General features: G+C 44.9%; 103 protein-coding genes and 1 other annotated feature. Of the genes, 60 read left to right on the forward strand and 43 right to left on the reverse strand.

The genetic code is table 11. The features are described from left to right. Positions 1 to 52: 52 nt before the first annotated feature. Positions 53 to 1,726 (forward strand): ExeA family protein, encoded by a 1,674-nt coding sequence (locus tag KO533_RS04185; RefSeq protein ID WP_219252976.1) that lies wholly within the window; start codon positions 53 to 55, stop codon positions 1,724 to 1,726. Continuing rightward, positions 1,726 to 2,814, forward strand: coding sequence for a general secretion pathway protein GspB (locus tag KO533_RS04190; RefSeq protein WP_219252978.1), 1,089 nt, complete (start codon positions 1,726 to 1,728; stop codon positions 2,812 to 2,814). The genes KO533_RS04185 and KO533_RS04190 overlap by 1 nt, the downstream gene beginning before the upstream one ends. Before the next feature lie 107 nt (positions 2,815 to 2,921). Here KO533_RS04190 and nhaD read toward each other — a convergent pair whose 3' ends face one another. The 4 genes from nhaD to KO533_RS04210 form a co-directional block, all read right to left on the reverse strand. Next, positions 2,922 to 4,169 carry a sodium:proton antiporter NhaD gene (gene nhaD, locus KO533_RS04195; protein WP_028760859.1) on the reverse strand — a complete coding sequence of 416 codons (1,248 nt, stop codon included), beginning with the start codon at positions 4,167 to 4,169 and terminating at the stop codon, positions 2,922 to 2,924. A gap of 799 nt (positions 4,170 to 4,968) precedes the next feature. Further along, positions 4,969 to 6,261 carry a glutamate-1-semialdehyde 2,1-aminomutase gene (hemL, locus tag KO533_RS04200; RefSeq protein WP_105249882.1) on the reverse strand — a complete coding sequence of 431 codons (1,293 nt, stop codon included), beginning with the start codon at positions 6,259 to 6,261 and terminating at the stop codon, positions 4,969 to 4,971. Positions 6,262 to 6,287: 26 nt separating this feature from the next. Beyond that, entirely contained in the window at positions 6,288 to 7,307 is a 1,020-nt protein-coding gene (locus KO533_RS04205; RefSeq protein ID WP_105249881.1) for an aspartate carbamoyltransferase, read from the reverse strand. A gap of 231 nt (positions 7,308 to 7,538) precedes the next feature. Beyond that, positions 7,539 to 9,263, reverse strand: a complete 1,725-nt coding sequence (locus tag KO533_RS04210) for a chloride channel protein (RefSeq protein WP_219252981.1) — start codon at positions 9,261 to 9,263, stop codon at positions 7,539 to 7,541. A 73-nt stretch (positions 9,264 to 9,336) separates the two neighbouring features. On the opposite strand from KO533_RS04210, the gene KO533_RS04215 reads away from it, so the two are divergent. Both KO533_RS04215 and erpA read left to right on the forward strand, forming a co-directional pair. Further along, positions 9,337 to 10,140: a DUF6776 family protein gene (locus KO533_RS04215; RefSeq protein WP_219252983.1), complete on the forward strand. Its 804-nt coding sequence runs from the start codon at positions 9,337 to 9,339 to the stop codon at positions 10,138 to 10,140. Then, entirely contained in the window at positions 10,133 to 10,483 is a 351-nt protein-coding gene (gene erpA / locus KO533_RS04220) for an iron-sulfur cluster insertion protein ErpA (RefSeq protein WP_006080742.1), read from the forward strand. The genes KO533_RS04215 and erpA overlap by 8 nt, the downstream gene beginning before the upstream one ends. 116 nt (positions 10,484 to 10,599) lie before the next feature. Here the strand turns inward: erpA and KO533_RS04225 are convergent, their stop codons facing one another. From KO533_RS04225 to KO533_RS04245, 5 genes are all read right to left on the reverse strand, one after another. Continuing rightward, positions 10,600 to 11,049 carry a hypothetical protein gene (locus tag KO533_RS04225; RefSeq protein ID WP_219252985.1) on the reverse strand — a complete coding sequence of 150 codons (450 nt, stop codon included), beginning with the start codon at positions 11,047 to 11,049 and terminating at the stop codon, positions 10,600 to 10,602. A gap of 25 nt (positions 11,050 to 11,074) precedes the next feature. Next, the gene (locus KO533_RS04230) at positions 11,075 to 11,455 is read right to left on the reverse strand and encodes a DUF2750 domain-containing protein (protein ID WP_028760853.1); all 381 of its coding nucleotides are present in this window, start codon (positions 11,453 to 11,455) and stop codon (positions 11,075 to 11,077) included. A gap of 164 nt (positions 11,456 to 11,619) precedes the next feature. Then, positions 11,620 to 12,315 carry an aquaporin Z gene (gene aqpZ, locus KO533_RS04235; RefSeq protein ID WP_173246158.1) on the reverse strand — a complete coding sequence of 232 codons (696 nt, stop codon included), beginning with the start codon at positions 12,313 to 12,315 and terminating at the stop codon, positions 11,620 to 11,622. Between the two features lie 434 nt (positions 12,316 to 12,749). Continuing rightward, the gene (locus KO533_RS04240) at positions 12,750 to 13,859 is read right to left on the reverse strand and encodes an anhydro-N-acetylmuramic acid kinase (RefSeq protein WP_173246155.1); all 1,110 of its coding nucleotides are present in this window, start codon (positions 13,857 to 13,859) and stop codon (positions 12,750 to 12,752) included. Positions 13,860 to 13,879: 20 nt separating this feature from the next. Continuing rightward, entirely contained in the window at positions 13,880 to 15,286 is a 1,407-nt protein-coding gene (locus KO533_RS04245) for a peptidoglycan DD-metalloendopeptidase family protein (RefSeq protein WP_219252987.1), read from the reverse strand. A gap of 126 nt (positions 15,287 to 15,412) precedes the next feature. On the opposite strand from KO533_RS04245, the gene tyrS reads away from it, so the two are divergent. Further along, a complete protein-coding gene (gene tyrS / locus KO533_RS04250) occupies positions 15,413 to 16,606 on the forward strand; it encodes a tyrosine--tRNA ligase (RefSeq protein WP_131523049.1) in 1,194 nt (397 codons plus the stop codon). 99 nt (positions 16,607 to 16,705) lie between these two features. On the opposite strand, the gene KO533_RS04255 is transcribed toward tyrS, so the two are convergent. The 8 genes from KO533_RS04255 to gltB all read right to left on the reverse strand — a co-directional run bounded on the left by KO533_RS04255 (position 16,706) and on the right by gltB (position 26,717). After that, a complete protein-coding gene (locus KO533_RS04255) occupies positions 16,706 to 17,134 on the reverse strand; it encodes a hypothetical protein (RefSeq protein ID WP_113940677.1) in 429 nt (142 codons plus the stop codon). Positions 17,135 to 17,260: 126 nt separating this feature from the next. Further along, complete coding sequence (locus KO533_RS04260; protein ID WP_028760847.1) at positions 17,261 to 17,752, reverse strand: nuclear transport factor 2 family protein; 492 nt, start codon at positions 17,750 to 17,752, stop codon at positions 17,261 to 17,263. Between the two features lies 1 nt (position 17,753). Continuing rightward, the gene (locus KO533_RS04265; protein WP_105249873.1) at positions 17,754 to 18,380 is read right to left on the reverse strand and encodes a trimeric intracellular cation channel family protein; all 627 of its coding nucleotides are present in this window, start codon (positions 18,378 to 18,380) and stop codon (positions 17,754 to 17,756) included. Further along, complete coding sequence (locus tag KO533_RS04270; RefSeq protein ID WP_012088590.1) at positions 18,377 to 18,754, reverse strand: DUF2721 domain-containing protein; 378 nt, start codon at positions 18,752 to 18,754, stop codon at positions 18,377 to 18,379. The genes KO533_RS04265 and KO533_RS04270 overlap by 4 nt, the downstream gene beginning before the upstream one ends. Before the next feature lie 56 nt (positions 18,755 to 18,810). Further along, a complete protein-coding gene (locus KO533_RS04275; RefSeq protein ID WP_219252989.1) occupies positions 18,811 to 19,800 on the reverse strand; it encodes a cobalamin biosynthesis protein in 990 nt (329 codons plus the stop codon). A 22-nt stretch (positions 19,801 to 19,822) separates the two neighbouring features. Further along, positions 19,823 to 20,533 carry a 5'-methylthioadenosine/adenosylhomocysteine nucleosidase gene (locus tag KO533_RS04280; RefSeq protein WP_219252991.1) on the reverse strand — a complete coding sequence of 237 codons (711 nt, stop codon included), beginning with the start codon at positions 20,531 to 20,533 and terminating at the stop codon, positions 19,823 to 19,825. A 322-nt stretch (positions 20,534 to 20,855) separates the two neighbouring features. Continuing rightward, positions 20,856 to 22,262 carry an FAD-dependent oxidoreductase gene (locus KO533_RS04285; RefSeq protein WP_219252993.1) on the reverse strand — a complete coding sequence of 469 codons (1,407 nt, stop codon included), beginning with the start codon at positions 22,260 to 22,262 and terminating at the stop codon, positions 20,856 to 20,858. A 6-nt stretch (positions 22,263 to 22,268) separates the two neighbouring features. Beyond that, positions 22,269 to 26,717, reverse strand: a complete 4,449-nt coding sequence (gltB, locus tag KO533_RS04290) for a glutamate synthase large subunit (protein WP_219252995.1) — start codon at positions 26,715 to 26,717, stop codon at positions 22,269 to 22,271. Positions 26,718 to 27,305: 588 nt separating this feature from the next. Here gltB and KO533_RS04295 point away from each other — a divergent pair. The 3 genes from KO533_RS04295 to oxyR all read left to right on the forward strand — a co-directional run bounded on the left by KO533_RS04295 (position 27,306) and on the right by oxyR (position 30,000). Then, positions 27,306 to 28,235, forward strand: coding sequence for a TIGR01212 family radical SAM protein (locus KO533_RS04295; protein WP_219252997.1), 930 nt, complete (start codon positions 27,306 to 27,308; stop codon positions 28,233 to 28,235). Between the two features lie 205 nt (positions 28,236 to 28,440). Further along, the gene (locus KO533_RS04300; RefSeq protein WP_028760840.1) at positions 28,441 to 28,806 is read left to right on the forward strand and encodes an Hpt domain-containing protein; all 366 of its coding nucleotides are present in this window, start codon (positions 28,441 to 28,443) and stop codon (positions 28,804 to 28,806) included. A 282-nt stretch (positions 28,807 to 29,088) separates the two neighbouring features. Next, positions 29,089 to 30,000, forward strand: a complete 912-nt coding sequence (oxyR, locus tag KO533_RS04305) for a hydrogen peroxide-inducible genes transcriptional activator OxyR (RefSeq protein ID WP_028760839.1) — start codon at positions 29,089 to 29,091, stop codon at positions 29,998 to 30,000. Between the two features lie 55 nt (positions 30,001 to 30,055). Here the strand turns inward: oxyR and KO533_RS04310 are convergent, their stop codons facing one another. Together KO533_RS04310 and mutH are read right to left on the reverse strand one after the other, a co-directional pair. Then, entirely contained in the window at positions 30,056 to 31,123 is a 1,068-nt protein-coding gene (locus KO533_RS04310) for an adenylate/guanylate cyclase domain-containing protein (RefSeq protein ID WP_105249866.1), read from the reverse strand. Positions 31,124 to 31,245: 122 nt separating this feature from the next. Further along, positions 31,246 to 31,917 carry a DNA mismatch repair endonuclease MutH gene (mutH, locus tag KO533_RS04315; protein WP_131523041.1) on the reverse strand — a complete coding sequence of 224 codons (672 nt, stop codon included), beginning with the start codon at positions 31,915 to 31,917 and terminating at the stop codon, positions 31,246 to 31,248. A gap of 690 nt (positions 31,918 to 32,607) precedes the next feature. On the opposite strand from mutH, the gene rppH reads away from it, so the two are divergent. The 10 genes from rppH to KO533_RS04365 all read left to right on the forward strand — a co-directional run bounded on the left by rppH (position 32,608) and on the right by KO533_RS04365 (position 41,347). Next, a complete protein-coding gene (rppH, locus tag KO533_RS04320; protein ID WP_006080762.1) occupies positions 32,608 to 33,132 on the forward strand; it encodes an RNA pyrophosphohydrolase in 525 nt (174 codons plus the stop codon). 23 nt (positions 33,133 to 33,155) lie between these two features. Further along, on the forward strand, positions 33,156 to 35,390 hold the full coding sequence (ptsP, locus tag KO533_RS04325; RefSeq protein WP_105249864.1) for a phosphoenolpyruvate--protein phosphotransferase: 2,235 nt from the start codon (positions 33,156 to 33,158) through the stop codon (positions 35,388 to 35,390). Between the two features lie 59 nt (positions 35,391 to 35,449). Then, positions 35,450 to 36,250, forward strand: coding sequence for a sulfite exporter TauE/SafE family protein (locus KO533_RS04330; protein ID WP_113940671.1), 801 nt, complete (start codon positions 35,450 to 35,452; stop codon positions 36,248 to 36,250). A gap of 42 nt (positions 36,251 to 36,292) precedes the next feature. Further along, a complete protein-coding gene (gene lgt, locus KO533_RS04335) occupies positions 36,293 to 37,102 on the forward strand; it encodes a prolipoprotein diacylglyceryl transferase (protein WP_219252999.1) in 810 nt (269 codons plus the stop codon). After that, positions 37,099 to 37,893, forward strand: a complete 795-nt coding sequence (gene thyA / locus KO533_RS04340) for a thymidylate synthase (protein ID WP_105249861.1) — start codon at positions 37,099 to 37,101, stop codon at positions 37,891 to 37,893. The genes lgt and thyA overlap by 4 nt, the downstream gene beginning before the upstream one ends. A 117-nt stretch (positions 37,894 to 38,010) precedes the next feature. Then, positions 38,011 to 39,180, forward strand: a complete 1,170-nt coding sequence (nhaA, locus tag KO533_RS04345) for a Na+/H+ antiporter NhaA (RefSeq protein ID WP_168823431.1) — start codon at positions 38,011 to 38,013, stop codon at positions 39,178 to 39,180. A gap of 2 nt (positions 39,181 to 39,182) precedes the next feature. Further along, on the forward strand, positions 39,183 to 39,569 hold the full coding sequence (locus KO533_RS04350) for a hypothetical protein (RefSeq protein ID WP_105249860.1): 387 nt from the start codon (positions 39,183 to 39,185) through the stop codon (positions 39,567 to 39,569). A gap of 114 nt (positions 39,570 to 39,683) precedes the next feature. Further along, positions 39,684 to 40,592, forward strand: a complete 909-nt coding sequence (nhaR, locus tag KO533_RS04355; protein ID WP_028760830.1) for a transcriptional activator NhaR — start codon at positions 39,684 to 39,686, stop codon at positions 40,590 to 40,592. An 85-nt stretch (positions 40,593 to 40,677) separates the two neighbouring features. Next, on the forward strand, positions 40,678 to 40,926 hold the full coding sequence (locus KO533_RS04360; RefSeq protein WP_028760829.1) for a succinate dehydrogenase assembly factor 2: 249 nt from the start codon (positions 40,678 to 40,680) through the stop codon (positions 40,924 to 40,926). Then, positions 40,907 to 41,347, forward strand: coding sequence for a protein YgfX (locus tag KO533_RS04365; protein WP_105249859.1), 441 nt, complete (start codon positions 40,907 to 40,909; stop codon positions 41,345 to 41,347). Before KO533_RS04360 ends, KO533_RS04365 begins: the two co-directional genes overlap by 20 nt. 28 nt (positions 41,348 to 41,375) lie before the next feature. On the opposite strand, the gene nadB is transcribed toward KO533_RS04365, so the two are convergent. Beyond that, entirely contained in the window at positions 41,376 to 42,989 is a 1,614-nt protein-coding gene (gene nadB / locus KO533_RS04370; protein WP_219253001.1) for an L-aspartate oxidase, read from the reverse strand. A 190-nt stretch (positions 42,990 to 43,179) separates the two neighbouring features. Between nadB and rpoE the strand changes: the two genes are divergently transcribed. The 12 genes from rpoE to KO533_RS04430 all read left to right on the forward strand — a co-directional run bounded on the left by rpoE (position 43,180) and on the right by KO533_RS04430 (position 53,272). After that, positions 43,180 to 43,758, forward strand: coding sequence for an RNA polymerase sigma factor RpoE (rpoE, locus tag KO533_RS04375; RefSeq protein WP_028760826.1), 579 nt, complete (start codon positions 43,180 to 43,182; stop codon positions 43,756 to 43,758). Between the two features lie 41 nt (positions 43,759 to 43,799). After that, positions 43,800 to 44,426 (forward strand): RseA family anti-sigma factor, encoded by a 627-nt coding sequence (locus KO533_RS04380; protein WP_219253003.1) that lies wholly within the window; start codon positions 43,800 to 43,802, stop codon positions 44,424 to 44,426. Positions 44,427 to 44,438: 12 nt separating this feature from the next. Beyond that, the gene (locus KO533_RS04385) at positions 44,439 to 45,371 is read left to right on the forward strand and encodes a MucB/RseB C-terminal domain-containing protein (protein WP_028760824.1); all 933 of its coding nucleotides are present in this window, start codon (positions 44,439 to 44,441) and stop codon (positions 45,369 to 45,371) included. Between the two features lie 10 nt (positions 45,372 to 45,381). After that, positions 45,382 to 45,855 carry a SoxR reducing system RseC family protein gene (locus KO533_RS04390; RefSeq protein WP_219253005.1) on the forward strand — a complete coding sequence of 158 codons (474 nt, stop codon included), beginning with the start codon at positions 45,382 to 45,384 and terminating at the stop codon, positions 45,853 to 45,855. Between the two features lie 166 nt (positions 45,856 to 46,021). After that, positions 46,022 to 47,812 (forward strand): translation elongation factor 4, encoded by a 1,791-nt coding sequence (lepA, locus tag KO533_RS04395; protein ID WP_028760822.1) that lies wholly within the window; start codon positions 46,022 to 46,024, stop codon positions 47,810 to 47,812. Positions 47,813 to 47,995: 183 nt separating this feature from the next. Next, positions 47,996 to 48,913, forward strand: a complete 918-nt coding sequence (gene lepB, locus KO533_RS04400) for a signal peptidase I (protein ID WP_028760821.1) — start codon at positions 47,996 to 47,998, stop codon at positions 48,911 to 48,913. A gap of 1 nt (position 48,914) precedes the next feature. Continuing rightward, the gene (gene rnc, locus KO533_RS04405) at positions 48,915 to 49,595 is read left to right on the forward strand and encodes a ribonuclease III (protein WP_012088603.1); all 681 of its coding nucleotides are present in this window, start codon (positions 48,915 to 48,917) and stop codon (positions 49,593 to 49,595) included. Further along, positions 49,592 to 50,608 (forward strand): GTPase Era, encoded by a 1,017-nt coding sequence (gene era, locus KO533_RS04410; protein ID WP_028760819.1) that lies wholly within the window; start codon positions 49,592 to 49,594, stop codon positions 50,606 to 50,608. Before rnc ends, era begins: the two co-directional genes overlap by 4 nt. Before the next feature lie 28 nt (positions 50,609 to 50,636). Then, positions 50,637 to 51,347 (forward strand): DNA repair protein RecO, encoded by a 711-nt coding sequence (recO, locus tag KO533_RS04415; RefSeq protein ID WP_219253007.1) that lies wholly within the window; start codon positions 50,637 to 50,639, stop codon positions 51,345 to 51,347. A 70-nt stretch (positions 51,348 to 51,417) separates the two neighbouring features. Then, complete coding sequence (gene pdxJ, locus KO533_RS04420; RefSeq protein WP_028760817.1) at positions 51,418 to 52,155, forward strand: pyridoxine 5'-phosphate synthase; 738 nt, start codon at positions 51,418 to 51,420, stop codon at positions 52,153 to 52,155. Next, entirely contained in the window at positions 52,155 to 52,538 is a 384-nt protein-coding gene (acpS, locus tag KO533_RS04425; RefSeq protein WP_028760816.1) for a holo-ACP synthase, read from the forward strand. Before pdxJ ends, acpS begins: the two co-directional genes overlap by 1 nt. A gap of 209 nt (positions 52,539 to 52,747) precedes the next feature. Further along, complete coding sequence (locus KO533_RS04430; RefSeq protein WP_219253009.1) at positions 52,748 to 53,272, forward strand: Mpo1-like protein; 525 nt, start codon at positions 52,748 to 52,750, stop codon at positions 53,270 to 53,272. 141 nt (positions 53,273 to 53,413) lie between these two features. On the opposite strand, the gene KO533_RS04435 is transcribed toward KO533_RS04430, so the two are convergent. Together KO533_RS04435 and ccsA are read right to left on the reverse strand one after the other, a co-directional pair. Further along, entirely contained in the window at positions 53,414 to 54,688 is a 1,275-nt protein-coding gene (locus KO533_RS04435) for a CNNM domain-containing protein (RefSeq protein WP_028760814.1), read from the reverse strand. Positions 54,689 to 54,787: 99 nt separating this feature from the next. Continuing rightward, positions 54,788 to 55,576 carry a cytochrome c biogenesis protein CcsA gene (gene ccsA, locus KO533_RS04440; RefSeq protein WP_028760813.1) on the reverse strand — a complete coding sequence of 263 codons (789 nt, stop codon included), beginning with the start codon at positions 55,574 to 55,576 and terminating at the stop codon, positions 54,788 to 54,790. A 289-nt stretch (positions 55,577 to 55,865) separates the two neighbouring features. On the opposite strand from ccsA, the gene ffh reads away from it, so the two are divergent. From ffh to KO533_RS04495, 11 genes are all read left to right on the forward strand, one after another. Continuing rightward, on the forward strand, positions 55,866 to 57,239 hold the full coding sequence (gene ffh, locus KO533_RS04445; RefSeq protein WP_006080787.1) for a signal recognition particle protein: 1,374 nt from the start codon (positions 55,866 to 55,868) through the stop codon (positions 57,237 to 57,239). Positions 57,240 to 57,456: 217 nt separating this feature from the next. After that, on the forward strand, positions 57,457 to 57,708 hold the full coding sequence (gene rpsP / locus KO533_RS04450; RefSeq protein WP_006080788.1) for a 30S ribosomal protein S16: 252 nt from the start codon (positions 57,457 to 57,459) through the stop codon (positions 57,706 to 57,708). Positions 57,709 to 57,728: 20 nt separating this feature from the next. Next, positions 57,729 to 58,259: a ribosome maturation factor RimM gene (rimM, locus tag KO533_RS04455; protein ID WP_006080789.1), complete on the forward strand. Its 531-nt coding sequence runs from the start codon at positions 57,729 to 57,731 to the stop codon at positions 58,257 to 58,259. A gap of 15 nt (positions 58,260 to 58,274) precedes the next feature. Then, complete coding sequence (trmD, locus tag KO533_RS04460) at positions 58,275 to 59,021, forward strand: tRNA (guanosine(37)-N1)-methyltransferase TrmD (RefSeq protein WP_219253012.1); 747 nt, start codon at positions 58,275 to 58,277, stop codon at positions 59,019 to 59,021. Positions 59,022 to 59,055: 34 nt separating this feature from the next. After that, positions 59,056 to 59,409: a 50S ribosomal protein L19 gene (rplS, locus tag KO533_RS04465; RefSeq protein WP_006080791.1), complete on the forward strand. Its 354-nt coding sequence runs from the start codon at positions 59,056 to 59,058 to the stop codon at positions 59,407 to 59,409. A 260-nt stretch (positions 59,410 to 59,669) separates the two neighbouring features. Then, complete coding sequence (locus KO533_RS04470; RefSeq protein ID WP_219253015.1) at positions 59,670 to 60,761, forward strand: 3-deoxy-7-phosphoheptulonate synthase; 1,092 nt, start codon at positions 59,670 to 59,672, stop codon at positions 60,759 to 60,761. Positions 60,762 to 60,788: 27 nt separating this feature from the next. Further along, the gene (gene tyrA, locus KO533_RS04475; RefSeq protein ID WP_028760808.1) at positions 60,789 to 61,928 is read left to right on the forward strand and encodes a bifunctional chorismate mutase/prephenate dehydrogenase; all 1,140 of its coding nucleotides are present in this window, start codon (positions 60,789 to 60,791) and stop codon (positions 61,926 to 61,928) included. A 216-nt stretch (positions 61,929 to 62,144) separates the two neighbouring features. Beyond that, positions 62,145 to 63,809, forward strand: a complete 1,665-nt coding sequence (gene hcp / locus KO533_RS04480; protein WP_219253017.1) for a hydroxylamine reductase — start codon at positions 62,145 to 62,147, stop codon at positions 63,807 to 63,809. Positions 63,810 to 63,883: 74 nt separating this feature from the next. Then, positions 63,884 to 65,059: a hybrid-cluster NAD(P)-dependent oxidoreductase gene (locus tag KO533_RS04485; protein ID WP_219253019.1), complete on the forward strand. Its 1,176-nt coding sequence runs from the start codon at positions 63,884 to 63,886 to the stop codon at positions 65,057 to 65,059. A 156-nt stretch (positions 65,060 to 65,215) separates the two neighbouring features. Continuing rightward, positions 65,216 to 65,551 (forward strand): hypothetical protein, encoded by a 336-nt coding sequence (locus KO533_RS04490; RefSeq protein ID WP_105249849.1) that lies wholly within the window; start codon positions 65,216 to 65,218, stop codon positions 65,549 to 65,551. Between the two features lie 43 nt (positions 65,552 to 65,594). Then, positions 65,595 to 66,890: a sodium:proton antiporter gene (locus KO533_RS04495; protein ID WP_219253021.1), complete on the forward strand. Its 1,296-nt coding sequence runs from the start codon at positions 65,595 to 65,597 to the stop codon at positions 66,888 to 66,890. 174 nt (positions 66,891 to 67,064) lie between these two features. Here KO533_RS04495 and KO533_RS04500 read toward each other — a convergent pair whose 3' ends face one another. Together KO533_RS04500 and raiA (KO533_RS04505) are read right to left on the reverse strand one after the other, a co-directional pair. Beyond that, complete coding sequence (locus KO533_RS04500; RefSeq protein ID WP_219253024.1) at positions 67,065 to 69,059, reverse strand: chorismate mutase; 1,995 nt, start codon at positions 69,057 to 69,059, stop codon at positions 67,065 to 67,067. A 41-nt stretch (positions 69,060 to 69,100) separates the two neighbouring features. Next, positions 69,101 to 69,217, reverse strand: a sequence feature (Phe leader region). 1,657 nt (positions 69,218 to 70,874) lie between these two features. After that, positions 70,875 to 71,231, reverse strand: a complete 357-nt coding sequence (gene raiA / locus KO533_RS04505) for a ribosome-associated translation inhibitor RaiA (RefSeq protein ID WP_105249847.1) — start codon at positions 71,229 to 71,231, stop codon at positions 70,875 to 70,877. Between the two features lie 299 nt (positions 71,232 to 71,530). On the opposite strand from raiA (KO533_RS04505), the gene KO533_RS04510 reads away from it, so the two are divergent. Continuing rightward, a complete protein-coding gene (locus tag KO533_RS04510) occupies positions 71,531 to 72,223 on the forward strand; it encodes a cytochrome b/b6 domain-containing protein (RefSeq protein WP_113940655.1) in 693 nt (230 codons plus the stop codon). A gap of 73 nt (positions 72,224 to 72,296) precedes the next feature. Here the strand turns inward: KO533_RS04510 and KO533_RS04515 are convergent, their stop codons facing one another. Then, positions 72,297 to 72,746, reverse strand: a complete 450-nt coding sequence (locus KO533_RS04515; RefSeq protein WP_028760800.1) for a cytochrome c — start codon at positions 72,744 to 72,746, stop codon at positions 72,297 to 72,299. Positions 72,747 to 72,936: 190 nt separating this feature from the next. On the opposite strand from KO533_RS04515, the gene trpR reads away from it, so the two are divergent. After that, complete coding sequence (trpR, locus tag KO533_RS04520; RefSeq protein WP_028760799.1) at positions 72,937 to 73,212, forward strand: trp operon repressor; 276 nt, start codon at positions 72,937 to 72,939, stop codon at positions 73,210 to 73,212. A 64-nt stretch (positions 73,213 to 73,276) separates the two neighbouring features. Here trpR and KO533_RS04525 read toward each other — a convergent pair whose 3' ends face one another. Next, entirely contained in the window at positions 73,277 to 73,648 is a 372-nt protein-coding gene (locus KO533_RS04525; protein WP_028760798.1) for a hypothetical protein, read from the reverse strand. Between the two features lie 237 nt (positions 73,649 to 73,885). Next, on the reverse strand, positions 73,886 to 74,542 hold the full coding sequence (gene slyD, locus KO533_RS04530; protein ID WP_028760797.1) for a peptidylprolyl isomerase: 657 nt from the start codon (positions 74,540 to 74,542) through the stop codon (positions 73,886 to 73,888). A gap of 640 nt (positions 74,543 to 75,182) precedes the next feature. Here slyD and thrA point away from each other — a divergent pair. The 6 genes from thrA (at position 75,183) to KO533_RS04560 (ending at position 85,312) form a co-directional block, all read left to right on the forward strand. After that, a complete protein-coding gene (gene thrA, locus KO533_RS04535; RefSeq protein WP_219253026.1) occupies positions 75,183 to 77,651 on the forward strand; it encodes a bifunctional aspartate kinase/homoserine dehydrogenase I in 2,469 nt (822 codons plus the stop codon). After that, on the forward strand, positions 77,648 to 78,610 hold the full coding sequence (gene thrB, locus KO533_RS04540) for a homoserine kinase (RefSeq protein ID WP_219253028.1): 963 nt from the start codon (positions 77,648 to 77,650) through the stop codon (positions 78,608 to 78,610). Before thrA ends, thrB begins: the two co-directional genes overlap by 4 nt. 71 nt (positions 78,611 to 78,681) lie before the next feature. Then, positions 78,682 to 79,965, forward strand: a complete 1,284-nt coding sequence (gene thrC / locus KO533_RS04545; RefSeq protein WP_028760794.1) for a threonine synthase — start codon at positions 78,682 to 78,684, stop codon at positions 79,963 to 79,965. Between the two features lie 284 nt (positions 79,966 to 80,249). Then, positions 80,250 to 80,543: a hypothetical protein gene (locus tag KO533_RS04550; protein WP_028760793.1), complete on the forward strand. Its 294-nt coding sequence runs from the start codon at positions 80,250 to 80,252 to the stop codon at positions 80,541 to 80,543. 280 nt (positions 80,544 to 80,823) lie between these two features. Then, positions 80,824 to 81,681, forward strand: coding sequence for a transporter substrate-binding domain-containing protein (locus KO533_RS04555; protein ID WP_028760792.1), 858 nt, complete (start codon positions 80,824 to 80,826; stop codon positions 81,679 to 81,681). A 346-nt stretch (positions 81,682 to 82,027) separates the two neighbouring features. Beyond that, positions 82,028 to 85,312, forward strand: coding sequence for a S41 family peptidase (locus KO533_RS04560; RefSeq protein WP_219253030.1), 3,285 nt, complete (start codon positions 82,028 to 82,030; stop codon positions 85,310 to 85,312). Between the two features lie 106 nt (positions 85,313 to 85,418). Here KO533_RS04560 and KO533_RS04565 read toward each other — a convergent pair whose 3' ends face one another. The 5 genes from KO533_RS04565 to KO533_RS04585 all read right to left on the reverse strand — a co-directional run bounded on the left by KO533_RS04565 (position 85,419) and on the right by KO533_RS04585 (position 89,002). After that, positions 85,419 to 85,859, reverse strand: a complete 441-nt coding sequence (locus tag KO533_RS04565; RefSeq protein WP_219253032.1) for a hypothetical protein — start codon at positions 85,857 to 85,859, stop codon at positions 85,419 to 85,421. Between the two features lie 224 nt (positions 85,860 to 86,083). Further along, the gene (locus KO533_RS04570) at positions 86,084 to 86,521 is read right to left on the reverse strand and encodes an OsmC family protein (RefSeq protein WP_028760789.1); all 438 of its coding nucleotides are present in this window, start codon (positions 86,519 to 86,521) and stop codon (positions 86,084 to 86,086) included. 87 nt (positions 86,522 to 86,608) lie between these two features. Continuing rightward, positions 86,609 to 86,959, reverse strand: coding sequence for a DUF3325 domain-containing protein (locus KO533_RS04575; protein WP_113940646.1), 351 nt, complete (start codon positions 86,957 to 86,959; stop codon positions 86,609 to 86,611). Further along, entirely contained in the window at positions 86,956 to 88,626 is a 1,671-nt protein-coding gene (locus tag KO533_RS04580; protein ID WP_219253034.1) for a PepSY-associated TM helix domain-containing protein, read from the reverse strand. The genes KO533_RS04575 and KO533_RS04580 overlap by 4 nt, the downstream gene beginning before the upstream one ends. Position 88,627: 1 nt before the next feature. Continuing rightward, complete coding sequence (locus tag KO533_RS04585) at positions 88,628 to 89,002, reverse strand: DUF3649 domain-containing protein (protein ID WP_219253036.1); 375 nt, start codon at positions 89,000 to 89,002, stop codon at positions 88,628 to 88,630. Positions 89,003 to 89,430: 428 nt separating this feature from the next. On the opposite strand from KO533_RS04585, the gene KO533_RS04590 reads away from it, so the two are divergent. Next, positions 89,431 to 90,999 (forward strand): PAS domain-containing methyl-accepting chemotaxis protein, encoded by a 1,569-nt coding sequence (locus KO533_RS04590; protein WP_219253039.1) that lies wholly within the window; start codon positions 89,431 to 89,433, stop codon positions 90,997 to 90,999. Between the two features lie 248 nt (positions 91,000 to 91,247). Continuing rightward, positions 91,248 to 91,604: a ribosome-associated translation inhibitor RaiA gene (gene raiA / locus KO533_RS04595; protein WP_028760784.1), complete on the forward strand. Its 357-nt coding sequence runs from the start codon at positions 91,248 to 91,250 to the stop codon at positions 91,602 to 91,604. 93 nt (positions 91,605 to 91,697) lie between these two features. Here raiA (KO533_RS04595) and KO533_RS04600 read toward each other — a convergent pair whose 3' ends face one another. Then, positions 91,698 to 92,348 carry a response regulator transcription factor gene (locus KO533_RS04600; protein ID WP_173246072.1) on the reverse strand — a complete coding sequence of 217 codons (651 nt, stop codon included), beginning with the start codon at positions 92,346 to 92,348 and terminating at the stop codon, positions 91,698 to 91,700. A 30-nt stretch (positions 92,349 to 92,378) separates the two neighbouring features. Next, on the reverse strand, positions 92,379 to 93,542 hold the full coding sequence (locus KO533_RS04605) for a histidine kinase (protein WP_212600002.1): 1,164 nt from the start codon (positions 93,540 to 93,542) through the stop codon (positions 92,379 to 92,381). A gap of 183 nt (positions 93,543 to 93,725) precedes the next feature. Here KO533_RS04605 and KO533_RS04610 point away from each other — a divergent pair, with 183 nt between their 5' ends. Both KO533_RS04610 and KO533_RS04615 read left to right on the forward strand, forming a co-directional pair. After that, complete coding sequence (locus KO533_RS04610; protein WP_219253040.1) at positions 93,726 to 94,217, forward strand: DUF2141 domain-containing protein; 492 nt, start codon at positions 93,726 to 93,728, stop codon at positions 94,215 to 94,217. A gap of 15 nt (positions 94,218 to 94,232) precedes the next feature. Next, positions 94,233 to 95,897, forward strand: a complete 1,665-nt coding sequence (locus KO533_RS04615) for a carotenoid oxygenase family protein (protein ID WP_219253042.1) — start codon at positions 94,233 to 94,235, stop codon at positions 95,895 to 95,897. Between the two features lie 65 nt (positions 95,898 to 95,962). Here the strand turns inward: KO533_RS04615 and KO533_RS04620 are convergent, their stop codons facing one another. Continuing rightward, positions 95,963 to 96,685 carry a YebC/PmpR family DNA-binding transcriptional regulator gene (locus tag KO533_RS04620; RefSeq protein ID WP_028760779.1) on the reverse strand — a complete coding sequence of 241 codons (723 nt, stop codon included), beginning with the start codon at positions 96,683 to 96,685 and terminating at the stop codon, positions 95,963 to 95,965. Between the two features lie 435 nt (positions 96,686 to 97,120). On the opposite strand from KO533_RS04620, the gene KO533_RS04625 reads away from it, so the two are divergent. After that, positions 97,121 to 98,689, forward strand: a complete 1,569-nt coding sequence (locus tag KO533_RS04625) for a methyl-accepting chemotaxis protein (RefSeq protein WP_219253044.1) — start codon at positions 97,121 to 97,123, stop codon at positions 98,687 to 98,689. Positions 98,690 to 99,021: 332 nt separating this feature from the next. Next, positions 99,022 to 99,246: a TIGR02922 family protein gene (locus KO533_RS04630; RefSeq protein ID WP_028760777.1), complete on the forward strand. Its 225-nt coding sequence runs from the start codon at positions 99,022 to 99,024 to the stop codon at positions 99,244 to 99,246. 176 nt (positions 99,247 to 99,422) lie between these two features. Here the strand turns inward: KO533_RS04630 and KO533_RS04635 are convergent, their stop codons facing one another. Then, on the reverse strand, positions 99,423 to 100,004 hold the full coding sequence (locus KO533_RS04635; RefSeq protein ID WP_219253046.1) for a TetR/AcrR family transcriptional regulator: 582 nt from the start codon (positions 100,002 to 100,004) through the stop codon (positions 99,423 to 99,425). A gap of 133 nt (positions 100,005 to 100,137) precedes the next feature. Between KO533_RS04635 and KO533_RS04640 the strand changes: the two genes are divergently transcribed. Beyond that, on the forward strand, positions 100,138 to 101,205 hold the full coding sequence (locus KO533_RS04640; RefSeq protein ID WP_219253048.1) for an alkene reductase: 1,068 nt from the start codon (positions 100,138 to 100,140) through the stop codon (positions 101,203 to 101,205). A 71-nt stretch (positions 101,206 to 101,276) separates the two neighbouring features. Here the strand turns inward: KO533_RS04640 and KO533_RS04645 are convergent, their stop codons facing one another. Continuing rightward, complete coding sequence (locus KO533_RS04645) at positions 101,277 to 103,694, reverse strand: ATP-binding protein (protein ID WP_219253050.1); 2,418 nt, start codon at positions 103,692 to 103,694, stop codon at positions 101,277 to 101,279. Positions 103,695 to 104,213: 519 nt separating this feature from the next. On the opposite strand from KO533_RS04645, the gene KO533_RS04650 reads away from it, so the two are divergent. The 4 genes from KO533_RS04650 to KO533_RS04665 all read left to right on the forward strand — a co-directional run bounded on the left by KO533_RS04650 (position 104,214) and on the right by KO533_RS04665 (position 110,231). Next, positions 104,214 to 106,934 carry a bifunctional diguanylate cyclase/phosphodiesterase gene (locus tag KO533_RS04650; protein WP_219253053.1) on the forward strand — a complete coding sequence of 907 codons (2,721 nt, stop codon included), beginning with the start codon at positions 104,214 to 104,216 and terminating at the stop codon, positions 106,932 to 106,934. A gap of 99 nt (positions 106,935 to 107,033) precedes the next feature. After that, the gene (locus tag KO533_RS04655; RefSeq protein ID WP_219253054.1) at positions 107,034 to 108,272 is read left to right on the forward strand and encodes a DEAD/DEAH box helicase; all 1,239 of its coding nucleotides are present in this window, start codon (positions 107,034 to 107,036) and stop codon (positions 108,270 to 108,272) included. A gap of 478 nt (positions 108,273 to 108,750) precedes the next feature. After that, positions 108,751 to 109,674: a hypothetical protein gene (locus tag KO533_RS04660; protein WP_219253055.1), complete on the forward strand. Its 924-nt coding sequence runs from the start codon at positions 108,751 to 108,753 to the stop codon at positions 109,672 to 109,674. Then, positions 109,671 to 110,231 carry a hypothetical protein gene (locus KO533_RS04665; protein WP_219253056.1) on the forward strand — a complete coding sequence of 187 codons (561 nt, stop codon included), beginning with the start codon at positions 109,671 to 109,673 and terminating at the stop codon, positions 110,229 to 110,231. Before KO533_RS04660 ends, KO533_RS04665 begins: the two co-directional genes overlap by 4 nt. A 70-nt stretch (positions 110,232 to 110,301) precedes the next feature. Here KO533_RS04665 and KO533_RS04670 read toward each other — a convergent pair whose 3' ends face one another. From KO533_RS04670 to KO533_RS04695, 6 genes are read right to left on the reverse strand one after another with little or no spacing between them, the layout of a single operon-like run. After that, positions 110,302 to 111,030, reverse strand: a complete 729-nt coding sequence (locus tag KO533_RS04670; RefSeq protein WP_219253057.1) for a hypothetical protein — start codon at positions 111,028 to 111,030, stop codon at positions 110,302 to 110,304. Continuing rightward, positions 111,030 to 112,043 carry a tyrosine-type recombinase/integrase gene (locus KO533_RS04675; protein ID WP_219253058.1) on the reverse strand — a complete coding sequence of 338 codons (1,014 nt, stop codon included), beginning with the start codon at positions 112,041 to 112,043 and terminating at the stop codon, positions 111,030 to 111,032. Before KO533_RS04675 ends, KO533_RS04670 begins: the two co-directional genes overlap by 1 nt. Before the next feature lie 9 nt (positions 112,044 to 112,052). Further along, positions 112,053 to 112,736, reverse strand: a complete 684-nt coding sequence (locus KO533_RS04680; RefSeq protein WP_219253059.1) for a hypothetical protein — start codon at positions 112,734 to 112,736, stop codon at positions 112,053 to 112,055. 8 nt (positions 112,737 to 112,744) lie between these two features. Further along, positions 112,745 to 113,398: a hypothetical protein gene (locus KO533_RS04685; protein WP_219253060.1), complete on the reverse strand. Its 654-nt coding sequence runs from the start codon at positions 113,396 to 113,398 to the stop codon at positions 112,745 to 112,747. Between the two features lie 35 nt (positions 113,399 to 113,433). Beyond that, complete coding sequence (locus KO533_RS04690) at positions 113,434 to 114,366, reverse strand: FRG domain-containing protein (protein ID WP_219253062.1); 933 nt, start codon at positions 114,364 to 114,366, stop codon at positions 113,434 to 113,436. Between the two features lie 17 nt (positions 114,367 to 114,383). After that, positions 114,384 to 115,280, reverse strand: a complete 897-nt coding sequence (locus KO533_RS04695) for a BRCT domain-containing protein (RefSeq protein WP_219253063.1) — start codon at positions 115,278 to 115,280, stop codon at positions 114,384 to 114,386. Between the last annotated feature and the right edge of the window lie 63 nt (positions 115,281 to 115,343).

A 115,343-nucleotide genomic window follows, 5' to 3' on the forward strand; every position in this document is an offset into this window, starting at 1 on the left:
ATTGGGACGCTTTAACGTGGGGCGTTATTTTTAAATTAGGATGATTGGTGGTATGTACAAGGCCTTTTACGGACTCAGCGATAACCCTTTTTCAATTGCACCCAATCCCCATTATTTATTTCTGAGTGATAGGCACAGAGAGGCGTTAGCCCATTTAACCTATGGGTTAGGGGAAACGGGCGGCTTTGTGTTGTTAACAGGGGAAGTCGGTACGGGTAAAACAACAGTATCTCGTTGTTTGCTTGGGCAATTGCCCGACAATACCGATACTGCTTTTATCCTTAATCCGTCGTTAACTGAGCTTGAATTACTCGCAACGCTTTGTGATGAGCTTAAGATTTCCTACGGCGATAATCCTACACTCAAGCAATTGACTGATCACTTGAGCCGTTTTTTATTGGCGAATCACAGCAAAGGTCGTAATACCGTGCTCATTATCGATGAAGCACAGCATTTACGTCCTGAGGTGCTGGAGCAATTGCGTCTTCTGACTAATTTGGAGACGGACACTAAGAAGTTACTGCAGGTGATTTTAATCGGTCAGCCGGAATTACAGCTGTTATTGAAGCGCCAAGAATTGCGTCAGTTAGCCCAGCGGATCACGGCTCGTTATCATTTATTGCCGCTCAATGAAGATGAAATCGCCCTCTATGTGCTGCATCGTTTGCAAGTGGCAGGGCGGTTTGAGCCTTTATTCACCCGTAAAGCCGTTAACGTTTTGCAGAAATACAGTGGCGGCATTCCTCGATTAATTAACCTCTTATGTGAACGTTCACTGATGGCAGGCTATGCACAATCGCGGGTGCCCATAGATCATCATATGGTGCGGCAAGCCGCGGCTGAAGTATTAGGTGAAGAAGAACCGACTCAAAATAGATATCTGTGGCCGACAGCAACCGCTGCGGCGTTATGTGTTGCGTTTGGTGTGTCTTATTGGTTATTTACTGATAAGTCAGTCAATACGATGCCAGCGTCCAATTTGGTTTCTGAGTCTGTGCCAACTAATGTGGCGTCATTAAATGCTCAAACCTTAGGCGGGGAAGACATCGCTGATAAGTCAGTAAAACCGACTAATCAACCAAGCGGTCAGACTTCCATTCCCGATCCTAATCAACGTCTGTTAAACGAGGCGATTAATCAGAGTCGCAATATTGATACTGCTTTTGCAGGTTTGTTTAGCGTGTGGGGCAAAGTGCCCTATAAAGGCTTGACGGCTTGCCAATCGGCGGTTGAGCAAGGATTAGCTTGCTATCAACAGCAGGGTAACTGGATGTCACTGACTCGGCTTAATTATCCGGCTGTCGTGTATTTGGTTGATGACAAGCAACAAGATTTTTATGGTGCAGTGCTTGCGGTAGAGGGGGAACAATTACTGATGCAACTGGGTGAGCAGCAACTTTGGGTTGATAGAGCTTGGTTTAATCAACATTTCAGTGGCACCTTCGAAATATTATGGCAAGCACCTAATTTGCCTATGATGGATATCAGTCAAAAATCGAGTCCTGGTCAATTACAGTGGTTAGAGAATGCGTTAGCCCATGTGAATGGTCGTAGCCCCCGTCGGGTTAATCAATTTGATGTGCAATTGGAAAATGATCTTAAAACCTTCCAAAGTCAGCATGGATTAAAAGCCGATGGTATTGCAGGGAATCAAACATTAGTGAGATTAAATTTGTATTTAAGTCAGCAAGGCCCAAGGTTAACTGATGATGGGGCGCGCAGCTGATGTCCATTTTACTCGATGCCGTAACCCGCAACAAACAACAGCAACAATCACCGTTACCTGATGCTGTGATGACGCCAAGGGCGAATTATCCACAGCCTCGTAAATCGGGTGTGCCGATAGGAAAACTGTCTATATTAGTCGTTGCAGTTGCCGCTGGAATTGGTGTAGCTTGGGGATTAAGCGTTTGGGATAAAACTCGACTTCCCCAAAGTGATACTGTGGCAGTGGCTAACGTACTACCATCAACTTCATCATTACCAGCTTCGACTGGGATTAAAAATGAGCTTCAGTCTACCGCGGTAGGATCTGACTCTGAGCTCCAAGTTGAGCCCAGTGCTGCTTCAGGTGTTCGGCTTGCTGGGAAAGTGGCGCTTCCTCGGACGCAGACTTTACCCGAGCTAACGGTATCGCCACAATTTCAGGCTGAGACTGTAGTATCAAATGCGCCTCAAATGAATGCTAGCGCGAATATAACGACCAATTCTGTTGGCATGCCGGCTCAAAGTGATAGCAATTCGGGTTTTAGTGATTCAAGCTACGCAGATTATATGTCGACGTCAGCCCAAGTCGATGCGGCAAGTCAGGAAGCGGTTGTGTCAGCAGCAGAGACGCAAGCACAGCAGCCTATGATGTTAGGTGCTAATGCCAATGAGTCGGGTCTAGCGAGTCTCGAAGCCCTGCGTCAGCAAGTCAGTGCCGCGGCGGAAGATGTCGGTTTAGAGACCAATAAAAGTCGCGATGAAGATAAGTTAGTGGCTTCCTTTCAAAATGCATTAAAGGATGTGGAGTATGTTAATGCTGCAGAGACGAATGTCACTGAAGCTAAATTAGATCCTATCCCCAAAACTGCTGTGGATGAAATTCCGAAATACGGCCAATTACCTGCAGGTCTGCAATTACAAGTGCCTGAATTTAATATCGTTGCTCATGTTTATTCCAGCGACCCTGCCCAGAGATGGCTGAATGTAGACGGTGCTGAGTTACAAGAAGGGGATATGATTGCTGGTAAGCTGAAAATCATCTCTATTCGTCCAAGGGACATAGTGTTAGATATTCAAGGAACCCAGTTTAAGGTGCCCGCAATCTAATCAGGTATTACGATAAGTCATGCTAGCGGTTATTTGTGATAACAATGAATAAGTAGTTGATAAAAAAGGCGCACTAGGCGCCTTTTTTGATCTTAGCCAATCTCAACTTAATCAAACAGTCTGTTGGCTAAGAATAGGGTCAGTGCGTAACCGACGCTGTAGCAGAGGAAAAGTGCAGGAACATATTTCAAGTAACTCACAAAAGTCAGTTCTTTCACTTTACTCATGGCAACAATACCTGATGCTGAACCGATAATCAGCAGTGAACCACCTACCCCGACGCTGTAAGTCAAGCCAAGCCATTCAGGAGTACTCAGTACTGGATTGGCTTTTAACAATGCCGCCGTTAGCGGTACGTTATCAATTAAGGCTGAGCCCATACCCGTGACGAAGTTAGAGATGTTTGGATTAAACTGAGTATAAGCTTCAGTCAGCATGTCTAAGGTGCCAATTTCTTTAAGCATTCCAACGAGTAGTAAAATACCTAAGAAGAACAACAGAGTGTCGTATTCAACTTGGCGAATATACTCTAGGATCTTGATTTCTTCTTTATCGCTGCGAGTGGTATGGCCAATCAGGAACATAATTGATAGACCCGTTAAGAAGGTTAACACTGGCGGGATACCAAACAATATGTTGAGTAGCATGGTCATTAAAATGGTGCAGAAGAAGACGAGGGCAATCAATACATCAACGGTTTGATAAGTATGTTTGATTGGCGTCGTGCTCACAACACCTTCGGCTTTGAGTGAGAATAGGGTTGCCAGTAAAATCACGCTGACGGCTGAAGGGATAAACAACATCAATAGTTCAGACATATGCACATGTCCAGCTAAGAAGATCATCAGTGTCGTTACATCACCAGTGATCAGGGCTACACCGCCTGAGTTCACCGCGAAGATAATCAACACTGCCATTCTACGGCGCATTTGCTTATCGAGTTTAAAGGTGGTTAATAAACCTAAAGACACTAAAGTCGCGGTGACGTTATCACAAAATGCTGAGAGCACGAGTGCAAATAGGGCGACTTGGATCATTAACATACGCACTGATACTTTCTGCGGAAAAAGCTTTTGCACCATGATTTGGATCATACCCTTAGCATTCAAATATGCTACGAAGGTCATGGTCGACATCAGAAAGAGCCAAAGTGTGGCAATCTCGAGCAAATTTTCATTGAGCTGATGGGCAACGATTTTCTCATTAGCCGGTTCCCCTGCAGCCATAAACAGCGCTACCCAAGAGATACAACCAAAGAATAAGGTGGTTTTTGCTTTATTAAGGTGGGTCACTTCTTCGAAAATAATACTGAGCAATGCGAGCACGGCCAGTAAGATGAGAAAGGTATTTAACATAACTGCAATTCCAACTGCTGTTTTGATGTCGTAGGGCGACTTGAGTCAACCTAAAGATTGGGCATATCAAGGCTAAATTAAGCTAGCCGTGTTAGCGCGTGCGGATCAGAACATAATGGGCTAGAGAACGCAACTGTTAGCTGTAACTCAATTTAATGCTTCTTTGTGATGTCCATCTCATGCTTTTTGGTTGCTAATTAGTTTTATATATTGGTTATTGTGATTATTGCAGCGTTATTAACTGTATTGTTTGATTTGATTACCGCGTTAAAAGTGAGATCTACGATTAAAGTCTAAGCAGTTAGTTTGCATATTCTTCAATTAATTTTTATTCAGGTCGATATTCCTGAATTGTCATGCCTATGTAGGCAGGCATTTTTAATGCTTGTCTTTTGAATGAGTGCCCGCTAGGAAGTAGAGCGCTCTTAGCACTCAGTCCTGCAGAATTCTGCGTCTTGAGCTTATTTGGGTATCAATACTGGATATTGTGTTTTTGGAGTAGAGGAAAATGACATTTGTTATCTGGAGTCTTTTGCTTTTAGGCTCACTCGTTTGGTTAACATATTGTGGCAAGCAGCTTATTGCGCTGGGCGTGATGGGTTGGCCTTAGCACGTTATTGAGCATATCCACTTGACCTTACAATTCATGGTGGCTGGGATAATATTTAAATCGGCTTTAGGTTCTAAAAAGTCTGATCGTTATTAAAGTGACACAAAGTTAACTAAATCTAATAAAAGCAAAGGGACGCATTGGCGTCCCTTTGTTATGTTTAAACGGCTTAAATACTAAAGCTTAGGCTTAACTTGCCGCTTTCATGCTAGCCAATACGCGATCAGCCGCTTCTAAGGTTAAGCGCATTTCTTCTTCGCCATGGGCCATTGACAGGAAGCCTGCTTCATAGGCACTTGGCGCTAAGTAAACACCTTCATCTAGCATGCCGTGGTAGAAAATACGGAACTGTTCGATATTGCATTGGGTCACTTGATCGAAACGAGTGATCTCGGGTTGTTCCGTGAAGAAGAAACCGAACATGCCACCAACATAGTTGATCGCCATTGGAATACCGTGCTTATCCGCAGCCGCTTTAAAGCCTTCTGCAATACGTTTGGTTTTCGCGCTCAGTGCTTCGTATAGACCTTCTTCACACAGGGCTTCCATTTGTGCCAGACCCGCTGACATCGCAATGGGGTTACCCGATAACGTACCCGCTTGGTAAACCGGACCTGTAGGAGCGATAAATTGCATCACATCTTTACGGCCACCGAAAGCCCCCACTGGCATACCGCCACCAATCACTTTACCGAGTGTGGTTAAGTCTGGTGTGACGCCGTAGTAACCTTGAGCGCCACTTAGTGATACGCGAAAACCTGTCATCACTTCATCGATAATCAACAGCGCGCCAAACTCATCACACATATCACGCAGACCTTGAAGGAAACCAGGGACAGGTGGAATACAGTTCATGTTGCCAGCAACGGGCTCGATGATGATGCAAGAAATCTCAGTTGGATACTGCTCGAACAGGGTTCTAACTGAATCTAAATCGTTATACACAGCCGTTAAGGTGTGTTTGGCGAAATCTTCAGGAATACCGGGTGAGCTAGGTTGACCTAACGTTAACGCGCCAGAACCGGCTTTCACTAACAGGCAATCTGCGTGGCCGTGGTAGCAGCCTTCAAATTTTAAGATCTTGTCACGATTGGTAAAACCGCGTGCCAAACGGATAGCACTCATAGTGGCTTCTGTACCTGAACTCACCATGCGTACTTGCTCGATAGAAGGCACCATAGAGATGACTTTTTCGGCCATTTGCACTTCAAGCTCAGTTGGCGCACCAAAAGATAAGCCATTTTCTACCGCTGCTAATACCGCAGCACGGATTTTAGGATGGTTGTGGCCGAGGATCATCGGGCCCCAAGAACCGACATAGTCTATATAAGCTTTACCATCGGCATCGTAAATATAAGCGCCGTTAGCTTTTTCAATAAACAGGGGCGAACCGCCTACACCATTAAATGCACGAACCGGAGAGTTAACGCCGCCGGGGATGGTTTTTTTAGCCTGTTCAAATAGCGCTTCGGAACGGGTCATGTTTAGTCCTTAAAGTCTGTAGCCAATTAGCGATCGGCTTTACGTGAATACCAATTAACCGGACACTCATATTTTTCGAGTTGATTATCAACGCCGAGTGTCAATGCAAACAAAGCCATGCGAATTAACAGCCCATTATCCGCCTGTCTGAAGATAGCAAGATTGGGATGGCTATTTAAATCATTATCTAACTCATTGGCTTGCGCCCGTGAATCCCTTGGAAGCGGGTGCATAATGACAGTGTTAGATTTGCAATGCTGAGTGTAAATACTGCGATTTAAGCGGAACTTGCCGCGATACTTATTTGCTTCTTCCTGTGAAGGGAAGCGTTCTTCTTGAATGCGAGTGAGATACAAAATATCTGCTTGATCTAAATGGCCTTCAAGTTGGTCGGTTATTTTGATGCTATGGCCAGCATTTTCAATGTCGGAGATCACATAATCAGGCATAGCTAATTCAGCGGGTGAAATCAGTGTGAAACTGATGTTTTTATACATGCAGAGTAAACGCGACAGTGAATGTACAGTACGGCCAAATTTTAAGTCGCCGACCATAGCGATGTGCATGCCATCGATACCGCGGCCAGCACATTTGAGTTCTTTTTGGATAGTGTATAAATCGAGTAAAGCTTGGGTCGGATGCTCGTTCGAACCATCGCCGCCGTTGATCACTGGGACGCGGCTGCCTTCAGCAAACTCTTTGACCGAGTAAGAGTCTGGATGGCGCATGGCAATGACATCAGAATAGGTGGATAACACCCGCGCCGTATCGTACAGGGATTCACCTTTAGATAAAGACGATGAAGCCATGCCTGTGGTTTCACGTACATGGCCGCCGAGCAAGTTAAAGGCACAGCCAAAACTCACGCGGGTACGGGTACTCGGTTCGAAAAACAGGTTACCTAAAATGGCGCCATCGAGCACATTATTGCGCTTCTCTCGAAGTGCATAGGGCATCATGCGGCTAGCGACATTAAAAATAGTTTGGATTGAGTCAAGATCTAACTGGTTTACGGAGAGGATATGGGATCCTTCGAACTGATTCATCAGCCTGTTTTCCAATTTGCTAGGGGGCATTTTAAGCAGCATTATCGCGCTTATCTGCCCTGATGTTATGTAGGGTGGCTGAGGCGCGATTGTAGCAGAAGCGCTGGGGCAACGAAATAGCCACATTGCCACTGTGTTAGATTTTTGCGATGAAGCCCAAAGCTTTTAATCTGCCGTCTCAGGTTTGAATCAAAATTAGGTATTGAATAGCGGCTAGATTTTGAAGCGATATTAGGCTTGGCCTGAACGAATCTCATGTTGTAGGTTCGACCAACTGATCACCCCAACCACATTGTCTGGTGTATCTTGATAGATAAACACCTCACCGCAGCGTTTGGGCGACAATAGTGAATAGACTTCATTGAGGGTGGTGCTGTCGCTTAGCCCTTGCATGGGATGGCGTGATAGCGTGGTACTGTCATCATAGGATTGCATTTCAAGACTAAGCATTTCGATAATGCCATCGGCATTGCGGACTAGCACAGGGCGACCTTCGGCGCGTTTTAGCACTTCGAGTAACAATTCATCGTTGTTATTGACGATAACAAAGCGTTTATCCATTAAGGCTCGTACGCCTTTTTTCTGCAGTGCTAAATTCACGGGGGCGACCTTATAACCTAGTCCCATAATTTCTAATTGCTTAAAGAAAATGGAGTCGGTCTTAAAACCCTGATAAGCAATTAAAAAAGCCGGAATTGTTACAAACATTGCCGGTAAAATAATGCTGGCGTCATTAGTCATTTCTAACAGGGCGACTAAGGCGGCCAGCGGCGCGCTTAAACACACGCCCATCATGGCTGTCATGCCGATCACAGTGTAAAGCCCTACATAAGGGGCGATGGACGGGAATAAGATAGCGCTGATCAGCGCCAAAATCGCCCCGAGCAGCGCGCCGATACCATAAAGTGGACCAATTAAACCGCCGGGAATACCTAAGCCAATCGCCGCAATAGTGGCAATGATTTTGGCAAATAATAGGGCGATTAACAGCAATAGGCTTGGATGTTGGCTAATGGCTTCGCCAATAGCGAGATCGCCTGTGCCAAGGGCTTGTGGCAATACTAGACCTATTAAGGTGGTGACGCTGCCCGCCAGTAATAGTCGGTAAATGAGTGGCCAGTTTTGACCCGTCGCGGTGACTTTTAAGAGTGAGTAATTAAACAGCGCCGCGGCGCAGCCTAATACCACGCCGCCAATGGCGAGAATAGGGTAATGGTCTAAGGGAATGTGGATCACTTGAATACGGTCAAATTCGTGCACATTACCAAACACCAGTTGGCTTGAAACTGCGCCACAAATTGCTGATAGCATAATCGGGAAAAAGTAATGGATTTTATATTCACGTACTATCACTTCGAGTACAAAAATCACCGCCGCCAAGGGCGCGTTAAACGTTGCGGCAATCCCTGCTGCAATGCCACTGGCACACATGATGCGTACGCTATTATCGGGAAGATTGAATTTTTCAGCAAGAAAACTGGCGCTGACAGCACCCATATGAATGGCTGGACCTTCACGGCCGACTGAGAAATTTGTGCCTAGGGCAAAGAGTGCTTGAAAAAATTGCCCAGCGGCGGATTGTAGGGGGATTTTACCATAATGCAGTTTAACTCTATGTAACACATAGGCTATTCCCATACGTTTGTAGCGTTTGGAGCCTAACTTCGCCACTATCCAAATTAATATTGCGCCTAAAAGGGGTAACAGGGCTCGCCAGTCGGCGACGTTCCCCGTAAAATCCAGCGCCTGTATTTGGGTGTAATGATTAGCCCAAACGAGCAAGAGTCGAAACAGTAAGATCACACAGGATGCAAAAATAGCAAATAACAGTGCCAGTATGCACAGTTGTGCACTGATGCGGGCTTGAGATAAATGGTCACGTAGCTCATTGGTTAAATACTTTTTGGCTGTGACTATGGCATGTTGGATAGCGACTTTATTTATCGTTAATTGCACTACATTGGCCTGAGTTGTATTGTATCGAACTCGTTCTTGAGTGATTGTATTTTATATAAGGGGCTGTTACCTAATGCCAAATTATCATCGTTGGCTAGATCGGCTGCAAGTGATGGATCTCAAGTATCGTCCATCTTCAGTATATTTATCGCTTTTAGTGTTTGTTTCTATTCTTTTTGGGGCTTGGATAAGTTTTCTGCTATTAAGCAGCGATGAGCCTGTTGTTAAGCATATCAGCAGCAAGACTCAACGCTTGACCGCTGAGTTAGAGGCACAGACCCAACTACTTGCAACCCGAAATTTAGAGCTGTCCGTCGAGCGAGAGGCTAATACCCAAATGCAAGAAATGTTTGGTCAGCAAATGAAAAAGCAAAAAGAATTGGAGCATGAACTGGCGTTTTACCGCAGCATTATGACACCGGATGATAATGCTGAAGGTGTCGCTATTCACGGACTTGAAATGACGCCGGGCGCTTTGGCCGATGAATACCATCTCAAGTTGGTGTTGACTCAGTTGCAAAAGCGTAAGCAAGCTATTCAAGGCCGAACAGAATTGACGCTCATTGGTGTGCAAGATGGCAAATCTGTTAGCTTGAGTGTGAACAAACTCACGGGTTCTAAGTTGGAATTTGATTTTCGCTATTTTCAAGTCATAGATACCAAGGTCACTGTTCCTGCTGGCTTTAATTTACAACAAGTGAAAGTCAAAGTGCTGGTGCCTTCGAGCCGCTGGACTAAGAATTCGCAGACCGAACATGTCTATAGTGCCCCTGAGTTATTACAGGGTGAAAAAGAACCACGGGTAATACTTGAACAAAACAGTCAGGTAAAGGATAATTTGCCCCAGAAAACTGATGTAAGAGGTAGTAATGACTGATCAAGCTGATACAGCAATGCCAATCCAATTTACCGATGCGGCAGCCGCTAAGGTGAAAGGTTTGCTGGAAGAAGAGCAAAATCCTGCACTTAAGCTACGAGTCTATGTGACTGGTGGTGGTTGTTCTGGATTTCAGTACGGCTTTACCTTTGATGAAAAGGTCAATGACGGCGATTTTACGATAGAAAAACAAGGCGTTCTCTTGGTTGTCGATCCTATGAGCCTACAATATTTAGTCGGTGGTGAAGTGGATTACACTTCAGGACTGGAAGGTTCTCGCTTCTTCGTGAAAAACCCTAACGCAACCACAACTTGTGGCTGTGGTGCCAGTTTCTCTGTGTAAAAAGTTTTTCTGTTTAATGATGACTAACTTTGCATCTTTATTAGGCGTGGAGTGAGATCAAAAAAGCCGTCGCAATGACGGCTTTTTGTTGGGCTAAATTTATTTTCTACAAGAGCTTAGCTCATGATGTTCAGGTTAAGCTTAGGCTTAAACCATGCCTTTACCTTTTTATCAAAGGCTATCCAAACTTGCAGTAATGACAAGACGATCAAAGCGATAAAAATCACATAGTCAGGCAGTTTTCCCTGCCATTCACCTAGATACACTGTCGTTGGACCTACCACTAAGTTGCCCGGATCGTACATGATCACTGGCAGCATGCTAATCAATCCAAGCTGCACGACTGTGTAGCCGCGCAGCATGATAAGCCCTGCTTTTTGCCGACCGATAATGGCAATCACCATCAGGAGGGTTAGCAGACAAAATAACACCCCTTGTTTAGCGATTAAGCCACTCACTGACGCAACAACATACACTAGCAATAGGGCAATGAGTCGTTTCGGAAAGTGCTGACTCAGGGCTGTACTTGCCTCTGATGTCGGTATCGCCGATTTTTGCTCGCTCATAGGCATTCTCGTTTAGCGATAGCGATTAGTGGCTTTGCTTAGGCGCTAATCTTTGATCTAACTCATAAGGCGGGATTACCACACCTAAATCATCTAATACTGGGAATACGGCGACAAAGAGGTCGTCATCTTCCATGCCTGGCACCCATCTTTCGTGAAATTCGTCGAGTGGAATCGCTAACGTTTGGCAATCACTCCATTCATCCACAGCCCAAGAATCAGCGGCTTCTTCGGTTGGCCACATTGGGATGCAATCTTCTTCTTCAGTGGTTAACATCACGCAACCGTCTTGATCTTGTAATGTCCAAAGTATTTTGTGTTCTTTAACTTGTTCAACGAGGTAATCGTAACGGGCTTCTGGCGTCATTGCTGCTGTCTCAGCGAGGTTTTTAACAGTCTTGCTCATGAAAAATATCTCTTTTGCTTGGATAGGGCGAAGCCTGTTGTGTCTCTAATGTAAAAACCTAGGGCACAGCAAAATTCGCCAGTTGGCTAAATGGTAACATTAGAGCGGGATTAGAAAAAGAACAACAGCGCCAAGAGAGCGCTGTTGTGTTAGATCTTCGGCTTTTATTCTGCCGCGTGGAAGTAGCGATAGATAAAGCCCGCCAAAATGGCACCGGCAATCGGTGCTACCCAGAACAACCAGAGTTGTGATACCGCCCAGTCACCGACAAACAGTGCAGGGCCTGTGCTACGCGCTGGGTTCACCGAAGTATTGGACACAGGAATACTAATAAGGTGAATTAAGGTTAAACCTAACCCTATGGCAATTGGGGCAAATCCCTTAGGCGCTCGCTCATCGGTGGCTCCTAAAATAATAATCAAGAAGAACAGTGTCATAACGATTTCACAAATCATCACCGACAGCATGCTATAGCCACCTGGTGAATGCTCACCAAAACCGTTAGAGGCAAATCCGCCCGCGAGTGAAAATCCCTCTTGTCCTGAAGCGATGAGATACAAGATGCCTGCGCCAACAATTCCACCCGCGACTTGGGCTACGATATAGGGCAATAATTCTGCTGCCGGAAAACGTCCCCCAGCCCAAAGGCCGAATGACACTGCAGGGTTGAGATGACAACCTGAAATATGGCCAATCGCAAAGGCCATGGTTAATACGGTTAATCCAAAAGCTAAAGCGACGCCGAGTAAGCCTATGCCTACTTCTGGAAATGCGGCGGCAAGTACAGCACTACCACACCCTCCAAGGACTAACCACAAGGTGCCGAGAAATTCTGCCGCCATTTTTTGTGACATGTTCATTGTTTGATTTCCTATTCTTTTAAAGACGCTTGTTTGTTAATCAGTGCGTCTTTATTCCTAATTTACCTGCCTATTAGCGGATTTTGTCTGAGTGAGCAAAATCGCGCTGTAGACATGAGTTCCCTTAAAACCAGTTTCTTATTGAACGCCTATGAGGCTATTCCTAAGTGTTTGAGCTGTTTATAGCAATATCCTGTATCCGTTTTTACTATAGTGAGACTTGATTAAGCTTCAGTGACGAAACTTTTTTACTCATGCTTCTGTCACTAAATGCTTCAGTAATTAAGAATAGATGGCTTTAAAATAGCTGCTGATTTTCTTGAGAAATTTAGGCTGGAAGAGGGGGGAAAGATTAGTTTGTCTTTTAAAGACAACAAGAGCTTCATGTAGAAGCTCTTGTTTAGGTTATCGCTTTAGTATTTTGCGACGGCCAATTACTTAGCGCTAAATCGTCCGCCGAGTATGGCTTCACGGGATGCGCCTGTTACTGCAGGGAGATTAGCGGGTAAACCTAAGTGATTGCGCATGGCGAGCCAGGCAAAGGCGATGCCTTCTGCCCACTTAGGATCGACGCCAAGGGCCGAGGTAGTATCCAGCTTATAACCTGGTAATAAGGCTGCAAGACGCTGCATCAGTTGACCATTAAATGCACCGCCGCCACAGACGAATAATTCCCCTTCATTGGATAGTTTTATAATGTCTTGGGCTATGCTGTGGCAGGTTAAATCCAATAAAGTTGATTGAATATCTTCTTCATCTAAATGATTAAAGGGCGATAATTGCTGCTCTAACCAAGCTTGGTTAAACAGTTCGCGACCAGTGCTTTTAGGGTAAGCAAGGGAAAAATACGGATGCGAAAGCAACTGAGTTAATAAGCTTTCATCAGTTTTTCCGGATGCAGCCCATTCGCCATTTTTATCGAAGGGTTCACTTTTAACCTGTTGCATCCAGGCATCAATTAAGGTGTTGCCTGGCCCTGTATCAAAGCCTAAGACTTCTTCGCTATTGCCCGGCAGATAGGTGATATTGGCAATACCACCAATATTGAGGATGACACGTTTTTTACCGACTTGGGCAAAGGTTTGCTGGTGGAATGCGGGTACTAAGGGCGCGCCTTGCCCACCAAGGGCAATATCTTTGCGACGAAAATCGGCAATGACATCTATGCCTGTTTCGGTCGCAATAGTATTAGGATCGCCTATTTGTAAGGTAAAACCCACTTCGAGGTTTGGCATATGGCGCACAGTTTGACCATGGCTACCAATGGCGATGACATCTTCTTTCGCAATAGCACATTTAGCCATCAGATTATTGACTGCTAAGGCAAATAGCTGACCCACATTTCGATCTAAACGGCCGAGGCGGTTAATTTCATCTGAGCTGGGTAAGCACAGGCGCTGTAGACCTTTGAGTAAATGGCTCGGAATAGCTTCGGTATGGCTGGCGATAAGCTGCGGCTGCGCGCCTGAAAAGTCGACCAATACTGCATCGACACCGTCCATGCTGGTGCCTGACATAAGTCCAATATAATAAGCGTTTTTCATTGGGAGGAATCCATCCGTCGTTATTGCATTGCCAATTGCGTTTGCTTGTTTTGCGAAAGTGTAGTCATCAATTGCTTGCTAAGTGCATCGAATTGATTTTTTTCTTTTCTCGCAATTGATTCGGATTTCGGTAGCGTAATCGTTCTCGGGTTGCGGTGTACGCCATTGACGATAAATTCGTAATGTAAATGAGCCCCTGTGACACGGCCTGTTTTACCTAAAGTACCAATAATTTGTCCTTGCTTAACGTTGGCGCCTTTGCTGACATTACGTTTTGTGAGGTGTAGATATTTGGTGGTATAGGTATCGTTATGTTTAATAAACACATAGTTACCGTTGAATTGATTATAACCAGACTCAATAACGCGTCCACTACCCGCAGCTTTAATGGGCGTGCCAATGGCTGCGACATAGTCTACACCCCGATGGGCTTTGACTTGGCCTGTCACTGGGTGCAAACGTCTTGGGTTAAAGTTGGAGCTGACATACTTAAAATCGACCGGTGAGCGCAGGAAGGCTTTACGCATACTAGTGCCATTTTCGGAATAGTAGTTACCGTCGGTATAGCGAATGGCAGTATAGCGTTCATCTTGGTTAACAAATTCTGCAGCTAAGATATTGCCATTACGCAAAAATTCACCATCGGCATATTCTTGCTCGTAAATAATGGCAAAGCTGTCGCCTTCGCGTAAGTCTAAGGCAAAGTCGATATCCCAGCCGAATACGGTCGATAATTGTAATATCTGGTTGGCAGACATGCCCGCATCCACGGCGGCATTCCAGAAATTGCTCTTAATTTTGGCACTGGTGAAATGGTTGCGGATTTCCACATCCTTTTCGGAGATTTTTTCGTTGTATTGCTCTTGGCTTTTAGTGATGACTAGGGTTGAAATAGCATCGACTCGATAACGCACTTCAGTCAAATTACCGTTTGCATCCTTTGAAATCACAATTTCTTCGCCCGGCATTATCTTAAGCAAGTTTTGCTTGGCTAAAGGCAACTGGGTGATTTCATAAACGTCTTTGCTGGTTAAGCCAGCGCGATCAAATACCGCGGCTAAAGTATCACCATTTTTGACGTTAAAATGTTCGACATCTCTGTGAAGAGCGCTTTCGTGGGATCCTGCGGCTTGATTATTAGCTCCAGCTGCAGCGAGCGCATCGGGTGAAGATAACGGTTCTGCCGTTGTCGGAGCATTATCTGTTTGACCTTCTGGCAACTCAGGGCGTTCAGGCGAGCGAAAAGCTAAGGGCACATCATAACGGGTGTTGATTTGAGCTTGGTCATCAATGCTAGTGGTTTGTCTTGAAGCTTGCGCTTCTTCAGAAGGTAGAAGCATGGTTATCATTGTGATAACTGAAAGAATGCTAAGGAGAATTTGATGCTTTTTAGGCAACAATTTAAATAACGTTATAACCTTTCCCATTGACGCCGATACCAATAACCAGAGACTTAAATAATCCCGTTAGTGTACACACTTTCAATTGTGGTGGCTAACAAGTAACATAAGTCTCTTCATTTTATGATCATGGCCTTAGGAGTCCCTGCCGAGATGGCTGATTTAGACCAAGTATTAGCAGAAATTAGACGTGGTACCGATGAGATTTTACTCGAAGCGGATCTGCTGGAAAAACTCAAAGAAGGACGTCCACTCCGTATTAAGTTAGGCGCTGACCCTACCGCTCCGGATATCCATCTTGGACACACAGTAATCTTGAATAAATTAAGATTATTCCAAGAGTTAGGTCATGAAGTCATTTTTTTGATTGGTGACTTTACTGGTATGGTGGGGGACCCAAGTGGTAAAAATAGCACACGTCCGCCGCTCACCCGTGAACAAGTTTTAGCGAACGCAGAAACCTATAAAGAACAGGTTTACAAGATCCTCGATCCTGCTAAGACTCGTATCGAATTCAACTCAAGCTGGTTAGAGCCATTGGGCGCCGCTGGTATGATCCGTCTCGCGTCTAAGCAAACAGTGGCTCGTATGATGGAGCGTGATGACTTTAAGAAGCGTTATGCCTCGGGTCAGTCTATTGCGATTCATGAGTTTATGTATCCTTTACTGCAAGGTTATGACTCAGTTGCGCTGCAGGCCGATGTTGAGTTGGGTGGTACAGATCAAAAGTTCAACCTGTTAATGGGCCGTGAACTGCAAAAAGCCGAAGGCCAAAAGCCACAAGCTGTGATCATGATGCCGCTGCTCGAAGGTTTAGACGGCGTGAAGAAAATGTCTAAATCGGCGCATAACTATATTGGCGTGAGCGAACCTGCCAATGAAATGTTTGGCAAGCTGATGTCAATTTCGGACGACTTGATGTGGCGTTACTTTGAACTACTGTCATTCCGCCCACTGGCTGAAATTGAACAGTTTAAGCAAGATGTGGCGAATGGGTCTAACCCACGTGACACTAAAATCGCCTTAGCTAAGGAAATTATCACACGTTTCCACGATGCAGCGTCTGCCGAAAGTGCGCATCAAGCCTTTGTCGATCGTTCTAAGGGCATGATCCCCGATGATATCGAAGAAATTGAGTTAGCTGCGGGTGAAGGTATTGCGATTGCCAATCTGTTGAAAGACGCGGACTTAGTGTCATCGACTTCAGAAGCGATGCGGATGATCAAGCAAGGCGCGGTAAAGATGGACGGCGAAAAGCTAGAAGATAGCCGTGTGACTTTGTTAGCGGGTACTGTTGCTGTATTCCAAGTAGGTAAACGTAAGTTTGCCAAAGTGACTTTGGTATAGTGACGTTGGTTTAGTTAGGTTTACGCTACAGTAAGTTTAAACGAACAAAAAGAGCGCCTTAGGGCGCTCTTTGTTTTTGAATCTTTTGACAATACAAGATTAAGGCGCTGTGCTGGCCTCATGCTCGGCGATATTACATCTGTCGGTGCCAAAGTGTTGCCCACCACTGCATTTCCATGCCAATTGGGCCGAACTTACCTGCCAAAGTTTAGCGTTTTGTTTCAGTGAGATAATCAACAGCATCTGTGGATGCTGCTTGGAAAGCTCGCTCACTTGATAGGTTAAAATGCCGTCTTTATTGGTTTGAGTTCGCACTAAGGTAAATTTGTTGCCTGCATATTGGCTGCTGATTTTATTGGGATCTTCCGACCAAGGCTGATGTTGTGCCTGAGCGGTACGTAGTTGTTGATTAAAATGGCTTACTGGCTGAACGGCGTAGGAAACGATAATGGGCTGTAAGGCCTGTGCTTTGGGGGCCAGTATTAAGCCATTAAGGGCGAGTAGGGCAATCAATCCAAAAAACTTCATACAAACCTCATTGAAACGAAACGGCTCAGTCAATTTTTCAAAGGTGAAATACGCAGTGGTATTGACTCATTGTTAGTTTCGACTCGTTTTTAGGGATCAAGTTTCAAAGACGGGTAAATTTTGTGACTACTGCATCGCTAATTGGTCTGACATGGTCTGGTAATCGATTAGGTCGACATGTTCCGTTACTCTGCGATTGAGCATGTCGATCTTAAGGCTTGTCACACCAGGTATCGCAACATCGATGATTTTCCCCGGTTTGCCAAATTGTTCACCTGGACCCTTGAAATGGTAGTTACCTATCATCACCACTAAAGAGCCTGCATTATACATATGTTCTATGTTGAAGTTGTACTCGAGCACGCCCTCGTGGGCGCGCTCAAGGAAGTCGATAATGAAGCGGCCACCAGTGTATTTACGGTTGGCGGTTTTGTCGAAGAAGACGCTTTCGCGGTTATAGAATTTTCGCAGTGTCTTATAGTCGTGTTCAGTCAGCGCATTCATATATTTTACGGCTAACTGCTGTTCTTGTGGCATTTCACCTGAGTTGGCTTGTGCCGCTGCAGGATTGAGGGCTGGAACAAAAATGAGGCACAAAATAAAACACAATATTCGCAAACTATTCCCTCTTGGTCTTGAGATCAAAGGCCGGTAATGAAAGATGCCACTTGATGGCACTTAAGCGGATTAATAGGGCACTGGCCATCGCCAGAAACAGCGCCATTTTTTCGCCCATACCGTAGGCTAAGCTCACGGTATAGCCGATACCACCTATGATCGAAGCTGTGGCATAGACTTCTGTGCGTAAGACCATAGGAACTTGTCTACACAGTAAGTCTCGAATAATGCCTCCTCCCACGCCTGTGATCAAGCCCATTACGACGGCGATCATCCCACTCAAGCCCATATTGAGGGCCTTTTCGGCACCTATCACGGTAAAGAGGGCCAATCCAAAGGCATCTGCGACGGGTAAAATATACTCGGGTACCTTACGAGGGCGACGGACTAATAGCAAACAGACGAGCACGGTCGCGAGGATCACTATGATGTAATTCGGGTCGCGGATCCAGAACACTGGCGTTGCACCAATTAAGGCATCACGAATACTGCCACCACCGACAGCGGTAACCGAGGCGAGCACGATTACGCCAAAGGGGTCCATTCTATGGCGTCCAGCGGCAAGTGCGCCGGATAATGCAAATACAGCGGTACCCCATAAATCAAAAAAGTAGATCCACTGGCTCATTTACTCATCTCTTTGATATGGATATTTAATGCGTCAACAGAGATGCGGATTTCAATCACAGATAAAATCAGTGAATAGAGCAAGAGCAGTAGGCTAGCGCCAAAAATCACTGAGCCGGTTTTATTAAAGCCGATATAGATAAAAATCATACACAGTACGCATAGTGCAAAGCTTGACACGCCTGCTTCCTGCATTCGACGAATGATAGTAATACGCTGGCTCAGGTTCTTAATTTGATCTTTATGTACGGGTTTTTCACCATTGCTTAAATTTCGGATTAATGCGGCTAAGGCAAAAAAACGATTGGTATAAGCTAATAATAACAATGAGATAGCAGGAAATAATAACGCAGGTGTTGTTAATGAAACATGCATGTTTTCGAGCAAGATGGTCAGCCTTTAACTTCACGTTGAGATAATGCGGCATCATATCACAGGCTTTGTAACCAACGTAAACTTGCCCATAACAAGGGCAGTATAATGATAAAGCTAAACCAGATAGCACAGGCACGTGAGGTCAGCTTAATTGCAGGCGTGATGTCATCACAGGTTGGCTGCGGACCGTAGCACAATTTATCCACATTGATACGCACGCCAGCAAACTTCTGTGGTCCACCGAGCTCGATTCTCAAAATACTGGCCACGAGATTCACACTGAGAACATAACCTCGAATAGCGTGATGATTTTTAGGGGCTCTAAAAAGTTTTGCAAACGCCTTAGGCCCGCCTTGAATGGCGAGCGACAGGCTCCACAACCAAGCCGGAATCGCCAGCAAGATAATGGATACACCATTCACAGTACTGCAAAAATGTTGATACTTTGGTTGAATGGGCGGCCAGCTCAATTCGAGTTGTTTGAGCATGCGCACTGCTAGCACCAAAGGTGCTCCAGCAATAGCGAAAAAGAAAATGGTCGATGCTGTGCCGTAAATAGGCGCTGTGGCGAGTTTTTCTATGGTGGCTTTGGCTAGGCCGATTTCCGACAAACTATCGGTATCGCGCACCACCCAAGGCTGTAAAATCTTTTTTGCGCTGGCATTGTCTCCACGTTTTAAGGCTTTAGCGATTTCATCGGCGACTTGGCTAAACCCTGCATCGGTTAAGCATAGATAAAGCACCAAAAATTCGAAAAACCATGGAAAGGCGGCCAGTTCGAGCAAAAAGGTGATAATGGCCCAAAACGGAAACAGTAACAGCATCATAGCTAAAAAGCCTGCTGTGGCTTGTTGGCTTGGAGAGCGTTCTGGGCGATTCACTTTGGCAGCGAGTTGCTTGGCTAAATGGCTAAACCAAATAAGCGGCTGCATTTCCCGTGGTAATGGCGCTAACCGCGCCAATAACAAAGCAAAAAAAAGTACCAAAAAGCCTTCAAACAAAGCGCCATCTATCTCGACAAGTTGTTGATAAAAAGAGGTGTGCATTCGGTACTTTCCACTTAAGTGATTATTTTACTGTGCTAGGATTCAGTTGCTCAAGCAGCAACATCACCATCAGAGCCGAGTGATAACCCGCTTTGACAATATAAGAGTCGAAATCCACTGGCGAGTCATTGTTGGCGTTATCCGATAAAGAGCGGATCACCACAAATGGCACTCCAAACTGATGACAAACTTGAGCGATTGCCGCGCCTTCCATCTCACAGGCGGCCATAGTCGGGAAGTTTTTGAGCATGGCTTGGGTGCGAACAGGATCGCAAATAAAGCTGTCGCCAGTACAAATCAAACCTTCAATCGCTTTGACTTCACCCAGTTGAGCAATCGCTTTGTTGGCGGCTTCAACTAAATGTGCGGCAGGAATAAACGCAGCAGGTTGCTGTGCCATTTGGCCAATTTCATAACCAAAGGCGGTGACATCCACATCATGGTGACGTACTTCAGAAGAAATCACGATATCGCCAATGGCCAACGAATCCACAAAACCACCGGCAGAACCAGTATTGATTACCGCATCCGGCGCATATTTTTCGATGAGTAGCGTGGTCGCAATACTTGCGGCGACTTTACCTATGCCTGAGCGAGTCACGACTACGTCTTTACCCGCGAGAGTACCAGCAATAAATTCAATACCAGCAATGGTTTGCGATGTCGCATTTGTCATGGCGGCGATCAGGTGAGCGACTTCTGGCTCCATTGCGCCAATAATTCCAATTTTCATGGGAGACCTTTTTGATTCAACACTTAAAGAGTGGGACACGGGAATGCTGGCTAATATACCACACAGTTTTATGCAGTCGTTATGGCGAGATTGGGATTGCTTGATAATCGCGGGGTAAAACGCGGGAGGGTTAACAGAAAAGTGCGCTCCTAAGATGCACGCTTTCATCTATCTATTTTATCCATCAACCGATTGCGATAAGCCACAAGCAAATGGCTGAACTCGTTTGCACGAGTCCAGCCATTGGAGTGCTTGTTAAAATGACAAGGGTAAAATGTTTTTTTACCGATAAAACAAACACGTGGCGCTGAATCTATAGCGCTTAGTCTAAGTAGTTAAGAATACCTTGGGCGGCATCGCGACCTTCGGCAATGGCTGTCACGACTAAGTCAGAACCGCGCACCATATCACCACCGGCAAACACTTTTGGGTTGGTGGTTTGGAATGGGTTTTCGTCTAACTTGCTCGCTTTGACTCGGCCCCATTGATCGAGCTCGATACCGTGTTCGGCAAACCAAGGGGCAGGGCTAGGCTGGAAACCAAAGGCGATAATAATCGCATCGGCTTCGAGCAACTGTTCGCTACCGGCAATCGCTTCGGCGCGTTGACGACCACTTGCATCGGCCTTGCCCATGGCTGTTTCAACGCATTCAATGCCGATCACTTTGCCATCTTGGGTTTTAATCGCCACAGGTTGACGGTTAAACAGGAAGTTAACGCCTTCCTCCCGCGCATTTTGCACTTCACGACGTGAGCCTGGCATGTTGGCCTCGTCCCGGCGGTAAGCACAGACTACGCTGCTGGCACCTTGTCTGACGGCTGTGCGCACACAATCCATCGCAGTATCACCACCGCCTAATACCACCACACGTTTACCTTCAAGGTTCAGGTAGGGCGTTTCAGTATTCTGGGTGCCCATTAAATGATGGGTGTTACCAATCAAATAGGGCAGGGCTTGGTATACGCCTTGGGCATCTTCACCCTCAAGGCCTGCTTTCATCGCGGTATAGGTGCCCATACCGAGGAAGACGGCATCGTATTCTTCGAGCAGTTTAGTAAATGGGATGTCCTTACCGACAGTGACACCGAGTTTGAACTCAATGCCCATGCCTTCTAATACACTGCGACGGGTCGCCATAACGGCTTTGTCGAGTTTAAAAGACGGAATACCGTAGGTGAGTAGACCACCAATTTGTGGATATTTATCAAAGACCACAGCTTTAACACCGTTGCGAGACAGAATATCCGCGCAGCCTAAACCCGCAGGACCCGCACCGACAATCGCCACTCGTTCAGGGCGAGGCGTGACCTTGCTCATATCGGGGCGCCAGCCTTGGGCGATCGCTGTGTCGGTAATGTATTTTTCGACATTACCGATAGTGACAGCGCCAAAGTCGTCGTTCAGAGTACAAGCACCTTCACAGAGTCTGTCCTGTGGACAAACACGGCCGCAGATTTCGGGCAGAGTGTTGGTCTCATGCACTAAATCTGCCGCTTCCATGATGCGACCTTGTTCCGCTAGCTTGAGCCAGTTAGGAATATAATTGTGTAGCGGGCACTTCCACTCACAATAAGGATTTCCGCAATCTAAACAGCGGTCCGCTTGCTCTGCCACTTGAGGCTGAGCAAAAGGCTGATAAATCTCAATAAACTGAGTCGCACGTTTAGCCGCAGGGTGTTTAGCGGGGTCTTTACGACCCACTTCAATAAATTGAAAATCGTTACTCATGCGCCATTACCCCGCTTTTACAACTAATTCTGGGCTCGATTTCTCTAATTTGAGCAGATCGGCCACGGCAATATTTTTAGGTTTTACTAATACGAAGCAATCTAACCAGTTACCAAAATCACTTAAGATCATCTTGGCATGTTCGCTGCCCGTCTCGGCCACGTGGGCTTCAATTAGACCTTTTAAATGTTGTTGATGTATCGGTGATTCGAGTTTTTGAGTATCGACAAGCTCAGTATTCACACGGCGATTGAAGCGGCCGAATTGATCGAACACATAGGCAAAACCGCCTGTCATACCCGCGCCGAAGTTCACCCCTGTTTTACCAAGGACAACCACAATGCCGCTGGTCATGTATTCGCAGCCGTTATCGCCAAGCCCTTCGACCACTGCAATCGCCCCTGAGTTACGTACTGCAAAACGCTCACCCGCTTGACCTGCGGCGAAGAACTTGCCGCCCGTCGCGCCGTAAAGACACGTGTTACCGACAATGGCGCTGCGTTCACTTTGGAACGGGCTACCAATCGGCGGGTATATGACAATCTGGCCGCCAGACATGCCTTTACCCACATAGTCGTTGGCATCGCCGCAGAGTTTTAACTCAAGGCCTGGGCTGTTCCACACGCCAAAGCTTTGGCCGGCACTGCCGTTAAAGCTCAGTTTGACCGGCGCTTTGGTGCCTTTGACGCCGAGTGTGCTCGCGATATAGCCTGACAACGTCGCGCCAACGGAACGGTCGGTGTTGTTGATGCTGTAAGCAGCATCGAAACTCTCGCCCTTATCGACAGCACTTTGGCATTCGTTTAATAAATGCTGGTTAAGCAGCCCTAAATCCGCCGGTGGATTGGTTTCTTGCCAAGTGCGTGACGAGGTTGCTGGCACCTTGGGTTGATACAAAATCGGTGACAGATCTAAGCCTTGTTGCTTCGCGGTTTGGCCTTCGAGGGCATATAACCATTCGCTGCGACCGACGAGGTCTTCAAACTTGCTCACCCCTAAGGTCGCCATCCATTCACGAACTTCCTGTGCAACAAACTCAAAGTAAGTCATCACTCGCTCTGGCAGACCATGGTAATGGTTGTCGCGCAGGTTTTTATCTTGCGTTGCTACGCCAGTCGCACAGTTGTTCAAGTGGCAAATACGCAGGTATTTACAACCTAGGGCGATCATAGGCACAGTACCAAAACCAAAGCTTTCGGCGCCCAATAACGCGGCTTTAATCACATCGGTACCGGTTTTTAAGCCGCCATCGACTTGCAGGCGAATTTTATGGCGTAGACCATTTTCTACTAGCGATTGATGCACTTCGGCTAACCCTAGCTCCCATGGACTGCCCGCATATTTCACTGAGGTAATTGGGCTAGCACCTGTGCCGCCGTCATACCCTGAAATCGTGATCATGTCCGCATAGGCTTTGGCCACGCCGGTGGCGATCGTGCCCACACCGGGTTCTGACACAAGTTTCACTGAAATCAGCGCTTTAGTATTGATTTGCTTCAAGTCGAAAATCAGCTGGGCTAAATCTTCGATAGAGTAAATATCGTGGTGCGGCGGCGGTGAAATTAAGGTCACACCAGGGCGTGCATGACGCAGTCCGGCGATTTCAACACTCACCTTATGGCCGGGTAACTGACCACCTTCACCGGGTTTTGCCCCTTGGGCGACTTTAATCTGCAACACATCGGCATTAACTAGATAATGCGCCGTGACACCAAAGCGTGCCGAGGCAATCTGTTTAATTGCAGAGTTGCGTTCAGTATTAAAGCGGCGTGCATCCTCACCACCTTCACCTGAGTTCGAGCGGCCACCTAAGCGGTTCATCGCGATAGCAAGAGCTTCATGGGCTTCAGGGCTCAAGGCGCCTATGCTCATGGCGGCACTATCAAAACGTGAATATAGATTTGATGCCGCTTCTACATCGGCGACATCAATCGATGTTTGTGCGCCCTTAATACCGATTAAGTCACGCAGTGTGGCCACGGGACGATTGTCGACGAGTTCGGCGAATTTTTTATAGCTCGCAAAATCTTTGTCAATCAATGACGTTTGCAAGGTGTTGACCACATCAGGGTTGAAGCAGTGATACTCGCCGCCCTCAACGTATTTCAGCAGGCCACCTTGCGGTAATGGCACATGGGCACGGTAGGCCGCTTTGTGCAGAATAGCTTGGTCTTGGGCGATGTCTGCAAAGCCTGCGCCCTCGATGCGGCTAATTACGCCTTTAAAACACAGTTCGATCACTTCGCTGGCAATGCCTATGGCTTCAAATTGCTGACTGCAACGATAGGAGCCGACAGTGCTGATGCCCATTTTGGACATGATCTTACGCAAGCCTTTTTCGATGCCGTAGCGGAAGTTCAACATCAATGCCGTGGTATCGGTTAAGTCATGGCGTTTCGCCAGTTCGGAAATTGACTCATACACTAAATACGGATAAATCGCAGTGGCACCAAAGCCAAGCAATACGGCAAAGTGATGCGGATCTCGCGCCGATGCGGTTTCAACAATAATGTTGGTGTCGCAGCGCAGGCTCTTATTCACCAGCATTTGTTGCACAGAACCGACCGCCATGGCCGCGGGGATCACTTGCGCCGTTTTACCTATGGCTCTATCCGAAAGGATCAACAAAGTCGTGCCGCTGCGGGCTAAACGCTCGGCTTCGGCTGTGATACGGCGAATGGCACTTTCTAAGCCTTCCTGTGGTTCGTAATTTAAATCGACAATATTGGCGCGATAGTAAGTGCTATCTAATCCCAGTAACTGGTTAAAATCACTGAATAATAAAATAGGTGAATTGAACATCACCCGGTAAGCATGCCCTGTCGTTTCATTGAAGAGGTTTTGTTCACGACCAATACAAGTGGTCAATGACATGACGTGCTTTTCACGTAAGGGGTCAATAGGTGGATTCGTTACTTGAGCAAATTTTTGCCTAAAATAGTCATACAGTGAACGTGACTTTTTCGACAATACCGCCATAGGTGTGTCGTCACCCATAGAACCTGTAGCTTCTTCACCTTGCTTCGCCAATACCCAAATGACTTGTTCTAATTCCTCACGGGTATAGCCAAATTGTTTTTGGTATTGCAGCAATAGCTCAGGGCTTAACTCGCTGGCACCGTGCTGCTCAGAGGCTAAATCTTCCGCTGGCGTTAAAGTACGGCTGTTTTTCGCCATCCACTCTTTGTAAGGGTGGCGGCGTTTAAGATCGTTATCAATTTCAAAAGATTGGTACAGGCGGCCGTTCAAGGTATCTAATACCAGCAATTCGCCAGGCCCAACACGGCCTTTTTCAATCACTTCATCGGCGGCGTAATCCCAAATACCCACTTCGGAGGCTAAGGTCAAAATACGATCTTTTGTGATCACATAACGCGATGGACGCAGACCGTTACGGTCTACGGCGCAGGCTGCATGGCGACCGTTGGTCATCACAATACCAGCCGGACCATCCCAAGGCTCCATGTGCATAGAGTTAAAGTCGTAGAAGGCTTTTAATTCGTCATCCATTTCCGGATTACTTTGCCAAGCAGGCGGGATCAATAGACGCATGGCACGGTATAAGTCCATGCCACCGGATAACAGCATTTCCAGCATGTTATCTAAAGATGAAGAGTCTGAGCCTGTTTCATTCACAAAGGGAGCGGCCTGCTGCAAATCTGGCAGTAGCGGTGAATTAAACTTATAGGCACGGGCGCGGGCCCATTGACGGTTACCCGTAATAGTATTGATTTCGCCGTTATGGGCTAAATATCTAAACGGCTGAGCTAATGGCCATTTAGGAGAAGTATTCGTTGAGAAACGTTGATGGAATAGGCATATAGAGCTTTTTAAGCGAATGTCCGCGAGATCGGGATAAAACGCGGGCAAGTCTACAGGCATCATCAGACCTTTATAGACGATAACTTGGCCAGACAAACTCGCGACATAGAAGTCTTTGTCGTCGATGATCTGCTGCTCTAGGCGGCGACGCGCCATATAAAGGCGACGTTCCAAGTCTTTTTCACGCCAGCCAATGGGGGCGTTGATCAGCACTTGATAGATTTGTGGCAGGCTAGCCTTGCCAATTTCACCTAACACATCGGGATTGACAGGCACCTTGCGCCAGCCTGCAATACTTAAGGTTTCACGCTCGAGTTCGCGCTCAAGAATAAACTTGGCTTGGTCAGCCAGTTCATCATCTCGACTTAAAAACAGCATACCTACGGCAAATTTTCTGCTCAAATGCCAATCATTTTCCGCGGCAATCGCTTCAAAAAATTGCACGGGTAATTGCATTAATAAACCACAGCCGTCGCCAGTGCGACCGTCGGAGGCAATGCCCCCTCGGTGCTTCATGCGATCTAGACCATGGATTGCCGTGCGCACTATACGGTGGCTGGCTTCGCCATCCATCTGTGCTATCAACCCAAAACCACAATTGTCCCGCTCAAAACTGGGATGATATAAGCTCATACAAAAACCTCCCTAGACCTCAACTGATTACTACTCGGGGAGAAAATGTAAAGACTTTCTATAGATATGCACCCGAACCACCCAAATTAGCCTGAGATTCAATAAAGGTCAAACCAAAAATTTGCATAAAACATGGGTATTAATTCATGTTTCATACACAAATCACAATTGCCTTACGTTAACGTCAACAGTAAAATGTGCCGTATAACATTATGAATAAAAAGAATTTTAAAAACTATCAAACTCAATATTTACCAAGGTGTAACATGCTGATGGGATTGTTTTTGATTTAGAAATAGTGATTTTTATTGCAAACACAGTAAATAGATAAAAAATTAAAATTGTTGAATTGTTATTCATTTTTGATGTGAGCAAGATCTCAGCGGTAAGCTGGCTAATTTGAGGATGCGCACATTTATGATAATAACGGTATGAGTCAGGCGGGAATTTGATGTAGCGCCAAGAAAACTCTCGCTACCTTATTTACACTAAGCTTTTTCTTCTATTTGTTCACGTATTTTCTTTTCTATTTGTGATTTTATCTTGGTTATTCTCAATGAAGCGATATGAAATTTGGTGGGTGCTCTAATGGGGCTTGATGCATATGTGAATACCTTTGGTGCCGTTTGCAAGGCACGATATGGCACCCGACTGCGAAAACTCACTATTGATGCTAAGTTTACTTGCCCTAACCGTGACGGCACTTTGGGGCGTGGAGGTTGTACTTTCTGTAATGTGGCGTCATTTAGCCATCAAACCGCCGATGTATTGAGTATTACTGAGCAACTTGAACAGGGTAAGAGCCGCTATCGTGAGGCGAAGCCTCAGGCACAAGCCGATAAATTTATTGCTTATTTTCAAGCCTACACTAGCACTTACGATGAATATCAAGTGTTAATGGCTAAGTACGATGAAGCGGTTAAAGATGGCGAGATAGTCGGTTTATGTGTTGGAACTCGCCCCGATTGTGTGCCGAATAATGTACTGGATTTACTGGCGCGTTATCAGGCAAATGGTGTCGATGTGTGGTTAGAACTCGGGTTGCAAACAGCCAAAGATGAAACACTGCGTAGAATTAACCGTGGCCATGATTTCGCCTGTTATTGTGACACTGTGTCTAGGGCGAGAGCTCGCGGTCTTAAGGTGTGCACTCATCTTATTCTTGGCTTACCCGATGAAACCCATAGCGATTATATGGCGACTTTAGCTGCTGTATTGCAGCAGGGTGTTGACGGTTTGAAGTTACATCCTTTGCATATCGTCGAAGGTAGCACTATGGCTAAGTCGTGGCGAAGTGGGCGCTTACCTTTATTGAGTATTGAGGATTATGCCCACAGTGTCGGTGAGATGATCCGCCATACTCCCGCGGAAGTGATTTTTCACCGTGTCACCGCTTATGCGAAAAAACCTATGCTATTAGCACCCGATTGGTGTGCTTATCGTTGGGATGGATTGGTGGCGATTGTGGATAATTTGCAGCTTTATGGTGGACAAGGGCACGCATTAGCGCAACGATAGAGGCAAGTTAGTGGGATAAATTTACTCCCTAAATGTTATGTCGTCGCTATTATTTCGTAAGCGTTTATTTACGACTATTAGTTTGTTTTTTTGTTAATTTTAATCTGAATTAGACCATGAATATCGCTATAAGTTGCACTGACAATTTTAGTGGGTATCATGTGATAAATTCGTTTTAAGCATTGAACCACTTAAGGGAGGCCTTATGGCCACAGTTGAATTAGAAGCAATCCTAGATCTCAATACTCTCGAACAGTACTGCAGCGCCATTGGTGCCGGTACCTTACTCAAGAGTGTAGTGTTATTTGAGCAGTTAATGCCTGAATATGTTGGAAATCTAGTGAAGGCTAACGACGCAGCAGACAAAGATACCTTATGTTCAGAAGCACATAAATTTAAAGGTGCTGCAGGTTCCGTGGGGTTAAAACGTATTCAGCAAATCGCCCAATTATTACAACATGGCGAAGAAGCAAGATGGGATGCTGAACATGGCTCTTGGGTTGCTGACATCGTTGAACACGCGAGTGCAGATTTACAACAGTTAAAGTTATTCCTCCAAGCCAAAGCATAAAATATTACTTGCTAAGGTAAGTTAAGGCGCAGCAATAATGTCTATTGTTGCGCTCAATTGAGTGAATCTTGCATTGGTTTTACGATTAAGTTTGTTGTTTTCGACATTTTCTTGTTAGCGCTTTTCCCATCTTATTTTGTTACTCCCACTTAAGTTTTACGGCGAACCGATTGAATATCGATTCGGGTCACAATCCTGATATCTTATGCCGCGTTATTGCTCATCACTTATGCTAAAGTAGATTTAATTTCTTAATTCATAACCTTCATGGCAATCGAGAAAATGAAAAGTTTACCTAGCTTAAAAAACTTATTCTATTTGGTGAATCTCCATCAAGAGCAGAATTTTAACCGCGCCGCTAAGGTGTGTTTTGTCAGTCAATCAACGCTTTCAAGTGGGATCCAAAACCTAGAAGAGCAGTTAGGGCATCAGTTGATTGAGCGAGACCATAAGTCATTTATGTTTACCGCCATTGGTGAAGAAGTGGTGCAGCGCGCCCGTAAAATTCTCACTGATGTGGATGATTTGGTGGAATTAGTGAAAAATCAAGGTGAGCCGATGACAGGCGATATACGTTTAGGGTGTATTCCCACTATTGCGCCTTTCCTATTGAGCCGTGTGATTCGCCAGTGTCAGCAATCTTATCCAGCGATGAGTTTATTATTGAAGGAAGATACCACTGAGCGTTTGCTAGATGCTTTAGGTAAAGGAGAGCTGGACTTATTAATCCTAGCGCTACCGGTTGATACTAGCGGTTACCACAGCATGAAAGTGGGCATAGATCCTTTCAAAATGGTGGCCCACAAAGATTTAGCGGGCGGCATACATCAACCTATTGATTATCAAACTCTGCCGGACGAGAGTATTTTTCTTCTTCAAAGTGAGCATTGCATCACAGGCCATGCTATTACTGCATGTCAGTTAGGTGATAGTGCGAAAGTCAATCCGTTTGCCGCCACCAGTTTGCATACTTTAGTGCAGATGGTGAACAGTAAACTGGGCACCACGTTTCTTCCGCAAATGGCCATTGACGCGGGTATTTTGAATGACACAGATTTAGTGGTGATGACGCCACCGGGTGAGGCACCTTACCGTGATATCGGCCTTGTTTGGCGTCAAACCACCAGTCGGATCTTAACTTTCCGCACTTTAGGTTTAATGATCCAAAAATTATTAGCTAAGGACGAGGAATAAACTGACTGTAACTGCAAAGCATTAATTCAAGCTAAAGCTTAAAGTCGATTACAAATCAGAGCGGGGAAACGCCAAACACTTCAATCGAGTGTTGTTTCCCTTTGAGTTTGACTGGGCCTAGATTTGATAGGTGATACTGAGTGTTGGGGTTATCTAAACGTCCCGCGAGTGCGCCCGAAATCAACATGCGCTGTCCTAGTGGATTACATTGATCTTGCAGTCTTGCTAAGGTATTGAGCACGTCACTAAAGAAACTAATTTCTTGTTTCTGTACACCAACAACTGCAGCGACGACTTGGCCACAATGGGCCGCCGCTTTAAATTTCGGCACAAAACCATAATGCTCTTCAAAGTAGCGGCGTTGCCAGTTCAGTTGTTGGCTAAATTCAAAATAAATATTCATGCAGCGGTCGTGAACTATCCCTTCTTCTAATGGCCAGTGAAGCAGCACTGCATCTCCCATATAGCGGTAGATTTCAGCTTCGTTATTGGACACAGTATCTGAAAGTAAACTAAAGCTGTCTTGGATCAATCGACTAAAGCGGTAATCGCCAAGTGATTCGGCATGTGTGGTTGAGGCGACCATGTCTAAATAGAGGAATAAGCGCTGCTCATATCTTGGCTTATGGTATTTACCAAGGCCTATGTTGAGTAAAATACGCGGCCCGACTAATAATGCCATTTGCTCGACAAAAGCTAAGCTGACTCGTACGACGACCAAATATACGATCAATGCTTGGAATGAAGGACTATAGAGAATGTGCGCCGTCAGCATTTGTCTGAGGGTCGACATATGATTTTCGATGGCCCACATATTTAAAAACTGAGTCATGTAAGCTAACGTCGTAGCACCCAGTAATAAAAACAAGCCTTTAAAGATGACTGAAAACACATAGGGGAGGCGATTGATTGCACTGAAATCGGCAATGACGTTCGACATCCAATGTAAGCTGCCAAAAATTATCCCCATGTAGATAGCAAGTGTTGCGAGATCAGCCGAACTTACCGCCCATTGGGGCAGCTCTGGTGATTGGGCATATCGAAAAAACACGAATGCAGCCATGGCAATCGCCCAAGCTAAAATCGCAAAAAGGAGTTTTTTCGCTTGTCTACGTGCTCTCACTGCTTGATTGGTATCCGAATACGGCTGTGATTTCAGGATGCCGTAGTTTATAGAAAAGAGTCACCTTAGTGCCAGTGAAATTTGTGATCTGGATCAATCCAAGTCCATATCGTTACTAAAAATTAACCAAATACCTTATTAAGTATCATAGCAGTGAAACTGGTCTTTAAATAAAAGCCCCTAGGGTTGGTCATTTTGAGGCTACCATCTTCGGCAATGCTTTGTGTTAACGCCTTACTATTAGCGGCCTTAGGGCGCAATTGCAGCACTTCGCCGTGGCGAGCTGTAAGCCTCTCTACTTTTCCGAGGGCGATAAGCTCCATGATCTCTTCCCAATCCTGTTGCAGTAATTGCAACTCGTGCGGATCTGGTTCCCACAATATTGGTGTACCTATACGGCGCTCACCCACAGGAATATGCCTCTCTCCTTCAACGGGTACCCAAAGTACTCGCTGTAACTTATGGCAGACTAAGCTGTTTTGCCAGGTTAATCCTTGGATATTCGATAGCGGCGCCACGCAGACATATGTGGTCTCCAGCGGTCGCCCCTGTGTATCAATGGGGATAGTTTTAAGCTCGACTCCTAAATGTAGAAAATCTTGCTCAGGTTTAGAACCCGCCGTTGCGCCTAATTCCATTTCGATTAGTTGACCGACCCAACCTTTATCGCGTTTAAGATCCTTGGGGACACGAATGCTTCTTTGGCTGGCTATCTGCGCCAAACTCACGCCCGCCATCATGTTGGCACGTTCGAGTAGTTCAGATAGATTTTCAGGGGGGATAATTCGATTCATGGCTGGATTTTACTTAAAAATAACCGCTTAGCAATGGTGGTTAAAAAATGAGCCCTACAGGGTGGATTAACTTGTACCGAATGTTTTTATTCTAAGTGACTGATTTTAAATTTTATATCCGTGTTAACCCCCGTTTTGCAAAAAAGTGTTCAAAGTTACTCTCTGCTTTCCCTTGCGTTCCCCACATACTTATCCACAGATATTATGGATAACTCAGTAAAGTGAGCCTCTTAACCTAATAAAAATCCTAAGTCAATGCGAATAAAGTGCATTTATTCTGGCTTTTGTGGACAGTTGTGGACACTATTTGTGTATAAAGTTGAGTAATATCGCGAGAATGATAGAAATACTTCTTGCTGGTTAAATAATGAGCTTTATTGGTTTTTTAGTCTAAAATAAATCATGATTAATGTGCAAGCTTATGAATTTGTTTGCTATTAAGTTTTAACGCTAAATTTTAAAAACGATGGTAAATAGATGTTTTTTGAACGTTATAACAAGTTCACCTGAGTTTCAAACAGAGATATCCACAGAAAATGTGGATATCCCCGGATTCCATCCCCTAGCATTGTTGATAAATGTCTTTTAAGTCAGATGTTATCCAAAGCTTAGGATAAAATAGAGGTTTGCTGAGAGACTAGCTTTATGAAACAATCAGTTTATTAAAATTTAATGTGATTTGGAGTCCATGTGATTGATAGCGACGGCTTTCGCGCAAATGTGGGCATTATAATTTGTAACAGATATGGCCAAGTCATGTGGGCTAGACGTTTCGGTCAACACTCATGGCAATTTCCTCAAGGTGGCGTCGATGATGGCGAGACAGCAGAAGAGGCTATGTACCGTGAGTTGTATGAAGAAGTGGGCCTAAGACCTGAACACGTGCATATATTAACCTCGACCCGTTCTTGGTTGCGCTATCGTTTGCCAAAGCGTTTAGTGAGGCAAGACAGTAAACCTGTGTGTATCGGGCAAAAACAAAAGTGGTTTCTGTTACAACTGAAAAGCCAAGATAGTGCGATTAATTTGAGTTCTTCTGGGCATCCTGAATTTGACGATTGGCGCTGGGTAAGTTATTGGTATCCTGTGCGGCAAGTTGTGTCATTTAAGCGTGATGTTTATCGTAAGGTGATGAAAGAGTTTGCGGTAACGGCATTGTCATTCCAAACCCTAGAAATACCTAGGAAACGGGGAAGACAAAAAACAACGGGCTGATTTTCAAAAGAGGATTGAAAACAGTGTTAAATACGCTTAGGGATATTACTCAGGCTGTGGCATCTGCCCACAGTTTGGAAACCGCATTAGAAATCTTAGTTTCATCGACTAAAGCGGCGATGGAAACCCAATGTTGCTCCATCTATATCCTAGAAGAGCAAGAACTCGTGTTATCTGCAACCGATGGCCTTGAAAAAAGCGCCGTTGGTCGAGTACGTATGCCGCTGACTGAAGGTTTAGTTGGACTTGCTGCCCAGCGAGAAGAGGCCGTTAATTTAGCGGATGCTCGGCTTCATCCAAGGTTTAAGCTTTTTCCTGAAGTCGCCGAAGAAGAATATCGCGCTTTTTTAGCTGTACCTATTATCTACCAGAAGGCTGTGGTTGGGGTGATAGTGGTACAGCAGGCGAGTGCTCGTCAATTCAGTGAGGGCGAAGAAGCCTTCCTGATGACCCTCGCCGCCCAATTAGCGATGGCAGTGCGTGGGTTAAAACAAAAAGCACAAGTCAGCTCCCATCATCAACAAATTCTGTTTCAAGGTACTTCAGCATCAAACGGTATCGCCATTGCGTATGCCTTCGTACTTGGTGGGGAAATCCCCCTTGAACAGCCTGAGGTGCGTTCTGACGATATTGCCTATGAATCGAGTCGCTTAACCACGGCTATGGTGCGTTGTAAAGAAGCGATAGGTGCCTTATCTCAACGGTTTGATCGTGAGCAAGATGACGAAGTTGTCTCCATTTTCAATGCATTACAGTTACTGCTTGATGATGCTAGTTTAGGCGGCGAATATACCCGTGAAGTGCAATTAGGCTGGGCTGCTGAGTCGGCGGTGAGTCGAGTGTCTCTACGTTATATTCAACAGTTTTTAGCAATGGAAGACCCTTACCTTAAGGAGCGGGCTAGCGATATTCGCGACTTAGGTCAAAAAGTATTGCGCCAACTTATTGAGCCAGAACGTCTAGAGCTTGAGCCCGATAAACCTGTAATCCTCATTACCCGTGAAGCCGATGCGACTATGTTGGCTGAGTTCCCAAGGCAAAAGCTTGCGGGTATTGTCACTGAGCTTGGTGGCGTAAACTCCCATGCCGCTATTTTAGCCCGCGCCTTAGGTGTGCCTGCAATCACAGGTGTCGAGCAACTGTTATCTGCCAATATTGACCAAAAACTTTTGGTCGTAAACGCAAGCCGTGGTCAGTTATTGGTGTCGCCATCACCTGCGATTGTCGGTGAGTATCGTAGCCTGATTTCGGCACAAAAAGCCTTGCAACGCCAGTATGCCCAAGAATTAGCGCTGCCTTCTGTAACCTTAGATGGTTCACGTATTCGCTTGTATCTCAATGCGGGATTACTCAGTGGTGTTGCCTCTGAAATTGCAGAGGGTGCCGACGGTATTGGGCTTTATCGCACTGAAATTCCTTTTATGCTGCAACAGCGCTTCCCGAGTGAATCTGAGCAAGTTAAAGTCTATCAACAGGTCTTATCGGCCGCGTCCGGTCGACCTGTGGTGATGCGTACTTTAGATGTGGGGGGCGATAAACCTTTACCGTATTTCCCGATTAAAGAAGACAATCCTTTCCTTGGATGGCGCGGGATTCGCTTGTCTCTGGATCATCCTGAGCTGTTTTTGGTGCAGTTACGGGCCATGCTACAGGCTGGGGGAGACGGTAAACAGTTAAGTATTTTGCTGCCTATGGTCAGCAACTTAGATGAAATCGATCAATCCTTAGAATATTTGCAACAAGCCTATGTCGAATTAAAAAACGATGTTAACAGCGACATAGTGATGCCACGAATAGGCATTATGCTCGAAGTGCCTGCCATGTTATATCAGTTGGATGATGTGGCAAAACGAGTGGATTTTGTCTCTGTTGGTAGTAATGATTTAACCCAATATTTGCTGGCTGTTGACCGTAATAACCCGCGGGTGAGCTCGTTATTTGATAGTTATCATCCTGGAATATTGCGGGCTTTGCATCAGGCGCACCTAGATTGTCGATACCATAAACTCGATATTAGTATCTGTGGAGAGCTCGCGGGCGAACCTATGGGGGCCATTTTGCTGGTGGCTATGGGATACGATCAGTTGAGTATGAATCAGGGCAGTTTAGCGCGGATCAATTATCTATTGCGTCGTGTTGCGCGGGCCGATTTAGATCAATTACTTGCTAAAGCGCTGAGCCTATCAAACGGCTTCCAAGTGCGTGAGCTGGTTAAAGAATATTTGACCCAGCAGGGTCTCGCAACAATTCTTAATTAACTAATGCTGTGTTTTGCTTTAAGCTAAGGCTCTCAATTTATCACGCTGTAGGTACTCGTGTGGATAGTTTGTTGTTGGTGTTCTTTATTTGCTTGGCTTTAGGCGCATTTGTCGGCTTTATGGCAGGATTATTAGGTATCGGTGGCGGCTTGATTGTAGTGCCGGCACTGCTTTATATTTTGCCATCGGTCGGTATTAGCTCTACTCAGCTCCCCCATATTGCAATTGCCACTTCGCTAGCAGCCATTATTCTCACCTCTATTTCGTCGGCACGTGCCCACCATAAGCGTGGCAATGTGCCTTGGAATTTATTCAAATCAATGTTACCGGGCCTTATTATAGGCGCGCTGGCTTCAGGTTTTATTGCTGAGCGTATTCCCGCTGATAAGTTACAACAAGGTTTTGCCATCTTTGTGATTTTAATGACAATTCAAATGGCTTATCCCGTTAAGGCCGAATCAAATCGTCAATTACCTAATTCAGTAGTGCTTTTTGTTGTATCGGCTTTTGTTGCGGTTTTGGCAGGTTTGACCGGGATAGGTGGCGGTATACTGATAGTGCCATTTTTGACTTTTTATGGTTTACAGATGCGTCAAGCCGTGGGCTTTTCTGCGGCGATGGGCTTCTTAATCTCTCTTTCTGGCAGTTTCGGCTATATTATTGCAGGAATGAATGCCCCTGAGTTGCCCTATGGTACCTTAGGCTATATCTATTTACCTGCATTGTTTGGTTTAGTGATCACTTCTGTCTTGATGGCGCCTGTGGGGGTAAAAGCGGCGAGCACTTGGCCAACACCTGTACTTAAAAAGATATTTGCACTGTTACTTCTATGTGTCGGCCTTAAGTTAATTCTGACCTAGTTTTTATGTTTATCTCAGTTTGAGGCTGCTAATGGATGTGTTATGGCGCTGAGTTTCCCCAATATCGATCCCGTGATCGTTTCATTTGGACCGTTTAATCTTTTTGGACAAACCTTTGAACCGGCACTGCGTTGGTATGGTTTTACCTATTTAGTCGGATTTGTTGCGGCCATGTGGTTGTTGAACCGCCAAGCCGACCGTTCAAAGGGGATATGGACGCGGGAGCAAGTTTCAGATTTACTCTTTTATGGTTTTCTTGGGGTGATTTTAGGTGGCCGTATCGGTTACATGCTTTTTTATCATTTCGATTATTTCCTCGCCAGTCCCCTCTATTTATTTAAAATCTCCGAAGGTGGCATGTCCTTCCACGGCGGTTTGATGGGCGTGATTACGGCGATGCTCTATATCGCGTGGAAACAAAAACGTACTTTTTTTGCTGTCGCCGATATGGTGGCACCTGTTGTGCCTATTGGTTTAGGCGCTGGTCGTATTGGTAACTTTATTAACGGCGAGCTTTGGGGACGAACCACTGATGTGCCTTGGGCTATGGTGTTTCCAACCGGTGGGCCTGACCCACGTCATCCATCCCAGTTGTATCAGTTCGCCCTTGAAGGCGTAGCATTATTCCTATTACTTTACTGGTTTAGCAAACGTACCGATAAAGTCGGTGCGGTCTCTGGTATGTTCTTAGTCGGTTACGGTATGTTCCGTATTATGGTTGAAACTGTGAGGCAACCCGACACACAGTTGGGACTCTACTGGGGATTTATGACTATGGGGCAGATACTCTCTGTGCCTATGGTGTTAATCGGTTTGTACTTGATTTTTCGTAAGCAAGGTAAGCAGCAATGAAACAGTATTTAGACTTAATGAAGCACATATTAGCCGAAGGCGTGGATAAATCGGATCGCACAGGTACTGGGACTCGCTCGGTATTTGGCTATCAAATGCGCTTCGATTTGAGCAAAGGTTTTCCTTTGGTGAGCACCAAAAAATGCCATATGCGCTCTATCATCCATGAATTACTGTGGTTTCTGAAGGGTGAAACTAACGTTGCCTATTTACGCGAAAATAAGGTCAGCATTTGGGATGAATGGGCCGATGACAATGGCGATTTGGGCCCAGTTTATGGTGCCCAGTGGCGCAGCTGGCCAACCCAGAGTGGTGATGCTATCGACCAGATTTCGCAAGTTATCGCCCAGATAAAATCTCAGCCAGATTCTCGCCGTCTTATCGTTTCTGCGTGGAACGTGGGCGAACTGGATAAAATGGCTTTGGCACCGTGCCACGCATTTTTTCAGTTCTATGTAGCCGATGGTAAATTATCTTGTCAGCTGTATCAGCGTAGTTGTGATGTGTTTCTTGGTTTGCCATTTAATATTGCCAGTTATGCTTTGTTAACTATGATGGTCGCCCAGCAATGTGACTTGGCCTTAGGTGATTTTGTGTGGACGGGTGGCGATACCCATTTATATTCTAATCATATGGAACAGACGGCACTGCAGTTAAGTCGTGATCCAAAACCGTTGCCGACCATGACTATTGTACGCAGACCTGAGTCGATTTTTGACTATCAATTCGATGATTTTGAATTAACAAACTACGCTCCACACCCTCATATCAAAGCCCCTGTTGCTGTGTGATGTATGTTTTTTAGCCTAACACTTCGGGATAACCGAGGTGTTAGGGAGAAACTTACGATTATATTTGTCATTACAATTCGTCTACACTCAATTCATTATGATTTTTAGGAGTGCAAGATGGAAAAAGCAATTAGAAATTTTCTGAGCCAAGAGTCGGCTGGCGGTATCCTGTTATTGGTTGCTGTTGCCTTAGCCATGCTGATGGCCAATTCCCCCTTATCTGGACTTTATCAAGGCTTTTTAGGCACTGACGTTCAAGTCAAAATTGGCGAGCTCAACATACACAAGCCACTCATCCTGTGGATAAACGATGGCTTGATGGCCATATTCTTTTTGCTGATTGGTTTAGAAGTGAAACGTGAGTTACTTGAAGGCGCCTTATCGAGTGTCGCTCAAGCTTCCCTGCCTACCTTTGCAGCCATTGGCGGCATGTTAGTCCCTGCTGGTGTGTACTTACTGTTTAACTACGGTGATCCTGTCACACAAGCGGGTTGGGCGATTCCTGCCGCGACCGATATTGCCTTTGCCTTAGGTATTATGGCGCTGCTCGGAAGCCGCGTTCCTGTTTCACTGAAAGTCTTCTTACTTGCTTTAGCTATCATCGATGACTTAGGCGTCATAGTGATTATCGCGCTGTTTTACAGTACTGACTTATCAACCATCAGTTTAGTGATTGCCAGTTTAGCGATTGCGGGCTTGGTTGGGTTAAACCGCAAAGGGGTTACCTCACTTTTACCCTATGGCATCTTAGGGTTAATCCTTTGGGTTGCCGTACTTAAGTCTGGAGTGCATGCGACTCTGGCTGGCGTCATCATTGCTTTTTGTATTCCATTGCGGGCAAAGGATGGCAGTTCACCCTCAGAAGGCTTAGAGCATAGTTTGCATCCTTGGAGTACTTTCCTCATTTTGCCAGTGTTTGCTTTTGCCAATGCGGGCGTTTATGTCGGCAATATGAATTTGGAGACGTTAATTTCTCCTGTTCCTGTTGGTATTGCATTGGGCCTGATGTTAGGTAAGCCAATCGGTGTAATGTTATTTAGCTTTATTGCGGTGAAACTAAAATTAGCTCAATTACCCGATGGCGTAGGTTGGAAGCAAATTGCCCCCGTCGCGGCCATGTGCGGTATTGGTTTTACTATGTCTATGTTTATTGCGTCGTTAGCCTTTGAACATGCAGACCCTATGTACGGTGACTTAGCACGCCTAGGGACCTTAATCGGTTCGATTATGGCAGCGTTAGTCGGGTATTTCTGGTTATCAAAAGTGTTACCTAAGAAAGGAGTATAACTATGATAAAGTTGAAATTAATGGGAATAGCAACGCTCTTATGTTTATCGACAACCGCGACGGCATCGCAAATTTCGGCCTGTAATCAGGATGCAAACTCGCAGACTTGCCAAAGCTATCTTGAAGGAATAGTGGATGGCGCTTTGATGTTTAAATCTGATTCCTTAGGGGCGAGATTAGAAACTAATGGTTATGAATCGAGGGCACTTAAGTATCGCGGTGGTAAACGTTTCCAAGAAGCGAATCGAACCTATTGCGCCGAACGTATTCCTGAACGTAACGTTTTAGTTTCAGGAGTCACTGAAGCGGTAAGTCTGGGGAATGCTGCCGATTTGGAGCAGTTACAAGGCATAGTTACTAACTTACTCGACTGCCAGCGTTTAAAGTAACTTGACTGGGAATCATCAGGTTTTTAATCATCTGATTTTAAACTATCGAGTTTAAAATAACACAGTCCCCCCTCAGCGCCTTGGCGTTTGAGGGAGCATTAACAGCGGGTTAGCATGCTGCACTTGAATTATAACCACTTGTATTATTTTTGGATGATTAAGAAAAAGGGCTCAGTCGCGAAGGCGGCCGAAGCCCTATGTTTAACGCCGCAAACGATAACGGGGCAAATTCGTGCCTTAGAAGATAGGTTAAACGGCAGTCTGTTCAAGCGAGTCGGGCGGACATTGGAGGCGACAGAGTTAGGTGAATTGGTGTTTCGCTACGCCGATAAGATGTTTAGCCTTAGCTATGAAATGCTCGATTTACTTAATTATCAAAAAGCGGATGCCATGTTATTCGAGGTGGGTATTGCCGATGCCTTATCTAAAGCTTTAGTCAGCCGAGTTTTATTATCCGTAGTGCCTAATGACAATTCTATGCACTTAGCCTGCTATGAGGCGACTCACGAGAGCCTAATGGCGCGTTTACGTGAGCATAAACTGGATATGATCCTTTCGGATTGTGCAGGTGAGTCACTGAAATACCCTGAAATTTTATCTAAAAAATTGGGTGAATGTGGCGTGAGTTTTTTCTCCGCGGAGACTTATAGCGCTGATTTTCCTGCTTGTTTAGAGCAAGGCCAGCTATTAATCCCCGGCCGTAGAACCTCACTTGGACAACAGCTATATCGCTGGTTTGACGAGCAAAATCTTAAAGTCAGTATCTTGGGTGAGTTCGACGATGCGGCCATGATGAAGGCCTTTGGTTACCTTAAACGAGGTATTTTTGTCACACCGTCGATTTATCGGCAAGAAGTGATTTCCCATGGTATGAATTTGCTCGGTGAAACCACCGATGTGAAAGAGGAATACCATGTGATGTTTGCCGAACGTATGATCCAACATCCTGCGGTAAAGCGATTATTGGATACAGATTTTAGCGATCTCTTTGAGGGACTCGATACGCAAGTACAACAATGCTAATTTTGTGAGTCAATATGAAGGGTTAATCGACACTTTAGTCAGTGAACTGATAGACTAATGCCAAATCTGTGTTGGGAGAAATACCTTGGAATTAATGAACATCGCAAGGGTTCGCTGGGCATGTCGCCGTGGGATGCTGGAATTAGACGTCTTGCTTCAACCTTTTGTTGAAAACTTCTATCAAGAAATGTCCGATGAAGATAAAACCGTGTTTATCCGTTTGTTGGAATGTGAAGATCCAGAATTGTTTGCTTGGTTTATGGGCCATGAAGTGTGCCCTGACACTGAACTGGCTCGTATGATAGTGAAAGTCCGTGGAAGACCGGCACCATAGTTTCAGCGTAAAAGCCTCTTTCGACCAACGACTCTCGTTGGTCGTTTTTATTGGTGTCTGTTCTAGCTCATTTCTGCTTTGGCCCCAAAGCGACATTATCGCCTTATCTCTGCTTAAATATTTGTTTATCGTACTTGTTAGTATTTTTTTGCTGTCGCAGTTGTGGCGACTGCAGCATTGGCGTTTAGATTTTGTGCTGAGTGATAAAGGCGAGGGACGTTTGTCAACGGGGGAGCACTTTCAGGTACTAAAACGCACTTGGGTCACGCCCTTTGTTTGCTTGATTTATATCGAAGTGGATACTCAGCTGCGGCTCTTGCTGGTTTGGGCTGATATGTTAAATGATACTGACTATCGACATTTATGTCGGCTGTTGCTGCGGGCTAAAATGCAACAGACTAAACCTCATTCTGAGATTTAGTCTGTTTATGATGAAGTCACCTATGCGGTTACTTTTCTGGTAGTAAAATAGTCGGGCGAGGCGCGTCTAATTTCTCTGGATGATCGATATTAAAATGCAGTCCACGGCTTTCTTTACGCTCCATGGCACAGCGAATAATTAATTCGGCCACTTGCACTAAGTTACGTAATTCGAGCAAGTTATTGCTAACCCTGAAGTTACTGTAATATTCCTGAATTTCTTGCTGTAACATCAGGCAGCGGCGCAGTGCTCGCTCCAGACGTTTATCAGAGCGTACAATTCCAACGTAGTCCCACATGAATAACCGCAGCTCGTGCCAGTTATGGGCGATGACCACTTCCTCATCCGAGTTCGACACTTTACTTTCATCCCATGCTGGAATTTGTCCCGGGATTTGAATTTTATGCAGTTGGCTTTCTATGTCCTGTGACGCCGCACGGGCAAACACTAAACATTCGAGTAACGAGTTACTCGCCAGACGATTGGCGCCATGTAAGCCCGTATAGGCGACTTCACCAATAGCATAGAGACCATTGAGATCCGTCTGACCGTGCATATCTGTCATTACACCACCGCAGGTATAGTGAGCAGCAGGTACCACAGGAATCGCATCTTTAGTGATATCGATTCCCAGCTCTAAGCAACGGCTATAGATGGTCGGGAAATGCTTCATCACAAAGTCAGCATCTTTATGGCTGATATCTAGATAGACGCAATCGGCACCCAGACGTTTCATCTCATAATCGATGGCGCGGGCAACGATGTCACGGGGAGCTAACTCGGCGCGTTCATCAAAGTCCGGCATAAAGCGGCTGCCATCTGGACGACGCAGATAAGCCCCTTCACCACGCAGGGCTTCGGTGAGTAAGAAGTTGCGCGCATCTGCGTGGTACAAACACGTTGGATGGAATTGGTTGAACTCCATATTCGCCACGCGGCAACCTGCACGCCATGCCATGGCAATACCATCACCGCTAGCGACATCAGGGTTTGAGGTATATTGATAAACCTTTGAACTACCACCAGTCGCTAACGCGACAAACTTAGCTTTAACGGTTTCGACGTGTTCTTCATTGCGATTCCACACATAAGCGCCTAATACACGATTACCTGGGCGATTTAATTTACGGGTGGTGATGAGGTCGATGGCGTTATAGCGTTCTAAAACGTGAATATTGGGGTGGGCGAGTGCGCGTTCTTGCAGTGTGGTTTGCACTTCTTTGCCTGTGGCATCGGCAGCGTGCAGAATTCGTCTGTGGCTATGGCCGCCTTCACGGGTTAAATGGTAAGGTGCATCTTTTGCGTTGCCGTCTGTGGTTTCTTCTTTATCGAAGGCGACGCCACATTCGATAAGCCATTGCATCGCACTCTTGGCATTTTCAGCCGTGAAAGTGACAACGTCTTTGTCACATAAACCCGCCCCTGCGATTAAGGTGTCTGCAACATGGGATTCGATAGTGTCACTTTCGTCGAAGACGGAGGCGATACCGCCTTGGGCGTAGTAAGTCGACCCTTCCGAGAGTGGGCCTTTTGAAAGCAGAATTACTTTTGCTTTTTCAGCAAGATGCAAAGCTAGTGTCAGACCTGCGGCACCGCTACCTATGACTAATATGTCAGATTGGTGTTCAACTACTTGTTTCATCGGGTATCATGATGTGACTGAAGAGTGCCAACTATGGTAAACCAACTCACCGATTATGGGTACTTTCCTTTTTACCTTACTTTTTTTGTATAATTTTTAGAACTTTTTCAAAGCCCGCGAGTCTACATAAGTGAATATGATTCGAGCGACTGAGAAATCAGCATTTTAGATTTAGGAGAAGTCGGCTCGGATGAGTGGACAATTAAGTGATCAACAATTAGTTGAGCGCGTACAACAAGGTGATAAAAACGCTTTTAACCTGTTAGTGCTTAAATATCAAAGTAAAGTCATTAGCTTGATATCCCGTTATGTACGGAACCAAGCGGACGTTGCTGATGTGGCACAGGAAGCGTTTATCAAAGCTTACAGAGCTTTGCCAAACTTTCGCGGTGAAAGTGCATTTTATACTTGGTTGTACCGCATCGCAGTAAACACTGCGAAGAATTATCTCGTATCACAGGGGCGTAGAACGCCTGCGAATGATGTTGATGCAGAAGATGCCGAATATTATGAAGGCAGTGACGCGCTGAAGGAGTTTGCCTCCCCAGAACGGCTAATGTTATCGGATGAAATCAAAAAAGTGATTTTCGATACATTAGAGACCTTGCCTGAAGAATTACGAATGGCCATCTCATTGCGTGAACTCGATGGTATGAGTTACGAAGATATTGCCATAGTCATGGATTGTCCTGTCGGGACCGTAAGATCACGTATCTTCCGAGCTCGAGAGGCAATCGATAAAAAGCTCCAGCCTTTGCTGGAAGCCTAAATTCTTATTTTAAGAAACCCTTATATTTAGACAGGTGAAAAATGGATAAATTAGGTCAAGAATGGGTATCTGCCGCAGTCGATGGAGAGACTGATGCGCAGACCATGGCAGAGTTATCTGCTGATACACATTCACATGATAAATGGCATAACTATCATATGATAGGCGATGCCATGCGTGGCGAGTTGCCGCAGAATATTGTGTTAGATCTCTCTGCTAGCATTGCTGCCGCCATTGAGCTTGAGCCAGCGATAGTTGCGCCTAAGCATCATGCGTCTAAAGTTACTGCACCTGTAACGCCACAAATTGCCGCCAATTCGGAGCAAAGCCGCGTCGTACCTTTATTTAAGCAATTTGGTCAATATGCCATTGCTGCCACGGTTGCTATGTTTGCGATTGTGGGTGTGCAGAATTACAATCAAACCGCCGATGATGCCGCGTCACCATCGCCCGTGTTAATTACAAGGCCGCTTATTGGTAGCGCATCACCTGTGAGCCTACAAACCGGTCCTGTACAACAGAATCAAGGCTATACCAATGATCAGGTGAATGAGCAACGTCGCCGAATTAATACTTATATCCAAGATCATATGTTGCAACAACGATTGAATACTGGTGCGGTTGTAGAGGACAATACCGAGGTCGTACCCGTTCCGGTCAATCAATAACGAGGAGTTAGCTTGCGTCTAATCCTGTTGGCTTTATTAGCCTTGGTCTTTCCTGCAACCGCGCAGGAAGACATGCCTGCCAAAGCTTGGCTCGAGAAAATGAGTCAGGCTTTACGAGAGAAAGAGTTTAAAGCATCGATTATTCAACTTCAGGCCGATCATATTCGGCCTTTGGTTTACCTGCATGGTAAGGTGAATAATCAAGAAGTTGCCTTTCTAGAATACCTTAACGGTCCACCCAAAAATGCAGTGCGTGTCGGTAATCGTGTCACCTTTATTGAGCACGATGAGCCTGCGTATAGTATCGTTTCTAATCATATTCAAGGTGTCTGGCCTGCTGCTTTCTCTGCCAATATGGCGGACTTAGAAGTGGGTTATCAGTTTGTACTCGGTGGCCGTACCCGTATCGCTGGGCGTCCGGGGCAGATGATCCGCCTGTTGCCTAATGATGAATTCCGTTATGGCTTTCAAATTTGGCTTGATATGGAAACCTATCTGCCGCTGAGATACGACATGCTGACTCAAGATAAGCAATTACTTGAGCAGATCATGGTGATTGAACTCATTGAATTCAGCGAGCCGCCAGCTATTTTGCAAGAGGCCTATAAGCAAGAGTGGCCGGCAGTTATCGATCAAGCCGAGCGCCAAGACGGTCAAAACTGGCAATTTGCTTGGTTACCCGCAGGTTTTACTGTGGTAGTGCGCGACCACCATAGATTAATTGGCAGTCACGAAGCGGTGGAATACATAGCACTGACCGATGGACTGGCAAATATTTCTGTTTATGTGGCGCGTGCGGGCACAAGTCCATTGCCTGAAGAATTAATTACCCGTAATGGCTTGTCATTAGTCTCAGAAAAAGTCGGTAATGCCGAAGTGGTTGCTGTGGGTAAAGTGCCGACAGAAACCTTAACGCGCATTGCTAAAAGTCTGACGCTAGAATAGGACGCCGATTATGATGGAAGAAATTGCCAGAGTCGTCTCCAGTGATAGTCAAGGCTGGTTGACGGTTGAAGTGGAACTTAAGAGTACCTGCAAGAGCTGCAGTAACAGTGAGTCTTGCGGGACCTCTGCTGTCGCTCAGGCTTTTTCCTCGAAAACCCAGCAATTTTCTATTCAGAGTGAGCGCCGCTGTGAGGCTGGTGAATTACTCAAATTAGGCCTTCCCGAGAGCGTGATCCTCAAAGCCGCGGCATTAATCTATTTAATGCCGCTGTTTGGCCTGTTTGTCGGCGCAGCGTTAGGACAATTTTTAGGCCAGTTGCTTGAGTTTAATCCTAACCTAGGTGCCATGGGCTTTGCGGCCGTTGGTGCCTTGATTGCGTGGTCTTTTGGTAAGCAACAGGCTAAACGTTTAGAAGTTGATGCTCAGCCTGTGATTTTGGCCTATTTAGGTAGGAGCATCAATTTAAACGAATTAGCCCAATAATTTCAATGTGTTATTTTTTATCAAATAACAGCTAACTGCGGTTTTGGACGTTGTTTTATCGGCCTGTCTTAAGTTGGAGTGAATGTGATTGGTATTGAAACCGCAATCAGGTACAATTTCGCTCCTTTGAACCGTATCCATTTTCAGTATTAGTCATTGCAGCATAATGAAACAAATTAGAAACTTCTCAATTATTGCCCATATCGACCATGGTAAATCGACGCTATCAGATCGTCTTATTCAGGTTTGTGGCGGTTTAACCGACCGTGAAATGGATTCTCAAGTTTTAGATTCTATGGATCTAGAACGTGAGCGTGGTATTACGATTAAGGCACAAAGTGTCACTTTGGATTATAAAGCCAAAGATGGCCTTGTCTATCAACTCAACTTTATTGATACCCCAGGTCACGTTGACTTCTCCTACGAGGTCTCGCGCTCATTAGCTGCCTGTGAAGGTGCTTTGCTGGTGGTTGATGCGGGTCAGGGCGTTGAAGCTCAGACACTGGCAAACTGTTATACCGCGCTGGATATGAATCTAGATGTGGTACCCATTTTAAACAAGATTGACTTACCACAAGCCGATCCAGAACGTGTTGCTGCCGAGATTGAAGATATCGTTGGTATTGATGCGATGGATGCTGTGCGTTGTTCGGCTAAAACCGGTGTCGGTGTCGACGAGGTTTTAGAAGTCATTGTTGCCAAAATTCCACCGCCAGAAGGCGATCCTGACGCACCATTGCAAGCCTTGATCATCGATTCTTGGTTTGATAACTACCTAGGCGTAGTGTCTTTAGTGCGAATTAAACACGGTAGCCTGAAAAAAGGTGACAAGTTTAAGGTCATGTCTACTGGACAAAACCACACTGCGGATCGCGTCGGTATTTTCACCCCAAAACAAACTGATAAAACCGAGCTTAAAACCGGTGAAGTCGGCTTTGTGATTGCGGGTCTGAAAGAAATTCACGGCGCGCCCGTAGGTGATACGTTAACTTTAGCCAAAAATGGTGCTGAAAAGCCGTTACCTGGTTTTAAGAAAGTGAAGCCACAGGTATACGCTGGCGTATTCCCAATTTCGACCGACGAATATGAAAACTTCCGTGATGCGCTGAACAAACTCAGCCTGAACGATGCGTCATTATTCTTTGAACCTGAAAGTTCTTCGGCACTCGGTTTTGGTTTCCGCATTGGCTATTTAGGCCTGCTCCACATGGAAATCGTACAAGAGCGTTTAGAGCGTGAATACAACCTAGAGTTGATCACCACTGCGCCAACCGTAGTGTACGAAGTCGTGATGACTAGCGGCGAAACGATTTACGTTGATAACCCGTCTGATCTGCCTGCGATTAACAACATTGAAGAAATGCGTGAGCCGATTGTTGAGGCCAACATTTTAGTGCCAAAAGAATACTTAGGTAACGTGATTACCCTGTGTATTGAAAAACGTGGCACCCAAGTGAACATGGTTTACCACGGTAACCAAGTGGCTGTAACTTACCATCTGCCAATGGCGGAAGTGGTCATGGACTTCTTCGACCGTTTGAAATCCACTAGCCGTGGCTATGCATCACTCGAATATAACTTTATTCGTTTCGATCCTGCAGACATGGTGCGTTTAGATATTCTCATCAACGGCGACCGAGTCGACGCCTTGGCTATGGTTATCCATAGATCAAACATTCGTCACCGTGGTTTAGCTTTAGTGGATAAGATGAAAGAGCTTATTCCACGTCAGATGTTTGATATTGCGATTCAAGCGGCGGTGGGCAGTCAAATTATTGCCCGTTCAACCGTAAAAGCCCTGCGTAAAGACGTAACGGCTAAGTGTTATGGCGGCGACGTTTCTCGTAAGAAAAAACTCTTAAATAAACAAAAAGAGGGTAAGAAACGGATGAAGCAAGTGGGTAACGTTGAGGTGCCACAAGAAGCATTCTTAGCGGTACTTAAGCTAAATGAGTAATCGTTAGCATAAGAAGTGACAATTTAGTTGACTATTGCGCCGCTGTTTGCGGCGCTTTAGTTAGGTTATCGCATTGGTTTATCACTTTGGTTTACCAAGGTCGAATACGGTAAGTTAACTAAAGTATGATATTCGCTGAGTTAGGCACCTTTAATTATTTTTAAGGCAGGAGTTCAATAAGCAATGGCAGCGTATTTTTCCATTATTCTAGTGCTAATCACCCTGATCTCAGGACTTATATGGTTAGTCGATGTGCTCGTTTTCGCCCCAAAGCGTCGTGAGAGTTTAGCGTTAGCAAAGGCATCACAAGCGAATTTAACTGAAGAAGCTGAGTACCAAATCATTCGTGAGTCGACCATAGTCGAAACCGCGCACTCTATCTTCCCTGTGATTGCCTTTGTGTTGATCCTACGTTCATTCATTTATGAGCCATTTCAAATCCCATCGGGTTCTATGATGCCTACCCTCTTAGTGGGCGACTTCATTCTGGTGGAAAAATTTAGTTATGGGCTTAAAGATCCCGTATGGCGAACCAAGTTGGTTGAAACTGGCGAGCCCAAACGCGGTGATGTGGTGGTATTTAAATATCCTGAAAACCCCGCCATTGACTACATTAAACGTGTAGTCGGTTTGCCGGGTGATAGAATTATTTACCGTAATAAACAGTTGATGATCCAAAAGGCCTGTGGTGTTGAGCAAACAGCTTGTCCAGAACCGCAAGTTATCGCCCGCACAGAGATCAGTCGTGGTGATTACAGCCAGGATGGTGTGCCATTACTGCGTTATAAAGAGGAATTGGGTGATGTCGCCCACGATATTTTGATCAACCCAAGTCGTCCTGACATGCTGGGGTATTTTAAGCGTGAAGGTAATTTACCTGCGGGTGAGTTTTTAGTGCCTGAAGGCCACTACTTTGCCATGGGTGATAACCGCGATAACAGTACCGACAGTCGTTTCTGGGGCTTTGTGCCAGAAGAGAACCTTGTTGGTAAAGCTGTAGCGATTTGGATTAGTTTTGAATTTGACCGTTCAAAAGCCGACTTCCTCCCAACTTGGGTGCCTAGCGGTGTGCGTTTTGAGCGTGTAGGTGGAATTAAATAGCATGGAACCGATTAAAAATTTGCCACGTTTGTGTCGTACCTTAGGTTATGAGTTCAAGAATATTGAGCTTTTGACTCAAGCGCTGACCCACAGAAGTGCGGCAAATAAGCATAATGAGCGCTTAGAGTTTTTAGGTGATTCAATTTTATCTATCGTGATTTCTGATGCTTTGTATCATCAGTTTCCGAAGGCAACCGAAGGCGATTTAAGCCGGATGCGTGCCACCTTAGTTCGCGGTGATACCTTAACTATCATCGCCCAAGAGTTTAAGCTCGGCGATTATTTATATCTCGGTCCTGGCGAGTTGAAAAGTGGCGGATTTAGACGCGAGTCGATTCTTGCCGATGCGGTTGAAGCCATTATTGGCGCCGTTTACCTTGATTCCGATCTCGAAGTTTGCCGTGCATTACTGTTGAAATGGTATGCCGAGCGTTTGGCCGAAATCCAACCTGGGATCAGCCAGAAAGACGCTAAGACATTACTGCAAGAACATTTACAAGGGTTTAAAAAGCCGCTGCCTGATTACCAAGTAATCAACATAGAAGGCGATGCCCACGATCAGACATTTACCGTTGAATGTCGTATTGAAGACTTGAGTCAAAGCGTCATTGGTGTGGCGAGTTCACGCCGTAAAGCCGAGCAAATCGCGGCCGCTCAAGTATTGGAGTTACTAAAGAAATGACCAAAAAAACAGACTTGTCAGGTATCGATGCTGCAAAAGCGGCAACTGAGCCGAGTTTAGATGAATTACTGGCAAGGATGAATGCGGCCGCGCCAACGCCGTCGGCCCAATACGATGTCACTTATTGCGGCATGGTGGCGATCATTGGTCGCCCTAACGTCGGTAAATCAACGTTAATCAACCGTTTGCTTGGTCAGAAGGTAAGTATTACTTCTAAAAAGCCACAAACAACGCGCCACCGTATCATGGGTATTCATACCGATGGTCCGAAGCAAATTGTGTTCATCGATACACCAGGTTTACACATAGAAGAGCAGCGGGCGATTAACCGCCTGATGAACCGCGCAGCAGCCAGTTCGCTTGCTGATGTCGCTATGGTAATTTTCGTGGTCGATGGCATGACGTGGACCGCCGATGATGAGATGGTGCTGAGTAAATTACGCCGTGGCGGTGAAGAGCGTCAGACAATTCTGGCGATTAACAAAGTCGACAATATCAAAGACAAAGAATCGCTGTTCCCGTATTTGGAAGAAGTCGCCAAAAAATATCCTTTCGATGAAATTTTGCCGATTTCAGCCAGTAAAGGTACCAACGTTAAGCGCATTTTAGAGCTAGCGGCGGCGTCGATTCCTGAAGGACCTTTCTTCTTCCCCGAAGATTATGTCACCGACCGTTCGCAACGTTTTATGGCGTCGGAGATTGTGCGTGAAAAACTGATGCGCTTCTTAGGTGATGAATTACCCTATGATGCGACAGTTGAGATTGAACAGTTCAAGATGATGGAAAATGGCGTTTATCAAATCAATGCCTTGATCCTTGTTGAGCGTGAAGGCCAAAAACGTATGGTGATTGGTAGCAAGGGCGAACGTATTCGTACTATCGCAACTCAAGCTCGCTTAGACATGGAGACCTTGTTTGATAATAAAGTTTTCCTCGAAGTGTGGGTGAAAGTGAAATCCGGTTGGGCCGATGATGAACGCGCCTTGCGTAGCTTAGGTTACGGCGACGATTAAGCATTAATTCTAGCGAGCGCGCTTACCGATGAAACGTGGTTACGTTTTACATCATCGCCCATATCGAGAGTCCAGTGTCTTAGTTAACCTCTTAGTTGACGGCATTGGACGGGTCGATGTGGTTGCCCGAACCGGCAGCGGTAAGCGCTCTATCAAGAGTATTCTCCAGCCCTTTCAACCGCTGATCTTCGAATTTAGCGGTAAGTCTGAATTAAAAACCTTAACTCAAGTCGAAGCCGCTGCGCCTGCTGTGCCTCTTTCTGGCCAGAGCTTGTTTGCTGGCATGTATATCAATGAGTTATTGGTTCGCACTTTGTCTGTACAGCACAATGCCGAAGAGTTGTTCCTCATTTATCATCAAGCCTTAGTCGGCCTTGCCGCGAAGTTTTGCCAATCCCAACTGCGTTATATTGAGCTCGCCTTGCTGCGGGAATTAGGTTTTATGCCTTCTCTTAGCCGCGATACTCAAGGTGAACCACTCGTACCTGATGATTATTACCAGCTCGTGCCTGAGTTAGGTTTTCAATTTGTGCTCAACTCCCGTGCTCGCAATGCCTATCAAGGTGCAATGTTGACGGCGCTTAACGATAACCTGCTCACCGAAGCACATTTTTTGAGCGCGAAGTTGTTGATGCGCTCCCTGTTAACGCCATTACTCGGGACTAAACCTTTGTTGAGTCGACAATTGTTCGTCAGCACTGCCGTACCAACTAAGATTGATGGGAATAATTCGCCCTAGCTCCTGTTTTTTAGCGTGAGCCTAAGTACAATAGGCCGCAATATCAGCGTTAAACATTAAGGAGTTCCCGATGAGCCGTATCTTATTGGGCGTGAATATCGACCATATTGCTACTCTGCGCCAAGCCCGTGGCACCAGTTATCCTGATCCTGTGCATGCTGCTGCCGTTGCTGAACATGCTGGCGCCGATGGCATCACTATCCATTTGCGTGAAGACAGACGCCACATCATAGACCGCGATGTATATTTGTTGGCAAAAACCTTGAAAACCCGCATGAATTTTGAATGCGCTGTGACCGAAGAAATGCTTAACATCGCCTGTGAAATTAAGCCGACCTATGTCTGTTTAGTGCCAGAAAAACGTCAAGAAGTCACCACTGAAGGCGGTTTAGATGTAGCGGGGCAGTTAGATAAAATCACTGCTGCAGTGACTCGTTTAGCTGCTGAGGGTATTAAAGTCTCCTTATTTATCGATGCCGATAAAACCCAAATTGATGCCGCTGTTGCCTCTGGCGCACCGCTTATTGAAATTCATACAGGCTGTTATGCCGATGCAAAAACGGAAGCAGAAGAAGCTATTGAGTTAGCGCGTATTAGCGAAATGGCAAAATACGCCCATGGCAAAGGTTTAGTGGTTAACGCGGGTCATGGTTTGCATTATCACAACGTTAAACCCATCGCGGCGATTCCTGAGTTATATGAACTTAATATCGGCCATGCGATTGTCGCACGTGCCGCCATTGACGGTTTGGCGACAGCAGTGAAAGACATGAAAGTGTTAATGCTTGAAGGTCGTCGAGGCGAATAATGGCGATTGTCGGCCTAGGCACAGATATCGTCGAGATTGAGCGTATTCAGGTCCATGTGGCACGCGCAGGTGACAAGCTGGCGAAACGTGTGCTGACCGAGTCTGAGTTAGCCATTTATACTGCCCATAGTCAGCCAAGTCGTTATCTTGCTAAGCGTTTTGCGGCAAAAGAAGCCGCAGCCAAAGCCCTCGGTACGGGTATTGGCCGCGGCGTGTCGTTTCAGCATATTCACATTGGCAACAATGAGGATGGTGCACCGACGATTCACTTTACCGAGGGGGCGTTAACGCGCTTACAGCAGCTTAAAGCGACGGTTGGGCATATCTCTATTGCCGATGAAAAATCCTATGCGATTGCGACGGTAATCATAGAGTCTCAATAAACCCGAGTTTGTGTCTGTTGGCGGTAAAAAAGGAACCTTAGGGTTCCTTTTTTCATTTTTGGATGGGTATCCAAATCAGTGTCAAATCAGCGAATGCAACAATTTATTTACTTTTACTGTTCAGTTTAATTGTTTTACGTTAGTTTATGGCTTGCGCGTCGCTCAATTTGGCGCACGTAAAATCAGGGGCAAATGAAGAGGAACCCAACATGAAATCCGCCGCAGAGCAGTTATCGACCTACAAAAGTGTGCATTTAAATCAGCGTAATATTCAGACCCATTTTATTGGCATCCCACTGATTATTTGGTCTGCTTTCCTGCTGCTGGCCACAGTGCGTATTCCGCTGGGGAGTATGGGAGAGACAAGTTTAGCAGTGATAGTCGGTATATTCGTGTTGGCCTATTATGTCCGTTTACACTTAAGGCTTTCAATGGGGCTCATATTATTTATGGTACCTGTGCTGCTCACGATTGAGTGGGCGGCGCATATCGCCGGTGCCACTTGGCTTGCCCTAGGAGTATTTGTGGTGGGCTGGGTGTTCCAGCTAATTGGCCATCAATATGAAAAAGCCAAGCCTGCCTTTGTGGATGACTTAAATCAGCTATTAATTGGGCCATTTTTCTTAATGGCGGAAGTGTATTTTATGTTGGGCTTAGAAAAGGCGCTGAACGCCCAGATAACGCCAATGGCGCTTGAGAAGCGTCGTATACTTGAGGCGAAAAAGTCTGCATAGCTTGGCTAGATAGTGAATTAGAGTCGATAGATTAGCACTAAAGGTATAGCTCGGGGGAGCATCATCGCTTGGAGGAAATCGTCGGCCGGACCACATCTTAACTTGTGTGGTTCGGCCAATTTTTATGCTCAAAATTGAGGATTAAACTCTGGGGGGATGATAATACAGCGGGATAATTCTCACTGTATTAATCATATTCTCTGACACATCAATTATCTCTAATGGATAACCTGCTAAACGTAAACTGGTATTCGCAGAAGGAATGTCCTCCAGATACTCCAGAATCAGACCATTGAGGGTTTTAGGGCCATCGGTGGGAAAGTTCCACTTCATTTCTTTATTCAAATCGCGGATCGTAATGCCCGCATCGACTAAGTAGCTGCCATCTTGCTGCACCTTAATGTCTTCACTCGGGGTGGTCAACATAGAAGTGGTAAAGTCGCCAACAATCTCTTCGAGAATATCTTCGAGTGTTACTAGACCTTGAATATCCCCATATTCATCAACGACTAAGCCGATGCGCTCTTTATTTTGTTGGAAGTTAGCTAGCTGCACATTGAGTGGCGTACCTTCTGGCACAAAGTAGAGTTCTTTCACTGCACGTAGCAAAGATGACTTGCTAAATTGCTCTTTAGATTGGAGGCGCAGGGCATCGCGTAGATGAATAAAGCCCACTGCATCGTCTATGGTGTCGCGATACACTAACACTCGGGTATGTGGACTTTGGATCACCTGACGATTGATAACCTTAAATTCGTCATTGACGTTAATTCCGTAGATATCTGAGCGTGGCACCATAATATCTTCAACGGTGACTTTCTCTAAATCCAAGATAGATAACAGCATTTCTTGGTGGCGTCGGGGGATGAGTGCCCCTGCCTCATGTACCACAGTACGCAGCTCTTCTTGGCTTAGCGCATCGCTACTATTAACGGTTTTTATCCCCATCAAACGTAAGATACCTGTGGTTATCAAATTAACGCTTGAGACAACATAGGCAAAGGTCGAGGAAAGTATAAGTAGCAGTATGCTAGAGGGAAAAGCAATACGCTCAGGATTTAGCGCTGCGATGGTTTTTGGCGTGACTTCAGCAAAAACGAGCACGACTAACGTAAGCACGCCTGTTGCAACAGCGACCCCTAAGTCGCCCCAAAGACGCATACCAATGATAGTCGCAATAGCCGATGCGGAAATATTGACTAAGTTATTGCCAATTAAGATCAATCCAATCAAACGGTCAGGACGCTCAAGCAACTTCAAGGCTCTAATCGCCCCTTTATGGCCATTGTTGGCTAAGTGGCGTAGACGGTAACGGTTGAGAGTCATCATTGCGGTTTCTGAGCCTGAAAAATAGGCAGAGAATAGGATAAGCACTAGTAAAACGATCAGGAGTGCGCTTGTCGATATAGCGTCCAAAAAAGGCTCCAATGTGGCCAGTAAACTTAAGTAAGTACCGACATTTAAAAAAAGTGTCAAGTCGGCCGCAGCAATAACTGCCCCAGCCGACTTAAATGTTTAGTTGAGGATTAATTCTTTGACAATGCGCGCGCCAAAATATGCGAGCGAAAGTAAGGATGCGCCAGTCAGAGTATAAATGACTGCGGTACGAATTTTACAACCGACCCAATACTGTTGCCACAGCATAGTAATGTATACAAACCAAGCCATTATCGACAGAATTGCCTTATGACCTTTACCATCGGCGAACATATCTTCAAGGAAGATAAAACCAGTCGCGAGCGACAAACTGAGCAAGATAACGCCGATAATCACCAGGTGATAAAGCTGTTTTTCAACTGTCATCAGCGGCGGAATACCAGGGCTCAGCATAAATTGTTTTTTCTTCAGTTTATTTTGGATCATCGCTAGTTGTATCGCATATAGGGCGGCAATCATCAGGGCGCTGTAGGCCATGAGTGACAACACGACGTGGGCTAATACTTCAGGATAAAGCTCAAAATGCGTGATGAATTTAGGCGGCAATAACCAGAGTAGGGCAACCGAAAGCACTGAGCAGGCGTAAACCACGGGCACGACGACGATGACTTTCAGCCTGAACATCAATATCGTAAAAGTAAAAGCGATAATCCAGTTCACTAAGGAAATCACATTCGTCAGGCTAAAGTTTTGGCCATCTGTGGTGAAAATCACTTGTGATAATGCTGCAGCATGCAAAATAACCGCAATAGCGGCAAAGCCTGCGACAGCACGGCGATTCGGACCGTCTGGGTGAAACAATCTACTCGTCACTAGTACCAATGCAATGCAATAAAAAAACATGGCTGAGGCAGAAAAGATGACCATGGGTAATTAACCTATTTGTGTAGTTAAAGGTGCCTTAAAAACGGGGCATACAGATCAATATTTTCCCTAGAATAACATGAGCTGTCGGCAAATGGGCAGTGACATGAGTTGCAAAATTTAGCAGATTCTTATTGTTAGGGTTAAATAGTGTGTCGACGACAATAAAACATGACTCAGCGCAAGTAAAACACTTAACCACAATCAAGATGGGTGCAGCAGTAGCATAATGCGCATGCATCGTTATAATACAGCCCATCAATCGAGATTCTTAAAGGTATAGAACAGGACGATGTTTGAGAACCTAACCGACAGACTGTCACGCACACTGAAAAATATCAGTGGCCGTGGTCGCTTAACTGAAGAAAACGTTAAGGAAACCCTGCGCGAAGTGCGTATGGCACTGCTGGAGGCCGATGTTGCCCTGCCTGTGGTGCGCGAATTCGTTAATAATGTAAAAGAACGTGCCGTTGGTCAAGAAGTCTCTAAAAGCTTAAGCCCAGGCCAAGCCTTTATTAAGATAGTTCAAAGTGAACTTGAAAAATCCATGGGCGAGGCGAATGAAGCCCTAGATTTAGCCACTCAGCCGCCAGCTGTGATTATGATGGCGGGTTTACAAGGTGCGGGTAAAACCACCAGTGTGGCCAAACTGGGTAAATTTTTACGCGAACGCCATAAAAAATCGGTATTAGTCGTCAGTGCTGACGTTTATCGCCCCGCGGCGATTAAACAGCTTGAGACGTTAGCGCAAGAAGTGGCGGTGGAGTTTTTCCCATCGGACGTTAGCCAAAAACCAATTGACATTGCGAAAGCGGCGATTGCCCACGCTAAATTAAAGTTTATCGATGTGGTGATCCTCGATACCGCGGGTCGTCTGCATGTCGACGAAGCCATGATGGACGAGATCAAAGGCTTGCACGCAGCTGTCAAGCCTATCGAAACCTTGTTCGTTGTTGATGCTATGACAGGTCAAGATGCGGCAAACACCGCTAAGGCCTTTAATGAAGCTTTACCACTGACAGGGGTTATCTTAACTAAAGTCGATGGTGATGCGCGCGGTGGTGCGGCGTTATCGATTCGCCACATTACGGGCAAGCCGATTAAATTCCTCGGTGTGGGTGAAAAGACCGACGCGTTAGAGCCATTCCATCCAGACCGTATTGCTTCACGCATTTTGGGCATGGGCGATGTGTTATCGCTTATCGAAGAAGTTGAGCGCGGCGTCGATAAAGAAAAGGCCATGAAGCTGGCTTCGAAAGTGAAGCAAGGTGGCAGTTTCGATTTAGAAGATTTCCGTGAGCAGTTACAGCAAATGAAAAACATGGGCGGCATGATGAATATGCTGGAAAAACTGCCCGGTGTCGGTCAATTGCCCCCAGAAGCCTTAGCGCAAATCCAAGACGGCAAGATGACAGGTCAAATGGAAGCCATCATTAATTCGATGACTTCCAAGGAGCGTAAGAACCCTGATTTAATCAAGGGCTCACGCAAACGTCGCATCGCTGCCGGTTCTGGCACGCAAATTCAAGATGTAAACCGTTTATTGAAACAGTTTACTCAAATGCAAAAGATGATGAAAAAAATGTCTGCTAAGGGCGGCATGCAAAAAATGATGCGCGGAATGCGCGGCATGATGCCGCCAGGAATGAAATTTCCGGGACGTTAATCGGGCATTTTTAGTTAAACTTAGCACTTTATCAGTCGGTTGACTCTGGCAACAATGAACCGCTTACTGAGGGCGCAGGCGTAATAATCGCCATCTTTGGTTGCATTCGTTGGAAAGTCAGGTAAAATCTTCCGGCTTTCTATCTGGGACTCTTCGCGAACACGGGGTTCCAGTTTTTATTTTTGCTTCAAGCAAATCATTAGAGGATTGAAAACGCATGGTTACCATTCGTTTAGCTCGTGGCGGCGCAAAAAAGCGTCCATTTTACAACATCGTTGTTGCTGATAGCCGTAACGCTCGTGACGGTCGTTTCATCGAGCGTGTTGGTTTCTTCAACCCATTGGCCCGTGGCCAAGAAGAAACTTTACGTTTAGACCTAGCTCGCGTTGAGCACTGGGTTTCTAACGGTGCAGCTGCTACAGAACGTGTAGCAAAACTGATCAAAGACGCTCGTAAAGCAACAGCTTAATAGCGTTAAGGTATAGATTGATGAGCAGTAACCAACAGCCAGTCGTACTGGGGAAATTAGGCTCCTGTCATGGCATTAAAGGTTGGCTGAAAATCACCGCCTATACCGATTCTGTTGAAGGTATCTTTGACTATTCACCTTGGCTTATTAAAGAAAATGGTGAATGGCGCGAAATAAAGGTCACCCAGTGGCGTTATCAAGGCAAGGCCGTTGTTGCCTTACTTGATGGCGTAGAAACACGGGAGCAAGCGCAAATGCTCACAAATTGTGAGATTGCGATTTTGCCGGAACAGATGAACGATTTGCCAGCAGATGAATTCTACTGGCGTGATCTCATCGGTTGCGAAGTGGTCAATACAACAGGCTATAACATGGGAATTGTCGATCAGATCGTGGAAACAGGATCGAACGACGTATTACTCGTTAAAGCCAACGCTAAAGATAGTTTCGGCAAAGTGGAACGTATGATCCCCTTTGTCCCTGAGCAGTTCATCAAAACGGTGGATCTGCAAGGTAAACAGATTTTAGTGGATTGGGATCCTGACTTCTAAGTCGAGGTACAACAGATGTGGTTAGGGGTAATAACCCTGTTCCCAGAGATGTTCCGTGCCGTGACAGACTTTGGTGTTACGGGTCGAGCCGTGAAAAACGGCCTGCTCGAGTTGCACATGTGGAATCCCCGTGATTTCACCCATGATAGACACAATACGGTAGATGACAGGCCTTACGGCGGTGGTCCCGGAATGTTGATGATGGTGCAACCCTTGCGCGATGCCATCCATGCAGCGAAAGCCGCAGCGGGTGAAGGTGCGAAGGTGATTTACTTGTCACCTCAAGGACGCAAGCTGGATCAGCAAGGCGTCACTGAGTTGGCTCAATCATCACGTTTGATTTTGGTCTGTGGTCGATACGAAGGTATTGATGAACGCATCATTCAAACGGAAGTGGATGAAGAGTGGTCGATAGGGGATTACGTGCTTTCGGGCGGCGAATTACCGGCGATGACTCTAATAGATTCAGTATCGAGATTGGTTCCTGGCGTGCTAGGAAAACAAGCTTCGGCGGAGCAAGATTCTTTCTCCGACGGTTTACTGGATTGTCCACATTACACTCGCCCTGAAAGCTTGGATGGTCTTGACGTACCGGCAGTGCTGCTAAGTGGCAACCACGAACAAATTAGACTCTGGCGTTTACAGCAAAGCCTTGGTAGGACTTTACTTAGACGGCCAGAATTATTGCAAAATCTAGCTCTGACTGACGAACAAACGACTCTATTAGCGCAGTTCGTTGAAGCAATGAACAAGCATGCTTAGTCGTAGCTCAGTTAATTCTAGAACGGAGTAAGTTATGAACAACATCATTAAAATGCTCAACGATGAGCAAATGAAACAAGACGTACCTGCGTTTGGTGCTGGTGATACAGTAGTCGTTCAGGTTCGTGTTAAAGAAGGCGATAAAGAGCGTTTACAGGCTTTTGAAGGCGTTGTAATTGCTAAGCGTAACCGTGGTCTGCACTCTGCATTCACAGTACGTAAAATCTCTAATGGCGAAGGTGTTGAGCGTGCTTTCCAAACGCACAGCCCACTGATCGCTAGCATTGAAGTTAAGCGTCGTGGTCGCGTTCGTCGCGCCAAACTGTACTATCTGCGTGATCGTTCAGGTAAATCTGCACGTATCCGTGAGAAGCTGGCAACTAAGTAATAGTTACCGCTACAGAAAACAAGACGTAGTGTTCGCACAGAAAACCGCCCTAGTGGCGGTTTTTTGTTGCTGTTTTTTGAGTATTTATACTTGATCTAAAGAGAATGAACAGGCATAGTGGTCGCCTGCTTGTAATGGTGTAGCGTTACAGGATTACATTGCGATGGATTTACGCTATTTTATATCCGAAATGAATGCCCAAGCTGACTTGAAGTCCTGCTTCGACAACTGGGTTAAACACTAAGTCTTAGGTGGTAAGCATGCAACAAGATACGATTAACAACGTACACATCAGTTCAGAGAAAGTCTTAATCACGCCGCAAGAGCTTAAAAATGCCTTGCCACTCTCTGAGCATGCTTATCGTTATATCCTCAATGCCCGTAAAACTGTGGCTGATATTGTTCATAAGCGTGACAATCGAGTATTGATTGTCACTGGCCCTTGCTCAATTCATGATATCGCCGCCGCAAAAGAATACGCTTTAAGGCTTAAAACTCTGCACGATGAACTCAGTGATGAGTTTTATATCTTAATGCGAGTCTACTTTGAAAAGCCGCGTACTACGGTAGGTTGGAAGGGCATGATCAACGACCCCGATATGGATGAATCCTTCGATGTCGAAAAAGGCCTGAAAATGGCCCGTGAGCTGATGATTTGGTTGGCTGAGTTAGGACTGCCTGTTGCCACCGAAGCACTCGATCCTATCAGTCCTCAGTACATTTCTGAGCTTGTCACTTGGTCTGCCATTGGCGCTCGCACCACTGAATCGCAAACCCATAGGGAAATGGCATCGGGTCTTTCTATGCCGGTGGGCTTTAAAAATGGCACCGATGGTAAGCTCGATGTAGCGATTAATGCGCTAAAATCGGCGGCCAGTAGCCACAGATTTATGGGCATAAACCAACAGGGCCAAGTCGCATTATTGCAAACTGCAGGTAATCCCGATGGCCATGTGATTTTACGCGGTGGTGCAACGCCCAACTATGATGCGGCGAGTGTGGCAGAGTGTGAAACGCAGCTCCATAAAGCCAAACTCAATGCACGTTTGATCATCGATTGCAGCCATGGCAATTCATCCAAAGACTACAGCCGCCAAAAGCCTGTCTGTGAAGATGTGTTCGAGCAGATTTATAACGGCAATAAGTCGATTATTGGCGTCATGCTAGAAAGTCATTTAAATGAAGGCAATCAAAGTTGTGATAAGCCATTAAGCGAGCTTGCTTACGGTGTTTCTGTAACAGATTCTTGTATTAATTGGGAAAAAACAGAAACCATTTTACGGGAAGGCGCAGCGAAGTTATCTTCAATACTTCCAACGCGTTTCGATATGCTTAAAGTAGCTAACGCTTAAATTGGCTGCAGCTTAATGGACTCAGGTATGAATGAAAAAACAACGGCCGAATTAGAACACCTTCGCGGCCTGATTGATGGTGTTGATCAGCAATTACTGCACTTACTGCGTAAGCGCTTGGATCTCGTTGCGCAAGTGGGCACGGTGAAACACGGCGCCGGTTTACCTATTTATGCACCTCAGCGTGAAGCAGCCATGCTGGCTAAACGCCGTGAAGAAGCAAAAACTATGGGAATCGAGCCGCAGTTGATCGAAGATATTTTGCGTCGCTTGATGCGTGAGTCTTACCTCAATGAAAAAGATGTTGGTTTTAAGCAAGTTAAAAAAGATCTTGGCTCAGTGGTGATTGTCGGCGGTAAAGGGCAACTCGGTGGACTATTTTCACAAATGCTGACTTTATCCGGCTACCAAGTGAATTTGCTCGATAAAGACGATTGGCAGCAAGCGGATAGCTTATTTGCCGATGCGGGCATGGTGTTAGTGACAGTGCCTATTGCGATTACCTGTGAGCTTATTCGTGAAAAACTGACCCAATTACCAGCCGACTGCATTCTGGCGGATTTGACCTCCATCAAGACTGAGCCAGTTAAAGCCATGCTTGAGGCGCATTCTGGTCCCGTCGTTGGTTTTCATCCTATGTTTGGCCCTGATGTGGGCAGTCTGGCGAAGCAAGTCGTGGTGGTGTGTCATGGTCGCTCGCCGGAAAAATACCAGTGGTTGCTTGAGCAGATCGCCATTTGGGGGGCGCGGATTGTCGAAGCAGAACCAGAGCGTCACGACAATGCGATGCAGCTAGTGCAGGCAATGCGTCACTTCTCGACCTTTGTGTATGGTTTGAATCTGTGTAAGGAAGAGGCAGATATCGATACTTTACTGCAATTTAGCTCGCCGATTTACCGATTAGAATTGGCTATGGTAGGGCGCTTATTCGCCCAAAGCCCAGAGCTTTACGCCGATATTATTTTTGCCCAGCAAGATAGCCAGCATGCTATTGGTGATTATTTAGATAACTACCGTGAAGCGTTAGAGTTACTAAAACGGGGTGACAGGAACGAGTTTATTAAGCAGTTCCAAAGTGTCGCCAAATGGTTTGGGGATTTCGCCCCTCAATTCCAGCGCGAAAGTCGTATTATGCTGCAATCGGTTAATGATATGAAAACCAATTAATAAATAAACAGTTACTCTTTAAAACGCCCATCATTGATGGGCGTTTTTTTATGGATTTTTAACAGTTCACATTGTATTAATTAGCAATTGCTTAAGGTGATCTTTCTCTAACATTTAGCATCTCACTTTAGAAATGACTGTCGCTTATGGCACGTTTAGGTAGACTAGTTTTAAACATGCAAATATAAAGCATGAATTTAAATTAGGAGTCTATCCATGTTCTGTATTCAGTGTGAGCAAACCATTCGTACACCCGCTGGCAATGGTTGTAGTTATTCCCAGGGTATGTGTGGCAAGTTGGCGGCAACGTCCGATCTGCAAGACTTGCTGATTTACATGCTGCAAGGCGTGTCTGTATATGCGGTTAAAGCTCGCGAGCTGGGCATTATCGATGCTGAAATTGATAGTTTTGTGCCTAAAGCCTTTTTCGCGACCCTCACCAACGTCAACTTCGATGATGAGCGCATTATGGCCTATACCCAGCAGGCGGCTAAGTATCGTGCTCAGTTAAAAGCTTCTTACGAAGCGGCTTGTGAACAAGCCGGTATTGCTGCTGAGCAAGTGCCGCAAGTCGCTCAGTTAGTGTTGGGGACCAGTAAGATTGAAATGCTAGCGCAGGCACCGATTGCACTGCTGAATAAAGATAAGCATGAAGTTCATGAAGACATCATGGGATTGAGGTTATTGTGTTTATATGGCCTTAAGGGCGCAGCTGCTTATATGGAGCATGCTCGCGTGTTGGGTCAGACTGATGCTGATGTGGCAGGGCGCTTCCATGAAATCATGTCTTTCTTAGGTGAGCCGAGTGTAGATGGCGATAAGCTGTTTACTACGGCTATGGACATAGGTCAGTTGAACTACCGCATAATGGCAATGCTGGATGCGGGTGAAACTCAGGCCTTTGGTCATCCTGAGCCAACTGTGGTCAACACTAAGTCAGTTAAGGGCAAAGCCATACTAGTCTCTGGCCATGACATGAAGGATTTAGAGCTTATTCTCGAGCAGACTTTAGGCAAGGGTATCAATGTGTTTACCCACGGTGAAATGCTTCCTGCACTGGCGTATCCAGCCTTTAAAAAATATGCACATCTTGTCGGAAATTACGGCAGTGCTTGGCAGAATCAACAGCAAGAATTTGCCAATTTCCCTGGTGCTGTGGTGATGACATCTAACTGTATTATCGATCCAAATGTGGGTAGTTATAGTGATCGTATCTTTACTCGCAGCATAGTGGGCTGGCCTGGTGTGGTGCATATCGAAGGAGATGATTTCTCGGCTGTCATTGATAAAGCGTTAGCCTTAGAAGGCTTTATCTATGATGAAATCCCACACACTATCACTATTGGTTTTGCCCGTAATGCCTTGATGGCCGCAGCGCCCGCCGTGGTTGAAAATGTGAAGAGTGGTGCGATTAAGCATTTCTTCCTTGTTGGCGGTTGCGATGGCGACAAAGCTGACAGAAGCTACTTCACTGAACTTGCTAAATCCACACCTAAGGATTCAATAATCCTGACGCTAGGCTGTGGTAAGTACAAATTCAATAAGCTCGAATTTGGTGACATTAACGGTATTCCACGTTTGCTCGATGTGGGCCAATGTAACGATGCCTATTCAGCGATTCAGTTAGCGATTGCATTAGCTGAAGTGTTTGAATGTGATATCAATGAATTACCTCTGAGCTTAGTGCTTTCTTGGTTTGAGCAAAAAGCCATTGTAGTACTGCTGACGCTGTTGTCACTTGGCGTTAAAAATATTCGAACAGGCCCGACGCCACCTGCGTTCCTGACGGCCAATTTAGCCAAAATTTTGGAAGATAAGTTTGGCTTGCGTAATACCACGACAGTCGAAGCCGATTTAAAAAATATGTTAAACGTGGCTTAAATCAACCAAGAATTGTTGCTGAACTGCGGTTTTGGCTTGTTTACTGAGGCCGCAGTGTTTTGTGGGTAAATGCTATGAACATGAGTGTGATAGCGGGAGCGCGGGCATTATCGGTTTCGCCCCATAAACCCGGAAGTGTTAATCAATTAGTGTGCGTCGAACGCTGGAATGAAACCTCGGATGTCGTGAGTTTTCGTTTTCAAGCGGGCGAGCCGATGAAGTTTGACTATAAACCCGGTCAGTTTATGACCTTTGTGCTTGAGATTAATGGCGAGCAAGTGTGCCGCAGTTATACCTTGTCATCATCGCCATCTAGGCCCTATTCCTTGATGGTGACGATTAAGCGTGTTGCGGGTGGACTCGTATCTAATTATCTTATCGACAATCTATTACTCGGCCAGAGTGTGCGAGTGCTACCGCCCGCGGGGCAATTTAATCTGTTTGATATTGCTCGGCTAAGCCATAAAGAGCCAGAGACTGAAAAGTTAGATGCTAATCTGTTAGCTATAACGGCGCAGAAATACCTTTTTTTGAGTGCTGGTTGCGGTATTACCCCCATGTACTCTATGTCGCGTTATCTGACTGATACACAAATTGATGCCGATATTGCCTTTGTGCACAGTGCGCGATCAGAGAATGATATTATTTTTAAGTCATCATTGGCGACTATGGCCAACCGTTTTAATGCATTTAAGCTCAGCTACGTACTTGAGACTGTCACTGAAACACTGGGGTGTTCACCAAAGATAGCATTCGATTTCGGGCGGTTAAGTGCACAGATGCTACAAACCTTAGTACCTGATTTTGCAGAGCGTACTATCTACCTTTGTGGGCCAGAACCTTATATGCAAGCGGTAAAAACCTTATTGGTCGAACTCAATTTTGATATGAGTCGGTTATACCATGAGAGTTTTGCCACGGCCGAGAAAGTTGCTCGCAGTCAGCTTATGCAAGCAAACTCGTCAGATGGAACGAGTGAAAACCCACCAGAAGTGGCTTTCGCCTTGTCTATTGGCGATCGAAGCACGACGCTAAATCAAGGGCAAAGTCTGCTGGAGGGAATTGAGGCCGAAGGTTTGCCGATTATTGCGGCCTGTCGTTCGGGCGTTTGCGGCGCGTGTAAGTGTCAAGTCTTGGAAGGAGAAACGGTATCGACAAGCGTGATGACACTGACTGCTGCAGAAATTGAGGCCGGTTTTGTACTCGCTTGCTCCACAACATTAGCATCCGACGTGACGCTTAAACTTTAACGTGCTGCTAATTAGCGTCATTTACTTGTGACTTATTTTTAAATGGATGGAAATATTTCTAATCCTTAGTTGCGCTTATCTCAGTGAGAACGTAAGGTTAATGACAAGGGCGTATGATGTTTGCGCCCAGTCTATTAGTCTGGCTGGAGTCTCTCAATGACAATGACAACCACTTATGCCGCAAAAATTGAAGACCGTACTCTGGGACATTTGTTGTACGCCTTGATGTCGGGTTTTCCCTTATTATTACTTCCTGTGCTGCTAAGTTTGTTCATTAATGTTTCCCAACGCCAATTCCATGGTAATCCATTATTGGCGTCGCATTTACGTTGGCAACGGCATTCTAATCTCGCCTTTCTTGGCTTGCTAGTGCTCGGCTATTGCGTTCCACTGACTTGGCTCAGTCTTTCGATTTATCTCTTTGGAATCATTTGGTTTTGCCACAGGATCATTAAAGGGTGGTTAAGTCTATTGGATGGTTTAGAAATCTAAACTTGTGCTAGAGTCTCTAAATTGATGATTTTTAGAGGCTATTATGTCCAGCTACCAAATTCTGTGTGTCCTCTGCGCGTTGGCGCTAGTGACTTCGGTTATCTCCTCTCGCGTCCATAAACTGCAGGAAACTGTGGCCATTACAGCTATTGCCCTAGGAATGAGTTTGTTGTTGCTCCTTGGGGGAAAGGCTTTAGGTGGGGACATTTATGTGTATTTTGTCTCTGGCTTAGAGAAACTCGATTTTCAAGCTTTACTGCTCAATGGCATGCTCGGTTTTTTACTCTTTGCCGGCGCATTACAAATCCGCTTAAAAATACTGAGGCATCAAAAGTGGGAGATCCTAATCCTTGCTTTTATAAGCACCTTATTGTCGACATTTATTATAGGTGGGCTGTTATTTTGGTTCGCGCCTATGCTAGGTCTCCCGCTACAATTCAGCCACTGCTTACTGTTCGGCGCCTTGATTTCGCCCACCGATCCTATCGCTGTTTTGGCTATTTTAAAGAAAATGGGTGCGCCGGAAGATATTGCGATTCAAGTAGAAGGAGAATCTTTATTTAACGATGGCATAGGGTTAGTGATTTTTGTGGCAATATCGCAATTGGCTTTCTCCACCGAGCCACTGACGTTTATCCATATCTCTGAGTTATTTATTCGTGAGGCGGTAGGTGGGGTTATTTACGGTGGCGTGCTTGGTTTTCTGCTGCATCATTTTTTCCGCTACTGCGAGGAAGAAACGCAATTAATGCTGGTTACCCTGCTGATCCCAACCGCGGGATATGTCATGGCGGATGTGCTTGGTGTTTCAGGTCCTTTAGCTATGGTGAGTGCGGGGATGATCATAGGAAATTTCAGCGTGCCTAAGTTTTTTGCTCGTAACGAGCGAGTGAAACTATTTACTTTTTGGTCGCTGATTGAATCCTTCTTTAATGCCTTACTCTTCCTATTGCTTGGTTTATTGCTTTTGTTAGTCACTTTCAAAGCACCATTATGGTGGTTTATGTTTGTGGCTATACCAATAGTCTTGTTGGCGCGTGCAATGAGTGTGTTATTACCTTATTTGGGCTTTCGATTGTTTAAGTCATATAACCCCTATGCAGAGACGATTTTGATTTGGGGTGGTTTAAGGGGAGGATTAGCCCTCGCTATGGCGATGAGTTTGCCTGAGGGTATCGTCATAGATGCTATTGGTGGTGTAGAGCTGCGGGAGTTGTTGTTAGTGATGACCTATGCCGTCGTCGTATTTTCGATTCTAGTGCAGGGCTCTACTATGACAGGGCTTATCCGTAGGAGTAATGCCGTTACTGAACCATCGAGTGCTGTTGGCTCTTCTTAAAATGCATAAAGGATCACTGCGCTGCAATACTAAACAATATTAAGCCTGCTAGTCATCACACTGGCTAGCAAGCTTGTCTGAGTCAATTAGGGATAAAAGAAGCCTCATTTATCCCTTAACACACTTCGAACTAACCACATTTCACTTTAAATTAAATCACTCAAGATCAAAGCTTTAATTTGCCCGATATAATTCCCGTACCACAGCGCTTATTAAGTTAAGCGACTCATGGTCATCACTGCTAGCTAGTGGACAATTGAGTATCAATCCATCCACTTTAAGCTGCTTAATTCCTTGTGTTTGAACCAATAGGGCATCATCTGATACGGCATAACTTGGGTTGATTAAAATCGGCAAATGGCTCGTGGCTTTAATCTGGATCAGGCTCGCTAAATCGAGTGAAGGTAGATTGGCGTTATTTAAGGTTCTAATGCCTGAGTCACACAGAACCAGTTGCTGATTGCCTTGGCTTAAAATGACTTCTGTTGCCGTGAGTAATTCTTCAAAACTTGCCATATCGTTACGCTCAAGTATTAAAGGTATCGGTAGGGTTCCTGCTTGAGTCAGTAAAGTTTGGTTAAACATCTGCTTGCCTGCGAGGAATAACATATCGGCGTGCTGGACTGCTAATGGCATATCAGCTTCTTGCGCTATGGCAATAATGCACACTAGGCCATATTGATGCAGGATTTGGCGTAGTTTAGCGAGAGTAACTTCTGCCATAGTCAGTTGATTAACAGCGCTGAGCAAAACGGCTTGGAATCCCGCTTCTTTAAGCTGCTTCACTTGCTGCTCGAAAGCCGATAATGCTAAATGTGAAATGTCATTATTCAGTGTGATTTGGGCTATGGCACCGACATGCCCTGCACCGATTGTCATTGCGCCACAGTTGATTTCACTGGCTTGCTCTTTATAGGCTTTGCTATATCGAACTGGACTGGCATTAGCACCATTTTCGCTGATGACTTGATCCTTAGAGGTGCTGGGCTCAATCAGTAGCTGGCTGTTGCTCAGCTGTGTGGGCTTGACTGTTTCACAAGGATAACAGCCTAATACTTTGATAAAACGGGTGATCCGCTCGAGTTGCTTTAAACCCGCCTGCATAGATTCACTGGAGATATTCGCGTCGATATCCAAATAGAACATCTCTTCCCAAGGAGTCCCTGGAATCGGGCGTGACTCTAATTTGCTCATGTTTAACTGATGCGCTTTTAGAACCAGTAAGGCTTCCACTAAAGCACCAGCTTTTTGGCCTGTTGCCATGATCAATGTAGTCTTAGCGGGTAACTGCTCTGGTACGGCAACGGCTTTGCGAGCAACAACGATAAAGCGACTTTGGTTGATCTTCTGATTAGCTAAACCTGCTTCTATGGACTCAAGTTGATAGAGTGCACCACCTTCGGCGCTGCCAATCGCTGCTGCACTATTATCTGGACTTTGGTTTACCTTTTCCATTGCTTCTGCGCTGCTTGAGCAGTATTCCAGTCTCAAGTCTTTGTGTTGAGTTAAATATCTGCTGCATTGGCTAATAGGTTGAGGGTGGGCATAGACAGTTTTGATATCAGCTAATTTACTGCCAGCTTTTCCTAGTAGGCAATGGCTGACTTCAATCGTCGTTTCGCCAACAATCGACAGACTGGTGTGCTGTAGCACGTCGTAGACTTCGTTGATTGAACCTGAAGATGTGTTCTCAATCGGCAGGAAACCATAATCAGCATGTCCAGACTCAACGGCTTGCACTATTTCATCGAAACTTTGGCAACCTAAGTCCAGCATTTCAACTTGGCGACGTTGGCAATAGCGTGTAGCTGCGAGATAAGAGTATGAACCTCTAGCACCGAGGTAAGCGATACAATACTGTTGTTTTTGTGTCTCTGGATTGGCGCGGCCGTGAAGGTAAGCTTGTTGATTCAATACTGAATCTTCAATGATGCTCTGGTAAAGGGAGATAACATAGTGGGCATCTAATCCTTTCTCTCTGCCTTCTTTCACTAGTCGAGCGAGCAGTTCTTTTTCCCTTTGGGTATCTCTGATGGGTCTAACATCCACTTCTTTGCTACGGGCTACTTCTAAACTTAAGCGACGGCGCTCTGCGAGTAATGCCAGCAGTTCATTATCCAGATGGGTGATCTGCTCTCGGGTTTGATTTAAAGGCTGTGGTGTATGCATTCTGACCTCAATTGCCGCCATGTATTTTATCAATCGTTTAAGACAAAAAAGCCTCCCAGTTGGGAGGCTTTGGATTTTTACTTTCGTTTTTACACAGTAAATCCGCCTCCTAGAGTGGGGGTGTAAAAAAGAAAGTAAAAAAAGCTGCTGTTATCATTTTCATAGTCTTAAAACTAAAGGGCTAGGGCTTAGCTGTCAATCAAAACTTTCTTAAAGGTAATCTAAAAAGAAAGCGCACCCGAGGGTGCGCTGGTTTGGTTCAAGTATGTATATATGGTCAAGCGAGTTTATCCTCCTTATGGTCAGTGTGGGACAAGGTAACACATTCGTTTATCTTACATTTACGTGTAACAGTAAAACGTTGACAACTCACTAGATAACGACTTGCATTTATAATGAACATTAACAAGTACTTTATGCAGCATAGCGTATAACCTTGAAACTATGCAGTTTGCAGTACCAGCGAACTTACGTTGATATGTCTTGCACTTATATTTTAACAATTAACACTTGCATGGAGCTATAACATTAAAAACTAACACTAACAAAACGGACATTTAAAAATAAACGATTTACGGCTCATTGGTTGTACTAGGTACATTTTGCTGTAAGAACAGCTTAGCCTTGTCACGCGTTTAGGTCTTGCTACTTACATTATTACCATTATTACCATTATTACCATTATTACTTTTTACTTTAAAACCTAACATGTTAATACATGGAGCGTATAAAAAACTCTCATTTACTGTTATTGCAATTTTCGTCAAGTCTAGATTTCCTCCTTTTTAGTTGATAAGTAAACATTATTTAAGGTGTCTATAAATATCAAAACTCAACTAATGGTAAACGTTAACACATTACATAAATAAACATTTATACGATTTACAGTTTTTACTATACAAATAACACTAAGTAAACTAATGACTTTTAATCAAACCAACGTATTGGACTTACATTAAACACTTGCATTAAACACTTACATTAAATCACACGCTAAAAACGCTAACTAACATATCAGTGTAAATATGACTCTCTTCATATAACTAATCTACATCTAACTAAACGTGACAGGTTGTTACCTCATTTATCTCAGTGTTTAGCACGCATTGGTGCTGACCCGTTTTACAATAAACGCTTTTATTCATGTAGCTTTTGTAAATGTGATTTTTGTTTATGTTTACCTGAGCCTCCATTGTGGATATAAAAATTTGATAGTTAAAGGTTTTGCTAATGTACTCGTTGTACTGTACTCGGCTCCTTATGTTAACTCTGGTATTCAGCAATGCCGCTTGTTTCTGGTGGTCATCCTGATATTGGGTCAAAATTGAGTACTGCTTTTAGTGAATGCCAACATACTTGAATGTTTCTAAAATCAAATTGTTCGCTCTTGTGTTGCCTCCTTTCCAAACTTGCTATTGAAAGTGGAACCTAGTTGAAAATAAAAATTGAACTTTTAAACGTAGAAATTATAAGTAAAATTAATCATTAACAGTAAACCTTAGTACTTAAAACTATATAGCTTAGATTAGTAGTGCTCCTTAGTTATATCCAGTAACGTTACTTAGAACTTAAGATCTGTTAATCAATATTTGTAAATCAAAATTTAAAGTAAATCAATATTTGAAACGATTTAAATCCGCACCACTTCGATTCTTGCTGTCACTTTGTAAAGTGTAGTAGGTATTTAGTCAAAAGAACTGTTTTTTTCATCGTTAAAATGATTGCACTAAGCTTTTGTAAAAACTGTGTTCTGATTAAATATTCCTACTTTATTGCTCTCAAAGTGGTGCGTTTCTCGCACTCGCCAGATTTAACTTATGCCGCATCTTCCTCCTCGTACTCGTCGTCAATTTCAACAACATTATTAGTCGGTGTTAGTGATGTGGAGCGTTGAGCTTCAGGTTTGTGTGTTATGCGATTCAGCTGCTTCTCTAATTTTTGGCCCATAGCGTTAATCGCAGTATATAAATTTTCATGTTTTGCTTGAGCGAAGAGTTCTCCATTTGGGATGCCAACCGATGCTTCAATTTTGAAACCAGGTTTCTCCTCCGTAATGATTACATGGGGATTTATCATTTGCACATCATGCCTTGAAAGTTTTTCAAAACGGCTTTCAATGCGTTCGCGAATAGGAGATGTGACTTCAAGTTGCTTGCTAGTAATCTTTAGCATATTTCGAACCTTCTGTTGTTTCCTTGGATTTCAGATTACCAAGGTTCGCACTATAAAACGAGATGTAGATCACGTTTTTGTGCCCATTAGATACTGTTCGTTGGATATTTGATCACTTAGACAAATATCAATAATTCTTGGCCCAAAAGCCTTGTATTGCCAGCTAAATGGGGCCATATTCGATGGGATAACTCCGCAGTCTTTGCCCTTATTTACTTATATTTACTTTAAGTTTCATCCCGAATCCCGATAAAATACCTCTACTTATTCCATTCGGTCACTTTGAGTTTGCCCATTTTATGAATACTGAACACGTTAAAATTAAGGTCTGGGATTTACCCACGCGAATTTTCCATTGGGGCATGGTGTGTCTGTTGGCACTTTTATGGTGGAGTGCCGATGCGGGCGAAATGCAGTGGCATCAAATTTTTGCTTATAGTTTGCTGATCCTTATTGGATTTAGGATCCTCTGGGGGCTGATTGGTAGCGATACGGCAAGGTTTAGCCACTTTGTTCATCACCCCAAAGTTGTACTCGATTACTTGAGATCGATTCGAACTAAAGGGATGTCTGTGGTACTTGGACACAATCCTATCGGTGGCTATATGGTCATCGCGTTGATTGGGATCATTAGCCTTCAATTAGTTACAGGCCTTTTTGCGACCGATGATATTTTTACCGAAGGTCCGCTATATAGTTATGTCAGTTCAGATACCAGTGGGTTTTTGACTTGGTTACACAAAACGAACTTTAACCTTATTCTCTTGCTGAGTGCCATTCATGTACTGGCTGTGATTATTCATGCCATGAAAGGGGATAAGTTAGTTGGTGCTATGATCAGTGGCTACAAGAAAGTCTCGAAGGTTGCTTTTTCATCAAGTGCGAAGAGCGAGCTTCGATTCAAGTCTGAGTGGCTTGCTTTAGTGCTGTTCACAGTATGCGCTGCTGTGGTCTTTGGCTATTTAATGTGGCCAATAGTGCAAGTTCTGTAGATTTATACTTAGTTTTGGAACAACAAAAAGCCTGCTATTTAGCAGGCTTTTTGATGGGAAAAACAACGTCAAACTAATCTTTCTTATAAATGTCGTGACAACTTTTACAGCTTTTTCCAGTGTCCATAAAGGCTTGTTTGATTTCAGCTTGATTACCTTTTTGAGCTACAGTAGCCAGAATGGCAGCATTCTCTTGGAAGGTTTTCATTTTTGCATCAAAATCAGCTCTGTCTTGCCAAACTTTGGCTAGGGCTTCGGTATCACCTTTGTCTGAGCCATCAATAAAACCTTCGAAAGGAATTTTGGATAATGCAGCAACATTCGTTGCGCGCATTGCGAAGGTTTCTGCTTCGAAAGGTTTTTTGCCTTTCATCATGGCAGCCATATCGCCGAAGTTATAAGCAATAAGACCAAATGCAGATTGGCGGTATTCAATTGCATCTTTAGAGTCTTCGAAATTGTGTGCTTGAGCAGTTGAAGCCAATAAGGTACTGGCAACGAGAGTAAGTAGTAATTTTTTCATCGTATTCTCACAAATTAGCGTCGAAGTGTGACATTGCACTCCTATTGTACACAAATTAACTTGATGTACTAGAAGCAATTTTGTCAGTTTTTGTCTGGATAAGACGGCTAAACGTAACAATTTATTTGTAAGTAGGCTAAATCTGTTAGACTGCTAATGTAATGCTTGAACAGTACTTATAAGGGTGATTATGCGAGCTAACTGGGATCTAGTATTAGAAAAAATTTTGAGCCACAGCAATTATGAAGATCTTTCTGTGTTGTTTCATTTACTGTTAACCGAAGAAGAACGTAGTGCCGTTGCCGGACGTTTGAAGGTCTTTCAATTGCTGCTAGACGGGGAAATGAGTCAAAGGCATATCGCTGCGGAATATGAAGTCAGTATTGCAACGATTACACGTTGTTCTAATTATTTGAAGAATATGTCTTCTGAGCATAGGGCGAAAGTTCAAAAATTAATTGGTTAGTGTTCATGTGGATACAACTCTTGTGAATATCATCTGCTCCTACTGTGGTGAATAGAACTAAGCCTTAAGGCGTGATGGGAAGCTTATGACGACGATAGAGGGAACGACGAACCAGAATGTATAAGCCGTAGCTGAGTAAACAGATAGCCAGAATTGGGTAAAGATCCTTGGGAAGGAATTTAAAGATAGCCAGCGCCGCTAAGAGATAGATAAAAGGTAGAAAGTTATAAATTATCTCGGGAAGATAACCCGATTTACGCCGCTTAGCCGAGTCTGTTCGACGGTTTTGAGAACGCATAACGTAGATCCTCGCACCTAATACAAATACCACAGTTGCCGCTATCAAGGCATAGTTGATGTCGAGTGCAATAAAACTCGAACTACCGAGCGCCATGTAGCCAAAAGGCAAAATTTCGTAAAGTGGTTTGGTTAACATAAGCACTCCGTCGCTTAACTTCGGTCGATATCAATATCTAATTGAAAATATTCATATAAAATTTGAATACTTCAATTTACCAGTCAGTTATTTATCTATTACGAATATTATAAACGCTTGTGTATAAAAAATGCACGACCTTAAATTAAGGGCGTGCATCTTAAAAGGTTAAACCATGGCAGTTTAATCACTTACGGATAAACAACTTCTCGTTTAACTTCTGGTATCAGGCTTTGTTTAGCCGCGGCAACCACAGCCGCCATTACCGTCACAACCTGTTTTAGGTGTGTCACAGGCTTCGTGCTCTTCATGGTGGTGTCCATGATCGTGGTCTGAACCACCACAACATCCGCCCGCTTCTTGTTTACCTGAACCGCCACAGCATCCACCACCGTGGTCGTGATCATGTCCATGGCTTCCACAACCACCTTGGGCATGAATGTGGCCATGAGCGATTTCTTCGGCTGAGGCTTCACGAACGTCAACGATTTCGACGCTGAAATTGAGCGATTGGCCCGCTAAAGGATGGTTGCCATCGACGATAACCACATCGTCTTTCACTTCCATGACTTGAACTGGGCGCTGACCCATTTCAGTTTCAGCGATGAAGCGCATACCTGGGACGATATCTTCGATATCACCAAAGGCTTCTAATGGCACGGCTTGACGTAGGCCATCGTGATAAGGCCCATAGGCTTCTTCGGCACTAATAGTGACATCGAGTTTTTCGCCTTTGCTTTTACCGTCTAATGCGGCTTCTAAACCTGGGATCAGGTTTTCAGTGCCGTGTAGATATAGCATAGGTTCAGAGTCGAAAGAGTCTTCTAATAGTCTGCCTTCTTGATCTGATAAACGGTAATGAATGGTTACCGCGCTGTGTTGAGTGATCTTCATATCGCCTCCAATTCGTAATGTGCGCGCATAATAACGTGCTTTTTTAGTGCTGGCGATAATTTGAAGTGGCTTATGTTAGATATCGCACAGGTTTTTTTTAGGCAAATTTGTCGGTGCTTTACGGTAGAAAGGATGAGTAATGTGATTTTTGCTCGTTAGCCTGTCAATTTAGCCTGAGTGATGAGGTAGAACAAATAACGCATTATTTTAACGTGCACTATAAATAATTAGATTGAAAACAAGTGATTATCTAATGGTTTCGTGCCGCATTACGTTGACGTCAACAGTTATCTATTGCGTAAATCGCATTTTTACCCCTAGAAAACTTCATATTAACTAATCTTGATGCAGTATTTTATCAAGCGTTAATATTTGCCTATAAATAATCCATTTTAGGGGTTGACAAGCGCGGGTAAAAAAAGCAATTCTGTTTATCAAGAAATTAACATGGATTAGCCCAAACACATGCATAGCCTAGGTTTCGTAGTAACTACCATTATTACAACCACCACTACAACAACAGTGGGGGCGGGCTGATACACCCTAAAGAATTTTAACGATGAGCCCGCTTCCCACAAAGAAGCGGGCTTTTTTGTTTCTAGCTCTTATTTCTAAGTCGGGCGCGGTACAGGAGAACAAGATGAAAGTAATGAAATTTGGTGGTACCTCGCTTGCAAATTGGCAGCGATTCTCGATGGCGGCGGATATCGTTGCTAAGTCATCTAAGCTTGAACCCATAGCCACTGTGCTATCGGCCCCAGCGACTGTGACAAATGCGTTACTAGAAATGGTTGATGTAGCAGTTAAAGGTGAAGATTATTCGTCTGTGCTGCAGCATGTTGAGCGGGTATTTACCTCGCTATACCAAGATGCTGTTACTTCAATGTTGTCGAGTGAGCAGAGTGAACAGCTCTTTTCTGGACTTAATGCGCAGCTGGTGATTTGGCAGGATAGATTACGTGGCATTAGCTTACTGCAAGAGTGTCCCGATGGCATACGTGCTGAAATCGTGGTGGCAGGTGAGCGTTTATCTGCAGCCTTGATGGAACAAGTGATGCTATCTAAGGGGATCACGTCTGCTCAACTCGATCCGCGCGCCTTGTTTCTAGGTCGAGGTCGGCCGTTAGAATCCGTGGTCGATATCGCTATAAGTAAGCCAAGGTTTCGTGCGTTGGCATTAGGTGAAAAGCGCGTATGGGTAATGCCGGGATTCACCGCCGCCGATGAACAGGGCAAAGTGGTGACGTTAGGCCGTAATGGTTCTGACTATTCTGCTGCTGTGCTCGCCGCCTGTTTAGATGCGTCAAGTTGTGAAATCTGGACCGATGTTGACGGTGTTTATAATACCGATCCCCGTGTGGTTGCCGATGCTAAGCTGTTATCACAACTTAGCTATCAAGAGGCGATGGAGCTCTCCTATTTTGGCGCTAAGGTGCTGCATCCTAAGACGATTGCGCCTATCGCCCAGTTCCATATTCCCTGTTATATCAAAAACAGTTTTAACCCCGATGCGCCCGGCACTCTGGTATCAAACCAAGCCGATGAAACCGGCTTGCAGGTTAAAGCTATCTCCAATTTAGATAACCAGACCATGTTCGATATATCAGGCCCAGGCATGAAAGGCATGGTTGGCATGGCGAGCCGTACTTTAGCTGCGATTTCCCGCAGCGGCGTGTCAGTGTCTTTAATCACCCAAAGCTCCTCTGAATACAGTATTAGTTTCTGTGTGGCGACGTCTGACTCGGCCAAAGTGAAATGGGCCTTAGAGCAAGAGTTTGAATTAGAAATAAAAAGTGACTTGCTTGAACCTATTGCTATGCGTCATGAGCTCGCTATCGTTTCTTTGATTGGTGATGGCATGCGCACCCACAAAGGCGTGGCAGCGCGTTTCTTCCAAGCGTTAGCGCAGGCAAGCGTGAATATTATCGCTATCGCCCAAGGTTCGTCCGAACGGTCTATTTCAACTGTGATCGAGCAGCGTAAGACTAAGCATGCGGTGGCGGCTTGTCATCAAGGTTTTTTCGATGTGCAGCAGTATTTAGATGTGTTTTTAGTGGGTTGCGGCAATGTGGGGGCAGGCCTGCTCGAGCAGATAAAACAACAGTCTGCCATGCTCAAAGAGCAGCACATCAGTATCCGTGTATGCGGCATAGTGAATTCGAACAAGATGTTACTTGACAGTGCGGGCATCGATTTAAGCAACTGGTCTAGCTTGCTTGCCGATAGCCAGCCAGCTTGTGATATCCCAGCGTTACTTGCATGGGTGAAAGAGCAACAATTGCTTAATCCAGTTCTGGTGGATTGCACTTCGAGCGAGCAAGTATCGGATCTGTATTTGGATGTGATGAACTCAGGTTTGCATGTGGTCACGCCGAACAAAAAGTCGAACACTCGCGATTATGCTTATTACCAAGCACTGCGCCAAACTGCATTAAAACAGCGTCGCCAATTCTTATACGAAACCACAGTCGGTGCGGGGTTACCTGTGATCGATAACCTGAAAAAACTGTTATTTGCGGGTGATAAACTGCATAAGTTTAACGGTATTTTATCGGGCTCTTTATCCTTTATCTTCGGCATGCTGGATGAAGGCATGACTCTTTCTGAAGCGACTGGTCTGGCGCGGGAAAAATGTTTTACTGAGCCCGATCCCCGTGATGATTTGAGTGGTATGGATGTGGCGCGTAAGGTGCTCATTCTTGCCCGTGAAGTGGGACTAAAGTTAGAGCTCAGTGATGTGCAGGTTGAATCTGTATTGCCAGCCGAGTTTGATGATTCAGGTGATGTTGAAAGCTTTATGGCACGATTACCGCAGGTTGATGCCGCAATTGCCGCAAAAGTGGCGCAGGCCAAAGCCCAAGGTAAAGTGCTGCGTTATGTTGGGCAAATTGAGGATGGTGTGTGCCGTGTGCGTATCGCCGAAGTGGATGCACAGGATCCGCTTTATAGCGTTAAAGGCGGTGAAAATGCCTTGGCGTTCTATAGCCGCTATTATCAGCCCATTCCCTTTGTGCTACGCGGCTATGGCGCAGGGACTGAAGTGACCGCTGCTGGTGCCTTTGCCGATGTATTAAGAACCTTGAATTGGACTCGTGAGGTGAGTGTATGAGTTTGACCGTTTACGCTCCAGCCTCTATGGGTAACGTAGGAGTCGGATTTGATTTACTTGGCGCTGCTTTGGCGCCGATTGATGGTAGTTTACTGGGCGACAGAGTGACTATCGCCGCGGCAGCGTCGGGTGTGAGTCTCATGCAAACTGGCGCTTGGGCCCATAAACTGCCTGATAATCCGCAAGACAATATTGTGTACCAATGTGCTGAATTCTTCTTAACAGCCATGAGTAAGGAGTTTTTAGAAGCGCTTGGTAAAGCAGATGAAGGCGTGGCACTCACACTGGAAAAGAACCTGCCCGTCGGTAGTGGGTTAGGGTCGAGTGCCAGCTCTGTCGTGGCGGCGTTATATGCCTTGAATGAACATTTTGATAGACCCTATAACGAGCAAGCTTTGCTGGAATTGATGGGCGAGTTTGAAGGGAAGATCAGCGGTAGTGTGCACTATGACAACGTTGCCCCCTGTTATTTGGGCGGCATGCAATTGATGCTCAATGTGCCGGGTACAGTTTGCGAAGCAATACCCAGCTTTAAAGAATGGTATTGGGTTGTGGCCTATCCAGGGATTTCACTTTCAACGGCAATGATGCGCAAACTCATGCCAGATCAATATGATAAAAGTGTCACTATCGATTTTGGCCGTTATTTAAGCGCCTTTGTGCATGCGTCTTACCAGCAGAATGCCAAGCTTGCGATCAGCGTATTAAAGGATGTGTTAGCCGAGCCCTATCGCGCCGCCGCGATCCCGGGTTACGACAATGCCAGAGCCGCTTTAGCCGATTTAGGCATGTTGACTACGGGGATTTCGGGCAGCGGCCCAACGCTGTTTTCGATTACCGATGATTTAGCCACGGCAAATACCGCTAAAGCTTGGTTAGAGGCGCATTATCTCACCGAGGTGGGTGGCTTTGCCCACGTGTGTCGCCTCGATGAGCAAGGCACGCGTAGAGTCGATTAATAGTTAATTTAGCTAAGACTAAGTACCCCAAATTAGCATTTAAGGTTTAGCATCAAAAGGTTGAGTTGAGCATGGAACTATATAATTTAAAACACCCTTCGCAGAAAGTGAGCTTTAAAGAAGCGGTACAACTGGGATTAGGTAAAGACAGAGGTTTGTTCTTTCCTAGTCAAATACCCGTACTAGACGATATTGAAGGGCTGCTGGCGTTGCCATTCGTTGAGCGCAGTAAAAAAGTACTCGGCGCATGGCTTGCCTCTGAGTTAGGCCAAGATGCGGTCGATGAATTAGTTGAGCGTGCCTTTAACTTTGATTTACCTTTGGTTGCCGTCGATGAGCAGCGCGCTTGCCTTGAATTATTCCACGGTCCAACACTGGCGTTTAAAGATTTTGGGGCGCGTTTTATGGCGCAATGCGTTAATGCCTTTGTGGGCGACACGCGCTTAACCATTTTGACTGCGACCTCGGGCGACACTGGCGCAGCGGTTGCCGATGCCTTCTATGGGCTTGAGAAAGTCAATGTGGTGGTGCTCTATCCTAAGGGTAAGATCAGTGAACTACAGGAAAAGATGTTCACTACGTTGGGCAAGAATATCCATACAGTCGCCGTCTCGTCCGATTTCGATGCCTGCCAAGATCTGGTTAAGCGCGCCTTTGATGATCCCGAAGTCCGCGATGGGCTGAGCTTAAACTCGGCGAACTCTATCAATATCAGCCGCTTACTCGCGCAAATTTGCTATTACTTTGAAGCGGTTGCCCAGTCTAAACAACGCCATGAAGCCGATCCTGTGATTTCAGTGCCAAGTGGTAACTTTGGCAACCTCACCGCAGGTTTATTCGCTAAAGCAATGGGATTACCAGTTAAACGCTTTATTGCCGCGACCAATGCCAACGATACTGTGCCGCGTTATTTAGACAATGGCCAATGGCAGCCCAATCCGACTCAAGCGACTATGTCCAATGCTATGGATGTGAGTGAACCCAGTAACTGGCCGCGTGTGGAAGCCATTTGTGAGAAATTAGGCTGGCCACTGAGTAGCTTAGTGGGTATTCGCTTATCGGAGGAGCAAACGTCACAGGCGCTGGCCGAGTTACACGCTCACGGTTATGTGTCTGAGCCCCACGCGGCGATTGCGGCTAAGGCCTTATCTTTAACCTTAGTGCCCGATGAAGTGGGTATATTTTTGGGGACGGCGCATCCCGCTAAATTTAAGGATGTTGTGGATAGAGAGTTAACGCTTAACTTACCCTTGCCGCCTGAGCTTGAAGCTGTTGCGAGTAAGCCCATCTTATCTGCGGAATTAGCGGCAGATTTTGCTGCATTAAAAGTGCATTTATTCAAAATATTAGCTTAAGGGCTTTAGCCCTACTGATGTCTGCCTAGCAGTGGAATAACATGGCGTAAAAGCAGGAAGGGAGCTTGGCTCCCTTTTTTTACAAGTGTGAGTTTTATGGTGAGGAATTGATGAGCTTGTGTTACCAGTGAACATAAAACAACCCTTAGTTAACTACATGATATTTAATTAATATTTGTAACTTTCTGTATTATCCTTGGTTTCTTATATGTGACATTGTTCACAATTTTATCTATTGCAATTAGTTATGTTCACCCGCGTGTTTAATCTGTGGGTTAATTGATTTGTCTAAATTTTTTCTGTTAAGTACATGTTTTTGCGTTTTAATATCTGGATGTGCGACCAAGCAGCATGAACTATATCGTCGCATTAACGTGGCCTACGATTTTGAAGTCACCCACTGCGATAGTTTTGCTTTAGTCACTGGGGTGAGCCGCCATGAAAACCGGCTTGATGAAGCTAAAGAGTCCGCCACGGCTCAGGGTGAGGAATTGGGGGGAACACACATAGTTTGGTTACAAGTCGATATGGGGGATCCCACTAAAGTTGTTGCTATTATTTATAAGTGTCTGATTTAAATTTATAAAACTTTATTTTATTTCCTGCGTTCAGGCTTAGCCTTTATCGCAGTATAGTGAGTCGTTTAGATCTCACTCTTGGCTGTTGTGCTTTTTTGTTATTATTCCTCGCCCTTTTTTAGGCTAATTACTGTGATCTCGCCGGTGTTTATGGCGCGCTATCTAAGTGACAACTACGCTTACTGAGGTAGAACCCCCTCGCGGAAGTCTGACGCTGAATCGTTATACTTCATCTTAATCAAGAGAGGATAGTCAACTTAAGAGGCAAGTAACTTAGCCTATGCCATGGTTTAAATACGTTCCTGTCTTATTTATGCTTTTTTTAGTCTTGCCCGCTGTAAGTGTGTCGCAGGTCAATAGTCCTTTACCTTGTAAGAACACGATTAAAGTCGGTTACAACGATTGGCCTCCCTATGCTTGGCAAGATCCTCAAGGAGAAGCCCAAGGCTTAGATGTGGATCTGATGCGGGCATTTGCAGAGTATCTTGGTTGTGAAGTTCATTTTATTAATGTGCCTGCTAAGCGCTCGCATCAGATGTTGCGAGCAGGACAGTTAGATGTGTTGATGGGAGCGACTATGACGGATGAACGTCAAAACTATGCTCTTTTTTCAACCTATTACCGAGATGAAGAGCTACGCTTATTTGTACTTTATGAGCAAAAAGATCAGATTAATATCGATAAATGGGAGGACATTTTTACCAAAAAATTGCGTCTACTTGTCCCTTCTAGCGGTTGGTATGGTGCAGATTATCAAGAATCTCAATATCGATTAGAGCAGGAGCACTTGTTAGTATTAAGTCCCGACTCAGATAAGTCTGTGCAAATGCTTATCTACGGTAGAGGAGATATGATCGTCGGAGATACCTTAGCCATGCCCTATATCGCCAGCCAGCATCAACGCATCAAGCTAGTGCCACTTAAGTTAGTGTTAGATCAAAACCATATTCATTTAATGTTCAGTAAAGCGAGTATCAAGACAAGCCAGTTAGAGCAGTTTAATCATGCGATTAAGGCATTGATGGATAACGGTGAAATTGCACGAGTGATCAATAAATGGCAACAAATGACACTGGCGAAACAGTCTAATATGAGCCGCCTAAACAGTCCGCTAAAGACGCTGTATGTCAGCCCTTAACATTAGCCCTTCACGTTAGCCACTCATGTCCGACTCTGGTATATTTTTATCCTAGTGCAATATGGTAACGCTATGATCTTTGATGTTTTCCTCTAAAGAATCTTGTCTTTTATTCAGTTGTTCCTCCGCGATTTAAGATGTGACACATTTGCTAAAACTTCTCTGACTTGAAGTTACTGAACTCTCTATCAAATTCTGCTAGCTTGTTGGGCTCAATTGTCATGCTTTGGACTTGATTGTGGTTTTTTACAAAAGCCCATGGCAAGAATTTCTTCGCTAAATCTGCTAGCAAAATCTCGTAGTAAAGAGTCTATTGCTAAAAATAACAATAGGATAGAGGTCATACATGAAACTTCGCCATTCTGTCGCCTGCTGCATGCTTGCCCTAGGCACATTAACAGCGTTCCAAACCATCGCTGTCGATGCGGTGAGCAATCAAGGGTATTACCGTGCGCCCGCGTTGCACGATCAAACCTTAGTCTTTACTGCAGAAGGGGATTTATGGACTCAGACCTTAGGTCAAAAAGCGGCTACTCGCTTAACGAGTTTACCTGCGGAAGAGCTAGGGGCGACTATTTCGGCCGACGGTAAGTGGGTTGCTTATGTTGCCAACTATGAAGGCGCGAGCGAAGTGTATGTGATCCCCATTACGGGCGGTGTGGCTAAACGGGTGAGTTTTGAGAATAGCCGTGTACGAGTTCAGGGCTGGACTGCCAAAGGCGAGATTTTATATTCCACCGACACTGGTTTTGGTCCTGCTAATAATTGGATACTGCGCAGCGTCGATCCTCAAACCCTCACCACCACAGATTTCCCCTTAGCCGATGCAGTTGAAGGTGTGATTGATGATCGCAACGAATACGTGTACTTCACCCGCTTTGGTCTGCAAGTGACTGGCGATAATGCCAAAGTGTACCGTGGCGGCGCAAAAGGTGAATTATGGCGCTTTAAACTTGGCAGCAAAACCGAAGCACAGTTGCTTAGCGGCCAACACGACGGCTCAGTGCGCCAACCTATGCTATGGCAGGACAGACTCTATTTTATCAGCGACAGCGATGGCAACGACAACCTCTGGTCGATGGCGCTCGATGGTTCAGATGCAAAACAGTTGACTCAATTTAAAGATTGGCAAGTCCGCGGTGCGCGGATGGACCAAGGCAAAGTGGTATTCCAGTTAGGTGCGGATATCCATGTGTTTGATATTGCGGCCGCTAAAGACTCGTTACTCAATATTGAACTCATTTCCGATTTTGCCGAGCGCCGTGAGCATTGGGTGACAGATCCTATGGATTACGCTTCTTCAACTAATTTGGCCCCCGCTGGCGATAAAGTGGTGATCACCGCCCGCAGCCACGTGGCAATCGCGGGTATTGATGGCTCGCGTTTAGTTCAAGTTGCACTGCCGGGGACTTATCGCGTAAGGGAAGCTGTGTTGAGCCAAGATAGCAAGTCGGTTTATGCGATTAGCGACATGACAGGTCAGCAGGAAATTTGGCAATTCCCTGCTGATGGCAGCAGTGGCGCTAAACAGTTAACCAAAGACGGTCATACTTTAAGAATGAGTCTTAATTTGTCCAGTGACGGTCGATTTATCGCCCATGACGATAACGATGGTAATGTTTGGCTGCTCGACTTAAAGAAAAATACCAATCAAAAAATCATCACTAACGGCGAGGGACTTGGGCCTTACGCCGATATCCGCTGGTCCGGTGACAGCCGTTTTATTGCATTAACTAAGTCGGAAATCGGTAAACAACGTCCGCAAATCATCCTTTATTCTGTGGATGAAAATAAGGCCGAGACGCTCACCAGCGACAAATACGAGTCCTATTCGCCAACCTTTAGCAGTGACGGCCAGTGGCTATATTTCCTATCGAATCGCCAATTCAGCGCAACACCAAGTTCACCTTGGGGCGATAGAAACATGGGCCCTGTGTTTGATAAACGCAGCCAAATTTTTGCCATCGCACTGGTCAAAAATGCCAAATTCCCCTTTAGTAAACCCAATGAACTCGAATCGAATCAAGTTGAAAAAACCGATGCTAAGGATAAACCGAGTCCAGTGAAAATCGATTGGGCAGGGATCTCCCAGCGTTTATGGCAAGTGCCTGTCGATTCAGGCAATTACAGTAAGCTGCGCGTCGTCGATGATAGACTTTATCTGTTAGATCAAGCTATTGGTGACGATGTCGCACCTAATTTAATGACCATCAAATTTGACCGATTAAGCCCCAAAGCCGAGGTTTTTGCCGAGGACATTGGCCAATATGAGGTTTCTGCCGATGGTAAAAAGCTGATGCTACGTAAGCACAGTAATGAGAAATCTCTCCTGATTGTTGATGGCGGCAATAAATTAGGCGATACGGATAATGCCAAAGTGCAAACGGAACAATGGCAGTTAGCGATTTCTCCGCAGCTTGAATGGCAGCAAATGTTTGAAGATGCTTGGTTGATGCACCGAGAATCTTTCTTCGACAAGAAGATGCGCGGCCTCGATTGGCAAGCGACCAAAGCTAAGTATCAACCTTTGCTCGACCGCCTGACTGACCGTAACGAACTGAACGATATCTTCATGCAAATGATGGGCGAGTTAGATTCTTTGCACTCACAGGTGCGCGGTGGTGATTTACCTCAAGATCCCGATGCGGCTAAAGCGGCAAGCCTTGGCGCGCGCCTACAACAAACTGCAGATGGCGTGAAAATTGCGCACATTTACAGTAACGATCCTGAGTTACCGGCTAATGCTTCACCGTTAAATCGTATCGAAGTCGATGCTAAAGAAGGCGATATGCTGTTGGCTATTAATGGCACGCCAGTGGTGAATGTGGCCGACGTCACGCGTCTTCTGCGCAATCAACAGGATAAGCAAGTATTACTACAGCTTAAGCGTGGTAGCCAAACCCATAAAACCATCGTCATGCCCGTTAGCGCTGTGGTGGACAGTCAATTACGTTACTTAGATTGGGTGAGCCATAACGCGGCTGTGGTCGAGGATGCAAGTCAGGGCAAGATGGGTTATTTGCACTTATATGCCATGGGCGGTGGTGATATTGAAAGTTTCGCCCGTGAGTTTTATGCCAACTACGATAAAGAGGGTTTGATTATCGATGTCCGCCGTAACCGCGGTGGCAATATTGACAGTTGGATTATCGAGAAGTTACTACGCCGCGCTTGGGCGTTTTGGCAACCGACCCACGGCACGCCAAACACCAATATGCAACAAACCTTCCGCGGTCATTTAGTGGTGTTAACCGATGAACTGACCTATTCCGACGGCGAAACCTTCTCCGCAGGGATTAAAGCACTCGGTATTGCGCCCTTAATTGGTAAGCAAACGGCAGGTGCGGGTGTGTGGTTATCTGGGCGAAATGCGTTGACCGATAAAGGGATGGCGCGGGTGGCCGAGTATCCACAGTATGCAATGGATGGCCGCTGGGTGCTTGAAGGCCATGGCGTAACGCCGGATATTGAAGTCGATAACTTACCTTTTGCTACCTTTAATGGAAAAGATGCGCAGCTTGAAACTGCAATAAGTTATTTAAAGGATGAGTTGGTTAAACAGCCAATCCCAGCCTTAAAAGTGCAACCTTTGCCTGTAAAAGGTATGGCACAGGATATTAAAGCTAAGTAATTGATATTTAAATTCAGTATTTAACCGAAATTTAAGGTATCTCGGCTAGCATGTCCGCGTACAAAGTTAGGGTGTTGTCTCTTGGTTCCCGAGACAACACCCATTTTTATGCCCATTCATTAATACTTCTATTCCCATTTTTACTTGTTTCCGCATAGGTTTGCATAGTGTTCACTTGCTGTTGTTGGGCAAGGTGATTCACTGTCATTGCTCTCGCGTCTTCGTTATGGCTTAGATAATAGGCCGTTGGTGCTGAAATCCCTTGGCTCGTTCCTGTCGCTAAATTGGTCATGTCGGCGATCACTTGATACTTCATCTTCGCGTGTTTCAATTCGACTAAGGTTTCTATGTTATCCCTCAGTGCTGGCATTTCTGCTGGTTTTTGCGTATTCGCCGCCAATTGTTTTGCATCGCTAGAAAGCGTTACTGTATCAGTTGACGCTGGTGCGCTGGTTTGAACGGCATTGTTAACTTGTGCAAATTCAGCAGTGGAGACATTTTTTTGTGGGCTGACAGACAGGGAATTTCGCAGTGGTTGAATGTGCATCTTTTAATTCCAACAGATGATACCAAGCTAAGATTGGCTTCTATCGTACTGTTTAAAAGCTGGACCTGAGCTGAATAATGGTGAAAAGTTAGACTCTGTGGATGGTTAGGTGGCGCGGATAATTCGATGATAGCAATGATTCAGACAGCTATTAATTTACGGTGCGGCAATAAAAAAGCCCGCTTAAGAAAACCATCAGCGGGCCATAAAGATCTGCTCAAATCCTAAAACTTGATTTGAATATCTGTTGCTAAACTATTAGCGATAAAGCAATTTGCATGTGCTTTCTCGTGAATTTTCTCAAGGGTTTCTTGGCTGACTTCGACCCCTTCAGCGAAAATGACCTTAGGATTGAGCACCATCTTTGTCACGGCCAACTTGCCCGCCTCGTTTTTACCCAGCTCTGCAGTGGCATTATCCACATAAGAGGTTACAGGTAAGCGCTTAAGATGCGCAATCGCTAGAAAGGTCAACATATGGCATGAGGATAATGCAGCCAACAGGCTTTCCTCTGGATTGACATTTTGCCCATTGCCTTTGTATTCCGGTGCCGACGAGGCTTGAATCGTCTGGCCGCTGCCAAAGGTAATACTGTGGTCTCGACAAAATTCGCCTTCTTCGGCGGGCGAGGTTTGCCAGTTAACCGTTAAGTTAAAGCCCATTATTTTCTCCTATCTGAAGGACATCAGGGCACTATAGCCTAGCGGTGCTCACTTAGCCATGATCGCCATGCCAGTGTTAGCTGGACATTAGATCCCAGCACTCAGTAATAGAGTGCCAGTGAGCACGCTGCCAGTGACGATTCCTATCGGTAAATGGCGCGGGCTGTAGCTTAACGTTAGGATGACCAGCATTGCCGCGAGGGAAATTATTCCCATAAACAAAATGCTCCCGTAGGCCCAGCCCTGATCGCTCGCGCAGGCACTTAAGCTAAATGCTAGTAGTAACCAAGCAAACAAGGTTAGCAAACGACTTTGCCATTGTGCTGGTGGACGATTGAACACATCCTTGAAGTGACCAAATTTAGCTAAGGCAAACAGGGCGAGGGAAAGATAACTCAAACCTAAGATCCCAAGTAGGGGAATAAATTCTGGCATCATGATTTGGCTTCCTCCAATGAAGATGACGAACTAAGATCGCTGGCAAGGGATGTTTGGGATTCGCTTCTACGTGCATTTTTTGCTTTTGCTGGGCGTTTAGCGGGGGCCTTAGCAATCAAAGTCACTCTTTTACTGGCAAATAGCATAGCGCCACCAAGTAGCACTGCGAGCACGTCAAATCCGACTAAAGCCCATTGATGGGATTGGATATTGTCGATGATATTGCTTGGTGATGTGAAGGCATTGAGCACTGGCAGCGCACAGCACAAAGTCCCTGTGAGTCGTAATGCGGTTTGCCACTGGCGACGTGAACGACCCAAGAAAGCCCAAACTCCCATTGCCGCTAACGCGATAAAGAAACTGTGAACTTCCCATTCAGAGCGGCTTGCAAAACTTGTCGATAAGAGACGATTGGCGTAAAAGAAGGCTACAGTGCCTAAGGGTAATCCTAAGATAAACATGAAGTTTAACCCTTCAACTAAACGTAATCCAAAGCTTGGTTTCTCGCCTTTATCGATCAATTTTTGCTGTTTTTGACGTAGACGAATGGCCCACATCAAAGTGCCTGTCGCGATCATAGCGCAGCCTAATAAACCGCAGAAAAAGAATAAAAATCTTAGCAGCGGGGCGGCAAAACGTGCCGTGTGCAGCGACATCATAGTATCGTAAGTCGCGGATGCTCCTGAGGCCTCGTGCGGGCTGGCATATTTAAGCTCACCATTTATCCCGTTGAATATCAAAATATTGGCTTCATCGGTCACATCTTTACCTGTGTTTTGGTAAAAGGTCACTTGGCTATTTTGATCTTTAGGGTATGACACTATCACTTGCTTAATTGGCGCATCGCCCCATGCGGCTTTCACTTGAGGTAGTAATTGGCTTAGTTGCACCTGTGGCGCACTAATCCCCGCGGCTTTCTCGGTTTGTCTGGCGGGATTAAGTTCTTTTAAAAAAGCTTGGTTATCACCCGAATAGGCGGTATTAACCGTCCATGGGATATAGATAAGCATTAGGGTAATAAGCCCTGTATAAGTGATCATCAAATGATAGGGCAGGGCGATGACAGAGCTCACATTGTGCGCGTCTAGCCAAGAGCGAGCGCCTTTATCCCGTCTAAAACTGAACAAATCTTTGAAGATCCGTTTGTGGATCACTATGCCACTGATAAGGGCGATCAGCATAAACATAGTGCAAACGCCGACGATATAGCGGGCTGTAATAGCGGACATATAGTGCAAGTCAAAGTGCAGACGATAGAAGAAATCACCGCCGCGACTCTCACGCACTTCAGAGATCATGCCGCTGCCATCTGCTAAGGCTACATGTTCTTCAGTCTTGCCACGACGCTGACCTTTTTCTGGTGGCAGTTGCCAGCTAACGCTTTGAAAGGGGGTTCGTTCAGTTGGAAAACCTATCATCCAGCGCTGCGCTGTTGCCGGCGAATGCGCTTCTATGTAACTTTGACCTTTATCTAATTGGTTTTCGAGGGTATCGGCTCGGTAGTCTTGATAAACCCCTTTGTGTAATTCGGGTTCATTCCAAAGGCTGATCTCATGGCGAAAATAGCTCAAGCTACCCGCAAAAAAGATCAACAATAATACCCAACATACCAGCAAGCCTGCCCAGGTATGTAGCCAAGATAAAGTTCTAAAAAATGTCTCTTTCATCTTATTGCCCACATACCTTGATCAATCCAAAACATAACAAACTCACTAAGCCTAAATCTCGCCATGCATGCCAGGTTTTACGCACACAAAAGGCATAAATAATAGCGATGGCATAAAACAGGAAAGCTAACATATTGGCCGTTATCGTGCTTTCAAAGCGCGGCATAGGTAGCACTAATGTCAGCAGGCAAGCCAAGGTTGCTGCCGCAACATAACCCGCCAGTAGAGCGGCACTCGCACGGGCAAAGACTTTGAAGGCAAACTGCGATTGCTCTTGCTTAAACCATTGCACAATTTCCCGCGAAATCAGCGAGAACGAGCGCATTTGAGTTGTAGAAGATTGCGTTGAGGTTTCAAACGCGGGTGTATTAGACATAAGTGCCACTTCTCATTTCGAGCCAATATGGGTCTGTTATGGCTATCCGTTACTGTTGATTCTGCAAAGTGTGCTTGAGCTTTTTGGCTTAACGACAAATGCATTTCTATAGCAGTAGATAACTAACCGCGAGAAGTATAACTTAGTTAATTCAAATGATAAACGATATCATTTAGATTCGAATGTGAATCTGTGATCTTAAGCTGATCTGCTTTAGCGAGTGTAGGGTGGCGAGTTTAACGTATGTAGCGTAACGAGCGCTCTGTCACAATTGTTTGTTTTTATTTGTTGATATGTGTTTAGTGGTTACTGCTTGTTTAGCATTAGGTTAATTTTTATGCTGCCAATGTGAGCTTTATCAATTTTGATAGACGACGGTTTTGGCAGAATGCGTTATCTTTTTTACCGAGACCTAGCCTGATAACCCTATGCATAAAAATTCTACAAATGGTGAAACACACCTGTCAGATAATGCGATTTTACTATCAACGACGGATCTGAAGGGAAACATTAAATATGTGAATCAGACCTTTTCGCAGATCAGTGGGTTTAGTGTTGCTGAGTTGCAAGGGAATCCACATAACATAGTGCGCCATCAAGATATGCCTGCGGCTGCATTTAAGATCCTCTGGGAGCGAATTAAGCAGGGCAAGCCTTGGATGGGGATAGTTAAAAATCGCACCAAAACGGGCGGCTATTATTGGGTGAATGCCTACGTCGCGCCAGTGTATGAAGATGGTAAAGTTCATGAGTATCAATCTGTTCGTCGCCAAGCTACCCCTGAGCAGATTAAAGCCGCTGAGAGTATTTACCGTGATATTAATCAGGGCAAGCAACCTAAAGTGTTGCGTAAAGATAGGTTAGGTTTCAGTGGCAAAATATTGCTTGCCATGCTGGTTTCGATTACGGCTACGGCGATAATTGCCAGTTATTCCCCCATAGTTGCCGCAGTGGTAGGGATGAGTCTCGCGTGCCTAGCATGGTATTACCTGATGCAACCGCTGCAAAAGCTTGTGTCTATGGCAACCAACATTATTGACGATCCCGTCGCTACGGGCGTGTACACCGGCCGCCAAGATGAGATCGGTAAATTAGACCTCGCCCTACGTTTTTTGATCACTGAAATTGGTGGCGTTGTTGGCCGTATGGCTGATTCTGCCAGTGAGATCCAAGCACAAAGTGTCAGCCTTAAACAAACCATTACAAACACTTGGGAGCATGCCGATAGTCAGAGTGAACAAACCACGCAAGCTGCGACTGCGATGGAGCAGATGAGTGCCAGTTTTGCTGAAGTAACGGGAAATATTCATCGCACTGCCTCGGAAATGGTGTCGAGCCATGAGGCGGCTCAACGCGGTCATTCACGTTTAGAAACGGTTATTGATGCGATACATCAGTTAAGTGTACAAGTGAGCCACTTTTCCGATGTTGTACAAGCTATTGAACAAGATAGCCGTGCGATTCACCAAGTGCTCGAAGTCATACGTGCCATTGCCGACCAAACTAACTTATTAGCCTTAAATGCGGCAATTGAAGCGGCGCGGGCAGGGGAGAGTGGTCGTGGTTTTGCCGTGGTGGCCGATGAGGTCAGGCAGTTATCGAGCCGTACTAGCCAATCCACCTCGCAAATCGAGTTAATTGTTAGCCGTTTTAGGGAAAGCACTCAAAGGGCGACCTCGACCATGATGGCAGGGCAGGAACAGGTAAAACGTTCGGTAAGCTTAGCGCAAGATGCGAGTGTGGCTTTTGGCGAGTTGCTTTCATCTATTTCGCGAATTAATTCTTTGAGTGATGATAATGCGGCGGCGATGACGCAGCAGACTTCGGTGGCCGCAGAAATTAGCCGAGCTATCCATGTGATCAGCGACTTGGCTCAGCAGAGTTTAGAGCAGACGCTCGATGCGGCGGCGCGGGGTGATCAAGTGTCGCGTTTATCGACCAAGACGCATCATTTGTCCCAACAGTTTTGGCAGCAGAGTGTGCAACGTAAATATTAAGCGTATTTACCTTATGTCGTATTGCATTTTGTGATTGATTTATTATTAATGCCTGTTTATAAATCAATCACTTAATCATGTTTTTCTCGCTGTTTTATTTTTGACTTCTTGATGGAGGTCACATTTAGGAGATGCTAATACCTGAGTTGACCGAAATATTTGCCAATAACCCTTGTGTTTTATCCTGCATGCCCCAAGCTCTATTAGTGAAGCAAAAATAAAAGTAATGACACTAAAAGGGACAACCTATGAAAATAAATATTTCTGGTCACCACGTCGATGTTACTGATTCTATTAGAGAAGATGTTAACGAAAAATTTGCAAAAATCGCCACCCATTTCCCCTCTCTGATCGCACTGGACATTATTATTGCGAAAGAGCATGGCGAGTATCAGGTTGAGCTTCGTACGAATTATGAAGGAAGCCGTATTTCTGCTTCAGGTACCGATGAGGTTATGTACCCAGCAATCAAAGCAGCATCGAAAAAATTAGATGCAGCACTTAAGCACCGTAAAGGTCAGTTAAAAGCGGATTTGCATGAAACCCCGAGCTGTACAACGCCAGCTATTGCCCATGAAATTATCCAAGAGATGGATCTTCGTTAGGTTTTAGCTATAACTCATCGCTTTAGATGAGCACAAAAAGGGCCTTAAATGGCCCTTTTTGTTGGCAATCGGGTTTGGTTTAATGCTAATGGGTTAAATCAATGCCAGTTGTAATCCCTTGAGCACAGCTTGGGTACGGTCTCGGCAATCGAGTTTAGTGAGTATGTTAGAGACATGATTCTTCACTGTGCCCTCGGCTAAAAATACCGCATTGGCGATTTCCTTGTTGGAGAAGCCGCCCGCCATAAAACTGAGAATTTCCCGCTCCCGTTCCGACAATAATTCATTTCTAGTTACCCCAACGCTAGGTGCAGGTTTAGGCTCACTCATCTGTTTGAGTACCGAAGGCTCTATCAAGTAGCCGCCTTTGGCGACGGTTTCGATGGCGTGCAGTAACTTGTCGAGTGACACGTCCTTGAGCAAAAAGCCGTTGGCTCCCGCCTGTAAACTATTGAGGAATAACTCACTGTCGTCGAAGGTGGTTAACATGATGACAGGTAAGCGATTGGCACTTTGCCGTATCTGTTTGAGCATGGCGATACCATCAAGATTTGGCATACGGATATCACTGAGCAGCACATCGACGGGATTGCTGGCAAGCTTTTTGAGTGCATCTTGACCGTCTTCGGCTTGCCATAACACGCGAATGTTGTCGGAAATAGCGAGCAGGCTAGCGATCCCTTGGCGAACCAATTGCTGATCTTCCACTAAACCGACACTGATGATGTTGTTTTGCATATCCATAGCTATTCCAAAGATTTTTTTAATAAAAAGTTAAGCGAGTGCTGGGAGTGTGAGGGTGAGTTGGCAACCGGACGCCGAGTCATTTGCCCTTAACTCCAAGGTGCCATTAAAGGGTTGTAGCCTTTCCTGCATGCCGCCGAGCCCAGTACCGAACTGTCCAGTGCCGCTTTTAGCTGATGCGTTTCGCGCAGCTCCCCGTGTTAGCCCAACGCCGTTGTCGCTCAGTTGTAATACCAGTGCGCTTTGGGAGTCTTCCATGCTCAGTTGCAGTTGATTCGCCTTGCCGTGACGTACGGCGTTGCTGATGCCTTCTTGCAGCACTAACAGTAGTGCCTGAGTCAGTTCGGCTGATTGCAGTGGCTTCATCCCTTTGCAGTGAAGAGTCACGCTGGGTAAGCGGGTCATCAGTGCCTCTAAAGGTGGGACTAAATCCAATCCCACTTGCACTCTTTGAGCCCTGACGACGGCGCGAATACTTTCAAGTAGCTGTTTAGCTAAGGATTTACTTTGATTGACTTGAGGTTTGAGCTCCTCGGGCGCTGTATGGCTTAGTACTTCCAATTGCAGGGAAAGCGCTGTGAGTTGGTGGCCGAGAATGTCGTGCAAATCGCGTGATATCCTTAATCTTTCTTGCTGTTCGCTGGCTTGGCTCAGCAGCGCGCGAGTGGCAATAAGCTGTTGGTTTAGCTGTTCTTGTATCAAACGTGATTTACGTTCAGAAAGCCTTGCTTGGCTACTGCTGTAGGCAAAGAATTGAAAACCAAGATAAATCAAAATATTGAACACATTGCTTTGTTCATGCAATTGCCATTGCTGCAGTAGGTAATAAACAACATTGACCAACACTAGCTGTGAAATGGCTTGGCGACGACTAAAAAACTCAGGCAACAGTGACGCCCAAATGACGAAGAGGATAGGCAGTAATGCGTTGTTTGCTGTGAGCATTAAGCTCATCACGGTCAACGGCATCACTAGCGTGGTTATGCGGCGAAGTTGAATATTATTATGCGCAACTTTATCGGTAGCTATCAGTATAAATTGCACTAAATACAGCCCATAAAGTGTTACATTGAGCATGCCTTGCCATGTATGTAATGCGGCTTGGTTTATCCCAACCCAAGCGACTAATGCCCAAGTGAGCACTCCAGCGGCAATCAACATGTTTTCTTCTTTCGCTAATCGATTTTCTAGCACGAATGTCTATTCCTTAATCCAATTCTGCCGACCATTCTAAGGTATCACCGCCAGATGTCACTATGCCAAAAGTCATGTTGTTATCATTTTGTTTCATGACTTTTGGCACCTGTTTTTCGTCCTGCGATTTTTTAAGCTAACTCCATCGCAGTTACTTATCAGCGCAAATAACAGGAGTAAGACATGAAACACGTGAACTCGGCTATGACAACTCAGATTCGCCAAGCAAATATGACCAAAAGGACGTTATCAGCGATTTGGGGCGCAGGCTTAGCTTGCTCGCTCTTGTCGGCAGGAAGCATGTCGGCTGAGAGCCAGGCACATACCCTGACTGTGGATATCGATAATATTCAAGTACAAACCGGCGCCTTGATGGTGGAGCTTTACGCCAATGCCGAGGATTACGCCGCAGGCCACAATCCTAGTGCGTCTATGATAAAACCCGTCACTAAGACAGAGCATAGGCTGGTATTTAGCGATCTCGCTGATGGCCAATATGCGGTCAAGGTCTTTCACGATGAAAATGGCAACCACAGCTTAGATACCAATATGTTAGGTGTGCCGAGTGAAGGCTATGGTTTTAGCAATAACGCCGGCAGTTTTGGACCTGCGAGCTTTAAAGACGCCAGCTTTAGTTTGCAGGCCGATGCGCAAATCACTATACACATTCGCTAAGAGGGGCGCTGCACCATGGATAGACGTCAATTTCTAGCAGGCTCAGCCGCCCTCATGACGAGTGCAGTTTGGGCCAGTTCAGTGGATAAATTGCTGGCGCTGGATAACGCACAAACGGTCGCACGTGAGCCATGGGCGATTGGATTTAGTGGTGCTGAAGCTGACTATCAGCCACTGACTATGCAGGTTTCAGGCGAGTGGCCAGCGCAGTTGAGCGGCAATCTATATCGTAATGGGCCAGCGAAAATGTCTCGGGCAGGTAAGGCATATCAGCATTGGTTCGATGGCGATGGCATGGTGCAGCAGTTTAGTGTGAGCAATAGGCAAATTCAGCATCAGGCTAAGTTTATCCAAACAAAGAAGTTTAAAGTGGAAGAGGCCGCTGGCGCGTTTAAGTACACGACTGCAGGCACAGTGATCCCCAATGCTTTACCTATTCGAAATAACGACGATTTGAATGTGGCCAATACTAGTTTATTGCCGCGCCACGGCGAGTTGCTCGCTTTATGGGAGGCGGGTTCACCCTATCGACTTGATGCTCAGACCTTAACCACGCTTGGCGTGAAAAGCTTTGGTGACAAATTTAAGGGCTTGCCCTTTTCTGCTCACCCACTCGATGACGGACAAGGTGGACTATGGAATTTTGGCGTCTGGTATGTCGGTGGTGAGAAGCAATTACTTGTGTATCAAGTGGCAGCCGATGACAGCATTGCCAGAATGGAAGTGATTGAATTACCTCAAGCTAGCTATTTACATGCCTTCGCGCAGAGTGAGAATAAGCTGGTGTTTTACATTTCATCCTGCGTGTATGAAGAGGGCGAAACTTATATTGATGCTTTTAAATGGCGCCCCGAATTGCCATCGCAATTACTGGTTATCGACAAAGCCGACTTTAAAGCGCGGCAGTTACACCCGCTGCCTGCGGGATTTGTGTTTCACTTTGGTCAAGCCATTGAGAAGAATGACGAACTTTCTGTGCAGCTTTGCCTCTACCCCAATTCAGCTATTTTAACCCAAGGGATGAAGGGGTTACTGACGGGGGAGCGTAAAACTAAGACACCCCATGCAGAGTTAGTGACTATCACAGTACCGCTCACAGTACCACTCACAGCAGCTAGCAAAGCGCAGTTTGCAGAGACCTTGTCTTCCTCTGCACGTATTAACCGCCGCGGCGTGATGATGGAGTTTCCCCAGTTTTCGCAGCACATTATGGGTAAAAAACAAACTAGCGGTGAAAAAACGTTTGCAGAGAAAACAGGCGGGGCTTCGGCGTTTGCTCCGTTATTTGGCGTTGGAGCAAGATCAGATTCAGCTGTTAACTCTGGCTCCAGCTCTAACTTTAAATATGAAGCAGAAGCCGAATCTGAATCAGGGCTAAGTAACACTCTGTATTGTATTCATAATGCAAAAGACAGCAGCAAGCACAGTGCGGATACACTTGGCGACGCGAGCTATAGCGAGTTTTATCTTGGCAAAGGCAAAATTGCCGAAGAGCCGCTCTATATCCCCGCCACTGAGCAGCACGAAGCCTATTTACTGATGACTTGGCTCGATTACCATAATGCACAGTCTGGTTTGTCTTTGTTTCGTGCCAGTGATATCAGTGCGGGCCCCATCGCTTCAGCTCAAATGAACAGGGTATTGCCACTAGGGTTTCATGGCTGCTTTATTGAAGCTTAATATTTTGATCTATAAATAAAAAACGCAGCTCTTGGCTGCGTTTTTGTTTCAGGCGAAAGAAACGTTTAGTCATCAATTTCCGCATTGTGATAGACGTTTTGTACGTCGTCACAATCTTCAAGTGCGGCAATAAACTTTTCAAACATAACGACATCTTCACCTTCAACTTTAGTCATGTCCTGCGGTACGAAGGTGATATTGTCAAATTCAAAGTTAACTTCTGGCATCGCTTCGGTCAGCGCAGTTTTGACTTTAAAGTACTCAGTGTGCGGCGCGTAAACTGTGATTAAGCCATCTTCCAGCTCAACATCGCTTACATCAACGTCAGCCATCATCAGCAGTTCTAAAATCGCATCTTCGTCATCACCCGCAAACACGAACACGGCTTGATGATCAAACATGTGGCCAACTGTACCAGGGCCGCCGAGTTTTGCATCGTTTTTCACGAAGGCTTGACGCACTTCGGTGAAGGTACGTTTTACGTTATCGGTTAAGCAGTCAACAATGACCATGCAGTTGCCAGGACCAAAACCTTCGTAACGGGCGGTATCGTAATCTTCACCACCGCCGCCTTTGGCTTTTTCAATTGCGCGTTCAATAACATGCGCAGGCACTTGGTCTTTCTTAGCGCGTTCAATTAAGCGACGCAGTGATAAGTTTCCATCGGGCTCTACGCCGCCTTGCTTAGCGACAACGTAAATCTCTTTACCGTAGCGTGAATAAATGCGGGTTTTTTGACCGGCTGTTTTCGCCATGGATTCTTTCTTGTTTTGATATGCTCTGCCCATCTTGATCTCGTTAGCTCAAAAAAATTGCGCCGATATTAGCAGTTTTCTTGGCATAAGTGCAGTCGTCCCTATGTGATTTATTACCTAGAAGGCGACGGGGCACGCATTTCAGGGCAAAGTTGGTTTTCTCAAGGAAGATCCGCTTTTAGATGGACTAGGACTATATCTCGATAGATTAATACTAATGTCTAATGCCATACGCTCGTGAGACTGTTGATGATAGCTAACTTCTACTTTGTTTATTTAGCGAGATAAATTATCTAGCTTATTCAGAGAAATAGACTAAAACTATAAATCTTGAGCGCTATCATAGTTAGTCCTCCCTCGTCAGTTGTAATCAATAGCTGCTGTAATTGATACCAACTGAACGAAGGCTAATGATTCGACTCTTAGCATTTCCCTTTCATTTTTACCTTGCGCAGTTACGGGAAGTATATGGAAATACAGCACAAAATTTTAATTTTCATCAGTTTCACGCTGGTCACTCTGGGGAGTTTATTACTTGAGGGACTGCATCTTCCGAGTATTGTGCAGGCGTTGATCTTGGGCGTTCTTGCCTGTGGCTTAGTGGTGTGGGTGTGTTTGCGCGCATCTAAGGCTAAGCTCGACACCGATGAGGCAAACATTAAGGCATTACAAGAGCAAAGCATTCCCGCCCACGACATTAGTGTGCAAACCAGCAAAATTGCTATCGGTTCGGCTGAGGTGTCGCATTTTATTGATTTATTGAATAAATCAATTGAATCAAATGGCGAGCATGCCAGTGCCATTGCGGTTGCTGCAGGGCAATTGAGCCACACTACGGCCCAACTTGGTGATAATGCCGCCGATATTTTAGGCCAAGCTCAAGAGGCTGAGCGCGTTAGCGTGCAGGGACGAAGTCAAGCTCAGAAAGGTGTTGCAGCCATTCGTTCACTGAGTACGGATATTGATACTGCCGCTGAGCAAGTGCAGGCGCTTAAATCAAGAGCCGAAGAAATCCAAAAAATTACCGAGGTGATTAACTCCGTTGCCGAGCAAACTAATCTGTTGGCGTTAAATGCGGCCATCGAAGCGGCTCGTGCGGGAGAGCAGGGGCGAGGTTTTGCGGTAGTGGCAGACGAAGTACGCAGCCTTGCGGGTAAAACGGCGGGTGCAACCCAAGATATTGGCAAAATGCTATTAGAAATCCGCAGTGAAACGGATAAAACTTCTGGGCTGATGGAAAGGGTCGTGACGCAAACCGCCGATGTGGTCGCCGCCATGGGCGAGTTAGACGCGCACTTCACTGAGATTTCGGCTTCTGTGACCCAATCGGCCCATGCCTTAGGTGATATGGAAGATTCACTCAAACAATATAACAACACTACTAACGACATTAGCCGCTCGGTGACTCAAATACGTGACTCGTTAAATTCGACGGGTAAACAGAGTCATAGCGTATCCGAGCAGGCCTTTACTTTATCCTTGACCACTGAGGGTATTTTTAAAGCGCTGTCTAAATGGGATACACAAACCTTCGATCAGCAGGTTTTGCAATTGGCGAATGTTGCCGCTAAAGCGTGCGGTGACAAGTTAGCACAAGGTTTAGCCAGTGGCAGTTTTAGCGAGGCGGATTTGTTTAATCCTAAATATCAACCTATTGCCAATACTCAGCCACAGAAATACAGCACGGCTTTCGACCGTTATACCGATCAGCATTTTCCAACAATTCAAGAGCCCATTCTGGCAAAACACAGCGAAATTATTTATGCGGGAGCCGTTGATAGGAAAGGTTATTTTCCGACCCATAATAAACGCTTTAGCCAAGCACTGACAGGCAAAGTTGAGGTTGATATGGTGCACAATCGAACCAAACGCTTGTTTAATGATCCGACAGGGATCCGTTGCGGCGCCCATACTGAACCTGTGCTATTGCAAACTTATAAACGCGATACGGGCGAAGTGATGCACGACTTGTCTGTGCCCATTTTTGTAAACGGTAAACATTGGGGCGGATTTCGAGTGGGATTTAAAGCTAAGTAGATTACTGATAACTCAAATTTAGGTTATTTACTCTAAAAAATGCATAAAAACGCATCTTTATTTGTGTCTTATATGTGATCGATAGTGGGTAATTGATTAACATAATAGAAATAGATTGGCATCTTTTTGCCAAAGTGCTTAAATAGCCCAAGGTGTACAGTATAAGACAGTATTGTATCCAATAAAAAATCATAAAATTTGAATAAGACCTTAAGCAATTGATTTAAAATGTTTAAAATATCTTTCTGGATATTTTAAAATGTTGAGGACAGGGAGCTCTCTTGCGACGTAAATATAACGCAGTAGATGCTGCTTAATGTGAGTTAAATGTGATGCAAGCAAATCAAGCGACTGTAACTGTTTTATATTATGATGCGCCCGTAGGGTTAATTATGCACAACGCCGTATTAGGTAATTTGCCAGTGAGTGAAGCTGGGCGTGTGATGATACCTGCAAGTTTCCGCAAGGGAAAATCTATCATTGCTGTACTTGAAGGTGAGTGTAAGATATTGAATTCATTAGGTGAGCGAGTGTTCGCTCAAGCTAATATAGGTTAACATTTTAAACTAATCGTCATTCTTGGGACGAATAATTCGCTTTGCTAAATTATCGTCCCGACATCTTCTGCAAAAATTCTATTCAATCCATCTATTTCTATTAATGTTAGCGCTTGTTCGCCTAATCATATTCGGTTAGTCATTCAGATATTTACTGTCCCACAAATTAACGCACTTTAATGGCAGACTTCTGCCAATAATTGGTCTGCAAGGTACTGTAAGGTTTCGGCATTAGGATGGGTGTGGGCGAAGGTTCTTAAACCATAAATTCCCATCATTAAATATTGGGCTCTTTGCTCGCTGCTGCGATTGCCTTGGAGGAGTCCTTGCAACGTTGCAGTGGCAAATTGTAGCGTGAGTGCTTGCTGCCAAGATTGTAGATACTGATTGATGATGTCCCGGATCTCAACATCTTGCTCTGCAATTTCATTTAACGCTTTTGTCAGTAAGCAAGCTTGGGCGCTATCGCAACTCAGACATTCAATAACGATATGATCTAAGTAGGTTTTCAAATTAGTTAGCACATTCTCGCCATTGCCGAATAGATTGTTGAATTGCTCGTTTCTGTCGAGTTGATATTGCTCAATGGCCGCGATTAATAATCCGCGTTTATTGGTGAAGGCACAGTAAATCGACCCCGGATGTAATCCCGTGGCTTGAGTAAGATCTTGCATGCTCGTTTTGGTGTAACCCTTGTGCATGAAGGCGGCCATAGCGCCGCGAAGTACCTGTTCTCGGTCGAACTCTGCATTACGCATCGAATTTAATTCACTTGTATAGAAACGCTTAGGCCAGATTCTACCTAAATTTGAATAAACATTCAAAAATGAACTTGAATGATCGTTCAAATAATAATATCTTGAATGCATATTCAAGAATGGAACTGAGAAAATGACCACACAAACCACGCCAAATTCATTGGTAAATCTGTTCGATACCTACTCACTTAATGACACTATTACCTTAAATAATCGTATCTTAATGGCACCTTTAACCCGTTGTATGGCGGATGCCGATTTAGTGCCGACCGATGATATGGTTGCCTATTATGCACGCCGCGCCGAAGCGGGTTTGATCATCACAGAGGCGACGATTATTCGTCCCGATGCTCAAGGTTATCCAAATACCCCTGGTATTTTTACTCAAGCGCAAATTGCTGGCTGGCGTAAAGTGACCGATGCGGTACATGCCAATGGCGGTAAGATTTTTGTGCAGTTATGGCATACGGGCCGCGTCGCTCATCCACACTTTTTCGGTGGTGGCGATGTGCTTGCGGCATCAGCGCAGAAAATTGAAGGCAGCGTGCCAAGAATGCGCGAACTGACTTATGTCACACCAAAACCTGCCACACTTGAGGATATTCAAGGCCTAGTGCGTGATTACGCCAAAGCGGCGGAAAATGCCATTGAAGCTGGGTTCGATGGCGTCGAAATCCACGGTGCAAATGGTTATTTAATTGATACTTTCTTACACCATGACAGCAATCGCCGCACCGATGAATACGGTGGAACACCTGCCAATATGTCCCGTTTTGCGCTTGAGGTTGTCGATGCTGTTGTGGCTCGTATCGGCAAAGACAGAACCGGTTTACGGATTTCTCCAGGGGCTTATTTCAATATGGCGGCAGATAGTCGTGACCGCGAAGTATTCGATTACTTCTTGCCTGAGCTGGAATCCCGCGATATCGCTTTTGTACATATTGGGATTTTCGATGACAGCATGGAATTCGATTATCTTGGTGGCAGAGCTTCAAGCTATGTGCGCGCACACTATGGCAAAACCTTAGTGGGAGTTGGAAGCTACAGCGCTGAAACCGCCAGTGAAGCGATTGCGGCGAATAAGTTTGATTTGATTGCTATTGGTCGCCCATTCATTGCCAATCCTGACTATGTTGCTCGCGTTCGTGATGGCGTTGAACTGGTTCCTTACAGCGATGACATGCTAGCAAGCTTAGTGTAATTTCATTTAATAGCTTTATAAAGAAAGGGTTAGCATTGGCTAACCCTTTTCGTTTATCTCGTGCCTTTTATTTAATCCGTTTTAACTAAGGATCTGAGTGCGGTGAGCTTTTGCTGAGCGATGCCAAAAATACTCTCGGGAGAATATTGCCCTTGGCTAGGTGCGGCCGTTTGCGGCAAACTTCCTGCGGTTTTACCGAGCAGTAATTCCATGGCTTGAGTCACATGGGTAATAGCCCAAATGTGGAACTCACCTTGTGCCACTGCATCGACAATGTCTTTGCGCAGCATAAGGTTGGCCATGTTCGAGGCAGGAATAATCACCCCTTGCTCCGGCGTACGGCCTTTTATTTTGCAGACATCGAAGAAGCCTTCAATTTTTTCATTCACGCCGCCAATGGGCTGAGCCTCACCAAATTGGTTCATCGAACCTGTGATGGCAATATCTTGCCTAATTGCTTGCTCGCTAATAGCCGAGATAATGGCGCAGCATTCGGCCATCGATGCGCTGTCACCGTCCACTCCGCTGTATGATTGCTCAAAGGTGAGGTAAGTGGTGAGCGGGATTTGCGCCGTCTTACCTAAAACTGAGGCTAAATAAGCGGTTAAGATCAACACGCCCTTAGAATGGATCCGGCCTCCAAGTTTGACTCTGTGCTCGATATCCATCACTTCACCCTTACCAAAGGCTGTGGTTGCTGTGATGCGATTGGGCATACCAAACTGATGATCTGAGGTCGAGATGACGGATAAGGCATTGATTTGCCCAACCACTTTGCCCTGAGTGCTAATTAAGGTGGTGCCGTTGGTAAAGCTTTGCATTATGTTGTCGTGAAGACGCGAGACTCTTTGCTCTTGATTTCGCAGTGCTTGCTCAACGTGCGGCACTAAAATTTGCTGACTGCCTGCCGCTTTAGCGCAGTAGTTTGATTCCCGCAGTAAGTTGGCAATATTGGCTGAGTGTAGCGACAGTTTTTGTTGGTCTTCGGCCTCCCGCGAGCTGTATTCAATGATGCGCGCTATGGCGGCGCGGTCGCAGTGCAGCATGTTGTTGTCGTGAACTATGCTCGAAATAAAGCGGGCATAGTGCGCCTCAGAAGCTGAGGTTCTGTCCATCACATCTTCAAAATCGGCGGTAACGCGGAATAACTCACTGAAGTCAGGATCATAGTGCTGTAACAGCTGATAAGTTTCGTGATCGCCAAACAGAATAATTTTTACATCTAAGGGGATAGGCTCAGGCGCCAAGGAAATCGTGCCCGACAGTGACACTTCCCGCTCCAGCGAACTTAAATCGAGTTTGCGTGAACGTAGGGCGCGTTTTAACCCGTCCCATACGTAAGGGCGTTCTAACACTTTTACCGCATCCATCAATAACACGCCGCCGTTAGCTTTGTGCAGACTGCCGGAGCGGATAAGTGAGAAGTCGGTGAACACTGTCCCCCTGAAGGTGGCATTTTCCACATAGCCAAATAGGCTGTGATAACTTGGGCTTTCTTCTACGACAATAGGGAATTTTTGAGTCCCTTGAGCGACCAAAACGTTAACTTGGTAGCGGCGGGGCATTTTCTTTTCAAGGGAAGCGTAGGCTAGGCCCAGTTGTTCTTCACTTTCTTCTAAAAAGATATCTAAATTGTCTAAGATATCCGCCTGCATACCGGTTAAGAAAGTCCGCGCTTCGGGCTGGTGCTTGAACTTATCTTTGAGTGGCTTAATAAAATGGATTAATACTTCTTTGGCGACTTGTTCGTCGTGCTCTTGCTGCTTGTCGCTGAATTCTTCTTCCCATTCAGTGATTTGGCGAATAATACCGCGTAGTTTAACCTCTAGGCCATTGATATTACTTTCAAATTGACTACGTTCAGTCTCAGTCAATGCTTCGAATGAAGCTTCGTCATGGGGTTCTTCACCATTGAGCGCTACCATTTGATAGTCGCCCTGCATGGTTAAACTGAGGCTGATGCCTTTTTGTTTCGCTTCTTCGGTTAATTCAGTGAGTGCGACTTCTTGCTTCTGTGATAATTGGCTTTTGAGCTTTTCGGTGCGGGCATAATACATTTCATTATCAAAGGCTAAAGGCATAGCTTTGACAAGTTTAAGCATCAACTTTTCGACGGCTTTTTTAAATTCAAGCCCAGTCCCTGCGCTCAGTTTCAGTACTTTAGGGCAACGGGTATCATCGAAATTAACCACATAGCACCAATCGTACAGGGTATGGTCGTTTGGCTCGTGACGGCTTAGGTAACGCAGCATCATGGTCCGTTTGCCGAGGCCGTTCTGACCTATGGCGTAGATGTTGTAACCCTTTTCTTTAATTCCCATTGCAAACTCTACCGCTTGCTGGGCACGTTCTTGGCCGACAATATCATTGAGAGGTGTGAGTTCTGCTGTCGATTGGCAATCTGTGCTTAATTGGTCGAGTTCGCAAATGCGATATAATTGTTTACTGTTGAGCAGGGTAGCTTGGCTTGATACGACGTCAGTGGGCATAAATATCCTTGGTTTTTCAGCCTTATTATTTCCATTGTAGACAATAAGATAGCATTTTTGTCAATCAAAACTCTGTTATTGCTGATATATGTCTTTAGGGATGGTTTTCTCTCGCTAAGAAAGTGCTGAATTATCGGGGGAAGACTTAATTGATTAAGTCTAACTAATTGTTACTCAATAAACTTATCGCGATACTGACACTAAAATTTTGTGCTAAAGTAGCAAATGTAATGTTAGTTGGATTTACCCGTGCAAGCAGTCTGCTGAGTGTGAGTAAGTTAGTGTGAATTTTGATGGTTTGACCTCTACCACCCTAAAAGGTGGATATGATGGAGTAAGTTTTAGGTCCAACCTTAGTGCCAATTGAGATGTATTGATTTGATGTTAAACGTAAAATTTTATGAGATTTTACTGCTTGGTTAACGTTTTCCCTCTGTCGCAATATTGGGCATGTGTTTAAGGTCTTACGGTATTCTCGCCGTAGGCCGATTGAGCAGTAACGAGATCTGAGTTGGCAAGATGATGATAGATTTACCTATTACGCAGCAACAGCTTGATAACTGGTTGAGTGACTTAAATTTAGTCGCTGAGATATCAAGCAGTAAAGCAATGTTATTAGCATGGAATGCTGCGGGTGAACTTAGCAGCATGTTAAGTTCAGACTCTGCGGCTGAAAGTGAAATACAGGCAATACTCAGCCACCTAAGTGGCAATCATTTGGCTAACACCCAGCCTGCGATAAGCCAGTCCGTTGCGATGCCGTCAATGATCACACCATCAGAAATCGTTTCCAATCCCTTTGATATTATTGATAAACCTACTATTCCCCCTCTAAGTAATGCTAAGTTGTCCAGCTTGAGTGAGCCGATTTCAGCATTGCCCCGATTAGGTCGTCATCAAATCACGGCTGCATTATCTGTATCACAGCTAACTGAGCAGGTACGTGAGCCTCTGTTAATTATGGATACTCGGCAGCACTCAGATTGGCACACTTGTAGCGCAATCGGCAGCGTGATTTGTTTGTCTCTCGCTTGGCCATCTGGGGCAAATTTTGGCTTTTTATGCTTCTATCACAACGAGGCTCAAGGTGTAGATTCAAAAACGCTACAACTCGCTAAGCTTATCAGCGATAGCATTCAACACCAGTTAGGCGAGATATTGAGCCAACATAATGCGGCTGAAGCATTAAGCCGAGGTTCACCGAGTCGTGTCGATACGGTCGATTTACAAACTTTTATCGATAGTTTTGACGAACATATTTGGATGAAAAATGCCGCAGGCATTTACACTCTTTGCAATCGTAGTGTTGAGAATGCGTGGGAAATGCCCCGCAGTGAGATTGTTGGTAAATCCGATGTTGAACTCTTTGGTGCTGATATTGCAGAGATTTTTCTAGAGGGTGATAGGCTCGCTATCGAGTCTGGTACGCCTATCATTGTCGCTGAGTGTTTAGATGGCAGTGAAGCTAAAAATCATCTTTGGCTAGAAACGCTAAAACTCCCAACGCTCAATGCCCAGGGTGAGCTCGTGGGCGTTATCGGTATGACTCGCAACATTTCCAAGCATAAAGCAGTTGAAGAACAGCTGACACTGGCGACAAATGTGTTTAAAAACTCGGTTGAAGGTGTGGTTGTGACCGACCGGCATGGCAATATTACCGACGTTAACGGTGCATTTTTTGAGATCACAGGTTATGTGAGGGAAGAGTTACTTGGCCAGAATCCTCGGATTTTTAGTTCGGGTCGGCATGATAAAGATTTTTTCGATAAACTCTGGAATACCTTGTTTACTCAAGGTAAATGGAACGGTGAAATCTGGAATCGGCGTAAAAATGGCACGATTTTTCCGCAAAATATCACCATAAGCACTATTTATGATGACGTTGGAGATGTACGTTATTTTGTCGCTGTGTTTGCCGATATTTCAGCCCAGAAAGAGAATGAAGCGCAACTCACGCACTTAGCGTATTTTGACCCGCTAACGCATTTGCCCAATCGCATGAAGTTCATGATGCAGCTTAAGCAAGAAGTGCGACAAGCTAAGCGGCTGAATTTGCAATTAGCGACTGTGATGATTGATGTCGATCTGTTCAAGCATATCAACGACAGTTTTGGCCACAGTATAGGCGATGAAATGTTGGTCGAGCTTGCCAAGCGTTTACGCAGCCAAGTAGGCGATCAGGATGTGTTATCACGGATTGGTGGCGATGAGTTTGTGGCATTGATTTCAGGGATCGACAATAGTGCCGATGCCGCAGTTGCCATAAATCAATTGCGCCAAGTGTTTGAGCAACCTTTTATTGTGAGCACGGGCGACCACTTACGTTTAACGGCGAGTATGGGCGTTTCTTTGTATCCAAATGATGGAACCGATGCGGACACTTTACTGCGTAACGCCGATGCGGCCATGTATCGCGCCAAAAATGATGGCCGCAATAATTATGCTTTTTATACAGAGTCCTTAACTCAACAGTCTTTTGAGCATCTTAAGCTGCAAAGTGCCCTCTATGGCGCGATTGAGCAAAATGCCTTGTACTTAATGTACCAGCCAAAACTTGATTTAGTGACTCGACAAACCGTGGGATTTGAAGCATTACTGCGTTGGCACGATCCTCAACTGGGTTTGATTTCGCCCGCGATATTTATTCCTGTGGCAGAAAAAATAGGTCTTATCCATGAAATTGGCTTATGGGTGTTAGAAACCGCTTGCCGTCAGGGAATGCGTTGGCTTGGTGAAGGCAAACATTTTGGCCGTATTGCCGTGAACGTGGCAGGACAACAGCTACAGCGCAGTTCCTTTGTGGATGATGTGAAACGTGTCTTAGCTGAAACGGGTTTGCCCGCCAAGCATTTAGAGCTTGAAGTGACCGAAAGTGTGATGATGCAGAATCCAGATCTTGCTATCCGTGACTTAAAGCGACTTGGCGATCTGGGTATCGAATTATCGGTTGATGATTTTGGTACTGGCTATTCATCGCTCAACTATTTGAAAAAACTGCCTATTCATAAATTGAAAATTGATCAATCTTTTGTGCGGGACATTCCCTTCGATACCAACAATACCGCTATCGCTAAGGCTGTGATTGCGCTTGGACATGCGTTGAAGCTGGAAATTATCGCCGAAGGGGTTGAAACTAAAGAGCAAGCTGATTTCCTGCAACAAAACCAGTGCGATCAAGCTCAAGGTTATCTTTTTAGTCGTCCGCAACTAGCTGCAGATCTCGACGCATTTTTATCGTAAAACAAGTTTGCATATAACAATAGGACTAGCGCTATGCCGCTAGTCGCTTGGGTTTGTGTCTGCTAAAATTCTAGCCATTATTTTCAGTGGTTAACCGCAATGTCTTTTAGTGCCTTATCCTTAAACTCCACGTTAGTGAATACCTTAGCGGTTCTTGGCTATGAATCGCCAACGCCAATCCAGTTAGAAGCGATCCCTGCCATCTTAGCTAAACGGGATGTAATGGCTGGCGCCCAAACGGGGACAGGCAAAACCGCTGCGTTCGCCTTGCCTATCTTGCATCATTTGATGTCACTCAGCCTTTCGCAAGAGTTAACGGCTGTGAGACCCGTACGCGCATTAGTCTTAGTGCCGACACGTGAACTGGCGGTGCAGGTACAGCAGAGTTTTGTTAAGTACGCTAAAGGGACTGATATTCGTATCGGCATCGCCTACGGCGGCGTGAGTATCGATGCGCAGGTCGCCGTGTTTAATGCAGGGATTGATGTGTTAATCGCAACACCGGGTCGCTTACTTGACCACCTTAGGCAAGGTGCATTAAATCTTAAGCAATTGAGCATGCTTGTGTTTGATGAAGCCGACCGTATGCTCGACATGGGCTTTATGGATGAAATTCAAGCTGTGCTCAAGCAAGTGCCGAGTGACAGGCAAACCCTGTTATTTTCTGCCACCTTAGATGCCGCTATCTTCAGCTTAAGTAAAGCTTTACTGCGCGATCCTAAGTTGATTGAAGTTGCCAAGCGCAACACGACCGCTGCCGAAATTGAACAAGTGGTTTATGCCGTCGACGCAGACCGTAAAACCGAACTCGTCAGCCATCTGGTACGCAGTAAAAACTGGCATCAAGTGCTGATTTTTAGCCGCACAAAGCAAGGTGTCGATAAACTGGTTCAGCAACTCAATAAAGCCGATATTATCACTCAGGCGTTTCACGGTGACTTGTCCCAAGGCGCGCGCGAGAAAGTTTTGCAGGAATTTAAACAAGGTAAGATTCAAGTGCTAGTGGCAACGGATGTCGCCGCCAGAGGCTTAGATATCGTCGAGCTTAAATATGTGATCAACTTTGAGCTACCCTTTATCGCTGAAGATTATATTCATCGTATTGGTCGCACAGGTCGAGCGGGTAGTGCAGGGCTTGCCATCACCCTCTTTAGTCAAGAGGACGCCCTATTATTGGAAGAAGTCGAAGTCGTATTGGACAAGCGTTTACCACAACAATGGTTACTAGGCTTCGAACCCGACTTTAATAAGATGGATACCGAACCTAGACGTAACGGCAAAGCGGCTCAGAAGCAAAGAGCGAAGAAACGGGCTTTGGGTGGAAAGTGGAAAAGGTAGGTTTTTAGGTGCGGCGTCTGAATGGCTGAATCTAATAGAGATTAGATCAAGTGGTGACATGATTCATTTATCGACGCCAGTTCAGTTCCCGCCGCCGCATTTGAATTGATAGCTCAAAATAGCCTGAAAGTTCAAACAAAAAGGGCTTAACCTTGCGGTTAAGCCCTTCTGGTAAAATTGGTGGAGGCGGCGGGACTTGAACCCGCGTCCAGAACACCTACATTTCTTTCTATACCCATTAAAATCAGTAAGTTACATATTAATCAAATGCTTATCTGATTGCTTAGGATTGATAACGATGGTGATTAACAAGCTGCGTGGGCATAATGTGGACATTTGTAAAATTAAAATTTTCGATAAATATTTTTAAACTGTGATAAATTACAAATCTAATCAATATCAATCAGTTGAAACCGATCAACGAATAATATTATAAATAGACTTTTTTGAGCTATTTTACTGAAGAGTTAAGCAAAAAATGCACTCAATATCACCTTATTTACTTCGATCTTTTAATAAAGAATTGCCAGGCCCACCTAATAAAAAATACGCAATACTCGATAAGATAGGTGCCCATGATACTTTTAGTTTGCTAAGAAAATTCATTGAAAGTAAGAGTAATGGTTTTGAAATAAGGGAGGCATCAAAGCAAGTCTATCGTTTTCAAGATATGGTCTATGATGATAGTAAGCGTATGATTCATGGTTGGTTTCAGGTCGGAGTTTATGGGATTAAAGCTAATGTGATTGATACGGAAACTGGAAATGTAGATTTTGCTAAAGCGCAAAAGCATGCAGAGATAATTCAGCATTATATACAATTCTTTATTCCTAAAGGTTATAACGAAGCAATTGCAATTATGCATAGCTATAGAAACGTTGGCGTTAAAACATTGTTTTCACAGATTTTCTTTCCGTATTTCATGGGTAATACTACATTAACACTTCAAATGAATCCTCTTTCTTATGATAAAGCGCTTGCATCGTGGCAAGAGGCCAATGCTAAAGAAATCAAAGTTACAAAATTTAAGGGAATCACAGATGTAGCTGACCAAATGACAGCACTTGGTCATTTTGAATTTGAAACCATTTTGAAACCTAAGCGAAATGGCACATTTGGTAAGTTTAAAGAGTTTTTCAAGAAGGGTTCAGATCAGGCAAACGCTGTTGAATTGCTATCGTCAATGGGCGAACAAGTTAAAACAGTTGTTGAAATAAATGATAAACGTAGAACTTTCAATATGGGAGTAGCAAGAGCAAGTAGTCTATGTGAGATAGAGTTAGATGAAAATGTTGTTCTTATTGACGGAAATCCAGATTTTGCCTCTATGAATGGATGGTGCACATCTATCATAAAAGAGTATGCTGAATCAATGTACCCAGGATTGAGTATAAATTTATGACTAGTAAAGTAAATGTTAATGGGATCATTAGTGGTCACATAGAAACGTTGCGGGATGCAACTACTAAAAGGTTTCTTATTCAAGATTTTGTTACTTTTTATTTAGTTCCTGCAATTTTAGCTATCACTTTTATTTTCTTTGGCGTGAATATCAGTAAAGAAGTAGCGTCTTTGCTTGTCAACTTTGGTGCAATTTTTACTGCATTACTTTTAAGTGTTTTAGTTTTGGTTTATGACCAATCTTCAAAGTTGAAAAGTGTGCAGTCACAAAGTGAATCAGAGCCTATTCAATCCGTTAAACCTATTCTACTAGAGCAATTATACTATAATATTTGTTATTCGATTGTACTCTCTATTATTTTGATTGTGGTTAGTTTAATGCATTCGATAATGTTTGAGGTCTCCAGTACATTATTAGTACCTTTCACTGAAATAAATATTACGTTAGAATACGGTAAATTTATTTTTACACCAGTTTTAGTTTTTCTTACAGTTAATATCGTCTTAACCATTATTATGGTCGTAAAACGTATGAATGCATTATTAACTGCTAAGTGAAGATCGTTAGTGTTGGGGAATGGCTACATATCAGCATTACCCCTAAAGTCGAAGAACAGCGCTTCATAGACTACCTCATTTCTGGTATATCAAAGTCTTCGCCGCATACTTGCTTGATATGCTTTTGCCATTGAATATATTCCCTTGTTTTCACTTGATTGTCCGCTGCAAATTCAGTAGGTCTTTTATCAAGTGAAGTAAAATAAGTCATTCTCTTAAATGATGAGGGGATAATTGTTGTTATATCAGTTTTTCTTGACCAAAAAATATGATTTACGTTAATGCGTCCAACATAGCTAACACAATGTAGTGGCCTAGAATCTGTATCAACATTATATAATTCAGACTCTGTTTTTTTTAAGTTTCTTATTTCTAATTTAGCTAAGACAGTAATGGTCGGGACGGAAATTAAAAAAATCAAAAATGATTTTGCCAGAATGACTGACATGTCTTTAAGGTAATATGATTTTTTTAGTTTAAAGTTTTTGATGTATTTTTTGTTTTTATAAAAAATTCTTAATTCTGAAGTGGCTTTGTCACTTTTATAAAGTACATATGTTTGAGCTGAAACTGTAAGGAAAACAACAACCAGAATGAGGCAAAAAAAGGGTCTTGAGATAGCATGTTTAATAAAGTCATTTAGTTCGGCCAACTCAGTATAGTTCACATGAAATGCTGAGTAATAGATCGTAGATGAAACACCTCCTAGTATTGACGTTATCAAGGTGGCTAAGGCTGTGATAACAATCCAATGCTTCGACACCCATTCAAAATAACTTTTATTTGTTTCGTTAATCATTACAAATTCGCCAGTGGGTTTTTGGTGATGGCGTCGTCCAGGTGCTCGGGGGCAAAGTGGGCGTAGCGCATGGTTTCTTTGATGTCGGCGTGGCCGAGGATTTGTTTTAATACCTGAATATTGCCGCCGTTCATCATGAAATGGCTAGCGAAGGTGTGGCGTAAAATGTGGGTCATTTGGCCTTCGGGGAAGGTGAGTCCAGTACGCTTGATGGCCTGCGCGAACGCCTTACGGCATGAGCTAAAAAGTGGGCCGCGTGACTGTGGGATTTCATCAGCTAGTGCTTTGCTGATGGGCACAGTGCGGTTCTTTTTCCCTTTGGTTTTAATAAAGGTGATGCGGTTATTCACCACTTGGCTACCACGCAGGGACTCGGCCTCAGACCAACGGCACCCAGTCGATAAGCAAATTTTAACCACAGTCGTGAGATGCGGATTTTTTGAATTGTCACACTCTGCCAGCACTAGCGGGATTTCTTCGGCGTACAAAAACGCCAATTCCATTTCATCAATCTTGAAATGGGATAGCCCTTCTAGTGGGTTCGGTAAGGTCCATTCACCCAGTCGCTTAAGCTCTGAAAACACAGCGCTTAAATAGGCGTGCTCATGGTTAACTGTGTGGGGTTTTACCTTTTGCTTGATGCCCATACCATCAGCAATTTCACCATCGAGACGCATTTGGCGGAAGGTGGCAAAGTCGTTCACGGTCAGCTTGCTTGCAATCGGATTACCAAGGCCGTCGCAAATTAAACGCAGTTTACGCATTCGCTTTTCGGGATCGGTCAGTTGCTGGCCATGCAAGTCATGCCAACGCTGCATGATCTCCCACAGGCTGCGATTGTCTTGGGTGGCATTGCCCAGCCAAGGTTTATCGTCGACTTCTTTTAGGATATAACGCTCATAGCCCAATGCTTCAGCCTTAGTAGTAAACACTTTACGCACACGGCGGCTATCGCGGCCAGCCACGCGCATATCGAGTTTCCAAGTGCCGTCACTATTTTTAGTTATTGCCATCAGTAAAACCTACAACGAATAGATATGGGGAAAATTACTGATTAGAATTAGAGTCAGTAAAAAAACAAACATCGTATATACAATTATATTAATAGTTTTAATCATTATTGGGTTGATGTTTTTTTTCAGATTGAACAGTGTTTCACCATCTCTAACTCTATTCCATTCTGATTTTAGTATGTCGTGAAATATATCTCTAAGCTGCTCAATTCTATTGAGCGCATCATTAAAGGTGAATTCTTTATTGGCATCGCCAGTTTTCGGGTCAACATAGGAATTCTGAATGGTCTTAATGAGTTCGATTGTTGACTGATGTTCAGTTTTATTTAGTCTTAAAATTAACTTGCTCATTGTTTTAATAGATCTGATAAGTTCTTCGTTGTATGAGTCACTGATTTCATTCTTTTGGTTTGATGTTTTTATCAATATATTTTTATTTTCTGGATTATCTTTTATTTTGCTTTCAATTTGTAATAAAGTGTTTATCTTTGCAGACATGCTGATACTTTGAGAAATAAAGTCAGAGCAATCTTCACGTAAGCAATCTATCCATAATTGACGAAATTCAGCTACCTTTTGTGCTCGACTAAAATATGCAACAAAAAGAGATCCTGAAAATGCTAATACTGCGGTGATTACTGCCGCCTTTACTGTGGAGTCAGATATAAAACCAGATATAAACTCAGATAACATATTTCTTCCTACTTCTCTTCTTTAAATTCTTCGGGGCAGTTCTGCTTGAGTAACTGCAGGTCGTCGTTCATTAGGGTAGGTTGTTCGCTGTCGATTGGGCCTTGATTATTGGTGCGGCGCAAGCTCGAATGGGCATCGCGCCAATACTGGCCTATTGCGAAGCCGAGGTTTTTGGCAAACAGAGTATTATTCATTGAAACGGTGTAAGAGCTTGGGTATTTTGCATCCAATTCAGCGACACGGGCGTCTAATCTAGTCGCTTCTTTCCAGTGATAAATCTCTTGGTAAGTTTGGTTATTAGCATTCGTTACAAACTGATGTAGCTCGGCAAATATCGGTTGATAATCGTTGTATACTCTAAGTGCAAGTTGGCAATCACTGACACCTTGGAGTGCTTGCCATTTAGCCGACTCTATCTCATCCATTGTGTTGGTAGCTGGTAAGGGAGCACTTGCGTCTGCGTTTGCTATGGGCTTGGGGTCGTTGCCAATATCAATAATCAGCGCAATAAAAAGCACACTAAAGACAGCTGTGATAGTTAAAAATACAGGTTTAACGAGCTTACGGGCTTTTGCCTGTGAAGGTGAGTTAACCGTTTCCGCTTTGAGTTTAGCTAGCTTGGCTTCCATTTCTTCGATATGGCTTCTAGTTAATTTAGTCATGTAAAATCCTTTTACGCTAGAATATGAATTTAAAATCAGGTTGCTGTTTTTGTAATGCAATTAGATAAAATTGATTTAGTTTGATACTCTAGTTCAGGAAAAATCGACGCTTCGTTAATTCCTAATTTCAATAGTTGCTTTAAAATCAATGGCTTAAGTTCATTTTGAATCAATACTTTTTGAACTCTATCTCCTTTTGTATTTTGTTCTTCCTCCATTGAGTAGATTGGAAGCAATATTCTGCCATTTGAAATTTTTCCTCCATGAAGAGTAAAGCAACCATGTTGAAGTTTTAATCTTTCATTTAGAACTTTAGGCTGATAAGGAATAGATGTTGAGAAGTCATCTTTAAAATAAATATTTTCTTCTGGACTAGAGATAAGCTCTAATGGTTGATAACCATTAATATAAATACCATTCTCATCAGAGGGTATGCCATTAATCGTTCCATCCATATCACAAATACTTAGGTATTCGTTAAATTTTTTCTTTATAAAGAATGCATCATCAGGAACTGAACATAATGTAGGGAACTCGCCATATAGTTCAGTTTTGAAATCAATATAATCAGGATCGAAATCTAGATCTAAAAATAAATTAGGTTTATAGATAACTAAATGGGCATCCTTATCTATTTTATCTTTACAAGCAAATAATATCGCGACTAATAGATTTGTCGTCCAATCTAGAAGTCTTGTGGGTAATCCGTAATGCTGGGCGTATGTTAGCAATTCGAGGTTATCCCTATGCTTTTCTCGTGCTTCCGGATGAATACGTATGAATTCTTTCAGCAGTTTGTCTTCGTCATAATAGCCAGTTGTATTGCCATCGTTATCTTTTAGCTGCCTAAAAACACTTGGAATAAGTTGATAATTACAGTCGCTGTGACCTCTAAACCAGTAGACAGTAGAGTCGTGCATATCCATGATATCGCCAGCTTGTTGTAATAGAGATAAAAGCTCTTTCATTCAAATAACCTTGACTGTTAAAGTGCTGCTAACCACTGATCTTCTGAAATAATGGCAATGTCATAGCCTTTGGCTTGCATTTGCTTAGCATGTTGAATTTTGTTGCCATGGCTTGAGTAAGCCCAGTCACGGCTAGATAGTGAGCCAACCACCACGTAATGAGTCGCCAACGTCGGTGTTTTTTTAATGATGTTAGCACCTAAGCTTTTAGCTTTGGCTTCAATATTCGTGCGGTTATCAGTTTTAAACTTACCTGTAAAACAAAAGCCTTTACCTGTGTGAGTAATACCTACCACAGTGTCAAAACATTGCGTTGGAGAGTCAGCAGCATCACCCGTTTCGTTAAAATCATTACCAGTAACTTGGGAGACTAACTGATAAAGTTCGATGCGTTCTTCGTCGGTGATAACGCCATCAGCCAGTATTTGGTCAATCTTGTGGGTCAATTCTGGCACTGGCCAAATGTGTGCAATGTTGGTATTGGCAGCCAGCCAATTTTTGAAAAATACAATTTCAGCATCATTAATGTCAGCGTCAGCAGTCATGCCTTTTAAAATACCTAGCAATACATTGAGATGATCTTTGCATTTGGAGTCGTCTAATTCTTTGTAGGCGATAACGTCCTCAATTAAACAAAACAAGTCTTCATGCTCGTCATCGCTAATCGAACCGTCTTCAAGCACATCAGATAGCAAATCGATTAAATCAGTAGAGTCGGGATCATCGTGTAAAAATTCATGCTCTTTCAACCAAGCATTTAAAAAAATCAATTCAGCAGGTTTAAGTCTGGTATCGCAAATAACGCCAGTTAAAACACCTTTAAGCGAGCACAACGCTTTTTGTTTATTATGACTAAAGTTAACGCGGCTATAGGGTTGACCGTCCTTATCTAACAAAGGTTTTTTAGTCGTCATAATTACTTCCTTGTTTGATTTATTATTTCTCAGCTAAAAGGCATAAGGGCAATTTGTTAGGAT

Source organism: Shewanella sp. NKUCC05_KAH, assembly GCF_019345585.1.
In the GTDB taxonomy this organism is placed as follows: domain Bacteria; phylum Pseudomonadota; class Gammaproteobacteria; order Enterobacterales; family Shewanellaceae; genus Shewanella; species Shewanella oncorhynchi.

Coding starts and splice junctions, on each gene's coding strand:
- KO533_RS04185 (WP_219252976.1), top strand. CDS start 53: ATGTACAAGGCCTTTTACGGACTCAGCGATAACCCTTTTTCAATTGCA.
- KO533_RS04190 (WP_219252978.1), top strand. CDS start 1,726: ATGTCCATTTTACTCGATGCCGTAACCCGCAACAAACAACAGCAACAA.
- nhaD (WP_028760859.1), bottom strand. CDS start 4,169: ATGTTAAATACCTTTCTCATCTTACTGGCCGTGCTCGCATTGCTCAGT.
- hemL (WP_105249882.1), bottom strand. CDS start 6,261: ATGACCCGTTCCGAAGCGCTATTTGAACAGGCTAAAAAAACCATCCCC.
- KO533_RS04205 (WP_105249881.1), bottom strand. CDS start 7,307: ATGAATCAGTTCGAAGGATCCCATATCCTCTCCGTAAACCAGTTAGAT.
- KO533_RS04215 (WP_219252983.1), top strand. CDS start 9,337: ATGCCAAATTATCATCGTTGGCTAGATCGGCTGCAAGTGATGGATCTC.
- erpA (WP_006080742.1), top strand. CDS start 10,133: ATGACTGATCAAGCTGATACAGCAATGCCAATCCAATTTACCGATGCG.
- KO533_RS04225 (WP_219252985.1), bottom strand. CDS start 11,049: ATGAGCGAGCAAAAATCGGCGATACCGACATCAGAGGCAAGTACAGCC.
- KO533_RS04230 (WP_028760853.1), bottom strand. CDS start 11,455: ATGAGCAAGACTGTTAAAAACCTCGCTGAGACAGCAGCAATGACGCCA.
- aqpZ (WP_173246158.1), bottom strand. CDS start 12,315: ATGAACATGTCACAAAAAATGGCGGCAGAATTTCTCGGCACCTTGTGG.
- KO533_RS04240 (WP_173246155.1), bottom strand. CDS start 13,859: ATGAAAAACGCTTATTATATTGGACTTATGTCAGGCACCAGCATGGAC.
- KO533_RS04245 (WP_219252987.1), bottom strand. CDS start 15,286: ATGGGAAAGGTTATAACGTTATTTAAATTGTTGCCTAAAAAGCATCAA.
- tyrS (WP_131523049.1), top strand. CDS start 15,413: ATGGCTGATTTAGACCAAGTATTAGCAGAAATTAGACGTGGTACCGAT.
- KO533_RS04255 (WP_113940677.1), bottom strand. CDS start 17,134: ATGAAGTTTTTTGGATTGATTGCCCTACTCGCCCTTAATGGCTTAATA.
- KO533_RS04265 (WP_105249873.1), bottom strand. CDS start 18,380: ATGAGCCAGTGGATCTACTTTTTTGATTTATGGGGTACCGCTGTATTT.
- KO533_RS04270 (WP_012088590.1), bottom strand. CDS start 18,754: ATGCATGTTTCATTAACAACACCTGCGTTATTATTTCCTGCTATCTCA.
- KO533_RS04275 (WP_219252989.1), bottom strand. CDS start 19,800: ATGCACACCTCTTTTTATCAACAACTTGTCGAGATAGATGGCGCTTTG.
- KO533_RS04280 (WP_219252991.1), bottom strand. CDS start 20,533: ATGAAAATTGGAATTATTGGCGCAATGGAGCCAGAAGTCGCTCACCTG.
- KO533_RS04285 (WP_219252993.1), bottom strand. CDS start 22,262: ATGAGTAACGATTTTCAATTTATTGAAGTGGGTCGTAAAGACCCCGCT.
- gltB (WP_219252995.1), bottom strand. CDS start 26,717: ATGAGCTTATATCATCCCAGTTTTGAGCGGGACAATTGTGGTTTTGGG.
- KO533_RS04295 (WP_219252997.1), top strand. CDS start 27,306: ATGGGGCTTGATGCATATGTGAATACCTTTGGTGCCGTTTGCAAGGCA.
- KO533_RS04300 (WP_028760840.1), top strand. CDS start 28,441: ATGGCCACAGTTGAATTAGAAGCAATCCTAGATCTCAATACTCTCGAA.
- oxyR (WP_028760839.1), top strand. CDS start 29,089: ATGAAAAGTTTACCTAGCTTAAAAAACTTATTCTATTTGGTGAATCTC.
- mutH (WP_131523041.1), bottom strand. CDS start 31,917: ATGAATCGAATTATCCCCCCTGAAAATCTATCTGAACTACTCGAACGT.
- lgt (WP_219252999.1), top strand. CDS start 36,293: ATGGCGCTGAGTTTCCCCAATATCGATCCCGTGATCGTTTCATTTGGA.
- thyA (WP_105249861.1), top strand. CDS start 37,099: ATGAAACAGTATTTAGACTTAATGAAGCACATATTAGCCGAAGGCGTG.
- nhaA (WP_168823431.1), top strand. CDS start 38,011: ATGGAAAAAGCAATTAGAAATTTTCTGAGCCAAGAGTCGGCTGGCGGT.
- KO533_RS04350 (WP_105249860.1), top strand. CDS start 39,183: ATGATAAAGTTGAAATTAATGGGAATAGCAACGCTCTTATGTTTATCG.
- nhaR (WP_028760830.1), top strand. CDS start 39,684: ATGCTGCACTTGAATTATAACCACTTGTATTATTTTTGGATGATTAAG.
- nadB (WP_219253001.1), bottom strand. CDS start 42,989: ATGAAACAAGTAGTTGAACACCAATCTGACATATTAGTCATAGGTAGC.
- rpoE (WP_028760826.1), top strand. CDS start 43,180: ATGAGTGGACAATTAAGTGATCAACAATTAGTTGAGCGCGTACAACAA.
- KO533_RS04380 (WP_219253003.1), top strand. CDS start 43,800: ATGGATAAATTAGGTCAAGAATGGGTATCTGCCGCAGTCGATGGAGAG.
- KO533_RS04390 (WP_219253005.1), top strand. CDS start 45,382: ATGATGGAAGAAATTGCCAGAGTCGTCTCCAGTGATAGTCAAGGCTGG.
- lepA (WP_028760822.1), top strand. CDS start 46,022: ATGAAACAAATTAGAAACTTCTCAATTATTGCCCATATCGACCATGGT.
- lepB (WP_028760821.1), top strand. CDS start 47,996: ATGGCAGCGTATTTTTCCATTATTCTAGTGCTAATCACCCTGATCTCA.
- rnc (WP_012088603.1), top strand. CDS start 48,915: ATGGAACCGATTAAAAATTTGCCACGTTTGTGTCGTACCTTAGGTTAT.
- era (WP_028760819.1), top strand. CDS start 49,592: ATGACCAAAAAAACAGACTTGTCAGGTATCGATGCTGCAAAAGCGGCA.
- recO (WP_219253007.1), top strand. CDS start 50,637: ATGAAACGTGGTTACGTTTTACATCATCGCCCATATCGAGAGTCCAGT.
- pdxJ (WP_028760817.1), top strand. CDS start 51,418: ATGAGCCGTATCTTATTGGGCGTGAATATCGACCATATTGCTACTCTG.
- acpS (WP_028760816.1), top strand. CDS start 52,155: ATGGCGATTGTCGGCCTAGGCACAGATATCGTCGAGATTGAGCGTATT.
- KO533_RS04430 (WP_219253009.1), top strand. CDS start 52,748: ATGAAATCCGCCGCAGAGCAGTTATCGACCTACAAAAGTGTGCATTTA.
- ccsA (WP_028760813.1), bottom strand. CDS start 55,576: ATGGTCATCTTTTCTGCCTCAGCCATGTTTTTTTATTGCATTGCATTG.
- ffh (WP_006080787.1), top strand. CDS start 55,866: ATGTTTGAGAACCTAACCGACAGACTGTCACGCACACTGAAAAATATC.
- rpsP (WP_006080788.1), top strand. CDS start 57,457: ATGGTTACCATTCGTTTAGCTCGTGGCGGCGCAAAAAAGCGTCCATTT.
- rimM (WP_006080789.1), top strand. CDS start 57,729: ATGAGCAGTAACCAACAGCCAGTCGTACTGGGGAAATTAGGCTCCTGT.
- trmD (WP_219253012.1), top strand. CDS start 58,275: ATGTGGTTAGGGGTAATAACCCTGTTCCCAGAGATGTTCCGTGCCGTG.
- rplS (WP_006080791.1), top strand. CDS start 59,056: ATGAACAACATCATTAAAATGCTCAACGATGAGCAAATGAAACAAGAC.
- KO533_RS04470 (WP_219253015.1), top strand. CDS start 59,670: ATGCAACAAGATACGATTAACAACGTACACATCAGTTCAGAGAAAGTC.
- tyrA (WP_028760808.1), top strand. CDS start 60,789: ATGAATGAAAAAACAACGGCCGAATTAGAACACCTTCGCGGCCTGATT.
- hcp (WP_219253017.1), top strand. CDS start 62,145: ATGTTCTGTATTCAGTGTGAGCAAACCATTCGTACACCCGCTGGCAAT.
- KO533_RS04485 (WP_219253019.1), top strand. CDS start 63,884: ATGAACATGAGTGTGATAGCGGGAGCGCGGGCATTATCGGTTTCGCCC.
- KO533_RS04490 (WP_105249849.1), top strand. CDS start 65,216: ATGACAATGACAACCACTTATGCCGCAAAAATTGAAGACCGTACTCTG.
- KO533_RS04495 (WP_219253021.1), top strand. CDS start 65,595: ATGTCCAGCTACCAAATTCTGTGTGTCCTCTGCGCGTTGGCGCTAGTG.
- KO533_RS04500 (WP_219253024.1), bottom strand. CDS start 69,059: ATGCATACACCACAGCCTTTAAATCAAACCCGAGAGCAGATCACCCAT.
- raiA (WP_105249847.1), bottom strand. CDS start 71,231: ATGCTAAAGATTACTAGCAAGCAACTTGAAGTCACATCTCCTATTCGC.
- KO533_RS04510 (WP_113940655.1), top strand. CDS start 71,531: ATGAATACTGAACACGTTAAAATTAAGGTCTGGGATTTACCCACGCGA.
- KO533_RS04515 (WP_028760800.1), bottom strand. CDS start 72,746: ATGAAAAAATTACTACTTACTCTCGTTGCCAGTACCTTATTGGCTTCA.
- trpR (WP_028760799.1), top strand. CDS start 72,937: ATGCGAGCTAACTGGGATCTAGTATTAGAAAAAATTTTGAGCCACAGC.
- KO533_RS04525 (WP_028760798.1), bottom strand. CDS start 73,648: ATGTTAACCAAACCACTTTACGAAATTTTGCCTTTTGGCTACATGGCG.
- slyD (WP_028760797.1), bottom strand. CDS start 74,542: ATGAAGATCACTCAACACAGCGCGGTAACCATTCATTACCGTTTATCA.
- thrA (WP_219253026.1), top strand. CDS start 75,183: ATGAAAGTAATGAAATTTGGTGGTACCTCGCTTGCAAATTGGCAGCGA.
- thrB (WP_219253028.1), top strand. CDS start 77,648: ATGAGTTTGACCGTTTACGCTCCAGCCTCTATGGGTAACGTAGGAGTC.
- thrC (WP_028760794.1), top strand. CDS start 78,682: ATGGAACTATATAATTTAAAACACCCTTCGCAGAAAGTGAGCTTTAAA.
- KO533_RS04555 (WP_028760792.1), top strand. CDS start 80,824: ATGCCATGGTTTAAATACGTTCCTGTCTTATTTATGCTTTTTTTAGTC.
- KO533_RS04560 (WP_219253030.1), top strand. CDS start 82,028: ATGAAACTTCGCCATTCTGTCGCCTGCTGCATGCTTGCCCTAGGCACA.
- KO533_RS04565 (WP_219253032.1), bottom strand. CDS start 85,859: ATGCACATTCAACCACTGCGAAATTCCCTGTCTGTCAGCCCACAAAAA.
- KO533_RS04570 (WP_028760789.1), bottom strand. CDS start 86,521: ATGGGCTTTAACTTAACGGTTAACTGGCAAACCTCGCCCGCCGAAGAA.
- KO533_RS04575 (WP_113940646.1), bottom strand. CDS start 86,959: ATGATGCCAGAATTTATTCCCCTACTTGGGATCTTAGGTTTGAGTTAT.
- KO533_RS04580 (WP_219253034.1), bottom strand. CDS start 88,626: ATGAAAGAGACATTTTTTAGAACTTTATCTTGGCTACATACCTGGGCA.
- KO533_RS04585 (WP_219253036.1), bottom strand. CDS start 89,002: ATGTCTAATACACCCGCGTTTGAAACCTCAACGCAATCTTCTACAACT.
- KO533_RS04590 (WP_219253039.1), top strand. CDS start 89,431: ATGCATAAAAATTCTACAAATGGTGAAACACACCTGTCAGATAATGCG.
- raiA (WP_028760784.1), top strand. CDS start 91,248: ATGAAAATAAATATTTCTGGTCACCACGTCGATGTTACTGATTCTATT.
- KO533_RS04600 (WP_173246072.1), bottom strand. CDS start 92,348: ATGGATATGCAAAACAACATCATCAGTGTCGGTTTAGTGGAAGATCAG.
- KO533_RS04610 (WP_219253040.1), top strand. CDS start 93,726: ATGAAACACGTGAACTCGGCTATGACAACTCAGATTCGCCAAGCAAAT.
- KO533_RS04615 (WP_219253042.1), top strand. CDS start 94,233: ATGGATAGACGTCAATTTCTAGCAGGCTCAGCCGCCCTCATGACGAGT.
- KO533_RS04620 (WP_028760779.1), bottom strand. CDS start 96,685: ATGGGCAGAGCATATCAAAACAAGAAAGAATCCATGGCGAAAACAGCC.
- KO533_RS04625 (WP_219253044.1), top strand. CDS start 97,121: ATGGAAATACAGCACAAAATTTTAATTTTCATCAGTTTCACGCTGGTC.
- KO533_RS04630 (WP_028760777.1), top strand. CDS start 99,022: ATGCAAGCAAATCAAGCGACTGTAACTGTTTTATATTATGATGCGCCC.
- KO533_RS04635 (WP_219253046.1), bottom strand. CDS start 100,004: ATGCGTAATGCAGAGTTCGACCGAGAACAGGTACTTCGCGGCGCTATG.
- KO533_RS04640 (WP_219253048.1), top strand. CDS start 100,138: ATGACCACACAAACCACGCCAAATTCATTGGTAAATCTGTTCGATACC.
- KO533_RS04645 (WP_219253050.1), bottom strand. CDS start 103,694: ATGCCCACTGACGTCGTATCAAGCCAAGCTACCCTGCTCAACAGTAAA.
- KO533_RS04650 (WP_219253053.1), top strand. CDS start 104,214: ATGATGATAGATTTACCTATTACGCAGCAACAGCTTGATAACTGGTTG.
- KO533_RS04655 (WP_219253054.1), top strand. CDS start 107,034: ATGTCTTTTAGTGCCTTATCCTTAAACTCCACGTTAGTGAATACCTTA.
- KO533_RS04660 (WP_219253055.1), top strand. CDS start 108,751: ATGCACTCAATATCACCTTATTTACTTCGATCTTTTAATAAAGAATTG.
- KO533_RS04665 (WP_219253056.1), top strand. CDS start 109,671: ATGACTAGTAAAGTAAATGTTAATGGGATCATTAGTGGTCACATAGAA.
- KO533_RS04670 (WP_219253057.1), bottom strand. CDS start 111,030: ATGATTAACGAAACAAATAAAAGTTATTTTGAATGGGTGTCGAAGCAT.
- KO533_RS04675 (WP_219253058.1), bottom strand. CDS start 112,043: ATGGCAATAACTAAAAATAGTGACGGCACTTGGAAACTCGATATGCGC.
- KO533_RS04680 (WP_219253059.1), bottom strand. CDS start 112,736: ATGTTATCTGAGTTTATATCTGGTTTTATATCTGACTCCACAGTAAAG.
- KO533_RS04685 (WP_219253060.1), bottom strand. CDS start 113,398: ATGACTAAATTAACTAGAAGCCATATCGAAGAAATGGAAGCCAAGCTA.
- KO533_RS04690 (WP_219253062.1), bottom strand. CDS start 114,366: ATGAAAGAGCTTTTATCTCTATTACAACAAGCTGGCGATATCATGGAT.
- KO533_RS04695 (WP_219253063.1), bottom strand. CDS start 115,280: ATGACGACTAAAAAACCTTTGTTAGATAAGGACGGTCAACCCTATAGC.